This window comes from Microbacterium sp. M4A5_1d (assembly GCF_053345465.1).
Genome location: NZ_JBKFAD010000002.1, coordinates 224,348 through 336,015 on the forward strand (window position 1 = coordinate 224,348; position 111,668 = coordinate 336,015).

Below are 111,668 nucleotides of genomic sequence, written 5' to 3' on the forward strand. Positions count from 1 at the left end.
CATCGAGACGATGGAACGACGAGTCACCTGGCTCACCGAGCAGGTAGCAGATCTCGGCCTCGACAACGTCGAGATCGTTCGATCCCGCGCCGAAGAATGGAACGGCGCTGGGACGCTGGATGGCGTCACGGCTCGCGCTGTCAGCGCCTTGCGTACGCTCGTCCCGATCACAGCGCCGCTCGTTCGCGATGGGGGAGAGCTCTTCCTGCTGAAGGGCGCGAATGCTGAAGCGGAGATCGCCGCTGCCGACAAGGTGATCCGCCGTTTCAAGCTGCGTGATGTGCGCGTGGAGATGGTCGGAGAGTCTGTCCTCGCTGAGCCCACGCGCGTCCTGCGTGCAACGGTGCGGTGATGTTTCACGTGAAACAGCGGATCCAGCATGTTGCCACCTCATGTTTCACGTGAAACATCGTCGGCGGCCGTTTCACGTGAAACACCAGAGGCCGTCCGTAAAGTGAGAACACGAACCGAGGAGTTGAACGAATGGCAGAACCCGAATCGGGCCGCGTGTCCTTGACGTTCGATTCTCCGCTCGCGCGCGAACTGGCGGATCTTTCGTCCCGCCGCCGGGCCCTGGACGCCGTTTCGGTCGACTTTTCCGGCGATACACGAGTCATCACCGTCTCTAATCAGAAGGGTGGCGTCGGGAAGACGACCACCGCGGTGAACCTCGCTGCTGCATTGGCTTCGCTGGGCGCCCGCGTGCTGGTGATCGACCTCGACCCGCAAGGCAACGCCTCGACCGCCCTGGGCGTGCCGCACAGTGCTGACATCCCGAGCGTGTACGACGTGCTGATCGACCAGTTCCCCCTCTCGGACATCGTGCAGGTGAGTCCCGAGTCTCCGAATCTGCTCTGCGCGCCCAGCACGATCCACTTGGCAGGCGCAGAGATCGAGCTGGTCTCGCAGGTCGCGCGGGAGCACCGGCTGCGTACGGCGGTCGAGGAATACCTCGCTTCTGTGGTTGACCGCATCGACTTCGTCGTGATCGACTGCCCGCCGTCGCTCGGGCTCCTGACGATCAACGCTTTCACGGCCGCGCACGAGCTGCTGATCCCCATCCAGTGCGAGTACTACGCGCTCGAAGGTCTGAGCCAGCTCCTCGGCAGCGTCTCCATGATCCAGAAGCACCTGAACAGCCGTCTTCACCTGTCGACCATCCTGTTGACGATGTACGACGGACGTACCCGTCTGGCCCAGCAGGTGGCCGAGGAAGTGCGGTCGCACTTCCCGAATGAGGTCCTCCGCACGGTAATTCCGCGCTCGGTTCGCGTCTCGGAAGCACCGAGCTTCGGTCAAACGGTCATCGCCTACGATGGGCAATCGGCTGGCGCGGTGGCGTACCGCGAGGCAGCCGTCGAGATCGCGCAGCGTGCATCTGCGGCGGTACAAGGAAACAAGGGAGAAGCCTGATGGCCAAGCGCACCGGATTGGGCCGAGGAATCGGCGCACTCATCCCCACGTCCGAGGCAACCGAGGCCCGGCCCGTCGATGTCTTCTTCCCCGGGGGTAAGACGACGACAGCTGCCACGGAGGTGCCGGCGCCCGCAGAAGTGAAGGCAGAGGAGGGTCCCGAGCTCGTCTCGATTCCCGGAACCGCACTGATCCAGGTCGATCCGAACGAGATCGTGCCCAACCCGCGGCAGCCCCGTACCCACTTCGACAGCGAAGACCTCGCCGAACTGGTGCACAGCGTTCGCGAGTTCGGCGTGCTCCAGCCGGTCGTCGTCCGCACGAACGAGGACGGCAAGTACGAGCTGATCATGGGTGAGCGCCGCACCCGCGCCGCTCGCGAGGCCGGCCTGACGGCGATCCCGGCCGTGCTGCGCGACACGTCGGACGAGAATCTCCTCCGGGACGCGCTCCTCGAGAACCTGCACCGCTCTCAGCTGAATCCGCTCGAGGAGGCATCCGCCTATCAGCAGCTGCTCGAGGACTTCGGGATCACCCAGGAGGAGCTCGCGACCCGTATCGGACGCTCACGCCCGCAGATCAGCAACACCATCCGCCTTCTGCGCCTGCCGGTTCCGGTCCAGCAGCGTGTTGCGGCCGGCGTGCTCAGTGCCGGCCACGCGCGCGCGATCCTCTCTGTCGACGGTGCGGACGGTATGCAGCGCCTCGCCGACAAGATCGTGAACGAAGATCTCTCGGTACGTGCTGCCGAAGCAGCGGCGAAGACGATCGAGGCGGCGGGGACTCGACGCCCCGCGCCGAAGGCCGGGGGAGTCCGCGCGCACCTGGACGAGGTCGCCGGGCGTCTCGGCGACCGCCTCGACACCAAGGTGAAGATCTCGCTCGGCGCGCGCAAGGGGCAGATCGTCGTGGACTTCGCGACCATTCAGGATCTGAACCGCATCCTCGCCGAGCTGGGCGAGGACGCGTACGGCGCACGCTGACCCCCATGTCGGTGGCGCGACGTAGGCTTGTTCGGTGACAGACGAGCGGAATCCCAGGCGTGCCAGCGTCGAGCTGCTGCGGGCTGAAGCAGCAGATGAACTTTCCGTCCTCGTCGAGGAGCGGCTCCGCGCTGGCGAAGACCCATGGGAGTTCATGGAGGAGCTGCCCTCCGTCGACGAGCTCGTCGTTCTCATGCTGCGCGCCGAGAACATCGCCGCTTACGGCGGGGGTCGCCCCAGCTCGTCCCGCAACTATCGCGTCCTTCGTCAGATCGCGATGGATCACCCCGAACTGACCCGAGCCGTATGGCGCCTGCTGGGCAGTGAGCCGCACCGTCGGTGGGACGCAGCGACGCGCGCCGACGCCTCCTGACGAACCGCGACAGCAGCGGACCGAAACGAAAAAGCCCCGGTCAGATCAGTGATCCGACCGGGGCTTCCGTGTGTCTGGGGTCAGCCGATGTAAGAGGCGAGGTCCTGCTCGAGTGCGAACTTCGGCTTCGCGCCGATGATCGTCTTCTCGACCTCGCCCTTGTTGAAGACCTTCATCGCGGGGATGGAGGTGATCTGGTACTGCATGGCGAGGTTGGGGTTCTCATCGACGTTCAGCTTGAGCACCGTGATCTTCTCGGGGTGCTCGGTGGCGATCTCGTCGAGGATGGGTCCGACCATGCGGCACGGACCGCACCAGGCGGCCCAGAAGTCGACGAGGACGGGTCCATCGGCGTCGAGGACGTCCTGCTGCCAGGTGCTCTCGGTCGTGGCCTTGGCGGTCATGGTGATCTCCTTCGAAAGGGTGTCGCCTACGTCAACGACGTGGGCGGGTGAATTGTTCCGCGGTGCGGCCGTCAGGCCGCGTCGCTCTCGTCGTTCGTCTCGGTCTCGGCGACGAGTGACTCGAGGCCCTCGTCAGGGCGACCGCGGAGCGGGGAGCTGTCGGCCGCGGGCTCGGACGCTTCGCCCAGGGCGGCGAGGTAGTGCTCGACATCGAGTGCAGCGACGGTTCCGCTGCCCGCGGCGGTGACCGCCTGGCGGTACGTCGGGTCGATGACGTCGCCGGCCGCGAAGACGCCGGGGACGGAGGTGCGCGAGGAGCGACCGTCGACCCAGACGGTGCCGTGCTCCGTGAGGTCGAGAGATCCGTGCACGAGGTGCGTGCGGGGGTCGTATCCGATCGCCACGAAGATGCCGTCGAGCGCGAGCTCACGCGTCGAGCCGTCGACCGTGTCGCGGAGGACGACACCCGTGACGGCATCCTCGCCCAGGATGTCGGCGACCTCGCTGTTCCAGATGAACTCGATCTTGTCGTTGTTCATGGCGCGGTTCTGCATGATCTTCGAGGCGCGCAGCTCGTCGCGACGGTGGATCACGTAGACCTTCGACGCGAACTTCGTCAGGAACGTCGCCTCCTCCATGGCCGAGTCGCCGCCGCCGACGACGGCGATCGTGCGCTCGCGGAAGAAGAAGCCGTCGCAGGTGGCGCAGTACGACACGCCACGGCCCGACAGGCGGCTCTCGCCCTCGATGCCGATCTTGCGCGGGGCCGAGCCGGTCGCGAAGACCAGGCTGTCAGCCTCGTGGCTGGCGCCACTGCCGAGGGTGACCTTCTTGACCGGTCCGTCGATGTCGAGCTCGACGACATCGTCGTAGAGGACCTCGGTGCCGAACTTCTCGGCCTGCTCCTGCATCTTGGTCATGAGGTCGGGCCCCATGATGCCCTCGGGGAAGCCGGGGAAGTTCTCGACCTCGGTGGTGTTCATCAGCTCGCCGCCCGCTTCGACCGAGCTCGCGATCAGCAGCGGCTTCAGGTTCGCGCGCGCCGCGTAGATCGCGGCCGTGTAACCGGCGGGGCCGGATCCGATGATGATGACCTGTCGCACGTCGACATCCCTTTCTGGGGTCTGGAATCCGCGTCGCGGATACCCCGACACGTCCAACCCATGGTAGCCGCGAGGCATTCCCCGGCGGCCGTGGGGGAGGGGTGTCAGCGGCCGAGGATGCGGCGCACCGTGCGCACGGCTGTGCCGAGCTCCGGGGCACGGAGGAGTGCGAGGAGGATGACGTAGACGACGAGGGTCGCCAGGCCGATGACGGCTCCGCCGAACAGGGCTCCGAGGTAGCCGCCAGCGACCCAGCCCGCGCTGCCGCCGAGAAGAGCGAAGACGAGCCAGCCGACGGCGGCGGCGGGGATGCCGGCGACGACGAAGCGGACGACGGCGCGGACGGCTCCGCCGAGGCCGAGCGGACCGATCTTGCGTCGCAGCAGGATGACGGCGAGAGCGAGCTGGACGACGTTCGCGAGCGACTGCCCGAGGGCGATGCCGACAGCGAGGTGCTCGAGGGGCAGGATCGCGGCAGCGATGAGGGCGGTGACGACCACCAGCACCGCTTGGGCGAGAGTGAAGAAGAAGGGAGTGCGAGTGTCCTGGTGGGCGTAGAACGTCCGCTGCAGCACGAACTGGAACGACAGCGGCAGGAGAGCCACCAGGTACGCCGCGAGGACCCAGGCGAAGGCCTGGGCGGCATCCGGGGTCTTCGTGAAGACGCGGGAGATCGGAACGATCGCCGCCACGATCGCCGCGAGGGCTCCGACCATGAAGATCCCGATGGTGCGGGTCGCCGAATTCAGATCGGCCCGCAGTGCGTCGGGCCGGTTCGCGGAGACGTGTTCGCTGAGGCGCGTGAAGTACGGCGTGCCGATCGACAGCACGATCACCGAGAAGGGGAGCATGAAGACGAGCCAGGCGTATGACAGGACGGCGATCGACGGGCCGCTCGATGACGCCGAGCCGACGATGTTGGTCTGGATGAGCCCGGCGATCTGACCGACGACGACCATGAGGAACGTCCACCCGGCCAGTCGTCCGATGTGGCGGAGCCCGATGCCGCGCCAGTGGAAGTCGGGGCGGACGCGCAGCCCGGCACGGCGCCAGAAGAGCAGCAGGACGAGGGCCTGGAACACGATGCCGAGCGTCGCTGTGCCGCCCACGATCGCGACCATCGTCGGGGTCCAGCCCGCGGCATCCTCACGGACGCCGAACATCCAGATGAACAGCAGGAAGCCCGCGATCGAGACGACGTTGTTGATGATCGGCGACCACGCGAACGGCCCGAAGACCCGGCGGGCGTTCAGGATCTCGCCGAGCAGCGCGTACAGGCCGTAGAAGAGCAGCTGGGGGAGGCACCAGTACGCGAAAGCCAGCGCCAGCGCCTGCGTCTCGGGCGCGAGTTTGTCGCCGTATGCGATCACGAGCAACGGGGCGGCGATGACGGCCAGCGCCGTCGTCACCGCCAGGGCGATCACCCCGAGGGTCAGCAGCTTGGACACGAAAGCGCTGCCGCCGTCGCGGTGCTTGGCCGCCTGGATGATCTGGGGGACGATCACGCCGGCCAGGAGGCCGGAGGAGATGATCGCGTAGATGTTGTTGGGCAGCTGCGTGGCGAGCGTGAAGGCGTCCGCCGCACCGGCGCCCACGGTCCCCAGCGCCGCGGCGAGCACGATGTTGCGCACGAGGCCCGTGACCCGGGAGACGAGTGTTCCCGCGGCGACGACCGCTCCTGCCCGGCCGATTCCGCTCACTCGGTGTTCTCCTGCTGTTCGGGGATGTCGTTCTGTCCGGAGGGGGTCTCGCTCCGCCGACGTCGGAGCTTCAGAATCGTCCGGATCACGCCGCCTGCGATGAGGACGACGACGATGATGACGATGGCGGTGATGCCGACCGACTCCCACTCGGCGCGCACGGTGAGGCCGATGCGCTCCGACGCGCCGATCGGCACGGCGGCCGTGCTCCGCAGCTGCAGGCTGAGGGTGGTCTCGCCGCTTCCGACGCGTGCCTCGACCGGCACGTCGACGCGGGTGTTCTGCTGCGCGCCCGCTTCGACGACCGTCGCCTTCTGCACGATCAGGCGGGGGTCGCCGGTCTCGGCGAAGAGCACGAGCGAGACCGGCCAGGGCAGGTCGTTACGCACGGTGACGGGGATCGGGGCACTCGTCGCGAGGAAGTTGATCGTGCCGGGGTTGGCGATGCCGACCGCGTCCAGCGTGCTCTCGGTGTTCTCCTCGTGCTGCGCCACGGCCGCTGCCCAGCCGATCGGCTCGGCCAGCCAAGCGTCGCCGATCAGCTGGAGGATGGCGGTGCGTTCCCGCGCCGTCAGTTGCGCGGGTTCGACCAAGGCCGTGGCGAAGGTCGCGAGCCGTTCCTCGTCGGCGAGGAAGCGCTGCAGGGCTGCGACGCGATCGTCATCGGCGGGGATATCGGCAACGGTGACCTGGGCACGGTCGGCGGCGCGGAGATCCTGGAGTGAGGTCGGCGTCGCTCCCGGGCTGCCGGTGACCGCCGTGATGGCCGCTCGGACGCTGGCGCGTGAGCTCGTCGCGGGACGGTCGATCGTCGCCACGATCGGACGGTCGCCGCTCAGGGCGACCTGCGCGTTCGCCGCAGCGAGCTCGGCGTTGCGAACCGGTGCGTCGTCGGATGCCGCGGCGACGCGCGCCAGCTCGGCCGACACCACCTGGTCGTACACGAGCAGGTCGGCGTCACCGATAGCGGCGCGAACCCCGCTATCGCCCCCGGAGACGGTGTCGGACGGCACGAGAGTCAGCGCGTCGGCATCCGCTCCGGCCTGAGCGTCGACGGTCGTGACGACGTTCGCGCCGGCTGTGCCGCTGGCGGGCCAGAAGACGTCGCGAACGGTGTTCGCCGCGGTTCCGACCGCGAGGAGCTGACGCGTGTCGGGCACGCTGGCGGGAGCGGTGGAACCCGCTGCGGCGCTGAAGTTCGCCGGGTCCGCGTACGGCTCGAGCGTCGTGGGTTCGAGCGGGGCTGTCAGGCCGGCGTGCACCTGGGTCGCGAGGTCGGCGTCGCCGAACTGCAGGGCGAAGCGCTCGTTGGGAAGCGCCATGAGGCTCGTGAGCCAGCCCACGGCATCTGCCGGCGCGCCCGAGCCCAGCACGCGGATCGACGCCACGATCGCGGGATCGATCGCGAGAACCGCAGTCGTCCCGGTGACGGCGTCGAGAACCGCGCTGAGCGCCCCGTCTTCGGCGGTGAGCTCCGTGAGCTCGGTCGCCGTGAGCAGGCCTGTGGTGCGGGCCCCTGCGGTGATGGGGACGATGACGGTCGCCGTGCGTGCCGGGGCGTCGGGACGGGGCACGGTGATGACCGTGCGCGCCGAGCCGCCGGGGCCCGACACGGCGATCGGGTACACGCCGGGGGCGAGACCGACGAGGTTCTTCTCGGTCGCCGGGATCGATACGTCGGTGGCGCGCTCGTCACCCGCGGGGAGCTCGGCGACGTCGGCGCGCGCGACCTCTTCGAAGGCCGGCAGGGCTTCTTCAGCGTCAGCGTCGGGCCGCAGCCAGTCGACGACCGCCTGTGGGGAGGTCAGGGCCGAGCGTGACAAGGTCACCGACAGCGCGCCGGCGGGCAGCGCGCGCGGCGATCCGTTGCGCTGGTCGACCGAGATGACGGCGTCCGCGCCGGTTGCGACGATGCCGCCGCTCGCGGGAGCGGCGATGAGCGAGGCGATGCCGGGGGATCCGGGCGTCGCACTGGCCGTCGGGGTCGGCGCCGGGCTCGGCGGGGAATCGGCGAGAGCGGCTGCCGGAGAGGCGAGAGGGGCCAGCGCGATCGCGGCAGCGGCGAGCCAGCCGAGCACGCGGGCACCGCGACGGCCGCGACGGGCGCGTGTGGTGGCAGGGGAAATGTCGGTCATGGCGGCTCTCGACCCGCTGCGATACCCGACCGCAGGGTCGCACAGAGTCTAGGGCGGCCCTGCTGTGCGTCATCCGAGGCGGGCCGGGCCTGCGGCTTTTCGCGCGTCGCAGGGTTGAATGGTCGAGTGACCCTGTACCCCGAGGCCGGCCGCTGCGCGGCTCTCCGTACCGACCTGGATGCCGCGGGATACCGCGCCGACGCCGTGCGAGCCCTCTGGGGAGGGATGGTCGACACCGCGGTGGGTCACGGACTCATCGAGCCCGCCCGTCGCGTGCTCACGGGGCGCTCCGATGCCCTGGCAGTGCTGGCGGGGCTGCTCTTCCTGGGCGGGCCGGCATCGCGCGCTGCGGTGGATGCCGCACTGCCGTCTCTGGGAGCCGCCGGGCTCGCAGAGCTCGGACTCGCGCACCTCGAGGGTGATCTCGTGGTCCCCGACGCCCTGGTGCGCCCGCAGGACATCGCGGATGCCGCGGGCGAGGGCCACTGGTGGATCGCGAGCGATCTCGATGAGGCGGCAGTGGGCGGCCCGCTGCCCACGGGTCATGTTCTCGGCGTCGGCGGTGCGTCATTGACACTCGCGGGACTGCAGCTGACGTCACGGGTCGGGCGCGTGCTCGACATCGGCACGGGGTGCGGCATCCAGGCTCTTCGCGCGCGGCGCGCGGGTGACAGGGTCGTGGCCACGGACGTCTCTGAGCGCGCTCTCGCCTTCACGCGCTTGAACGCACTCCTCAACGACGTCGATGGGATCGAGACGCGGGCCGGCAGCCTGTTCGAGCCGGTCGCCGGCGAGCAGTTCGAGCGGGTCGTCTCCAATCCGCCGTTCGTGATCACGCCGCGCGTGGAGGGCGTCCCCGCGTACGAGTACCGCGATGGCGGGATGTCGGGCGACGACCTCGTGGCGGCTTTCGTGCGCGGCGTCGGTCCGGTGCTCGCTCCCGGCGGTGTCGCGCAGCTGCTCGGCAACTGGGAGTACCGCGCCGGCGAGGACGGCCTCGATCGCGTGCGCTCCTGGGTGTCGGAGTCGCCGGTGGCCCTGGATGCCTGGGTCGTCGAGCGCGAACAGCTCGACCCGCTCGCCTACGCCGAACTCTGGGTCCGTGACGGCGGCACCGCTCCGGGGTCACCGGCGTATGCGCCGCTCGTGCAGGCGTGGCTCGACGATTTCGCCGCGCGGGGGGTCATCGCCGTGGGGTTCGGCTACATCACGCTGCACCGCCCGACCGTCATCCCCACGCTCGCCCGATACGAGCGCATCGCAGGCAGCATCCCCGGCGCCCTCGGCCCGCATATCGGAGAGTCGCTCGGCGCGTGGCAGCGACTCTCGAGCATGACGGACGCCGATCTGGATGCGGCGGTGCTGCGGGTCGCGCCAGATGTGACCGAGGCCCGCCATCACGTTCCCGGAGCCGAGGACCCTCAGGTCATCGAACTGCGTCAGGGAGCGGGCTTCGGCCGGGTGCTCGACGTCGATCCCGCGCTCGCCGCCCTCGTCGGGGCCAGCGACGGTGATCTGCCGGTCGGTGTGCTCGTCGCGGCGATCGCCGACCTGCTCGACGTGGACGCCGTCGCCCTGCGTGCCGACCTGTTGCCGCGCGTGCGCGAGCTGCTGTTCACGGGTTTCCTGCGTTTCGCCGACTGATCGCGGACTCGGGAGCTCCGGGGGAGGGCCGGTAGGCTCGGAGGCATGCTGAACATGGCCGAGGGTGTCGCGCGCCTGGGTGCCCTGGCAGCGTCTCCCGTCGTCTCGGCGCTCGCCGACGCGTTCGAGCGCGCGGGCTTCGAGCTGGCCATCGTCGGGGGGCCCGTGCGTGATGCGCTGCTGGGACGCGCGACCAACGATCTCGACTTCACCACGAACGCCCGACCCGACGACATCCTTCGGGTCGTCGAGCCTCTCGCCACCGCGACGTGGGACATCGGACGCGCCTTCGGCACGATCGGTGCGAAGGTGCGCGGTGAGCAGATCGAGATCACGACCTACCGCGCCGACAGCTACGACGGACTGACCCGGAAGCCCACGGTGGAGTTCGGCGACACCCTCGAGCAAGATCTCGCGCGCCGCGATTTCACCGTCAATGCGATGGCCCTGCGCGTTCCGGGACCATCCCTGGTCGACCCGACGGGCGGAGTCGAGGACCTCGTCGCGACGACGCTGCGCACGCCGAGTGATCCCGCGGTGAGCTTCGGCGACGACCCGCTCCGGATGCTGCGCGCCGCGCGCTTCGCCTCCCAGCTCGGCTTCTCACTCGATCCCGCCACCGAGCAGGCGATGACCGAGCTGCGCGAGACGCTCTCGATCGTGAGCCCCGAGCGGGTGCAGGGCGAGCTGGTGAAGCTGCTCCGCACCGACGACCCCGCGCGCGGCATCCGACTGCTCGTCGACACCGGCCTCATGCAGCTCGTGCTGCCCGAGGTGCCGGCGCTGCGCCTCGAGATCGACGAGCACCATCACCACAAGGACGTCTACGAGCACTCGCTGACGGTGCTGCGCCAGGCGATCGAGCTCGAGCACGAACGGCATCCCGGCGCGCAGCCCGACGTGGTGCTGCGCCTCGCGGCGCTCCTCCACGACATCGGCAAGCCCGCGACGCGCAAGCTCGAACCCGGTGGGGGAGTGAGTTTCCACCACCACGACCTCAAGGGCGCACGCATGGCACGCAAGCGCCTGCAGGCCCTCCGCTTCGACTCCGACACCATCTCGTCGGTGAGCCGTCTGGTCGAACTGCACCTGCGCTTCTTCGGGTACTCCGAGGGCGCGTGGACCGACTCGGCCGTGCGGCGGTACGTCCGTGACGCGGGCGACGAGCTGGAGCGACTCCACATCCTCACGCGCGCCGATGTCACGACGCGGAACAAGCGGAAGGCCGCCCGCCTGAAGTCGGCGTACGACGACATCGAGCGCCGCATCGACGAGCTGGCCGCGGCCGAGGAGCTCGGCGCCATGCGCCCGGAGCTCGACGGCAACCGCATCCAGGAGATCCTCGGGATCCGTCCGGGGCGTGAGGTGGGTGAGGCGTACCGGTTCCTCCTCGACATCCGCCTCGACGAGGGGATGATCGGCGAGGATGCCGCGGAGCAGCGTCTGCGCGAGTGGTGGGCCGCGCGCTCGGACGGCTGACGACCGCGGTCAGCCCTACCGCGACGGGTTCGTCCGGCTTAGGCTGAGGGCGCTCCTTCACCGCCGATCGGAGTCGTCCGTGTCCTCGTCGTGGTCCGCGAAATGGGATGTCGCTCCCGAGTCGTCCCGTCTGCTGATCGAACGCGCGCGGGACGAGCTGCTGGCCGGGGCTGACGCCGAGCGTCGACTGGACGACGTCCGGTCGCTCGTCCGCGAATCGTGGCGCCGTTCGATGGCTAACCTCGTCCGCGCCGAGGCACTGCCACCGCTCGAGTTCGACGAACGAGCGCTGGCCGCATACCGTAGCGCCCACCCGCTCGCCGGGGTCATGGACATGGTCCGTGCGCTGCTCGTGCCGAGCACTGATTCCGGAGTGGTCGTCGCCGTGGGTGATGCCGCCGGCCGTCTGCTGTGGGTCGAAGGCGACACCAGCGTGCGGACCCTCACCGGCGACATGGGCTTCGTGGCGGGCGCGAACTGGTCGGAATCCACCGTCGGCACCTCGGCGCCCGGGACGGCGCTTCAACTCGACCGGTCGGTGCAGATCCGCGGGGCGGAGCACTTCAACCGCCTCGTGCAGCCCTGGTCATGCACGGCTGCACCGGTGCACGACCCCGAGACCCGCCGACTTATCGGCGTCATCGACGTGACCGGTCGGGCGGAGGCGGCCACGCCGCAGGCGCGACTCCTCGTCGACGCGACGGCGCGGGCGATCGAGAGTGAACTCCTGGTGGCGCGACTGCGTTCCCGGGCCGACCCGCCACGCGGCTTCGCCCGGCAGCGTCGACGGGATGCCGCAGCACCGACCGCCTCGACCCTGCGTGTGCTCGGTCGCGATCGCGCTCTCCTGGAGACCACTGATGCCTCCGGAGAGCGGATCGTCGAGGTGTCGGCTCGGCACGCCGACATCCTGCTGATGCTCGCCACCTACCGTCAGGGGCTTTCGGCGGAGCGACTCGCCGAGCTCGTCTACGGTCCCGACGCGACGGACACTCTTCGACCCGAGATGGTTCGGCTACGGCGGGTGCTCGAGCAGGCCGCCCCGCACCTCGTGCCGTTGTCGCGGCCCTACCGCCTTCCGGCCGAGCTCGAGACCGACGCGCAACAGGTGGCGTCCCTGCTCGACCGCGGCGCTCACCGCGTCGCCCTCGCGGCGTACGCGGGCCTGGTCCTGCCGGACTCGAGCGCTCCCGGGACGGAGGAGGTTCGTGATCGGCTTCGCGCCTCTCTGCGTGAGGCTCTCCTGGCGGAGGCATCGGTGGACGTGCTGCTGGAGTACGCCGACACAGACGATGGCGCGGACGACGTCGATGTCCTGCGTCTCTGCCTGCAGCTGCTTCCGGCACGGTCGCCGAAACGGGCGGGCATCGTCGCACGACTGACCTCCCTCGGCAACCCCGCGGACTGACCGTTTCGTCGTGGCGCAGCCGCTGGGAGGATGGCCGGACGATGTTGCACGTGAAACATCGGAGGAGGCGACCGATGAGGACGACACGAATCTCATGGACGAGCATCGGATCCGTCGAGACGCTCGACCGGTGTACCGCGGAGTATTCCGATGACGGCATCCGCATCGTCGGAGAGGTCGATGGCGGAGACGGACCCTGTCGTTACGCGGTGCGAATCGATGAGCACGGCCTGTTCCATCACGCGGCGATCGAGTCGGGCGGGCGGACACTTCACGTCGAACTCGTGGACGGCGTGTGGTCGGTCGACGGTGAGGAGCGTCCCGATCTCGCCGGTGCGACCGACATCGACATCACGGCCACGCCGGCCACCAACGCTCTTCCGATCCGACGGCTGGGGCTCGCCGTGGGCGGCCGAGCCGACGTCGAGGTTGCGTGGGTGCAGGTGCCGTCGCTGGATGTCGCTCTGGGGCGCCAGCGCTACACGCGCGTCGGGCCGCGCGCTTACTGCTTCGAGTCGCGGGATCGCGACTTCCGGCGCACGCTCACCGTCGATGATGACGGCTTCGTCCTGAGCTACCCGGGAGTCTTCGAGCGGGTGACGGGATCGTGACCGACGTGGCGATGAGGAGAAGACGATGACCGATGCGACCCCCGACGACGCCCCGACGCCGGCTCTCGTCTCGCTCGCCAGGGCATACGGCATAGCCACCGAATACTCATCCTTCTCGGGCGAGCATGTCGATGTGCCCGCCACCACCCTCCGTGCGGTGCTGGCGGCCATGGGTGTGGTCGCGGATGACGACGCGGCAGCCGAGCAGGCGCTCGCCGAGTCGATAGCCGAACCCTGGCGGCGGCTCGTACCCGCCTCGACCGTCGTGCGCCGGGGTGGTGGGACGATCGAGCTGCATGTCGCCGACGGCAATGACGTCGAGGTGGCCATCGTGCTGGAAGACGGCTCGGTGCGTCCCCTTTCGATACCCGCTCAGCAGCCGGTCGCGCGCACGGTCGACGGCCGGACGCGCTGGCTGGTGCGCGTGCCCGTGCCCGAGGATGTCCCGCTGGGATGGCACACGGTCCAGGTGCGCCAGTACGGCGGGGAAGGCGATGTGCACGACAGTGGGGCGCTGATCGTCACGCCGGAACGCCTCACACCGCCACCCGCCGAACCGGGCCAGCGCTCGTGGGGACTCATGGCGCAGCTGTACTCGGTGCGGTCGCGGCGATCGTGGGGGATGGGCGATTTCGCGGACCTCGCCGACCTCGCTGCGATCGCGGGGGAGTCGGGCGCCGACTATCTGCTGATCAACCCGGTGCACGCCGCGGAGGTCACGACGCCTGTCGAGCCGTCGCCCTACCTGCCGTCGTCGCGCCGATTCCTCGCGCCGCTGTACGTCCGCCCGGAGCTCATTCCGGAAGCGGCATACCTCTCCGAGTCCGGTCTCGATCGCTTCCACCGGCTGCAGCGGGACGCAGCCGCCACCAACACGGACGCGGAGCGCATCGATCGGGATGCGGTCTGGAGCGCGAAACGAGAGGCGCTCGCGCTCGTTCATGACGTCGAGCTCTCTCCCGCCCGACGCGCGCAGCGTGACGCCTTCGCGCGGCGGGAGGGGTCGGCACTCGCCGACTTCGCCCTGTGGTGCGCGCTGCGCGAGCACGAAACGGAAACGGGCGACCGGCTCCCGGACGGAATCGCAATCGATGACCCCGCGGTGGGTGCGCTGCGGGAACAGCTGGCTGAGCGCATCGCGTTCCACGTGTGGCTGCAGTGGATCGTCGACGAGCAGCTCGGCGACGCGGCTGCCGCCGCGGCTGCCGCCGGAATGCGGATCGGCATCATGCACGACCTTGCCGTCGGCGTCTCGACGACCGGGTCGGACGCGTGGTCGCTCCGTGATCTGTACGCGCCGGGCGTCGTGGTGGGCGCACCTCCCGACATGTACAACCAGCAGGGCCAGAACTGGAATCAGCCACCGTGGCTGCCGCGTGCCCTCGCCGAGCATGCCTACGCGCCGCTGCGTGACATGCTCCGGTCGCTGCTGCGGCACGCGGGCGCCCTGCGGATCGATCACATCCTCGGATTCTTCCGCTTGTGGTGGATTCCAGAGGGGCTCGGGCCGGGCGAAGGCACGTACGTTCGCTATGACCACGAGGCCATGATCGGCGTGCTGGCTCTCGAAGCCCAGCGAGCCCGTGCGGTGATCATCGGCGAAGACCTCGGCCTCGTGGAGCCGTGGGTGCGCGATTATCTCGCCGAGCGCGGCATCCTCGGCACCTCGGTCCTGTGGTTCGAGAGCGACGACGACGGGGGACCGCTGCCTCCCGAGCGTTACCGTACCGACCTGCTCGCGACCGTCAACACGCACGACCTGCCGCCGACGGCCGGCTACCTCGACGGCGAGCACGTCGCCCTGCGCGCCCGGCTCGGCCTGCTGACCAGGTCGGTCGACGACGAGCTCGCCGATTTCGAGCGCGAGCGCGACCGGATGCTGGCGGAGCTGCGCTCTCGCGGGCTGATCTCCGCCGGCGCGAGCCAGCAGGAGGTCGTCGAGGCTCTGCACGTCTTCCTCGCCGCATCGCCCTCGCGCTTGCTGGGCGTCTCGCTCGTCGATGCCGTCGGCGAGAAGCGTGTGCAGAATCAGCCCGGCACCGACGACGAGTACCCGAACTGGCAGGTTCCGCTGGCGGATGCCGACGGCAGAGCCGTGCTGCTCGATGATCTCGCCTCATCACCGAGATACCGCTCGCTGGTGGATGCTGTCGAGCGGGCCCTGCGCGGCCGCCCGTAGAGGTCGCGCGCCGGGCTTGTCAACCCGGTACGTGTCGTACCCCGGGGAACCCGTACGGTCGGGGCGTCGGACGAGAGGAGACGCCATGGTCGACACCGCACCCCTGACGCGTGCGAAGTATCCGCGGTCGCTGATCGCGGGGCCCTACGGGCACCCATTCCACGCGATCGCGATCATCCTGCCGATCGGCGCCTGGGTGTCGGCATCCGTCTTCGACGTCATCGCCGTCATGAGTCCGGATGCCGCCGTCTTCGCCCTCGGCGCCCGCATCCTCATCGCGATCGGTCTTCTGGGCGCCGTCGTCGCGTCGGTGCTGGGGCTGATCGACTGGAGCAGCATCCCGAAGGGCACCCCTGCGCGGGCGACGGGGCTGACCCACATGATCCTCAACCTCATCGCGATGGCGGTGTTCGCAGGAAGCCTCGCGCTTCGCGTCGACGAGGAGACCGTGCCGACCCTGGCGATGATCGCGAGTTTCGGTGGACTCGCCCTTCTTTCGGTGTCGGGGTGGCTGGGCGGGAAGCTCGCCCACACCTACGGCGTCCGCGTCGCGACCGAGACGACCCAGGCCGAGGGCCTGGAACCGCTGCCCTGACCGAGGAGAGATCATGACCGACCTGGACACCCGTCCCGACAAGCGGCCCGCGAACCCCCTCGCCGGCCCCTACGGACACCCGTTCCACCCGATCGCCGTCACGATCCCGATCGGGGCGTGGATCGCGAGTTTCGTCTTCGACATCATCGGCCTGATCGTCGCCGACCCGACCCCGTACGCCGTGGGTTCGCGCGTCCTGATCGGGATCGGGCTGGTTGGCAGTGTCGTGGCTATCGTGCTGGGCATCTTCGACTACCTCCGCATCCCCGATCGGACGCGCTCGTCGAGCACCGCCACGATCCACATGGGGCTGAACTTCGTGGTGTGCGGCGCGTACCTGTTCCAGCTCTTCCTGCGGACGTCGACCGACGACATCCCCATCGCGGGCGTCATCTTCAGCGCCGTGAGCCTGCTGACCCTCAGCGCGTCGGGATGGCTCGGGGGCAAGCTCGCCTATCGCTACGGAGTCCGGGTGGCCCACGAATCGAAGCAGGCCGAGGGATTCGTCACGCGACGCAACCGGCACTGAGCGCGATCGAAACGGGCGGCGACCTTCTGGAGAAGGCCGCCGCCCGTTGGCGTCGGTGGGCGCCGGTGTCAGGCGGCGCTTGCCCGGCGTGCGGGCCGAACCGACCACAGCACGCCTCCCGCGACGAGCAGGAGCGCAGCCAGCAGCGCGCCACCGAGCGGCGCCTGAGCGCCGGTGACGGCGAGCTGCCCGGAGGCGACCACGGTGATCGCCGCGCTGCCGATCACCTGACCGTCGGCACCGAAGACCACGATCGTGTGGGCGCCCGTGGCCAGATCGGCGGGGATGCGGACGTCGAACGCGACGCGCCCGTTCGCATCGGCGGCCGGGATGCCCGACACCCGGATCGGGTCGCTCCGCAGCTCGGCGATGACCTGCTCGCGGGCCTCCAGACCGGTGACCGTCACCCGCACGGCCTGTCCGCGCTCGACCGTCGTGGCCGAGACCGACACGACCGGGGCCGCGGTGCCGGGCTCGGTCGGGTTCGGCTCGGTCGGGTTAGGCTCCGTCGGGTTGGGCTCGGTCGTACCGGGCACCTCGCGCGGGTCGACGCTCGCGAGCGTCGGCGTCACGGTCTGGAACAGCCCGTCCTCGCCGATCTCGAGGCGATCGATCGTCGTCTCGCGGTTGGTGCCGTTGCCGCCGGGGATGGCGAACCGGTGGTAGGCGATGTACCACTCGTCCGTTCCCGGGACGTTGATGATCGAGCTGTGGCCGGTGCCGAGGATCCCCTGCGACGGGTCCTTCTGCAACAGGAGGCCCCGGTAGGTCCACGGTCCGTCGATGCTGGTCGACGTCGCGTAACCGACGCGGTAGTTCTCCGAACCGGTGTCGTCGATCGAGTACGTCAGGTGGTACGTCCCGTCGCGGTAGTTCAGGAAGAGTCCCTCACGGAAGTCGACCAGTCCGTCGATCGGTGTGATCGTCCCGTCCTCGACGCTCAGCATGTCGTCTGACAGCTCGCCGTAGACGGGGCGTCCGTTGCCCCAGAAGAGGTACGACTTGCCGGTCTCCGGGTCGGTGAACGCGGCCGGGTCGATCGCCTGACCGCTGTTGACGGCCTCGTCGTTGGTGATCATCGGCTCCGCCTGCGCGGTGAACGGTCCTTCGGGACTGTCGGCGACGGCGACGCCGATCATCTTGCGGTTCGCGTTCGGCTCGTGACCGCTGAAGTAGAAGTAGTACTTTCCGCCCTTCTCGATGATCGTCGGAGCCCACGCATTCCCGGTGGCCCACGGAACGTTCCCGTTCGCGCCGTCGAGCGTCAGGATGGGCTCGTCCGACCGTGTCCAGTCGATCAGGTTCTTCGACGTCCAGACGTAGAACGTGTTGCCGCCCCAGCCGGGGGTGCCGTCGGTGGTCGCGTAGATGTAATAGGTGTCACCGAACACGGCGATGTTCGGATCGGCGTACAGCCCCGGCAGCACCGGGCTCTTCATCTCCACGGCCTCGAGCGTCCAGACGACGTCGGGCTGTCCGGGGGTCGTGAGCGTGACGGTGGCGGGCTTGCTCAGGTCGAGGACCGTGCCCGACGGGGGCGTGGCCGTCGTGCCGGATGCCGTGGTGAACACCGGGCGCAGCTGCGTCAGATCCGTGCCGCGGTTCACCGGGAACAGGACCGTGCGGGCGTCGGTGTCGACGATCGGCGCGACTTTGAGTGCATCGGCATCCTGCAGGCTGACGGCACCGAGCGCGCCGGAGTTGCCGGAGTTCTGCACAATCTCTTCGGGGGTCAACGCGCGGTTGTACAGCGCGAACTCGCGCATCTGACCGCGGAACAGGTTGTCGGCGTTGTAGACCGACTTGCCCAGGTAGTTCGCCAGCGTGCTGCCGCCGCCGATGTCACCGGGGCGCACCGTCACGTTCGTGTTCTCGGCGACCTGCTGACCGTCGAGGTACAGCCGTGCCGTGTTCCCGCTCAGGGTGTAGGTGAGGTGCACCCAGCGGTCGCGGGGAAGCGCCGCACCCGAGGTGACGTTCTGCTCGCCGCTCCAGTTGCCGGTGGTCAGTGCCGCGCGGTACTGGTCGCCGGTCGAGAACAGGTAGCCGTTGCCGGCACCGTCAGCGCCGGTGTTGCCGAAACCGTAGAGGAAGTACGGGGTGCGCTGGGCCGGGTCGATCCGCAGCTCGGCCTCGACCGTGATGTCGTCGACGCCGACGAGGACGTTGTCGGGCAGGTCGACGTAGTCGTCGGTGCCGTCGAAGGTGAGCGCGCCGTCGGTGAACGTCGCACCGCCGCGTACCTGGGCGTCACGCCCGGCGCCGGAACGGTCGTGAAGCACCGCGCCCGCGGCATCCGTGAAGTCGTAGCGCAGCAGCTCGCCCTTCTCGTTCGCCGCGAGGGGCTGCGGCAGGTTGGCGCGCAGCGCTTCGAGTTCGGCCGCGGTCACCGGCATCACTGTGCCATGGCGCGGGCTCGCGGGCAGGCGGTAGCTCGCGGGCACCTGCCAGTCCGGCGCGTCGAGGTCATCCGTTCCCAGGGGGATGTAGCCGCGTCCGCCGTATTCGTCGACGAAGAGGTAGTAGTTCGACCCGGAGGTGTCGCCGGGGTTGGCCGCGAAGATGGTGGGGCCTTCGACGGCGCCGAGTCCGGCATCGCGACCGATGCAGCTGTCGATCAGCTTCCAGGCGGGGTCGGCTGCGTTCCAGCTGGGATCGCTTCGGTCATCGACGGCGGTCAGGCTGGTCGAGGACTCCTGGATGATGTCGCGGCATCCGGTCGTGCTGGCTTCATCCTTCGTGAATCGGTAGTAGGTGCCGTTGTCCTTGAGGACCGTGGAATCGATGCGCGATGCTCCGAAGTCCTGCCAGACCTTCGGCTCGCTGAACGTCGTGAAGTCGCGCGTCGTCGCGTACATCATGGTCTGGTAGAAGCTGCCCGTGTGGTTCGGGTCGTCCTCGCCGAAGAGCGACGATGCCCAGAACACCACGTACTCGCCGAGTGCCTCGTCGTAATAGGCCTCGGGCGCCCATGTGTTGCCCGCGTTGTCGGGGGCGACGCGGACGTGGCGCTGCTCGCTCCAGGTGACGAGGTCATGCGATTCCCACACCTCGAGGTACTTCGAACCCTGCGTCTGTGCTCGACCCCAGTCGCCGTTGCGGCCGATGGAGAGGTCGGTGGCGATGAGGTAGAACGTGTCGCCCTCGGGCGAGCGGATGAGGAACGGGTCGCGCAGACCCCTCTCGCCTTCCGTGGAGGTGAGCGTCGGCTCGCCGCCGTTGAGCTCGGTCCACGACAGCGCGTCGTTGCCGTTGCTGGCGGCGAAGTAGATGTTCTCGCCCGCGACGGAGTTTCCCGTGAAGTAGGCGAACGTGTAGCCCTCGAAGGCTCCGATGTTCGCGGCCTTGCGCACCGCGGCCGGGAAGGAGCGGGTGAGCGTCGTCGCGCCCTTCGTGACGGATGCCGTCAGCGCGACGGTGGTGTTTTCAGCCGGCCGGGTGACCAGGCCGTCAGCGGTGATGACGCTGGTGTCGGCGGACGACCACGACACGTCGAGTCCCTGCGAGGTCGTCGGCAGCGTGAGGTTGCCGCGCACGTCGTCGATGTTCGTGACGGTTAGCGCGTCGAGCGCCGCCTGCGCGGCCTGACCGTCGGGGGTGTCGACGAGCGCGACCTGCCCGGAATGCTGGAGTGGGCCAACTGCCTGAGCTGCGGCGGGGACGATGAGCGGCGCGGCGACGAGTGCGGCGACGATCGGGACGGCGAGCGTCCAGGGATGGTGTCGGCGCCAGGGCGCCGGGCGAGCGGATGCGGGCACGGGGGAACCTCTCGTATGCGTCGTTGCATGGCCGTCAGCACTGACGACGCTCGAATGTTAGCGCTCACAATTCGCGTAGCGCTAGTGCGCGGCATCCTCCCCGCCGAGCCGTGCAACGCGTTGCAACGTAGCGGGGCGTAGCGTGCCCGGCACCACCGCAGCATCGGCGCTGCGGGGAGTCGAGGAGATGACATGACCATCGTCGAAGAGGGCGTCTCGAGCGTCTACGCCGCTCCCGGTCAGCGCGGAGCCGTTGCAGAGTACCGCGCCCGCTACGGGCACTACATCGGCGGCGAGTTCGTCGAACCCGTCAAGGGGCAGTACTTCGAGAACATCACGCCCGTCACCGGTAAGCCGTTCTGCGAGGTGGGTCGAGGCACCGTCGAAGACATCGACCGCGCCGTCGACGTCGCCTGGCAGGCGTTCGCGTCGTGGAAGAAGACCACGCCGGCCGAGCGCGCTGTGATCCTCAACAGAATCGCCGACCGCATGGAACAGCACCTCGAGAAGATCGCGGTGGCCGAGACGTGGGAGAACGGCAAGCCCGTCCGCGAGACGCTCGCCGCCGACATCCCGCTCGCGATCGACCACTTCCGCTACTTCGCCGGCGTCCTGCGCGCCCAGGAGGGCTCGCTCAGCCAGATCGACGAAGACACCGTCGCGTATCACTTCCACGAGCCGCTCGGTGTGGTGGGGCAGATCATCCCGTGGAACTTCCCGATCCTCATGGCGACGTGGAAGCTCGCGCCCGCGCTCGCGGCCGGCAACTGCGTCGTGCTGAAGCCCGCCGAGCAGACACCCGCGTCGATCCTGTTCCTGTTCGAGCTGATCGGCGACCTGCTGCCCGCCGGCGTCGTGAACATCGTCAACGGATTCGGTATCGAGGCGGGCGCGCCGCTCGCGCAGCACCGCCGCATCCGCAAGGTCGCGTTCACGGGCGAGACGACGACGGGGCGCCTGATCATGCAGTACGCCTCGCAGAACCTCATCCCCGTCACGCTCGAGCTGGGTGGCAAGAGCGCCAACGTGTTCTTCGAGGATGTCGCGCGCGAGCGCGACGACTACTACGACAAGGCCCTCGAGGGCTTCACGTTCTTCGCCCTCAACCAGGGCGAGGTGTGCACGTGCCCGTCGCGGGCGCTCATCCAGCGGTCGGTGTACGACTCGTTCCTCGGCGACGGCCTCGACCGCGTCGGCAAGATCGTCCAGGGCAACCCGCTCGATCCGGCGACGATGATCGGTGCGCAGGCGTCCAACGACCAGCTCGAGAAGATCCTGTCGTACATCGACATCGGCAAGGCCGGGGGAGCGAAGCTGCTCGCCGGCGGCGAGCGGGTCGACCTCGGCGGCGAACTGAGCGGCGGGTACTACGTGGCCCCCACCGTCTTCGAGGGCACGAACGACATGCGCATCTTCCAGGAGGAGATCTTCGGGCCGGTCGTCTCGGTGACGAGCTTCGACGACTTCGATGACGCCATCGGCATCGCGAACGACACCCTCTACGGGCTCGGTGCCGGCGTCTGGAGCCGCTCGGGTGACACCGCCTACCGTGCCGGCCGTGCGATCGAGGCCGGGCGCGTGTGGACGAACACGTACCACCAGTACCCCGCGCACGCCGCTTTCGGCGGATACAAGCAGTCGGGCATCGGTCGCGAGAACCACCTCAAGATGCTCGACCACTACCAGCAGACGAAGAACCTCCTCGTGTCGTACGCCGAAGGCGCGATGGGCTTCTTCTGAGCCGCATCCACTCATCACCATGTCGAACGACACGTACAGCAGGGTCGCGGTGACCGACGCCGCCGCGGCCCTGCTGCGCGACCTCACCGCCCAGCACGGGCCGTTGATGTTCCACCAGTCGGGCGGATGCTGCGACGGCTCCGCCCCCATGTGCTACCCGGTCGGGATGTTTCTGACCGGCCCCGCCGACGTGAAGCTCGGGGATCTCGACGTCGGCCTCGACGACGCGATCGAGGTGTTCATCTCGCTCGCGCAGTTCGAGTACTGGAAGTACACGCACATCACGATCGACGCCGTGCCGGGTCGCGGCGCCGGCTTCAGCGTCGAGGGACCGACCGGGATGCGGTTCATCATCCGGTCGCGCATGCTCGACGACGCCGAGCTGGCGGCGTTCGGGCTGGTGCCGGTCACCGCAGTTGATGACATCGTTGCGGCACCCCGGACTAGTCCCGCGCTCGGATCGCCGAGTCCAGATCAATCATGAGCTGCGAGATCCGGGAGGTGCCCGGAGACGCGACCGGATACCGACGAAGTATCTCGGGCAGGGGCGGATTCGCCCGATGGGCGAGAACGCGAACCGTGGCGCCGTCCGCAGTTCCTGTTCTCAGCTCGGTGACCAGCGCGACGCATGCGGCCGCGCGGAGGATGTGACCGACTTGCGAGGCCTTGGCGATCGGGTGAAGGTAGGCGGCCGCGGCAGCGTCGCCGCATGCGAGCGCCGCAAGTCGAGCGGTCTCCTCCGAGGCGTCCTTGGCTGCGCGATGCGAGGCGAACGCGGCCGTTCGTTGCAGGTTCGACCGTGGCGCGCCATCCGTGAACATGCGCGCCGCACGGATCGCTTCGCGCGGCCGTGAATCCTGGGGGTTGACCGCTTCGAACTCGGGAAGCAGATCCTGTGCGCAATCGGAGGCGAATCGGACGACCGCCCGTAGCTCACCCATCGTCAGTTCGAAGTCTCCCGCTCCCATGCGCCCATTGTTTCGCGTGGCCGTAGGTGCTCTCGACGACCAGGGATCGCTGAACCACGGAACCCGGGCGCTAGCATCCTCGGCATGAGCGATGACGTCGCGCCGGAGCCCGGCATCCGGGGACTCAGCGCCGAGCGCACGAAGGCGTTCGTCGATGCGGTCGTCGCGATCGCGATGACGTTGCTGATCCTGCCGCTCATGGAGAGCGTCGGCGAGAGCGCGGGGCACGACCACACGACGTGGGAGTGGCTCGTCGATCAGCGCGATCAGCTGCAGAGCTTCCTCATCAGCTTCGTGCTCATCGCGATGTTCTGGATGCTGCACCACCGGCTCTTCGTGTCGGTGCACCGCATCACCCCGGGGCTCATGTGGATCACGGTCGCGTGGATGCTCACGATCGTCTGGATGCCGGTCGTCACCGCCCTCACCGGCCAGGTCGCCGACGACGCGCTGCAGAAGGTGCTCTACATCGGAACGCTCGTCGTCACGAGCGGGATGCTGCTCGTGACGCGGATCTACCTGGTGCGGCATCCGGACCTGCACAGCGCGTCACGGGATGATCTGCGGCTGGGGATGTCGATCGACGTGTCGATGATGGTGCTGTTCCTGGTGGCGCTCGCAGTCGCGCTCGTGTTGCCGGCCGTCGGCTACCTCGGGCTCTTCATCATGTTCCTCACCGGGACGATTCAGAAGCTGATGGCCCGGATGCTGCGCTGACCCGCCCATCGAGCACGAGGGTGCGTATCCGCACGGTGCGGACCCCCGATGACCGTGCGGATGTGCGCTCTCGCGGGTGCGAGAGCGAGGGTGAAGCGGGGAACGGATCTTGACAGGGGCGGGTTCGGGGTGAGAACGTTTACAACGTCCAGCGTTGGAAACGTTTACAACCGCTCGAGGGAGAGCCATGGTCCGCGTCACGATCACGCAGGTCGCCGCCCGCGCCGGCGTCTCCGTCGCGAGTGCGTCGCGAGCGCTGAACGGACTCGTCGCGAGTCCCGAGACCGCGGCGAAGGTCCGGGATGCTGCGCGAGAGCTCGGCTACGTGGCCGATGCCACGGCGCAATCGCTCAAGCGGGGCCGCACGTTGCAGCTGGGCTTCGCCGTCGCCGACATCGGCAACCCGGTCTACGTCGAGATGATGGCTGCTGTCGAACAGGTGGTCTCGGCATCGGGATACCGCCTGCTGCTGTCGTCGACCGGCACGTCGTCGTCTTCGGTGGATGTCGTCCGCGACCTCGGTCGGGGCTATGTCGACGGGCTGATCCTGTCGCCGCTGCGCGTCACCGAGGAGCTGCTCACCGCGCTCGCCGCCGCTCCGATCCCGTTCGTCGTCCTTGGCCGCCTGCCCGATTCGGCCGAGTTCGACACCGTGCGCGCCGACTCTCCGACGGCGATGCGGCTCGTCGTCGACCACCTCGTCGACGAGGGGCGCCGCGACATCGCGTTCATCAACGGCCCGACCGACACCACCCCCGGTGTCATGCGACGCGACGGTTTCATCGCGGCGGTGGGCCAGTACGACGACCTGCGGACGCGGCACGTCGACGCCGCCGACTTCACGATCGCCGCGGGCTACGACGCGGCGCTCCCGCTTCTCGACCGGCCCGACCGGCCGGCGGCGGTGGTCGCGGCGAACGATCTGATCGGCGTCGGAGTATTGCGTGCCGCCGAAGACCTCGGCCTACGGGTCCCGGCCGACCTCGCCGTCACCGGCCTCGACAACACCGAGCTCGCCGAGGTGGTCCGCCCCGGGCTCACGAGCGTCGACCTCGGAGCGAAGGAGCGCGGTCGCGCCGCCGCCGAGATGCTCCTCGCCCGGATCGCCGACGACACGCGGCCGGCCCGCACCGTCACGGTTCCTCCCGCGCTGGTCGTGCGCGGCTCGACGTCGGCATCCGTCCCCGCGGCCCTCCGCCGCCCCGAGCCCATCGACGAAGAGAAGGCACACGGATGACCACGCTCGCTGAGACGAAGACGTCCTCGCGCCCACCCCGCGTCCGGCAGATCGGGCCGCGCGCCCGCGCTCAGCGCAAAGAGGCGATCGCCCTTGTCGCCCCCGCGCTTCTGCCGATCATCATCTTCTCTGTCATCCCGCTCGTCAGCGGCGTGCTCCTCGGATTCACGGATGCCACCCTCGCGCGCAACGCGGAGATCTCGTTCATCGGGCTCGACAACTTCATCGAGCTCGCCGGTGATCGCCGGTTCTGGCAGTCGTTCGGGATCGGCATCGTCTGGGCGGGGTCGGTCGCCCTCCTCACCCTGGTGAGCGCGATGGGTCTTGCTCTGCTGCTCAACAGCAACCTGCGGCTGAAGGGCCTGACCCGCGTTCTCGCACTCATCCCCTGGGCGATGCCGCCGGTGGTCATCGCGATCGTCTGGCGCATGATCTACAACCCCAACTCGGGCCCGCTCAACGGCGTGCTCGGCTGGCTCGGCATCCCGGGTGTGAACTGGCTCGGCGACTTCTCGACCGCGCTGCCCGCCGTCATCGTCGTCGGCGTCTGGGCCGGTATTCCGCAGACGACCGTGCTGCTTCTCGCGGGCATGCAGTCGATCGCCCCCGAGCAGCACGAGGCCGCGGCCGTCGATGGCGCGGGAGCCGCCCGCCGGTTCTGGCACGTCACGCTGCCCGCCCTGCGGCCCGTGATCATCGCGGTCACCGCGCTCGACTTCATCTGGCAGTTCAACTCGTTCGGCCTCATCTACGTGCTGACCGAGGGCGGCCCGGGCGGCCGCACGATGATCCCGCCGCTGTTCACCTACCTCGAGGCGTTCCGCAACCGCGAGATCGGGTACGCGTCGGCGATGGGCAACGTCCTCGTCGTGGCGATCCTGGTGATCCTTTCGCTGTACCTGATCAACCAGTTCCGGCAGAACAAGGGGGCCCGCAAGTGACCACCAAGCGCCCCCTGTACGCGACCGTCCTGATGTACCTGGCGCTCGCGGGCTACCTGATCTTCCTGGGCTTTCCGCTGCTCTGGCTGCTGTCGGCGTCGTTCAAGTCGACCCGAGAGCTCAACTCGCTCGCTGTGAACCTCATCCCGCAGCAGTGGGACTTCGGCAACTACATCGCCGCACTCGAGCGGCAGAATCTGATCACCGCGGCCGGCAACTCGGTGCTCGTCTCGATCGTCACGATGATCGTCGCGGTGCTGCTGTCGATGCCGATGGCCTACGCCCTCGCCCGGCTGAAGGGCCGGCTGCGCGCGGCCGGCACGGTGTGGATCCTCGTCAGCCAGGTGTTCCCGACGATCCTCATCATCATCCCGCTGTTCCTCGTGCTGCGGAGCCTGCAGCTGAACGACACCCTGTTCGGCCTCATCCTCGTCTACGTCACCTTCACGATGCCGTTCACGCTCTGGATGCTGCAGGGGTACGTCGCGGCGATCCCGCCGGAGCTCGAGGAAGCCGCCGAGATGGACGGTGCCGGCCGGTTCACCATCCTCCGCACCGTGATCCTGCCGCTGCTGGTGCCGGGACTGGTCGCCACGGCGATGTTCACCTTCGTCTCGGCCTGGAACGAGTTCTTCCTCGCGCTCGTGCTCATCCAGAGCCCGGAGCTGTACACGCTGCCCATCGCGTTGCGCTCGTTCCTCGGTGCCGAGGGGCAGACCCAGCTGGGGCCGCTGGCCGCCGGCGCCATCCTCGCCACGATCCCGTCGCTCATCATCTTCGGGATCCTGCAGAAGAAGCTCACCGGCGGCATGCTCGCCGGTGCCGTCAAGGGCTGACCTCCCCGTGACGACGAAACCCGAAAACCAGAAAGGCCACACCATGAGAAGAATCCGCGGCATCGGCGCCGTCGCATTCGTGGGCATCGCAGCCATCACGCTCGCAGGATGCCAGCAGGGCAGCGCGAACAGCAGCGGGGGAGACGGCGACGTCGTGACCCTCCAGTTCCAGTCGCTGTCGGACCAGCCCGCGACCCAGGCAGCCATCAGCGAGATCGTCGACGCCTGGAACGCCGAGCACGACGACGTCCAGGTCAAGATCATCCAGGCCGGCTGGGATGGCACCTACGACAAGCTGATCACCCAGTTCTCGGGCGGCACCGCGCCCGACATCATCCACTTCGAGGCGAGCTCGATCGTGTCGTTCGCGGCAGACGGCTACCTCGCCGACCTGACCGACCTCATCGACCCCGAGCTGAAGTCGGACATCTCCGACGGCATCTGGGAGTCGGTGACCCACGACGGGCAGATCGTCGCGTACCCCTCGACCCTCCAGTCGTACATGGCGTTCGCGAACGCCGACCTGCTGGCCGAAGCGGGCGTAGAGGTGCCCACGGGCGACACGATGACGTGGGATCAGCTCCAGGAGATCGCGAGAGCGACGACCACGGCAGACCACTACGGCCTCGGCTGGGGTCTCGGTTCGCCCACCGCGACGATGATGAGCCTGTCGATGGGCTTCGACGGCGGCTACTTCGACGGTGAGGGCGACGACGTGACGATCGAGGTGGGCGACGACGAGCTCGCCGTGCCCGAGCGCATCCACGAGATGGCCTACACCGACCGGTCGATCGACCCGACCTCGCTCACGCAGTCGGGCTCGGACGTGCTGCCGTCGTTCTACGGCGGCAAGGTCGCGCTGACGGTGCAGGGCTCGTTCCAGGCGACGAACATCGCCGCGGATGCTCCCGAGGGCCTCAACTGGGTCGCGCTTCCGCCGCTCGAAGGATCGGCTGGCGCCATTCAGGCCGCGAACCCGCAGACGTACTCGGTGAACATCGACTCGGAGCACGTGGAGGAGTCGGCGGAGTTCCTGAACTTCTTCATGGACGGCGAGAACCTCGCGAAGATCGCCTACGCCGACGCGCTCATCCCCTCGTCGGGTGCCGCCCGCACGCAGGTCGCCGAGCTCGCCGGCGACGACGCCGCGTGGAAGCAGGTGCTCGCGTCGGGCGAGGGCCTGGAAGGTCCGCCGTTCCTGAAGGTGTCGAAGTACACCGAGTGGAAGGACACGATCGCGACGCCGGCGTTCCAGCAGTACCTGGCGAACCAGATCGACCGCGACCAGCTCGCCGCGCAGCTCAGCGACGGCTGGGCCGACGTCGCCGGATGACGATCCGCGGGGGCGGGTCGATCCGATCCGCCCCCGCCTCACACGCTCGAACGAAGAGAGGGACGTAATGGACGTGTTGCACGATCGGGTGGCAGCAGTACTGGCGGGAGCCGCCGTGGGCGATGCGCTCGGCGGTGCGACGGAGGGCTGGACCCCCGAGCAGATCGAGGAGCGCCACGGCGGACGTGTCGACGGGATCGTCGGTCCCTTCCTGCCCGACTGGCGCACGGCTCGCCCCATCGCGCCGTACCACAAGGGCGACGGGCACGTCACGGACGACACCCTCATGACCCACGCGCTCATCGAGGTGTACGCCAAGCAGCGTCGGCACCTCGACGCCTACGACGTCGCGAGCGACCTCGTGCCGCTCATGATGGGCGAGCGCCGTTGGATCCCCGAGCTCGAAGACGAAGCGCTCATCCTGCAGCGCGTCTTCCTCGCCGAGAAGTGGCTCGTCATGAAGCTGCACTACGGCCACGCCGACCCCCGTGAGGCGGGCGTCGGAAACGTCGTCAACTGCGGCGCGACGATGTACATGGCGCCCGTCGGCCTCGTGCACATCGGCGACCCGCGCGGCGCCTACGCCGAAGCAATCGACATCGCCGGCGCCCACCAGTGGTCGTACGGTCGCGAGGCCGCCGGCGTGTTCGCCGCCGCGGTCGCGGCATCCGCCACTCCCGGAGCGACGGTCGACGACGTTCGACGGGCGGTGCTGGATGTCGCGCACGACGGCACCGCCGCCGCCATCCGCGCCGTGTTCGAGGCCGTCGATGCCTTCCGTGCCGCTGGCGGGTCGGACGATCCGCGCGAGCTCGGTCGCGTCGTCCGCGAAGCGGTGCGGCCCTTCGACACCGTGGGCGAGGCATACCGGTCGCCGGCCATGGACGCGCGTCTTCCCTCGCGGACGAAGGCCATCGAAGAGCTTCCCGTCGCGCTCGGCTTCGTCGTCGCTCACGGCGGCGACCTGCGTGCTGCCGTCCTGGATGCGGTGAACTACGGCCGCGACGCCGACTCGATCGCCACGATGGCCGGCGCGATCTGCGGTGGCCTCCGCGGCAGCGCCGCCGTTCCCGAGGAGTGGCTCCACGAGGTCGTGACCGCGAGCCGCCTCGACCTCGATGGCGTCGTCACGACGATGGTCGAGGTCGTGCGCGACGTCGCCCGCGCCGATGCCGAGCGCGCCGCCGCCCGCGCGGAATCGCTGTCGTCGCTGCTGTCGGTGGGGGCCGGGGCGTGAGACTGACCTGGGCTCAGCCCGAAGACCTCGTCCCCGCCGAGCTCGTCGCCCTGCGCGAGCAGGGGGCGCCCGACGACGAACTGTCGGCGATCGAACGGGTGTGGACGCAGGCAGGCGGAGCGACGGTCCTGGCGCCTTCCGGGGCCAGCGCGACGCCGGCTTCGCCCGAACTGCGCGCGGAGGCGCGTCGCGTGCTCGATGAGCTGCAGGGGCTGCAGCGCCCGAGCGCGGACGAGCCCGACGAGTGGGATGCGATCGCGGCGCTGCTTCCCGCGCAGCCCGAGCCGAGCGTCGGCGACGCAGCTTTCGACCGCGTGCACGGCGCGTGGCTGGGGCGGTCGGCCGGGTGCCTGCTCGGCAAGCCGGTCGAGAAGATCCCGCGCGAAGGCATCGAGCAGATCGCCCGCGCCACCGGAAACTGGCCGATCCGCGGCTACTTCACCGCGCGCGGTCTGCCCACGGACGTGGCCGAGCGCTGGCCGTGGAACCGCCGCTCCGCGCCGACCTCGCTCGTGGAGAACATCGCCGGGATGCCGGAGGACGACGACCTGAACTTCCCGATCCTCGCCCTCGATCTGCTCGAACAGCACGGCTTCGAGCTGACGACCGACCACGTCGCCGAGGCCTGGCTCGCGGCCCTGCCGGCGGGTCGGGTGTTCACCGCGGAACGCGCCGCGTACCGCAACATCCTCGACGCGCGGCCGGTGCCCGAGACCGCGACCCACCGCAACCCGTTCCGCGAGTGGATCGGTGCCCTCATCCGCGCCGACGTGCACGGGTGGGCGAACCCCGGCGATGTCCGGGCCGCGGCGCACTCGGCGTGGATCGACGCGCGGCTCAGCCACACCCGCAACGGCCTGTACGGCGCCATGTGGGCGGCCGCCCTCTGCGCGGCATCCCTCGTCGCCGACTCGATGGATGCCGTGCTGGATGCCGCCGACACCGTCGTGCCGCCCGCATCCCGCCTGGCCGCGGCCGTGCGGTTCGGCCGTGAGACCGGTCGGGCGCTTGCCGCGGGCGAGCTCACGACGGCGGGTGCGCTCGACGCCCTGCACGCTGAGTTCGCCGGGATGCACTGGGTGCACACGCTGAACAACGCCGCGCTCACCGCGTGCGCGCTGCAGGCCCACGGTCGCGACTTCGGCGCCGCCGTCGCGCTCGCCGTCGCCGGTGGCTGGGACACCGACTCGGTCGGTGCCACGGTCGGCTCGGTGGTCGGCGGCCTCGTCGGTGCCGACGGCATCGGGCCCGCGTGGACCGCGCCCCTGAACGACCGCATCGCGACCTCGATGCCCGGCGGTCCGCAGCGGTCGATCCGCGAGCTCGCCGAGCGGACGATCGCCCTCGCGGAGGGAAGCTCGTGAGCGTCGTCGTCGTCGGCAGCATCAACCAGGACGTCGTCGCCCGGGTCGCCCGCATCCCCGCTCCCGGCGAGACGCTGCTCGCGTCGTCGCTCGTCCGCACCGGCGGGGGGAAGGGGGCGAATCAGGCCGTTGCCGCCCGGCGTGCCGGGGGAGCGGAGGTCGCCTTCGTGGGCGCGGTGGGAACGGATGCCGCGGGCGCGGCGCTGCGCGCGGCGCTCGAGGCCGACGGCATCGACGTCTCGGGTGTGGTGCAGGTCGACGAGGTGACCGGAACAGCGCTCATCTCGGTCGACGCGTCGGGTGAGAACGCGATCGTCGTCGCCGCCGGGGCCAATGCCGCGCGCGACTCCCTCACCGACGCGCAGCGGGCGGTGGTCGCATCGGCGTCGGTTCTGCTCACGCAGCTCGAGATCCCCGTGGCCCTGGTGCGCGACGCCGCCGCGGCCCGGGGTGAGGGCGCGTGGCACGTGCTGAACGCGGCGCCGTCCGCACCCTTCGCCTCCGCCCGCGACGCGCTGCTCGCGGCGACCGACGTGCTGATCGTGAACGAGCACGAGGCACTCGAAGCGGCGGGCGTCGAAGCCCTCGACGAGGCCGTCGCCGAGCTCGCCCGTACGGTGCGCGGACTCGTCGTCACACTCGGTTCTCGCGGATGCCTGGTCGTCTGCGGTGACGAGCGCACCGAGGTGCCCGCCCATGTCGTGACGCCGGTCGACACGACGGGCGCCGGCGATACCTTCTGCGGTGTGCTGGCCGCGGCGCTCGCCGCCTCCGGACGCCGCCCCGACGCCGTCGGTCTCGATCTGCTCGCGGATGCCGCGCGCGCCGGTGCTGCGGCATCCGCTCTTGCCGTCACGCGCCCCGGTGCGCAGGACGCGGTGCCCACGAGCGATGAGGTCGCCGCCTTCCGGAAGGAGAACCGACCGTGAGCGATGGATTCGATCCCCTGGTCCCGCGCGAGATCGATCGCCCGACGCCGGTGCCGCTCGACGCCGACGTGCGCTCGGGCGACGCCGCGACGGTGCTCGATGACGCGAAGATCTTCGTCGCGCCGACGGATCCGGCCGACCTCGGTGCGTGGCGTGCCCAGCTGACGGTGTGGCGCGAAGGCGCTCGCGAACGGCACGGCGCGCCGACCCGCTACGAACAGGCCGAGTCCGCGTGGGCGAGCCGGTGCTTCACCGTCGCCCAGGTATGGCTCTGGGACGAGCTGTTCTTCGACTTCGACGAGCAGCGCTTCACGCCGGAACGCTTCCTCGCCGACGCGCAGCGCCGGTTCGGCGGTCTCGACGGGATCGTGCTGTGGCACGCCTACCCCGTCATCGGCATCGACGGCCGCAACCAGTGGGACTTCTACGCGGTTCCGGGGCTCGTCGAAGCCGCCGAGGCTCTGCGCGCCGCCGGTGTCGCCGTGTTCGTCGACTACAACCCGTGGGATGTCGGCACGCGACGCTCGGGAGACGACGCCGCCGAGCTGGCCGCCACGGTTCGGCGTCTCGGGGCAGACGGCGTCTTCCTCGACACGCTGCGGAAGGCCGATCCCGATCTCGTCGCGGCCCTGGATGCCGCACGCCCGGGCATCGGACTCGAGGGCGAGTCGAAGCTCGCGACCGAGCGCATCGCCGACCACACCCTGTCGTGGGCCCAGTGGTTCGCCGACTCGGAGGTGCCCGGCGTGCTGCGCGCCCGGTGGTTCGAGCGCCGACACATGCAGCACCACATCCGCCGGTGGCACCGCGACCACGCAGAAGAGCTGCGCTCGGCATGGCTCAACGGCGTCGGGGTGATGGTGTGGGAGGTCGTCTTCGGCGTCTGGGTCGGCTGGAACGACCGCGACGCCGCGACCCTGCGGCGGATGCTGCCCGTGCAGCGCGGCATGCACCGCTGGCTGGTCGAGGGGGAGTGGACGCCTCTCGCCGTGCACGACGCACCGGTCTTCGGGTCGGCGTTCGAACTCGACGGCGTGACCCTGCTGTGCCTCGTCAACACGTCGGGGTCCGATGTCCAGTTCGAGCTCGAGTCCGGCGGTCGATACGTTCCGCTGCATGAGCCCGGCGATGAGGTGTCGTCGGTGACGGTGCCGGCCGGTGGGGTCGCCGCCGTCGTGCGGCTCACCGCGGATGCCGCGGGTACCCCTGTGCCGCCGGTCGTCGCCGAGGTGAAAGCCGCGCTGCGCGATGAGCCGCCGGTGGCGGACGTGTCGTTCCCGCACCGCCGAGCGCGGCGCCTCACCGCTCCGGCATGGACCGGGCCCGTGCGAGACGCTGCGGCGGATGAGGAGGAACCGACCGTCGCGGTGGCGCCCGGCACATATGCGCTGACCGTGCGCTTCCGCGCCCGCGAGACCGGGATGTACGAGGGCGCACCCTACGTCGACGAGTGGAAGCCGCTGCCGCCTCGCCTGCACGACCAGCGCACACTCGAACGCGTCGTCGAGGTGCGGCACCCCGTGCGCGTCGGCGCTGCCGAGGTGACCGAGGCCGAATACGCGCGGTTCCTCGACGCGATCGGTGAAGACGCGGATGCCCGTGACCCCGAGCGCCCGGCGACCGATGTGACCTTCGCGCGGGCTCGGGAGTACGCCGCATGGGTGGGCGGGCGGCTCCCCACCGAGGACGAGTGGCAGCTCGCGGCATCCCTTCCGTCGTTCCGTCGACGCGCGCCGGAGGTGTGGAACTGGACGGAGTCGGAGCACTCCGACGGCCGCACCCGGTTCGTGATGCTGAAGGGCGGCAGCGCCCACCGCAGCGAGGGGTCGGACTGGTACTTCGACGGCGGTGTGCGGTCGCCGGAGTTCGCGGCCAAACTGCTGCTGCCGGGGCTCGGACAGGACGCGTCGCCCTCGATCGGATTCCGCGTCTGCTGGGAGGAGCCCTCGTGACCCCGCTCGACGGACTGCGCGTCATCGACGCCTCGACGCTGTTCGCCGGTCCCATGGCCGCGATGCACCTCGGCGACATGGGGGCCGAGGTCGTCAAGGTCGAGCACCCGACCCGGCCCGACCCCGCGCGCGGCCACGGTCCGAGCAAGGACGGGCAGAACCTGTGGTGGAAGACGCTCGGCCGAAACAAGCGGACCGTGGCGATCGACTTGCACACCGCCGACGGGCGCGAGGCGTTCCTGCGCCTCGCCCGCACCGCCGATGTCGTCGTCGAGAACTTCCGCCCCGGAACCCTCGAGCGCTGGGGACTCGGGTACGACGAGCTGTCTGCGGAGAACCCCGGTCTCGTTCTCGCCCGCGTGACCGGATTCGGTCAGATCGGTCCGTACCGCAGTCGCCCCGGCTTCGGCACGCTCGCCGAGGCGATGAGCGGTTTCGCTGCCGCGACGGGCGAGCCCGACGGTCCGCCGACCCTTCCCCCGTTCGGCCTCGCCGACGGCATCGCCTCGCTCGCCACCGCCTACGCGATCATGACTGCGCTGCATGCCCGCGAGCGGGACGGGCGCGGGCAGGTGGTTGATGTGGCGATCATCGAGCCGATCCTCGCGATGCTCGGCCCGCAGATCACGCGCTGGGATCAGCTTGCGACCGTGCAGCCCCGCACCGGCAATCGGTCGGCGAACAACGCGCCGCGCAACACCTATCGCACGGCCGACGGTTCGTGGGTCGCCGTGTCGACGAGCGCTCAGTCGATCGCCGAGCGGGTGATGGCCCTCGTCGGCCGCCCCGACCTCGCGGCCGAGCCGTGGTTCGCGAGCGGATCGAGCCGGGCGCAGCACGCCGATGAGCTCGACGAGGCCGTCGGCAGCTGGATCGCGCAGCGCACGCGCGATGAGGTGATCGAGGCGTTCGAAGCCGCGCAGGCCGCGGTCGCCCCGGTGTACGACCCCTCTGACATCGTCGCGGACCCGCAGTTCCAGGCGCTGGGCACGGTCCACCGCATCCACGACCCCGATCTCGGCGAGATGGCGATGCAGGGACCGCTGTTCCGGATGTCGCGCGACGAGTCGACGATCGCCTTCACCGGGCGGGCTCACGGCGCCGACACCGCAGAGGTGCTGGCCTCTCTCGGTTACGCCGACGACGACATCGCGCGCATGCGTGCGGAGGGATCGATCGCATGACCCGCCCGATCCTGGTCGCGCTGTACGCGCCCGCCGACCGCCCCGAGCGCTTCGAGAAGGCGCTGGATGCGGGAGCGGATGCCGTCATCGTCGACCTCGAGGACGCCGTGGCACTCTCGCGCAAGGCGCAGGCGCGGGCGGCGCTCGCCGAGTTCGCCGCGGTTCGGGCGTCGCGAGGGGCTGCCGCACCGGCGGTGCAGGTCCGGGTGAACGCGCGCGGGGCGGACGCGCACGACGAGGATGTCGCCGCTGTCGCGGATCTGCCCGCGGCCTTCGGCATCCGGCTGCCCAAGACCCAGTCGGCGGATGACGTCGCGGCGGTCCGCGCCGCCGCGCCCGGGCGCGAGGTGCATGCCCTGCTCGAGTCGGCGCTGGCGATCGAGCGCGCGTTCGAGATCGCGCAGGCCGGGGTCGCGTCGATCGCGGTGGGCGAGGCCGACCTGCGCGCGGAGATCGGCGTGCCCGCGGGGCGTGCCGGGGAACCCGGGCTCGCATGGTCGCGCGCGCGGCTCGTGAACGCGGCGGCTGCGGCCGGGCTGCCCCTTCCGCTCATGGCGGTCTGGGCCGATGTCGCCGACCTCGAGGGCCTGGAGCAGAGCTGCCGGGCCGGGCGCGCGCTCGGCTACGCAGGCCGCACCGCCATTCATCCGCGGCAGATCGAGGTGATCCGGCGGGCCTTCACCCCCGGCCCGGAAGAGGTCGAGCGAGCGCAGCGCATCGTCGAGCGGGTGCGCACCGCGGCGGCGGACGGGACGGGCGCGTTCGTGCTCGATGACGGCACCTTCATCGACATCGCGATGGTCAAGGCCGCCGAGCGCATCCTCGCCGCCGCGCCCTGACCCCCGGCATTCGCGGGGCCCGCTGCATCCGTCGCATGCGAGGTCCTGGTTGGGCCGGTTATCGAGCCGGGATTCCCGGCCGAAGTGGGACCTCGGTGGGGGATCAGCGGGTGATGAGGCGGTACGGCACCTGGTGGTGCACGCCGGTCTGCCTCGTCGCGTCGCTCAGGATGTCGAGGATCGACGCCGCCGCCTTCTCGACACCGTGGTCGACGGTCGAGAACGCGGGGATGTGGAAGCGTCCCTCTTCGATGTCGTCGAAGCCCATGACCTGCACGCGGTCCGGCACGGAGATGCCGTGCGTGCCGAGGGTGTACAGCGCGCCGAGGGCGAGGCTGTCGCTGAAGCAGAACAGGGCATCGAAGTCGGTTCCGCTCGCGATGAGACGCGCGACGGCGGTCGATCCTTCGGCGCGGTTGAACTGGTCGACCGAGGCGTAGAGCGCGGGGTCGTCGGCGATCCCGGCCGCGGCTAGCGCTCGCCGGTATCCGTCGAACCGCAGTCGCGAGGTGGCGGTAGGCCCGGATTCCTGAACCCCCACCGCAGCGATGCGCCGCCGACCCTGCTGGATGAGATGCGTGGTGGCGGCCGCAGCCGCTGAGATGTTGTCGATCCCGACGTGGTGCACGGACGGAGTGAGGAGCTCTTCGGCCTGCTCGCCGATCAGCACGAGCGGGGGGCCGTTCGGCCGGTCCCGTACGTCGTCGAGAGTAAGGGCGAGCGGGCTCATCACGATCCCGTCGAGCGCGGGGAAGCCCTCGCCGGCCATCATCGCCAGTTCCGCCGGACGGGCGCCGCCCGTCTGCGCAATGAGAACGGTCAGCGAGCGGGTCTGCGCGCTGGTGACGAACTGCGAGGCGAATTCGGCGAAGTAGGGCTCGCGCAGGTCGGGGAGCACGAGCGCGATCAGTCCGCTGCGACCGTTGCGCAGCTGTCGCGCAGCGAGATTGGGCCGGTACCCCAGCTCATCGATCGCCTCGAGAATGCGTCGCCGCATCTCGTCTCCGACCCATCCCGTCCCGTTCACGACGTTGGAGACGGATTTCGCGCTCACGCCGACGCGGGCGGCGACGTCGGCGAGTGTGACGCGGGTCATGGGGCTCCTGTCGAGCGGGTCTCGGGGTTCGATGTTGACTCTAGTTCAGCGTGGAACTATCGTGTAGTTCAACGTGGAACGGAAAGCGGTTTCCATGTTCGCCTGCGGGCGGGACAGACGACGAGGTCGGCATCGAAGCCGACAGAGGGAGCCATTGCAGTGGAGCAGGATGCCGGTCGAGAGCCCGACGCGATGCGTGCTAGCGCGCTGGAACCGGCGCGGCCGCGCCCGCAGCTCGTGCGGGACTCGTTCCTTCTCCTCGACGGCGAATGGGGGTTCGCCTACGACGACGACGATCGCGGTGTCGCCGCACGGTGGTTCGACGGTCGCGAGCTGGGCGGCAGCATCCTCGTGCCGTTCCCGCCGGAGTCGCCGGCCTCGGGCATCGGCGAGACGGGGTTCCACCCGATCGTCTGGTACCGCCGGACGCTGACCGACGCGGATCTCGCCGCCGCCGGACATGGGTCGGAGAAGCGCGCGATCGTGCGCTTCGGTGCCGTCGACTACCGGGCCACCGTCTGGGTGGACGGGCATATGGTCGGCAGCCACGAGGGCGGCCACACCCCGTTCGCCGTCGACATCACCGACGCGCTCGACGGTGAAGCTCGCGAGCATGTCATCGTCGTGCGCGCCGAGGACGACCCGCACGACCTCGCGCAGCCTCGGGGGAAGCAGGACTGGGAGGAACAGCCCCACTCGATCTGGTACCACCGCACGACGGGGATCTGGCAGTCGGTGTGGCTCGAGTCCATCGCGCCGCAGCACATCACCGCGCTCAACTGGACCAGCGACCTCACCGACGGCACGGTGACCCTCGAGCTCCGACTGAGCCGGCCCGGCCGCGCACGCGCGAGCATCCGGATCGCGCACGAGGGGCGGGAGCTCGCCGCTGCGACGATGCGCACGAGCGGCACGCGAGCGACGTTGACGATCGCCCTGGACGGGCAGCGAAACGGTCAGAACTACGAACGTCTGCTCTGGAGCCCCGACCGGCCCACGCTGCTCGACGCCTGGATCGAACTGACGGATGACGATGGCCGAACGGATGCCGTTGCGAGCTACCTCGGTCTGCGCAGCGTCTCATGGAGCGACGGCGCGCTGCTGCTCAACGACCGGCCGGTGACGCTGCGGTCGGTTCTCAGCCAGGGGTACTGGCCCGAGTCCCACCTCGCGGCCCCCTCGCCCGACGCGCTGCGACGCGAGGCCGAATTGATCGCCGAACTCGGCTTCAACTCGGTGCGCGTGCACCAGAAAGTCGAGGACGACCGGTTCCTGTATTGGGCGGATCGGCTCGGGCTCCTGGTGTGGGGCGAGATGGCCGCGACGTACACCTTCGACGAGCGAGCCGTGCAGCGCACGGCCGCGGAGTGGACCGAAGCCGTGCTTCGCGACCGGGCGCATCCCAGCATCATCACGTGGGTGCCGCTCAACGAGAGCTGGGGCGTGCAGCACATCGCCTCGCGCTCGGATCAGCGGGCCTTCGCGGAAGCGCTGTTCCACCTGACCAAAGCCCTCGACCCCACCCGGCCGGTCATCTCCAACGACGGATGGGAGCTCGGCACCTCCGACCTGTGGACCCTGCACGACTACGAGGCCGACGGCGATGTCCTCGCCCGGCGCTACGACGTCGACGCGGTCGAGCTGCGCACGCTCGTCTCCGGAATCGGCCCCGCCGGTCGCCGCGTGCGTCTGCCCGGAACGGCGGACGACGGACAGCCGGTCATGCTCACCGAGTTCGGCGGCGTGAAGTGGGCGGCCGATGCGAGCCCCGACGACTCCTGGGGCTACTCCGAGGCGCGCGGCGCCGAGGAGTACGGCCGGATGGTCGCGGCGATCCTCCGGGCCGTGCAGTCGGGCACGAGAGGCTTCCGCGGGCGACCCGACGGGCTCGCCGGCTGGTGCTGGACGCAGCTCACCGACACCATGCAGGAGCGGAACGGCCTGCTCACCGAAGGCCGGGAACCCAAGCTGCCCATCGAGACCATCCGGTCTCTCGTCCGAGGAACCGGCACCGACTGAACCTCCGCCGGTTCTCGGCCGGCCACCGCCACCGCCATCGACACCGACACCCCGGGCTCATGCCCGCTCAATGAGGAGAAACCATGATGAAGAGACTGCCCGCATCGCTCGCCCTCGTCGGAGCCGCAGCACTTCTGCTCGCGGGTTGCGGCGCTGGAGGAGGATCCGATGCCGCTCCCGAGGAGATCACGTTCGACGAGGACACATCGGCCAAGATCAGCTTCTCGTGGTGGGGAAACGAAGACCGCGCCGCTCGCTTCGAAGAGGTCGTGGCGCTCTTCAATCAGCAGTACCCGAACGTCGAGGTGGTGCGGAATTTCAACGCCTGGGGCGACTACTGGACCGCCCGCAACACCGAAGCGGCGGGGAAGTCGCTTCCCGACGTGGTGATGATGGATGCCGGCTACCTCGGCGAATACGCCAGCAAGGGTCTGCTCGCCGATCTCTCGCCCTACCGCGACTCACTGCTGCCGCTCGACGGCGTCGACGACCAGGTGCTCGGATCTGGAACGGTCGATGACGAGCTCGTTGGCGTTCCGCTGGGCACGAACGCCTGGTCGATGATGTACAACAAGGACATCCTCGACTCGTTCGGTATCGACTATCCGACCGACGACATGACCTGGGACGAGTTCAACGACTTCGTCCTCGAGGTCAACGCGGCCGGGGCGTCATCCGAACCCCGGATCTACGGGGCGGAGGACTACACGGGCGGCCTTCCGAACTTCATCTACCACCTCATGCAGGACGGCAGTCCGGTCTTCGAGGAGAACGGTGCGCCCGCGTTCGACGAGAACGATGTGATCGAGTACCTCGACGGTGCCGCCGATCTCCGCGAGGACGGCGACTTCTACCCTGTCGAGCGCAGCGTCGCCCTTTCGCCCAGCGGGGGCTTCCTCGCCGGTGAGACGGCGATCTGGTTCAACTTCTCGACGACGGTGCTGCAGGGCATGACGGATGCCGGCACCGAGAACATCGGCATGGTGCAGCCGCCGCTCGAGAAGGGCCAGGACGAGCACGTGCTCGCACCCAAGCCGAGCATGCTCCTGAGCGTGGCGAAGAACTCCGACCAGCAGCAGGCCGCTGCCGCCTTCGTGAACTTCCTCACCACCTCGCCCGAGGTCGCGAAGATCTTCGGCACCTCGCTCGGCACCCCGCCCACGGAGGCCGGACGCGAAGCGATCGATCAGACCGCAGCCGACACCGTCAACCTCGACTACCTCGCGTCCATCGACGATGAGCTGACCGCGAGCTACCCGATCCTGCCCGCGGGCTACGGCACCATCGAGGCCAAATGGGGCGAGCTGCACGAGCAGCTGCGGTACGGCGATCTGACGACGAAGCAGTTCGCTCAGGAGTTGTTCTCCGAGATCTCCCTGGTGCTGGGCTCCTGATCGCTCCGCACGACCCTGCCGCACGGCCGAGCCGCCGGACCGCAGGAGAAAGGAACATCCCATGACTGCTCCTGCAGCCGTCGTCCCGGTTCGTGCGCGCTCGACCGTGCGGGCCCGGCGCGAGACGCGTGCCGGCTACCTCTTCCTGAGCCCGTGGCTCATCGGGTTCTTCGCCCTGACCGCAGGTCCGATGGTCGCTTCGCTGGTGCTGTCGTTCACCGACTACAACCTGTTCAACGATCCCGAGTTCATCGGCGTGGACAACTACACGCGCATGTTCGCCGACCCCAACTTCCTGCAGGCGGTCAAAGTCACCGGCATCTATGTCCTGGTCGGAACGCCGTTGAAGCTCGCTGCGGCGCTCGGGGTCGCGTTGCTGCTGAACGCGCCACGGCGGGGCCAAGGGTTCTACCGGTCCGCGTTCTACCTGCCCTCGTTGATCGGCGGCAGCGTCTCGATCGCGATCGTGTGGAAGGCGATGTTCATCGACGACGGCATCGTCGCGCAGATCGGCTCGTTCTTCGGGGGGCCGCCGGCCTCGGAGGGCGGATGGGTGGGAGACCCGGCGCGCACGCTGCCGCTGCTCATCCTGTTGACCGTGTGGCAGTTCGGAGCACCGATGGTGATCTTCCTCGCGGGACTGAAGCAGGTGCCGCCGGAGCTGTACGAGGCGGCATCCGTCGACGGCGCGGGTCCGGTGCGACGGTTCCTCTCGATCACGATCCCGATGCTGTCGCCGGTGCTGTTCTTCAACCTGCTGCTCGAGACGATCCACGCCTTTCAGGTGTTCAACTCGGCCTACATCATCTCCAACGGCAGCGGCGGACCCGCAGGTTCGACGCTTTTCTACACGCTCTACCTCTATCTGCGCGGATTCCGTGACTTCCAGATGGGTTACGCCTCGGCGATGGCCTGGGTGCTGGTGGTCGCCGTCGGCTTGGTCACGCTCATGCTGTTCCGCACATCGCGGGCGTGGGTTCACTATGCGGGGGACGAACGATGACCAACACGATCACTCAGACGGAGCTCATCACGACCGACCCGTCGTCGCGGCGACGCGGTCGCGGCGACGCGGGAGGGCGGCGTTGGGGCACGCGGGGGAGCGCGGTGGTCTTCCACCTGCTCGCGATCGCCGTGCTCGTCGTCATCCTCTACCCGGCGGCGTGGATGGTGATGTCGTCGTTCAAGCCGGGCAACGAGATCATCGGCTCGGTGAGTCTCGTGCCGGAGACCTTCTCGCTCGACAACTACGCCACGGCGTTCGCCGGGATCGGGGGAGTCTCGTTCTGGACGTTCGTCGTGAACTCGCTCATCCTCGCGGTCGCCTCGGTCGTCGGGGTGGTGCTCTCCTGTTCAGTCACGGCGTACGCGTTCGCCCGCATCCGTTTCCGCGGCAGCAAGGTGTTCTTCCTGTGCATGATCGCGACGATGCTCCTGCCGTTCCACGTCGTGATCATTCCGCAGTACATCGTGTTCAACCAGCTCGACATGATCAACACCTACTGGCCGCTGCTGCTGGGGAAGTTCCTCGCGGCCGACGCCTTCTTCGTGTTCCTCATGATCCAGTTCATCCGCGGTCTGCCCCGCGATCTGGACGAGGCCGCGCGCATTGACGGCGCCGGCCATGCGCGCACCTTCACCGCCGTCATCCTGCCCCTCATGCGACCCGCGCTCGTCACGAGCTCGATCTTCGCGTTCATCTGGTCGTGGAACGACTTCTTCGGGCCGCTGCTGTACCTGAAGGATCCGGGCATGTACACGATGCCGCTGGCTCTGCGCCTCTACGTCGACCAGACGTCGACCAGCGACTACGGCGCGCAGATGGCCATGGCGATCCTCGCCCTGGTGCCGGTGGTCCTCTTCTTCCTCGCCTTCCAGCGATACCTGGTGGCGGGCGTCGCGACGGAGGGGCTCAAGGGATGACCTCGGCGCGCAAGGCGGACGGATCGCCCGAGAGCCGCGCGGTCTTCGGCGGCTCGGGCGTCGCCGGGTTCGGCGAGATGTTCGTGGTCGGCATCGGGGTCGCTCTGCTTTCGCTGCCGCTCGTGACACTCGCCCCGGCGTTCGGTGCGGGGGTGCGGCACTTCCGCGCGCACCTCGACGACGAGCCCGACTCGATCGGTCTTCTCGCCACCCGGGGGCTCCAGGCGGTGCGTTCGGGCTGGTGGTTCGGCACGGCCAGCGTCGTGGTCATCGCGCTCCTCGTCCTGAACGCGATCGGGGCGGCCCAGGGGGTGCTTCCCGGCGGGGCGGTCTTCGCGATCATCAGCGGCGGCCTGGCGGTGGTCGTGGCCGTCGCGATGCTGCGGACCGCGGCGCTCTGGACGCCGGGCGCACGGTGGATCGACCTCTGGCGAGAGGGACGCGCGGTCGTGATCGACGACCCGATCGGAACGTCGCTGGTGCTGGTCGGGCTCGGGGTGAGCGCGACCGTCGTGTGGATGCTGCCGCCGCTCATCGTGATCGCGCCCGGGCTCGTCGTCGTGTCGCTCGTCGCTGCCGAACGCCGCCGCGCTGCGACATCATCGAGGAGGGCCGCGTAGGTGCGGCTCCGATCGGAGGAGAGCACGATGCAGTGGGATCTCGACGGCAAGGTCGTCGTCGTCACCGGAGCGGGCCGCGGCATCGGCCGCGCCATCGCCGAGACGTTCATGCGAGAGCGCGCCATCGTCGTCGCGACGGACATCGCCGAAGATGCGGTGGCTTGGGCCGACGACGCACGCCGCGACGCGGAACTCGACGGCGCCTCGCTGGCGTGCGACGTGCGTTCGTCCGCTTCGGTGCAGCAGGCCGTGGATGCCGCGCTGAGCCGGTTCGGACGCATCGACGTGCTGGTCAACAACGCCGGCATCCTGGGCGACGGTCTCATCGAGAACGCCGATGCCGAGACCTGGAATCGCGTCTTCGACGTCAACGTCACCGGCACCTTCCGCACCTGCCAGGCGGTCATCCCCGCGATGAAGCGGCAGGGTGGAGGCCGCATCGTCAACGCGGCCTCGTTCGCGGCCATCATCCCCAGCGTCGGCGGTGCGGCCTATGCGGCGTCCAAGGCCGCTGTCGTCCAGTTCACCAGAACACTCGCGGGAGAACTGGGTCCCTGGGGGATCACCGCGAACGCGTACGCTCCGGGGATGATCCCCACCGACATGAACGGCTTCGCCGACAAGCCGCACGATGAGCAGCGTCGCCTGCTCGACACGCTCACGCTACGGCGGTGGGGTGACCCGCGCGAAGTGGCGGACGCTGTCTGCCTCCTCGCGAGCGATGCCTCGCGCTACGTCACGGGCACGTTGCTCGATGTGAGCGGCGGCAAGTTCGCGACCCAGTTCCCGCAGCGGGCGTACGAGATGGCCGGCCGAGAATGACCGCGGCCGAGGCACGCGTCACGTGGATCACCGGCGCCGGCAGCGGAATGGGCCGGGCTGCCGCGCTGGCCCTGGCCCCCGACCGGCGTCTCGCGCTCAGCGGACGGCGTCAGGACGTGCTCGCGCAGACGGCGCGCGATGTGGCGGACGCGGGCGGAGAGGCCCTCGTGCTGCCGTTCGACGCCCGTGACGCAGGTGCGGTGAGCACGGCGCGCGACGAACTCCTCGGCCGCTGGGGGCGTATCGACGAGCTCGTCCTTGCCGCGGGCCTGAACTCGCCACGGCGGACGTGGGCGACGCAGTCGGTCGACGAGGTCGACCAGGTCATCGGTACGAACCTCCACGGGGTCATCCACGTGCTCGACGCAGCTTTGCCGGCGCTCCGTGCCTCCGGCTCGGCCTGTGTGGTCGTGGTGTCGTCGATCGCGGCCTGGCGCTTCTCGCCCGTCGCCGGTGTCGCGTACAGCGCCAGCAAGCGCGCGCTCGCGGCTGTCTGCGAGACCCTGAACGCGCAGGAGTCCGCCGCCGGCATCCGGGTGTGCCACCTGTGCCCGGGCGACGTCGACACGGAGTTCCTGAGCCTGCGTCCCGAGGTGCCCGACGACGAAGCCCGCAAGCGGATGCTGACTCCCGACGACATCGGCCGCACGGTGCGCTTCGTGGTCGATGCGCCCCCGCACGTGCGCATCGACGAGCTGGTGATCAGCCCGGTCACGCGCGGTTGAGGGTGCGCGGCTGAGCCGAGGTCCCAGTTCGGCCGGGTATCCAGGGCGGATTCCCGGCTGAAGTGGGACTTCGAGCGACTCGAGGCGCGAGACTGAGCCCATGTACTCGGAGGTGCGGTTGTCGGGCGCGGCGACGCTGTGGCGTTCGGACCACAGCGCCGGGCATGCCGTCATCCCCGCGGACGGATGCGTCGACCTCATCCTCCGCGACGGCCGGGTCGACGTCGCGGGACCCTCGACACGCTGGCTCGAGACCGCGCCCGACGGCGCGGATGGGTCGACTGGTCTCCGGCTGGCGCCGGGCCACGCCGCCGGTGTGCTGCGGATCGACGTCGCCACGGTCGCAGATCAGCTCGTCCCGCTCCAAGATCTCGCCACCGCGGGGCAGGCGCGCCATCTGCGCGAGACGATGCTGCGAGCGGCGAGTCGGTTGAGGCGACAGGACGCGGTCTCGCGGATCGCCGCTCTCGGCGACGAGATCGCGCCCTGGATCGACGGCGCTCGCCGCTTCGCCTTCCATGCCGTCCCGGCCCGGGATGCCGCCGCGTCGCTCGGGATGTCGGAACGCACGTTCCGCCGGCGGATGCTTGCGACTTTCGGCTACGGCTACGGCACCCTGGTGCGCCTCGAGCGGGCCCGCCGCGCACAACGGATGCTGCGGTCCGGCTCATCGATCGCGGATGCTGCCGCCGCGGCCGGCTTCGCCGACCAGCCGCACCTCTCACGCGAGTTCCAGCGCCTGGTCGGTCGCAGCCCCGCTCAGTTCGCGCTCAGCACGGCGTAGAGGTCGACGGAGTTTCCGTCGGGATCGAGCAGGGTCGCGTAGCGCTGGCCCCAGACGGCATCCCACGGCGCCACGTGCCCAGCGAATCCAGAGGTGATCATCGTCGCGTACGCTGCGTCGACCTCGGCTGGCGTGCCCTTATCGAAGGCGAGCGCGATGCGGTGACCGCCCGACGCGGGCGTGTAGGCCGGATCGAACGAGCGGATCGTGTCGATGGTGTCCCACGCCAGCGCCGTTCCGTCGTCGAGCGTGGCGTCGACGTGAGGGCGGTCGTCCTGGCCCGCATCGATGTGAACGCCGAGGGCTCGATAGAAGGCCAGGGACGCCGCCATGTCCTTGGTCACGATTCCGATGAATCCGAGTGCGAGTGTCATGGGCCTCACCGTAGGGCCGGCCGGGCAGCCTCGTCGTGAACAAAACGGCCACCCTGTGCTCAGCCTGTTCGCGTCACGCCGGCCGGTCAGCGCATGGCGGCGAAGAGTCCGCCGATGAAGGCGATGACCGGACCGATGGCGCCGACCGTGACGATCAGCAACACCACGACCACCGCCATCCACGGGACGCTCTTCTTCAAGCGCTGGCCGGGCGCGGCGACACCGGGCGGCGGGCGCAGCAGTCCCGGCGGCGGCGTGACGGGCAGTGCGGATGCGGCGCCGGCGGCCGCACCCGGTCCCGCCGTAGCCGGCCCCGCGGGACCGGGTTGCGCCGGTACGGCCGGCACCGCCCCCACACCGGACGCCGCGGGCGGCGCGAGCCGGTCGTCGCGCCAGCGCTCCCATTGCGCGAACTTGTCGATCATGGCGCCGACCGCACCGAACAGCCACGACCAGGTCGCGGGGTCGAGCGTCGAGAAGTCGCGCTTTCCGTAGAAGAAGAGCCAGTCGTCGACGATCTCGACATCCAGTGCCGCGGCGTTGTCGACGAAGCGCGCCATGATGTCGGGCGTGAAGAGGTACAGTGCGTCGCGCTCGTATCCGCGCGGGCAGTAGAGGCGGAAGTACCGGTCGAAGTCGCCCTCGAGGCTCAGGTGCTGGTCGCGGTCGAACGCGACGGGGAGGTTCGAGCCGAACAGTCCGTTGTTGCCGAGGGCGTCGAGCACGATGTGCGGCAGCGGCGTCGACAGGTGCACCGCGACGTAGCCCCACGTGTGCGTCTGCTGATTCTTGCCCGACCCGGTCGTGTAACGGTAGTTCGCGAACTCGACGAAGCGCGGCTGGTCGCCGCGGACGAGATTGGATGCCATCCGCCCCGACCCCTGCGAGAAGATCATCCCCGGCAGCGGGGGCTGGGGTCGCTGCGGCTCGAAGCTCATGCCGTTGGCCCGCGCGAACCGGTCGAGCCGGTACCAGACCGCGGCTTGCGCAGCGCGCTGCCGGCGGACGAAGAACGGGATGAGCGCCGCGAGGGCGATGATGATGACGAGGGGGATGACGGGCGCCAGCGAGACCACCGCACCGGAACCCGACTGCGTCCCGACGGCGAACACCAGGCCGCCGATGATGGCGGACAGGACGCCGCCGAACACGAGCACCACGAAGACGATGACGACGATGGCGATGATCACACCGGCGGTGCCCGACCCGCCGGGGAGCCGGCCGCTGTCGGCGAGCTGCTTGCGGAACGCGCGCGCGGTGGCGGGCGACACCGGCTCGAGGAGGGGTCGGGGATCGAACGGAACGCTCATCGATTGACCTCGTCTGCGCCCCAGGACAGGGATGCGTCGGCCGGAAGGGGCAGGGCTTCGAGCTCAGGGGACCGGCAGATCGCGTTCACGAGCTCCCGCGAGCCGCCGACGATCGTCGAGTCGAAGTCGACTTCCGAGACCATGACCCAGGCGCGGTCCGCGGGCCAGAGCAGGCTCGGGCTCTGCGACGTCGGCACGGCTCCCATCGCCTCGGCGGCGAGGTCGCGCCACGGCATCCGCAGCTCCCAGTCGTCGTCGGCGAACTCGTCGACAGCGCCGCGGAACAGGACGAAAGCCCGCTCCGGCAGCCTCAGCCGTGGTCCTTCCGAAATCCCGCGCGACAGGATGCCCTCCTGCCAGGTGGGCTTGCGGAAGACGCTGTTGAAGCGGTCGCCGATCGACGACCCGAGCATGCGGTTGTGGCGGGCGAGGGTCGCGTCGTCGGGGTCGCCGGGCTGGAAGACCGTGCGCGACGGCGCGCGTCCGAGGTGCCCGAGCAGGCCGCCCCGGCCTTCCCAGAGGCCCGCGGTCACGTCATCCGCTGTCGACGTGTGCCCGATCAGCTCGCGCGCGAGAATCGCCATACGGTGCGGGTCGAGCTCGCCCTGCGCGGGCGCGACGAACCAACGGCCGTCGGGGGACGCCGTCTGGTTCGAGCCGAACTCGGGCGAGCGCACGAGCGAGTCCCACTGCGCCAGCGGATGCAGCGTCGTCCCGAAGGCGGCGGCGGTCTCGGCCCACGTGGCGGGATCGGTGACGAGGTCTGCCGTCACCTGCTGCGACTGCTGCCACGGCATCTCGACCCACGCGTCGAACGGGGGGAGGCGTTCGCCGCTCTCGCGTGACTGGACGGATGCCGGATGCAGGATGCGCGCGTACGCCTCGAAGCCCCGCGGCACGACGTCGTGGAACGTCCCCCGCCACGGATCGTCGACGCGTTCGCGCAGCCATTCGCCGGTCGAGACGTCCGCGGTCCACTCCATGCGCCCACGCTACCGGTGACCGGTCGGCGGGATCACGCGCGATCAGGTAAGCTGTTGTGGTTGTCCGACCTCGGTCGGGCACGTGCTACACACCCTCCTGCTTCCGGGAAACGCCCGGGAGCCGTTCTAGTCCGAAGGAGGTGGGTCAGTGACGCACACGTACCAGTACGAGCTCATGGTGATTCTCCAGCCCGAGATCGATGAGCGTCAGGTTGCTCCCAACCTTGACAAGTTCCTCAAGGTCATCACGAATGACGGCGGAACCATCGAGAACATCGACATCTGGGGCCGTCGCCGCCTGGCGTACGAGATCCAGAAGAAGAACGAGGGCATCTACGCCGTCGTCAACTTCACCGCGACGAGCGAGACCACGCAGGAGCTCGACCGCCAGCTGAAGCTGAGCGAGTCGATCATGCGCACCAAGGTCCTGCGCGCCGAGGAGGCCATCGCACAGGTCGCCGCCGAGAAGGCGCGCTCCGAGGCGAAGGCCGCTCGCAAGGCTGCCGCCCCCGCTAAGGCTGCGAAGGCGTAAGGCTCATGGCCGGCGAGACCGTCATCACCGTCGTGGGCAACCTCACGGCAGACCCCGAGCTGCGTTACACGCAGAACGGCCTGCCGGTGGCGAACTTCACGATCGCCTCGACTCCTCGCACCTTCGACCGTCAGGCGAACGAGTGGAAGGACGGCGAAGCGCTGTTCCTCCGCGCGTCCGTGTGGCGTGACTTCGCCGAGCACGTGGCGGGTTCGCTGACCAAGGGCATGCGGGTCGTCGCGACCGGCCGCCTGCGTCAGCGCTCCTACCAGGACCGTGAGGGCCAGAACCGCACCGCGATCGAGCTGGAGGTCGACGAGATCGGCCCCTCGCTGCGCTACGCGACCGCACAGGTCACGCGCGCCGCATCCGGCTCCGGTGGTGGTGGCGGCGGAAGCTTCGGCGGCGGTCAGCAGTCGCGCCCGCAGCAGCAGGTGCAGGAGGAGCCGTGGGCGACCCCGGGTTCTTCGGCTCCCGACGCGTGGAGCGCACCGGGTACCAGCGGCGCCTCCTACGGCGACGACACCCCGTTCTGAATCGGATTCCGGGTGCTGCGTGCAGCGGCATCCGATCATCACTCTCGTAAGGAAAAACAATGGCTGGAAAGGCAACCGGCGACCGCCGCAAGCCGCGGAAGGGCGCGAAGAACGCGGCCCCCGCGAAGGCGATCCGCGTCGGCGTCATCGACTACAAGGACGTTTCGACGCTCCGCAAGTTCATCTCGGAGCGTGGGAAGATCCGCGCCCGTCGTATCACCGGTGTCTCGGTGCAGGAGCAGCGTCTGATCGCCAAGGCGATCAAGAACGCGCGCGAAATGGCGCTCCTGCCTTACGCCGGCGCTGGCCGGTAAGGAGCACCGACATGGCAAAGCTGATTCTCACGAACGAGGTCGCCGGGCTCGGAAGCGCCGGTGACGTCATCGAGGTCAAGAACGGGTACGCCCGCAACTACCTCATCCCCCAGGGCTTCGCTGTGGCCTGGACCCGCGGTGGCGAGAAGCAGGTGGCGTCGATTCGCGCCGCTCGCGACGCCCGCGCGATCCACGACCACGAAGAGGCCGTGGCTCTCAAGAACAACCTCGAGTCGAACAAGGTCAAGCTGTCGGTCAAGGCCGGCGCCGAAGGCCGTCTGTTCGGTGCGGTCAAGCCCGCCGACGTGGCTGACGCCGTCAAGACCGCTGGTCTGGGCGACCTCGACAAGCGCAAGATCCACATCACCTCGCCGATCAAGGCCGTGGGCGAGCACGAGGCGACCATTCGCCTGCGTGACGACCTCACCGCCGTGATCACCCTGCAGGTGGTCGCCGCCAAGTAATCCCTGGCGCACCGTACGGATGCCGCGGACCTTCGGGTTCGCGGCATCCGTCGTTTTCGGGCGCGTGCCGCGGGCCGGGATGCAAGGTTTCCGGGCCGACACCCCGCGAGCGGATGCCGAGCCCCGGGGTGTCGGTGCAGATCCCTTGCATCCCGGTGCGGTGGCGTGCGCGTCGGCGAGGTGCCCCGCGGGCAGGCCGGAGCGGATGCCGCAGGCCGAGGGCCCGCGGCATCCGCTTTGTCCGAGACTGACTCCTGTCGGGATCAGACCGTGGCGCGACGGCGCAGAGCGACGAGGACGAGCCCCATCAGCGTCAGCGCCAGGGCGCCGATGCCGAGAGCCACCGGGGTCTCACCGCCCGTCTTGGCGAGCATCAGCGGGCGAGCCGACGCTGCCGAAGCCGACGTGCCGACCACAGCGGTGTCCGTCATGCTCGACGTGGTCGGAACCGCGGGGGCTTCGCCGTTGCCATCCGTGCCGGGCGTGGTGCCGGGGTCGGTTCCGGGGTCGGTTCCCGGGTCGGTTCCGGGGTCCGTGCCGGGGTCGGTTCCGGGGTCCGTGCCGGGGTCGGTGCCCGGGTCAGTGCCGGGGTCGGTGCCGGGGTCGGTTCCCGGGCCGGCCGGGGTGACGACCTCGGTGGTCGAGTCGCCGATCACCGAGATCGCGTTTCCGGTCAGCGAGATCGGGGCAGTGATCGGGAGCACCAGCTGGGTGCCGCCGAGGATGCTGTCCGAGCCGCTGGTCGACGCGCTGGGCGCGGTGCCCGTCGTGCCGCCGTTGCTGCCGGTGGTGGCGTCTCCGATGACGGAGATGGCGGTGCCGGTCAGGTCGATCGGTGCCGTCACGGGTGCGACGACCTGGGTGCCGCCGAGGATTCCGTCGGTGCCGTCGGTGGTGGCCTCGGGCGTGGTGCCCGTGGTGCCGCCGCCGTTGCCAGCGGTGTTGCTGCCGGTGGTGGTGTCGGTGGTGGCGTCTCCGATGACGGAGATGGCGGTGCCGGTGAGGTCGATCGGTGCCGTCACGGGTGCGACGACCTGGGTGCCGCCGAGGATGCCGTCGGTGCCGTCGGTGGTTGCCTCGGGCGTGGTGCCCGTGGTGCCGCCGCCGTTGCCAGCGGTGTTGTTGCCGGTGGTGGTGTCGGTGGTGGCGTCTCCGATGACGGAGATGGCGGTGCCGGTGAGGTCGATCGGTGCCGTGACCGGTGCGAGCACCTGGGTGCCGCCGAGGACGCTGTCCGAGCCGCCGGTCGACGCGTCAGCCGTCGAACCGCCGTTGCCAGCGCCGTTGCCGCTGGTGGTGGTGTCGCTGGTGGCGTCTCCGATGACGGAGACGGCGGTGCCGCTGACCTCGATCGGTGCCGTCACCGGGGCCACGACCTGGGTGCCGCCGAGGATGCCGTCGGTGCCGTCGGTGGTTGCCTCGGGCGCGGTGCCCGTCGTGCCGCCGTTGCTGCCGGTGGTGGTGTCGCTGGTGGCGTCTCCGATGACCGAGACGGCGGTGCCGCTGACCTCGATCGGTGCCGTCACCGGGGCCACGACCTGGGTGCCGGAGGCGACGCCATCCGACCCGTCCGTTTCGGCAGCGGGTGCGGGAGCGGGCTGCGCCGGAGCGGGAGCCGACTCGGCGGGTGCGCTGCCGCTGTCCGTCGACGACGTGCCGTCGCCGACGACGGCGACGGAGGTGCCCTCGACCGTCACGGGCACGGAAACGCTGATGAGCGCCTGCGACCCCGAGCCGACGCCGTCCGAGCCGCTCGTCGAGCCGCTGGGCGCCGGTGCCGATTCCGGTGCACTCGAGCCTGACGTCGAGCTGTCCGCATCACCGAGGACGGCGACCGATGTTCCGCTGACCGTGATCGGGGCGTCGACGGAGACGATTCCTTGGGTGCCCGAGAGCAGCCCGTCCTCTCCCGTGGTGTCGGCCGCGTGGGCGACCGATGCGCCGAGGATCGTGATCCCCCCGGCGACGAGCGTGCCCCAGATGGCACGCGAGACGATGGTGTTCATGATTGTTCTCTCCTTGAGAATGACGAATGGATGGCGCTGCGCGCCGATGGTCGTGCCGCTCGAGCGCGGCCGGCCGTTCGTCAGTCAGGAGAGACGTCGGTGGGGTAGACGGGCGAGATCGGGCCCGTCGAGTTCGTGAGGCGTCCGCGGCGTCCGGGGAGCAGGAACGCTGCTCCGGCGAATGCGAACAGGGCTGCGGCGATACCGCCTCCGGCAGCGGCGGCGCCGGCCGAGGCCGCGCCCGGAGCGCTGACGGCGAGGCCACCCGACGCCGGTGCGCCCAGAGCGAGCGCATGACCCGCGACGGCGGGTGCCGCGCTGGCCGCCGCGGCGAACAGTTCGGATGAGGGCGCGAGAACCTCGGCCGACGTCGCCAGGACGCCGAAAATGCCGAATGGGCCGTCGGTCGACGTGGACGTAGCCAGGTCGCGTGCCAGACCGAGGGCGACGGCGGAAAGCGCGTCCAGCGGCGAGCTGGTGGCGATTCCGGGCTCCGGCGTCTCGCCGGGAAGCAGGGGGACGAACGGCTGCGAGCCGCCGGGTACAACGGCATCCGTGATCGGGACGATGACGGGAGTCAGCGCGTCCGTGACGGGCGCGAGGGCATCGGTCACCGGAGCGAGCACCGCCACGACGGGTGCCAGGGCGCCGTCGAGGATGCCGAGCACGGGAGTCACGGGGGCGCCGACGGCATCGGTCACCGGAGACAGTGAGCCGACGATCGGTGCGACGACAGGCGCGAGGTTCTCCGTGACGGGCGCCGCGACATCCGAAACGGGCTCGACCACGTCTGCGACCGGCTGCACAGCCGGTGCGACGACGTTCTGCGCGACGGGCTCGACCACCTCGCGGACGACCGGTTCGACGACCGGCGCGACGGCGGGAGGGGCCGACTGCACGACGGGGGCGACAGCCTGCACGACGGGATCTGCGACGCGGGCCACAGGCTGGACGACAGTGTCGAGCACCGGAGCGACGACGTCTTCGACGGCACGGTCGACCGGGTCGGTGACGGCGGAGACGATGCCCTGCAGGGGCCCAGTCTCTTCGTCGGCCGCGTAGCTCGCGGGCGCGAGTGCGAGGGAGAGCGCCGTCCAGGCGAAGGCGAGACCGACGCCGGTGCCGAGGATCGGCACCCAGCGAGGCGCACGGCGGTGCTGGGCCATGACGAGCGATCACCTCCCCCGAGAGCGTCGGCATCGTTCGCACGGGAGACCCCGTGCCGTCGGGTACTGCTTGGCGAAGAAAGATACTCCTGTCTCGGGCGACTGTCTAGGGTTCCGCTGAGTTCGTCATGAGCCCGTCCTGAGGATGCCGCGCCGGGGGCGCCGAGTCGACTTGACAAGGCGGGCGTTTTACACAAGTGAGTCCCCAGATGAACAACCTTCAAGTGAGACTTCAACCACGATCTTCATCCACAGGTTGGGGAAACTTAAACCCCTGATCAACGGCTAATTACTCGTAGACTTTCCACGTATCCCCGGGCGTTTTCCACAGGACTTCTTCACAACCGTCGCGGCGTTTCCCGCATCCTCTCCACAGAGTTATCCACAGGCCGGTTTGCGGGTGTCGGACGCCCTCCATACCGTGTACTCCGGCTCGGTCACAGGCCAGGATGCGGGGGTGCGGATGTCGATCGCGGACATCTCTGACGACAGGCTCGGCGGACGGCGCGAACCCGATCGCACCCCGCCGCACGACATGCTCGCCGAGCAGAGCACGCTCGGCGGAATGCTGCTGTCGAAGGATGCCGTCGCCGACGTCATCGAGACGCTCCGGGGTACCGACTTCTACGTGCCGAAGCACGAGCTCATCTACGAGGCGCTGCTCTCGCTGTACTCCCATGGCGAGCCGACCGATGTCGTGGCCGTCACCGACGAGCTCATCAAGAACGGCGAGCTGCAGCGCGCTGGCGGGGCCGACTATCTGCACACGCTGACCTCCATCGTCCCGACCGCGGCGAACGCCGGCTACTACGCGACGATCGTCAACGAGCGCGCCCTGCTGCGCCGCCTCGTCGAGGCCGGAACCCGCATCGTCCAGATGGGCTACAACGGCCAGGGCGACGCGGTCGACCTCGTCAACAACGCACAGGCCGAGATCTACTCGGTCACCGGTGCGGAGAAGGCCGAGGACTACGTCCCCCTCGAGGTCGCCGTCACCGCTGCCATCGACGACATCGAAGCCGCACGTGGTCGCGATGGCCAGATGACCGGCATCCCGACCGGCTTCTCCGGGCTCGACCAGCTGACCAACGGCCTGCATCCCGGTCAGATGATCGTCGTCGCGGCGCGTCCCGCCATGGGTAAGTCGACGCTCGCGCTCGACTTCGCCCGCGCCGCCGCGATCAAGAACAACTCGCCCACGATCTTCTTCTCGCTTGAGATGGGGCGCAGCGAGATCGCGATGCGCCTCATGAGCGCCGAGGGCGCCGTGCCGCTGCAGTCGATGCGCAAGGGAACCCTCGACTCACGCGACTGGACCACCGTCGCCGCGACGCGTGGCCGCATCAACGACGCTCCGCTCTACATCGACGACAGCCCCAATATGACGCTCGTCGAGATCCGCGCGAAGTGCCGCCGCCTCAAGCAGCGCGTGGGCCTCAAGATGGTCGTGATCGACTACCTGCAGCTGATGACCAGCGGTAAGCGCGTCGAGTCGCGTCAGCAGGAGGTCTCGGAGTTCTCGCGTGCGCTCAAGCTGCTCGCGAAGGAGCTGCAGGTTCCCGTCATCGCGCTGTCGCAGCTGAACCGTGGTGCCGAGCAGCGTGCCGACAAGAAGCCGGCGATCAGCGACCTGCGTGAGTCGGGCTCGATCGAGCAGGATGCCGACATCGTCATCCTGCTGCACCGCGAGGCGGCCTACGAGAAGGACAGCCCCCGTGCCGGCGAGGCCGACCTCATCGTCGCGAAGCACCGCAACGGTCCGACCGACACGGTGACGGTGGCGTTCCAGGGTCACTTCTCGCGCTTCACCGACATGGCCGTGGGGATGGACTGAACGGTCAGCCGACGACCGTTATAGTCCAGTGCGCGGAATCACGCGCATCCGCCCTCGGCCCGTTGGGAGCCTGATGCCGTTCCGCAGTAAAGAGACGCTCGAGCGCTGGCTCGGCGAGTTCCACGAGCAGCGGGGAGCGGGTGAGCTCATCCGCGTCCTCGTGCAGGACGGTTCGGAGGGATCGGACACGGGGCTCGTCGTCGTGCCCCTCGCGAACTCCTCCGTGTCGGTGTTCATGGAGCCCATCGAGATCGGCGATGCCCGCTGGCGGATCACCATCGAACCGCAGCCCGACTTCACCATTCTCAGCAGCTTCCAGATGCACTCGCTCGCGGCCGAGTTCACCGTCGCCGCCGAGCTCTGCACGTTCCTCGAGGCGAAGTCGATCGGTCACGACGAAGGCGACCTCGACGAGTCGTGACACCTCGCCATCATGGCGTCCGCTGGCGCGAGCGCAGCCGGCTGGTTCGGATGCTGCGCCTGTGGCGCACACGCAATCCGACCACGTTCCGTGAGAAGGTGCGGTACAAGATGCTGCGCGACCGCCGCAGCCTCATCGTCACCTTCGCCGACAAGGCCGCCGTGCGCGACCACGTCGCCGCGGTCATCGGCGAGCAGTACCTGCCCCGCGCCTACGCGATCGTCGAAGATCCGCAGAGCCTGCTGGACCTCGACTGGCCCGATGCCTACGTCGTGAAGCCGACGCACGGGAGCGGCGCTGCGCTCGTCGTCTCGCCGGCCGCGCAGGCCGACGCCCGGCTCTCGGAGGCGCGATGGGGGTGGGTCTATCGTCACGTGCGGCCGGAGCACGCGAACCCGCACGACCTCGCGGCGATCGCCGCGGGCTGGCTCGCCAAGCTCTACGGTCAGGGCCCGAATCGCGAGTGGGTCTACGGACAGGTGCCGCGCCGAGTCATCGTCGAGGAGTTCCTGGTCGGTGCCGACGGCGGCATCCCGGACGACTACAAGTTCTTCGTCTTCCATGGGCGATGCCACTTCATCCAGGTCGACGGCGGACGCTTCGGCGGTCGCACGCAGGACTTCTTCCGACCCGACTGGAGCCGCATCCCGATGAGTGGCGGCCCGCCCTGGGCTGATCCCGAGCGCTCGCGGCCGGCGCATCTCGACGAGATGATCAGCATCGCCGAGCGGCTCGGCGAGGGCACCGACTTCGTGCGCGTCGATCTGTACGACGTCGACGGTCGCGTGGTCTTCGGCGAGCTCACGAGCTTCCCCGCCGGCGGCGACAGCCCGTTCGATCCGGAGTCGTACAACACCGAGTTCGGCCGCCCCTGGACAGTGCCGCGGCGCTACCGCTGACGTCGTGCCTCACCCGTGCGCCGGATGCTCGCGCGCGAGGGTTCCGCCGTACGGCGGAGGCGCGGCCCACTCAGCCCGCATAGCGTCGTATCCATGAGCACTGCCCTCGCCAACCAGCCCGCCGACCGTGCGACGCGAGAGGCGTCCCGCCTGCAAACGGCGAGGACCTGGCTGCCGGTCGGATCGGCCATCGCGCTGCTGGCTCTCATCGCCTGGGCCATCGTGGCCGGCATGAGCGGGTCGCCCGCCGGGATCATCGCGTCGACGTCGGGTGCCGTGGCCGTCACGGTCGCGTGGAGCACGGGCCTCGTCGGCATCACCGCGCGCCTGCGTCAACTCGACGAAGCGCGGGCTTCGTAGCCGACGAGTGAGAGCAGGCTGCGCAGCCCGGCCTCCGTTTCCGACGCTCGTGTGCGTCTGGGCACGGAGGTGAGGCTACCGCCTCGCCCGCGGTCGGCCGCGCGGTCGGGGTCTGCGCTCATCCGCGGGTCTGCTGTCAACCCGCTACGGGTTTCGGGATTCCGCGATCTAACGTTCGCGGAATGAGCAAGACCGATACCCCCGTGCCCACTCGCCTTCGGCGAGGAATCGGCGGACCGCTGCTGTTCGCTTTCATCCTCGGTGACGTTCTGGGTGCAGGTGTCTATGCACTGATGGGGGTGCTGGCCGAGCGTGTCGGCGGAATGCTGTGGGCGCCCCTCCTCGCCGCCCTCGTGCTCGCGCTGCTTACCGCCGGGTCGTACGCCGAGCTGGTGACGAAGTACCCGCGGGCCGGCGGCGCGGCCGTCTTCGCCGAGCGCGCGTTCAAGAACAGGCTCGTGTCGTTCCTCGTCGGCTTCTGCATGCTGGCCGCGGGTGTCGTGAGCGCGGCGGGGCTGTCGATCGCCTTCGCCGGTCAGTACTTGCAGACGTTCGTCGAGGTTCCCGTGGTGCCGGTCGCCATCGTGTTCCTCGCCGTGCTCGCGGCTCTCAATGCCCGCGGCATCCGGGAGTCGATGGGCGCGAACTTCGTCATGACCGCCATCGAGGTCTCCGGGCTGGTGATCGTCGTGGTCGTGGTCGGGTTCCTCCTCGCCGGCGGTGGCGGGGATGTGTCGCGCGTCACGCAGGTGCCCGAGGGCACCGGCGTCGCGTCGGCCGTGCTCGCCGGAGCGATCATCGCGTATTACTCCTTCGTGGGCTTCGAGACGTCGGCGAACATGATCGAAGAGGTCAAGGAACCCTCGAAGATGTACCCGCGAGCGCTGTTCGCCGCTCTCGGTGCAGCCGGGCTGGTCTACGTGCTGGTCGGCCTCGCGAGCAGCATCGCTCTGCCGCCCGAAGAATTGTCGAGCTCGAGCGGCCCCCTCCTCGCGGTCGTCGAGGCGAGCGGCGTCGCCATCCCCTCGTGGCTGTTCAGCCTCATCGCGCTCATCGCCGTCGCCAACGGTGCGCTGCTGACGATGATCATGGCGAGCCGTCTCACGTACGGCATGGCAGAGCAGGGGCTGCTGCCGCGCGCTCTGTCGCGGGTGCTGCCCGGGCGGCAGACGCCGTGGGTGGCGATCCTCGCCACGACGCTCGTCGCGATGCTGCTGACGCTCGTGGGCGACCTGGCGCTGCTCGCCGAGACGGTCGTCCTGCTGCTGCTCTTCGTCTTCCTGAGCGCGAACATCTCGGTGCTCGTCCTGCGCCGCGACCGCGTCGATCACGATCACTTCCGCGTCTGGACGTTCGTTCCCGTGCTCGGCGTCGCGTCGTGCCTGTTGCTGCTGAGCCAGCAGACCCTCCGGGTATGGATCTTCGGCGCCATCCTCATCGTGGTCGGCGTCGGGCTGTACTTCCTGGCCCGGTGGGCGCGTGGTCGCGGGGAGCTTCCGTCGTGACCGCAGCAGATCTCCTCGGCTGTAAGCCGGCTCAGGCCGGATGCCGCTTGAGCAGCTTCGCCGCGACGATCATCGCGCCGCCGAGCACGGCGGGGATGCCGCCGCCCGGGTGGACCGAGGCGCCGACCCGCCAGAGCCAGGGTGCGCGGAGGTCGTGCTGCGCGGGCTGGTGCAGCGGGCCGCTCATCCACAGCGGTCGCGATGCGCCGTAGAGGGCGCCGTGGGGCTCGCCGAACGAGCCGAAGTAGCGGGGGTCGAGCACGGTCGTCTCGGTCATCGCGTCGGTGAGGAGTCCGTCGAGGCCCATGGCGCGCGAGATGCGCTCGATCTCGCGCGTCACGAACGGGTGGTCGAGCGAGTAGCCCTGGCCATCGGCGGGGCTGGTCAGCAGCACGGCGAGGGTGCTGCGCTCGTTCGGGTAGATCTCGCCGGCACGGTAGTGGTTGACGAACGCCATCGTGTCGGCGGGCTCGTCGCCCGCGGCGAGACTGCGGTGCAGGGCAGCGGGCTTCGTGGGCAGGATGACGCTGTGCGCGACGATCCGCTCGGGGAGAGGCTTCTCGAGCACACCGTAGATCGCGACGGCCGAGCACGACAGCGACGGCGAACCGGGAATGAGGCGCCGCCGCCCCAGCAGCCCGTCGAGTCGTGACGCGTCGAGACCGCTGACGACGACATCCGCCTCGTGCAGATCGCGCTCGGTCGTGACCCGCCCGCGTTCGATGCGCGTGACGCGCTCGCCGGTGCGGATCTCGACGCCCGCGGCATCCGCCAGCCGCTGCAGGGCGACGACGATCTCGAACACCCCGCCACGGGGCACCCAGACCCCGTCGGCGGCCATGACGGCGGGCATGCTCGCGTACAACGCCGGGGTGCGGGAGGGGGAGACGCCGGCGTTGAGGGTGTGGATCGCGATGATCTCGCGCAGTCCCTCGGGCATCCAGGTGAGGCTGTCGAGGTAGGCGCGGGTGCTGAGGCGTCGACCGTACACGGCGAGCAACCGCTGCAGCGCGGGCAGCGACGCGCGATCGAGCGGGTCGGCGACGAGCAGCGCGGCGACGTCGCCCGCGAGGGGTGCGTGCTCGTCGCTGAATCGCTTCCATGCCGGGTACCAGGGGTGCCCTTCCGGCACGGGCAGCGACACCTCTTCGCCCCGGTAGTAGTAGCGGCCCACCTCATCGAGACGGACGAGGTCGAGCCCACCGGCATCCGTGCTGGTTCGCGACCCCGCGCCCAACCGGCGCAGCAGCTCATCCCAGACGGACGGGAAGGTGACGAGGGATGGTCCCGTGTCGATGCGCTCGCCGTCGAGCTCGATGCGCCGGCTCTTGCCGCCGACAGTCTCGGCCGCTTCGAGCAGCGTCACGCGGTGGCCGGCGTGGGCGAGCAGGGCGGATGCCGCGAGCCCGCCGAGGCCCGCGCCGACGACGACGATGCGGCTCATGGATAGATTCCCAGGAACATGGCGGCGAGCAGCAGCCCGCTCGCGACCGATCCCGCGATGTACGGGAAGGCGACGGACAGCGGATACAGCCTGCGGCCGGTCGCGGGTGTCGGGCGCAGCAGCATCCAGGCGACGAGGGTCCCGGCGAGGGAGAGGTTGACGAGCGCGACGGGCACGCTGACGAGCGCGAAGAGCACGGTCGAGATGAGCCACCAGGCGCCACTCCACAGGGCGGTGCCGCGCGGGCCGAGCAGTACCGCGGTGGTGGTGATGCCCGCCTCGCGGTCTTCCTCGATGTCCTGCACGGCGTCGTAGGCGTGCTTCGCGACGCTCCAGGCGAGCAGCCCGACGACGGCGGGCCAGACCGGCGGTGCCTCGAGGGCGACCGGCAGGATCAGCAGCGGCAGGCCGTAGGCGGCGTTGCTCAGCGAATCGAGGAACGGTCGCGCCTTGAACCGCAGCGGTGGGGCGGAGTAGAAGACGAACACGCCCGCGTAGAGCAGGATCAGCCCGACGGCGGCGAGCGGAAGCGCGATGACGAAATAGATCAGGAACGGGATGTTGGTGACCGCCACCGCCCATGCGATGAGCTTCACCTCGCGCGGCTCGATGCGCGCGCCCTCGATCGAACCCTTGCGCGGGTTCAGCGCATCCGTGTCCTGGTCGAAGATGTCGTTCACGCCGTAGATCAGCAGATTGAACGGCAGCGTCAGCCAGATCAGCAGCGGGATCGCGGCGACGTCGATGAGCTGACCGGTCAGCCACATGCCGAGCGCGCCGGTGCCGATCGTGTTGATCCACAGAACGGGCCGCGAGATGTGGACGAGGCGCGCAAGCGTCGATGTCGGACGGGTGATGGCGTCGCTCCTGGGTTCGGGTGTCGTCACTATCTCACCATCGGCCGGATGGTCGTGAATCGGTGACGTCGCCGCGCCGGATGGCGTCGGCGCGGGCGCGGATCGCGGTGATCTCGTCGTCGTCGAGGCGGCCCAGGTTCTTCACCTGCAGCGCCATGCGGTGGTTCTCGGCGAGGGGCGCCTCGTGCCGGATGAGGTAGTCCCAGTAGAGAGTGGTGAAGGGGCAGGCATCCTCGCCGATCCGCTTCGCGGGGTCGAACGGGCACGTCTTGCAGTACGGGCTCATGCGATCGATGTACTTGCCGGTCGCGGCGTACGGCTTGCTGCCCATGAGCCCGCCGTCGGCGTACTGGCTCATCCCGAGCGTGTTCGGAAGCTCGGCCCACTCGACCGCATCGACGTACACCGCGAGGTACCAAGCGTGCACCTCGCGCGGGTCGACGCCGAGCAGCATCGCGTAGAGCCCGGTGACCATGAGGCGCTGGATATGGTGCGCGTACCCGTTCTCGAGCGTCGTGCCGATGGCATCCCTCAGGCAGGCCATGGGTGTGTCGCCCGTCCAGTACCAGTCAGGCAGCGGTTCGAACGCCTCGAAAGCGTTCCGCTGGATGTAGCCGGGCATCTGCGTCCAGTAGATCCCGCGCACATACTCGCGCCACCCGAGGATCTGCCGGATGAATCCCTCGACCGCCGCAAGAGGCGCACGCTGCGACCGGTACGCCTCCTCGGCGGCCGCGACCACCTCGCGCGGATGCAGCAGCTTCAGGTTCATCGACGATGACAGGTGCGCGTGCCAGAGCCAGGGCTCGCCCGGCCACATCGCGTCCTGAGCGTCACCGAAGCCCGGGAGCCGCTCGTCGATGAACAGGTCGAGCGCTTCGAGCGCCTGCGGGCGAGTGACCGGCCACGCGAACGTGTCGAGCGAACCGGGGTGCTCGGCGAACTCCGTGTCGACGAGCGCGATCACCTCGCGCGTGATCTCATCGGGCGCGAAGGTCGCGCGGGGCGGCACGAGACCGGGACCCTGCTTCGGGAACGCCTTGCGGTTGTCGGCGTCGTAGTTCCATTCGCCGCCGACGGGCTGCCCGCGCCCGGTCATGAGGATGCCGTGCCGCTTGCGCATCTCGCGGTAGAAGTACTCCATCCGCAGGGTCGCCCGGCCCTCGGCGTGCTCGGCGAACTCGGCGATGGTCGAGAAGAAGTGCCGGTCGATGCGGATGTCGAGCGGGATGCCGGCGGCATCCGCCGTCTGCTGCAGCGCTTCGCGCACGCGCCACTCGCCGGGCTCGGTCATCACGAGCGCCTCGGGCTTCAGCTTCTCCAGGTCGGCGGCGAGCTGGCCGGCGAATGTGCCTGAGTTCCCCCGTGCGTCGAGCTCCGCGTAGTGCAGGGTGTGCCCGGCGTCCCGCTGGTCCTCGGCGAAGTGGCGCATCGCGGCGAGGAACACCGCGGTGCGCGGCTTCGAGCTCCAGACGTGGGTGGACTCTTCGGCGACCTCCGCCATCCAGACGGCATCCTGCGCCGGGTCGAAGTCGTCGAAGGCGCTCGCGTCGGGGTCGAGCTGGTCGCCCAGGACGATCACGAGGTTTCGGAGCACGGTGTCAGCGTAGGAAGAGCCTCGGATGCGGCCTATCGGTTGTGCGTGAGGCGGGGCTGCGCTAGTTGCGTGCTTCGCCGAGCAGTCCGCCGAGGAATCGGGCGATCTCGCCCGGCCCGGATGCGTGAGCCGAGGCCTCGACGTCGGGGTTGTAGTTCGTGTTCGTGTTGAGGTCGTAGGTGACGAGTCGCCCCTCGATCGTCTCGACGAACTCGATTCCGGCGATGCGGATGTCGACGGCGCGGAGGAAGTCGCGGTGCTGCACGACCAGGGGATGGTCGGCGGTGATCTCGTCGCGCAGCGCGAAGGGCGGATAGGCCGGCGTGGCGCCCGTGCCCGCGGCGGGGTCGACGACGCACGCATCGGCGGGGCAGAGCTCGAAGCTGCCGGCGCTCGTGTCGACGCGCACGGCGTAGACGAACTCGCCGCCGACGTACTCGGCGCGGGTGACGAACGGCTCACGGGCGAACAGGAACTCCTGGATGAGTGTGATGCCGTCGGGGGATGCCTCGAACTCGGGGCCGTCGACCCAGGCGTCGAACTCGTCGTGGGAGTCCCAGCGGCGGACGCCGAGACCCTTGCCGCCCTGGTTGTGCTTGCTGATGAACGGCACCGGGAACTCGCGTGCGCGCTCCTTCAGGTCACCGGTGCCGAAGACGGCGACGGTGTGCGGGACGTCGATGCCGCTCGTCCGCAGGGCGGCATGCTGGGCGACCTTGCTGACCTCGAACTCGAGGACGTGGCTGCCGCCGATCACCGTGCGGCCCCACGACTCGAGCCAGCGGAGCACCGCGCGGCCGTACTCCTTCGACTGCGCGTGATCGCGCGTGTGCGCCGATGCCGACAGCCGCGACCAGAAGACCCCCTGCGGCGGCTTGGCGGACAGATCGATGGATCCGTCGGTGAGCAGCCACTGCTCGGCGGGGACGTCCTCGGCGGCGAACGCGGCCGCGAAGGGCGCCCACCACTCGGGGTTCTCGTGGATCACGTACACCTTCGGCGAAGTCGACATCCCGCCAGGCTAAGACGATCACCACGCGTGTGCGAGCCTGGAACGCACCGGAGGTGATGCTCTCATGAGCAAGAGTCGGACGATCCTGGCCACGTGCGGCGGGTGGAGCCCCGCGCAGTGGGGCGATGTCGAGTTCAGCCCGCTGCAGCGGTACGCCCTCGACCTGACCGGTGTGACGGGACGGCGGCCCCGGGTCGCGTTCGTGAACACCGCCGCGGGGGACCAGCGCGTCGACGAGGGCCGCGAGCTGGCGGCCGCGCAGCAGCTCGGAGTGGACGCCGTCCACATCCGGTTGTTCGGGCGGAACCAGCCGGACCTCCGCGAGGCCGTGCTGGCGAGCGATCTCGTCTGGGTCGCCGGTGGTAGCGTCGCGAACCTCCTCGCCGTGTGGCGGGTGCACGGATTGCCCGAGGTGCTCGCCGAGGCGGCGGATCAGGGGACCGTGCTGGCGGGCACCTCGGCCGGCGCGATCTGCTGGCACGTCGGCGGCCCCACCACGACGTTCGGGCCGGTCGCCGTGATCGACGACGCGCTCGGTTTCGTCGACCGATCGGTCGGGGTGCATTACGACTCGCAGCCCGACCGGCGCCCCGCTCTGCAACGCGCGATCGCCGACGGGACACTGCCGAACGGGTTCGGCCTCGACGAGGGAGCGGCGGTGCTCTATGTCGACGGCGAGCCGGTCGAGATGCTCACCGAGTCGCGGGACGGCGCGGTGTGGGGCGTCGAACGCGACGGCGACGGTGTCGCCGAGACTCGCTGCGAGACGCGCCTGCTCACCTGAACGTGTCCGGGGCGCTTGTCAACGGCCCGACCCGCGGCCCGGAACGCGCGCAGACTGGACGCATGCCCCGAGCCGCCGCCGCCGCGACCCCGCCGCCGAAGACCTGCGCGTCGTGCGGGCGCGAGATGCAGTGGCGTGCGAAGTGGGCGAAGAGCTGGGACGAGGTCCGCTACTGCTCGGATGCCTGCCGCCGTCGCGGCATCCGTCCCGTCGACGCGCAGCTGAGCGAGACGATCCTCGAGCTGCTGAGCGCTCGCGCCGCAGGGGCGACGATCTGCCCCTCCGAGGCGGCGCGCGCCGTCGGCGGCGAGGAGTGGCGCGACCTGATGGAACCCGCGCGCCGTGCCGCGCGGCGGCTCGTCGCCGACGGCGAGGTCGAGATCACGCAGCGCGGTGCCGTCGTCGACCCGTCGACGGCGAAGGGGCCGATCCGCATCCGCCGCGCCCGCTGACGCCGCCGCGCCGAACCCCTATCTCATATCGGTTCTGCGCGATATCATCGCTTCGTGGCGATGAATGGATCTCTCGATGCTGGTGTCCCGGTGGAGCTGGACGCGCGCGCGACCGAGGTCTACGCACATCTCTTCCAGGCGCTCGCCGACCCGACCCGGCTCGCCGTGCTGCAGCATCTGTCGTACGGCGAGCACCGTGTTCGCGATCTCGTCGAGCATGTCGGGCTCGCGCAGTCGACCGTGAGCAAGCATGTCGCCTTCCTGCTCGAGTGCGGGCTCGTCTCGGTGCGACCCGACGGGCGATCGTCCTGGTACGCCCTCGCCGAGCCGGAGGCGACCGCGCGACTCATCAATGCGGCCGAGGCGTTGCTGGGCGCGACGGGGACGAGCGCGACGCTGTGCGGGCACCTCCGGCGGCCCCGCGCGATCGCCGGCGAGGCCGAGGCCAGCTGATGGGCGCCGGACACGACCATGGCCCCGTGAACGCGGCGCAGGCGGGACAGCCCGCCGACTTCCGGGTGAGGCTTTGGATCGCCTTCGGGATCACTGCGGCGATCGTCGCGACCCAGGCGGTGGGTTCGATCGTCACAGGCAGCCTCGCGCTGCTCACCGACACCGCCCATGCCCTCACCGATGCCTCGGGCCTGCTCGTCGCGCTCGTGGCCGCGAACCTCATGATGCGGCCGGCCAACGCCCGCCGGACGTGGGGCTTCCGCCGGATCGAGGTGATCGCCGCTTTCGCCCAGGCAGCGCTGCTGCTCGTGGTGGGCGTGTACGCCGCGATCGAGGGCATCCGTCGCCTGTTCGAGCCGCCCGAGGTTCCCGCCCTGGAGCTGCTGGTGTTCGGCGTCGTCGGCCTCGTCGCGAACATCGTCGCGATCGCGGTGCTGTCCTCGAGTCGCGGCGCGAACTTCAACATGCGCGCGGCGTTCCTCGAGGTGCTCAACGACGCGCTCGGGTCCGTCGGCGTCATCGTCGCGGCGATCGTCATCGCGACGACCGGATTCGCGCAGGCGGATGCGGTCGCCGGGCTGTTCATCGCCGCCCTCATCGTGCCCCGCGCCGTGAAGCTCATGCGCGAGACGGCGTCGGTGCTGATGGAGTTCACGCCGCAGGGGCTCGATCTCGACGACGTCCGCGCACACATCCTGCGCCTGGACCACGTGACCGACGTGCATGATCTGCATGCGTCCACGGTCGCGTCGGGGCTTCCGACCATCACGGCGCACGTCGTCGTCGAGGACCGGTGCTTCACCGACGGCCATGCGGCCGAGGTGCTGCAGGAGGTGCGCTCGTGCGTCGCGGAGCATTTCGAGATATCGGTGCTGCACTCGACGTTCCAGATCGAGAACGAGCGCATCCGCGACGAGGAGCCCGATTCGGTCCGACACGACTGACGTCGGGCGTGGGGACCTCAGTCGTGCGCGTCCAGCACCGTCCGCGCCAGCCGGGTCGAGCCGGCGACGGCGGCCGGCATCGCGACGACGGCCCCGAGCGGAACGAGGAAGCACAGCTGCGTAGCCACGCCGAAGCCCAGGAACCGGGCGCGGTGCGTACGGCGGAGACGGCGCCGGTCGGCGGCCAGGATGCCGCGTGCGGACAGGGCGCGCGAGGTCAGCTCATCCGCGAGCAGCCAGCCGGTGAGCGACACCGCCGTGACCGACCCCAGCACGCCGCCGACGACGGGGATGAGGCCCACGAGGGCTGCGATGACCGCCGCGAGCAGACCGCGGGCGATGAGTCCGACCGCGTCGCCGACCGAGCGCCAGAATCCGCTCTCGCTGTCGGGAACGGGACCGCCGAGGTCGGCTTCGGCGGCTCGCCAGATGCGGTCGTAGAACGGCTCACCCACCATGAGGGTGAGCGCCGTGAACGACACCGCGACGAGCACGATCGCGCCGCCGAGCACCGCGGTGCCCGCGGCGACGCGCACGAGCGTCGCCCACAGCTCGGGCCATGCGTCGGCGAACGGGGTGAGGGCGTCGACGATCTGAGACAGAAAGGCGCCGAGCGCGATGAGGCCGCCGAGCAGCACGAGCCCGACGATCGCGGCGGGGATCAGGCCGAGCGCCATGACCCCCGGCCGGCGCGACCAGAAGCCGAAGCCGCGCGCGAGGTCGGCGGCGCCGCGGAGGAACGAGCGAGCGGGGGCATCGGACATGTCTCACATCCTGCCTGTATCGGGCGCCGCCCCGTGGCAGGTGCACAATCACAGATCACGCGCCGACGCCAGGGGTTGTCGGAATTCGGGGTGAGGCGCTGAAGTGATGCGATGACCAACGACACCAGTGCGCCGATCGCCGACGATCGGCCTGGACTGAAGCGGGCCATCGGAACCCCCCTCCTGTTCGCCTTCATCGTGGGCGACACCCTCGGCGCCGGCATCTACACGCTCGTCGGAACGATGGCGACGGACGTCGGCGGTGTGATCTGGCTGCCGCTGCTGATCGCGCTCGTCGTCGCGCTGCTCACCGCCGGCACCTACGCGGAGCTGATCACGAAATACCCGCACGCGGGCGGCGCCGCCCGTTACGTCGACAAGGCGTTCGGCATCCCGTTCCTGTCGTTCCTCGTGGGCTTCCTCATGATGGCGTCGGGCGTCACGACGGCGGCGGCGCTCGCGAACGCGTTCGCGGGCGACTACTTCGCCGCGCTCTTCGACATCCCGCCGATCCCCGTGGCGATCGCCTTCATCGCGGTACTCACCCTCATCAATCTGCGGGGGGTGCGCGAGTCGCTCGCCACGAACTTCGTGGCGTCGATCATCGAGGTCTCGGGCCTGGTCATCGTCATCTTCGTCGCGGCGATGGTCTTCGCCGGGGGCGGTGGCGAGCCGGCGCGCATCTTCGAGTTCGCCCCGGATGTGCCTCCGCTGCAGGGGGCGTTCGCGGCATCCATCGTCGCCTTCTTCTCGTTCCTCGGCTTCGAGGCGGCGGCCAATATGGCGGAAGAGGTGAAGAACCCGTCGAAGTCGTACCCGCGAGCCCTCTTCGGCGCCATCATCACCGCGGCGGTCGTCTACCTGCTCATCGCGATCGGCGCCGTCATCGTCGTGCCGCCGGCCGAGCTCGCCGAGTCGACCGGCCCGTTGCTGGATGTCGTGACCGCGAGCGGCGTCGCCATCCCGCCGTGGCTGTTCAGCCTCATCGCCCTTGTGGCCATCGCCAACGGTGCCCTGCTGTTCATGGTCATGGCCAGCCGCGTGGGCTACGGTCTCGCCGAGTCGGGTCTGCTGCCGCACGCCTTCGGCCGTGTGCTGTCGAAGCGCCGCACGCCGTGGGTCTCGATCCTCGTCGTCGCCGGTGCCACGATGCTCCTCACGGTCCTCGGCGACATCGGAACGCTGGCCGAGACGACGGTGCTGCTGCTCCTGCTGGTCTTCCTGTCGGCGAACATCAGCGTCCTGGTGCTGAAGAAGGACAAGGTCGAGCACAAGCACTTCTCGGTGCCCCGGGTCGTGCCCGTGCTCGCGATCATCGCCAGCGTCGTGCTGCTCACCCAGCAGACGGGGCCGGTGTGGCTGGGCACCGCCGGTTACATCGTGGTCGGGACGATCCTGTTCTTCATCGCGCGGGCGGGGCGTCGCCGCTCGGACCGCAAGGCTCAGGCCGGGCCCTGATAGCCGAGGCCCGAGCTGATGCGGTCGGCGGTTTCGACGACCGTGCGGCCCAGCTCCGCGCCGCGGGCCTCGAGATCGATCGCCGTGAGCGGACCGGAGATGGATACGGCCGCGACGATCTTCCCGCTGCGGTCGAGGATCGGCGCGGCGGTCGAGGCCCGTCCGAGCACGAACTCCTCGACCTCGATCGCGTAGCCGCGTCTCGCGGTCAGCGCGACCTCGCGGTCGAGCGCTTCGTGCGTCGTGATGGTCGCCTCGGTGAAGCCGGGCAGCTCCGGCAGCAGTCGCAGGCGCTTCTCGCGATTCGTGCCGATGAGCGTGGCCTTGCCGATGCTGGTCGCATGCAGCGGCACGCGCTGCCCCATCAGCGTGTGCGACTTCGGTGACAGCGGCCCTTCGAAGTTGCAGAGGTAGACCAGCTCCGCGCCGCGGAGGAGGGCGATGTTGACGCCGAGACCGATCTCTCCGGCGAGGCTCTGCGCGATCTGACGGCCGACTCGGTGTACCCGGTTCTGATTGATCGCGATGCCCGCGAGGGTTATGAGCTCGGCGCCGAGGAAGTACAGCGACGTCTGCGGATCGCGCTCGACCAGCCCGCCGGCCTCGAGAGTCGCGAGCAGGCGGGACGCGGTCGACTGACCGATCCCGGCTTCGCGCGCGACATCGCTCACGCGCATGGGTTCACCCCCCGAGAAGGTCTCGAGAACCGTGATCGCCTTCTCGACGCTCTGATTGGCGCCCTTCTCCGCAGCCATGCTTCCTCGCTTTCGCCGCCGATGTCCGTCACCCCATTATGCACATAGTGCATGACAGTTGCGCACTATGCGCACGTCGTGCACTCTGAGTTCGGCGACGCGGATAGTCGCCACCCCCGGGAGTCGCAGACGACGGCCCGGACGACGAAACGAAGGACGACGATGACCTCTTCGAGCGTGACCGCTCACGAGAGCCCCGGGCGGGGCCGACTCGGCTCGCGGCTGAGCGAGCGCACCTTCCTGGTCTTCCTGCTGCTGCCCGGGTTCGTGCTGCTCTGCGCGATCGTGCTCTACCCGCTGCTGCGGTCGCTCGTCTCGGCGTTCTTCGACGAGAATCTGCTCTATCCGGGCATGGAGTTCGTCGGGCTCGAGAACCTGTCCGCCGTCCTCGCAGATGACTTCGGTCGGCTCGTCTGGCAGACCCTCATCTTCACCGTGGGCGCGACCATCGCGCCGTTCCTGATCGGGCTCGCGCTCGCGCTCGTGCTGAACCAGCGCTTCCCGGGCCAGCGCATCCTGCGGGGCGCCTTCCTCATCCCGTGGCTGATTCCCGGGGTCGTCGTCTCGTTCCTCTGGATGTGGATCTTCGACGCCAACTACGGTGTGCTCAACGGCATCCTCATGAGCCTCGGCGCCATCGACAGTCCGGTCGCCTGGCTCTTCCAGACCGACACTGCTCGTGGCGCGCTCATCATCGCGAAGACGTGGAACACCTTCCCCTGGGTGATGGTCATGCTGCTGGCCGCACTGCAGACGGTCCCCGGCGAACTGCACGAGGCGGCCTCGATGGACGGAGCCGGAGTCGTCCGCCGATTTTTCGCCGTGACGTGGCCGCACATCCGCGGCGTCGCCGCTCTGGTCGTGCTGCTCGAGTTCATCTGGAACTTCCAGCACTTCGACACGATCTTCGTGCTGACCGGCGGCGGTCCCGCGGGCACCACCAGCACTTTCGCCACCGAAGTGTACGACACCGCTTTCCGCGGTTACGACCTGGGTCACGCCGGCGCGCTCGGCATCGTCTGGATGGCGCTGCTGACGGTGCTCGTCGTGGTGTACGTCTGGCTCTCCGAGCGCGGCGAGAAGGAAGGCTCACGATGAGCACCATCACCCCCGTTCCCACGCCCGCACCCGCGGCATCTCACTCGGCCGCCCCGGCGCAGCCGGCTCCGCCCCGCCGCCGACGCGGTCGCATCCGCTGGGGCATGTGGACCGCGCTCGCGGTGATCGTTCTCTTCGGCTTCGCCCCCGTGTACTGGCTCCTCGTGACTTCGCTCACCCCGAGCGACCGCGTGTTCGCCTTCCCGCCGTCCCTCTTCCCCACACAGGTGACGTTCGAGCACTACGCGACGGTCTTCGGCAACGAGCAGATCTTCGGCTACCTCCGCAACAGCGTGATCGTGTCGGTCGTGACCGCCGTGCTGTCGGTCGTGGTGTCGATGTACATGGGATACGCCTTCTCGAAGTATCGCTTCGCGGGCCGCAAGTCGCTGATGTACTTCGTGCTGTCGAGCCAGATGTTCCCGCAGGCGCTGCTGCTCGTCACGCTCTACCTCGTCTTCGCACAGTTCGGTCTCCTGAACACCTACCTCGCGCTCATCCTGTCGTTCACGACCTTCACCCTGCCGCTGTGCGTCTGGATGCTGAAGGGCTTCTTCGACGCGCTTCCCGACGACCTCATCGAGGCGGCGCGCATCGACGGCGCCGGTCCGTGGCGCATCTTCCACTCGGTCGTGTTCCCGCTGGCGGCGCCGGGGTTGGTCGCGGCCGGCCTGTTCGCCTTCGTCCGCGGGTGGAACGACTTCATCTTCGCGCTCACCCTCGCCGGGCCCGATCGGCAGACGCTGCCGCCCGGCCTCGTGAACACCTTCATCTCCGAGGCCAGCACCTCGTGGCCCGCGCTCATGGCGGCATCCCTCGTGGTGTCGGTGCCCGTGTGCGTCGCGTTCATCCTGCTCCAGCGCTTCCTCGTCGGCGGCATCACCGCCGGCGCGGTCAAGGGCTGATCCACCCACCCGATTCGAAGGAGAATTCATGGTCCAGGACATCTCGCGGCGCACGCTGCTGCGGTACTCGGTGTTCGGCATCGGCGGCGCCGCCGTGCTCGGGCTCGCCGGCTGCGCCCCGGGAGATTCCGGTGCGCCTGCCGCGACACCCGGCGGCGGCACCGCCACCGACTTCACATTCTCGTCGTGGAGCCTGTCGGAGGAAGCGGCGAAGCCGGCGATCGAATCCGCCCTGTCGAGCTTCCGACAGGCGGAGGGCATCGAGATCGACACGGTCGCCTATCCGTACAACGACTACCTCAATCAGCTGACGCTGCAGGTGCGAGGCGGTCAGTTCGCCGGTGCCGCGCAGCTCGACGTCGCCTGGCTGTCGGCGCTCGCCGCACTCGGGAAGCTCACCGACCTGTCCGCGTTCACGCAGGGCAAGGGGTACACCGACGCCGCACTGGGGGCGGGCAAGTCGGACGGCAAGCAGCTCGGACTGCCCTGGACGATCGGCGCCGTCGGCCTCATCGGCAACGCCGAGCTGTTCGACCGTGCCGGGGCGTCGCTCACCCCCGCCACGATCGAGGAGTTCGAGGAGGGCCTGCGTGCGCTCAAGGGGATCGGGGTGATCCCCTACGCGGCGAGCACGAAGGCCGCGCAGCTCAAGGACATCGTCGTGTGGATGCAGACCTTCGGATCACCGATCGTCGACGGCGACGAGTCTGCGATCGGAGACGAAGCGTCGATCAAGGCCGTCGAGTGGTACAAGAAGCTCTACGACGAGGGGCTCATCGCCCCCGACGTCGACCGTGCCGCGGCGCGAACCCTCTTCGCCCAGGGATCGACCGCGCTTTACGACGATGCCCCCGTGGGCAAATCCGCCGTGCTCTCGCAGTCGCCCGATGCTTCGCTCGGCGACAAGATGACCCCGATCGCGCGGCCGGTCCTCAAAGCCGGTCAGACCCCGCAGCATGTCCTCTGGGGACACCTGGTCGTCGTCGTCGACGGCGACGGGGCGCAGACCGCCGCCGACTTCGCGTCGTGGCTCACCAGCGACACCGCGCAGAGCGAGTCGTACTTCACGGCGCTCGGTCTGCCGCCGACGACGGATGCCGCTCTTTCGTCGGACGCGGTCACCTCGAACGCCTTCGTCGAGGCGTTCACGTCATCGATCACCGCGACGGCGAAGCCCAGCCCGCTGTGGAAGTACCCGGCGTACGGACAGATGGAGACCGCGATCGCCGAACAGGTGCAGGCGGTCCTCATCGGCCAGGCCCAGCCTGGGGCGGCGATGAAGAGCGCGGGGGAGGCGATCTCCCGCCTGCTCTGAGCCCGTCCGTCCCACCGCTCGACCAGACCGTCATCCGACCGGCGGGAGCCGTCTCGCTCCCGCCGGTGATCCCCCCTGCCCTGAAGGAACCATGCGCACTCAGAACATCGAATCCGACATCACCGTCGTCGGCGGCGGCCTCGCCGGCGTCTGCGCGGCGATCAGCGCCGCGCGGCTGGGGAAGCAGGTGGCGCTCATCGGCAACCGGCCGGTGCTGGGCGGCAACTCGTCGTCGGAGGTGCGGGTTTGGGTCGTCGGCGCGACGTCGCACGGAATCCAGCGGTTCGCCCGCGAGAGCGGCGTGATCGGCGAGCTCTACGTCGAGAACCAGTACCGCAACCCGGAGGGGAACCCCATCATCTGGGACGAGGTCGTGCTCGACGCGGTGCGGGCCGAGCCCAACATCCGGTTGTTCCTCAACACGGATGTGCGCGAGATCGACACCGACGACGTCGACGGCGAGCGGGTCGTGACGGCTGTGCACGGGTGGACGATGGGCTCGGAGATCGCCACGACGTTCCGGAGCCCGTACGTCCTCGACTGCACCGGCGACGGTCTCATCGGGTACCTGGCCGGCGCCGACTTCCGGATCGGTCGCGAGGCCCGCGGCGAGTTCGGTGAGGCGTGGGCGCCCGAGACGGCCGATGACGAACTCCTCGGCTCGACGATCCTCTTCTACACGAAGGATGTGGGCAGACCGGTCGACTTCGTCGCGCCGGACTCGGCGAAGGACATCACGGCCACCCCGATCCCGACGTCGCGGATCCTGCGGTCCGGCGACTCGGGCGCGCACTACTGGTGGATCGAGTGGGGCGGCCACCTCGACACCGTGCACGACAACGAGGCGATCCGCGACGAGCTGCGCTCCGTCATCTTCGGCATCTGGGACTACATCAAGAACTCGGGCCGCTTCGACGCCGACACCCTCGATCTCGAATGGGTCGGCACGATCCCGGGCAAGCGCGAGTACCGCCGATTCCTGGGGGACCATGTGCTGACCCAGAACGACATCCTCGATCAGGTCGACCACCACGACGCGGTCGCGTTCGGCGGCTGGTCGATCGACCTGCACCCGGTCGAGGGCATGTACGCCACCGAGGCCGGGGCGCACCAGCGGTACTCGAACGGCATCTACGGCATCCCGTTCCGCAGCTACTACTCGCGCAACATCGCGAACTTGCTGGTGGCGGGGCGCGACATCTCGGCGAGCCATGTCGCGTTCGGCTCGACCCGTGTCATGGCCACATGCGGCGCGGGCGGCGAGGCGGCGGGAACCGGAGCCGCGCTCGCGCTCGACCTCGGGGTGCGTCCGCGCGCGCTGGCTGCCGACCACGCCGACGAGCTGCGTCAGGTGCTCCTGCGCCAGGATGCCTCGGTGTTCGGCGTGCGCAACACCGATCCGGCCGACCTGGCGCGGCAGGCCCGCGTATCGGCGTCATCGGTGGCGACCACGCTCGACCCCGTCGAACTCGTGCCGGATGCCGCTGTCGCCGAGCACCCGCTCGACTCCGACCTCGGCGTGCTCGTCCCGGTGGACCCGCAGCTCGACGGCGTCGACGTTCTGCTGAAGGTGGCCCGCGCTGCCACCCTCACCGCCGGGCTGTGGACCACCGGGCGGCGGCAGAACGCGGTTCCCATCGACGAACGGATGCGGGTCTCGGTCGACGTGAGGGCAGCCGCCGACCCGCAGTGGGTGCGGTTGCCGCTCGTGTGGACTCCGGATGAGCCCGAGAACGTCGTCGTGGTCCTGGGCGCCGATCCCGATGTGAGCGTCGTCCTCGCCGAGGCGCAGGTGCCGGGAGTGCTGACCCTGCCGCACCGACCTCAGGCCGACGGTGATCAGAACGTCGCCGTCGACGAGTCCGAGAGCGTCATCGCGTGGCCGGCGATCCCGATGCGAGGACGCACGCCGCGCGTGCGCCTGCATCCCCAGACGTCGGCCTTCGCGGCCCAGCAGGCGGTCGGCGGCTATCAGCGGTTCTTCGGCGGTCCGAACCTGTGGATGTCGGGTCCCGACGACGCGGCGCCGCACCTCGCCCTCGCCTGGGATGACGAGCAGTCGATCACGGCCGTGCGACTGGTGTTCGATGACGACACCGACGTCGAGCTCAACACGCTGCATCACCACCGCACGCCCGACCGCGTGTTCCCCGAGCTGGTTCGCGACTACGTCGTGGAGACCTGCGGCGCCGACGGCGTCTGGGTCGAACGGGTCAGCGTGACGGCGAACCGCCGACGACAGCGTGTTCACGACGTCGAGGTCGACGGGGTCAGGGGCCTGCGGGTGCGGGTGACGGCCACCAACGGTGCCGCGCAGGCGCGGATCGTGTCGCTGCGCGTGATGTGAACACCGAAGACCCCGACGAAAGGTACGACATGAAGAATCGATGGAGATTCTCGCTCGCTGTGATCGGAGTCGTCGCGCTCGCGATACCGGCTCTGCCCGCGGTCGCCGCTGCGGCCCCGTCCGCGACGATCGAGGACGGGTTCGACGAGCTGACTCCCGACTGGCTGCCCGCAGCCGGAACATGGGAGGCGGCGGACGGCGTCGCGAGAGTCGTGCAGCCGGGGGCGTCACGCGGGTCGATCCTCGCGCTGACCGGCCGCGGCCTCGACGGGGAGGCGACGGCGACGGTGACCTTCGCCTCTGCGGGCGGGGGAGCCAGCGCGTGGGCGGGCTTCACGGTGCGGCGCACCGGCACGGCCGATGACTACACGCAGTCCGGTTACACCGTTTTCGTCCGCAACAGCGGCGAGCTGGCGGTCATCCGCGCCGCCGGCGACGGGCAGGTCGCCGTGCTCGGCACAGCGCAGACCGATGCCCGCCCCGGTTCCGGCCCGGTCACGGTCACGGCGTCGCTCGACGGCGAGCGGATGCGGGTCGGCCTCGGCGACGTCGGCGAGGCGACGACGCTGATCGATGTCACGGACGCCGCCTTCTCGGGCAGCGGGTTCGCGCTCGCGGCGCATCGCGACGTCCGGATGTCGGTCGACTCCGTGCAGCTGTCGGGCGTCATCGACCGCGCTGAGCCAGTGCCGACCGACTGCGTCGGCTGGTCGGGTGCACCGGTGACGGATGCGGGTCGCGGCGAGGTGCTCGTCAGCGACGCACGCATCGAGGCGGTGTCGGCGCGCATCGCGGCGGGGGAGCAGCCGCAGACGTCTGCGTACGCGCGTCTGCTCACGGCCGCCGACGCGGGTCTCGAGCGAGCACCTGCTCCTCCGACGACCTTCTTCGTGCCGTTCTTCTACAACGATCCGACCGCGCACCGTGCGGCGCGGGACGGGCTGCAGAACGACGCGAACACCGCCTACGAGCTCGCATTGGCGTATCGCCTGTCGGGTGATGCCCGCTACGGCGCGCACGCCGCGCAGTTCATCGATTCCTGGACCACGACGGTCGAATGCGTTCGCACCCGTGAGGACTCCGCGCTCGCCTTCAGCTACCACTTCCCGGCCTTCGTTCACGCCGCGGAGCTGCTGCGCGGCACGTCGGTGTGGAGCGCGGCGTCCGAGGCCGTGTTCGCCGGCTTCCTGCGTGAGACGGCGACGCCGGTCGCGGCGTCGATCTCGCATCGGACGAACAACTGGGGCAGCTGGGCCCTCGAGACGACGACCGCCGTCGCGGCCTACCTTGACGACGAGGCGGAGCTCGCCGCTGCGAACGCGCGCGCCGTCGAGCTGCTCGAGCACCAGATCGACGAGAACGGGCACCTTCCGGAGGAGGTCGACCGGAACAACGGCGTCGGCGATTACGGCATCTGGTACACGCACTTCTCCCTGCTGCCGCTCTTCCTCGTCGCCGAGACGCTGTCGGCGCACGGTCTGGACGTGCTCGATCACGTCAATGCGAACGGGCGCGGGCTCGCGGATGCCGCGGACGCCGCGACGGGATGGGTCGCCGACCCGGCATCCTTCCCCTACTACACGGGCGACCCAGCGAAGCTCGCGAACGTGCGCACGATCGATTACCTGCGTGACGCGGGGTTCACGGCGCACAGCATGAGCTACTTCGAGCTCGCGCAGAACCACTTCCCGACCGACGAGCGCGCAGCGCTGCTGGCCGAGGAGGGGCCCATGACGACGATCCACTCGGCGCCGTACCTGAGCCTCACCCACGGTGGACTCGCCGACGTCACGGCGGCTCCCGGCGAGGGTGAGCCGGGCGCGGGTGAGCCGGGTGCGGGAGAACCAGGAGGGGGAACCCCCGGCGACACGGGTTCGCCGGGAGGCTCGTCGGGAGGGTCGTCGGACACCGGTCCGGCCGGGGCGCCGGCGGGTGGCCCGGATGCCCAGGCGGTCGGCTCGCTCGCGGCATCCGGTGCTGAGGTCTCGCCCGCGCCGCTGGCGCTCGCGGCAGGGCTGAGCCTCGTCGGCCTGCTCCTCATCGTCGCCCGGGTGCGCCGGCGAGCGGTCACGACGCGGCGCTGAGCCAGGTCTGCCGCGGTCCCGCATGCAAGGGATCGCGGCAGACGCGCCGTGCCAGCGGCATCCTCGACGGCGTGTCGGATCGGATGCCGTGCATCCCGGTACCGGTCAGAGGGTGAGCAGCACCTTCGTGGCGCGGCGCTCGTCCATGGCCCGGTAGCCTTCGGCGGCGTCCTCGAGGGGCAGGGTCAGGTCGAACACGGCACCCGGGTCGATCGCCCCCGACATGATGAGGTCGATCAGCTCGGGCAGGTACTGCCGCACCGGGGCGGGGCCGCCGTGCAGGTGCACGCCCGAACCGAAGAGCTCGGCGCCGGGAAGCTCGACGTCGTGCGAGACGCCGACGTAGCCGACGTGGCCGCCGGCGCGGGTGGAGCGGATCGCCTGCATCATCGATTCCTGGGTCCCTACCGCCTCGATGACGGAGTGCGCGCCGAGTCCGTCGGTGAGCTCCTTGATTCGCGCGACGCCGTCGGCGCCCCGCTCTTCGACGATGTCGGTGGCGCCGAAGCGGCGGGCGAGAGCCTGGCGGTCGGCGTGGCGCGACATCGCGATGATGCGCTCGGCCCCGAGCTGCTCGGCCGACAGGATTCCGAGAAGTCCGACGGCGCCATCGCCGACGACCGCGACGGTCTTGCCGGGGCCGGCCTGAGCGGCGACGGCGGCGAACCAGCCGGTGCCGAGCACGTCGGATGCCGCCAGGAGGCCGCGGATCTGGTCGTCGGTGGGCTCACCCGGGACGACGACGAGGGTGCCGTCGGCGAGGGGGACTCGCAGCCGCTCGGCCTGCGAGCCGAGGCGGCCCATGGGAATGCGGTCGACGCAGTGCGACTGGTAGCCGTCGCGGCAGATCTCGCACGTGTTGTCCGAGGCGATGAACGAGCCGACGACGAAGTCGCCGACCGAGAGCCCGCTGACGTCGTCCCCGATCTGCTCGACGACGCCGACGTACTCGTGCCCCATCGGGATGGGACGCTCGATGGGGTCCTCGCCGCGATAGGGCCACAGGTCGGAGCCGCAGATGCAGGCCGCGGCCACCCGGATGACGGCATCCGTGGGCTTCTCGATCGTCGGGTCGTCGCGTTCCTCGACGCGGACGTCGCCGGGGGCGTGCATGATGACTCCGCGCATGGTGGCTGTCCTTCCGTAGCGGTTCTCCCATTCCACCTCATGCGACGGCTGCCGGGGTGCTTCTGGCCTCCGGTGCGGCATGCTGGCATGATGCGGGCGCTCGCGGTGATCGAACGGCACCAAGCGGCGATGTTCCTGGTGGCGCTAGTCGTGGGCGGGGTCGTGGGGCTCGCGATGCCGCGCTTCGCTGAGGCGATCGAACCGGCGCTCACCCCCGTGCTGGGCGTCCTGCTGTTCCTCACGTTCCTCTCGATCCCGCTCGTCGGGCTGCGGGAGGCCGTCCGTGACGCACGGTTCATCGGGGCCGTGATGGTCGCGAACTTCGTCGCGGTCCCGGTGGTCGTGTGGCTGCTGTCGCGGTTCGTCGCCCATGACGCGGCGCTTCTGCTGGGCGTGCTGCTGGTGCTGTTGACACCCTGCGTGGACTACGTCGTCGTCTTCGCGGGCCTCGCTGGAGGATCGCGTGAGCGGCTGCTGGCGGCGACGCCGCTGCTCATGATCACGCAGCTGCTGCTTCTGCCCGCGTACGTGTGGGCGATGGCCGGGGGCGAGGCTGTCGCAGTCATCGATCCGCGCCCGTTCGCCGAAGCGTTCGTTCTGCTCATCGTCGTTCCGCTTGCGCTCGCCGCCGTCGCGCAGGCGGCAACGCGCCGTTCGCCGCGCGTCGGGTCGGTGTCGTCCGGGCTGCTGCGTGCCATGGTGCCGGTGATGATGCTGACGCTATTCGTCGCGGTCGCCTCGCAGACGGCCGCGGTCGGGGATGCGATGGTGTCGCTGGCGCCCGTCGTGCCGATCTTCGTCGCGTTCGTGCCGTGCGCAGTGATGGTGGGGATTGTCGCGGGCCGTCTGGCCGGACTCGATGTCTCGCGCCGGCGGGCGGTGGTCTTCAGCACTGTGACGCGCAACTCTCTCGTCGTCCTGCCGCTCGCACTCGCCCTGCCTGCGTCATTCGCGTTGACTCCGCTCGTAGTGGTCACGCAGACGCTCGTCGAGCTCGTCGCGATGGTTGTGCTGGTCGCGGTCGTGCCCCGGCTCATGCGCGGCCGCGGCGCGCAACGGTCAGGGTCGGCGGGGTGAGACCCCGCCCGGAGCGGCGCCCGCCGCGGGGGTCGTCGTCGTGTCGACTCGAGCGGTGAGCGAGACGACGTATCCGGATGTCGTGTCGCCGGTGACGGTGGCCAGCTGGAGGGCGCCTGCATCGTCGCCGAACACGTTGTCGGAGGCGAGCGAGACCTGCGCAAGATTGCGCGCGGAACCGCTGTAGGCGGGGAGCGCGTAGACGGTGCTGCAGACGTCCCCGGGGAGGGCGACCTGTGACGTCGCGATGGCATTCGCGGCGTCGGTCATCGCCGCCGCGTCCGGGTAGACCTCGAAGTGGATGTGCGGCCACCGGCCCGTGTAGCAGGCGGGAATGATCGAGGTGAAGGTGACGACGCCGGACGCGTCGGAGACCTGCACCCCTCGCAGGTAGGTCTCGTTCTCGATCCCGTTCGAGTACATCGAGTACCCGCCGTCGGCGTCGCAATGCCACACGTAGACGGCGGCCCCGGCGAACGGCACATCACCTCGGGCGGTGTCGAGGATCGTGAGCCGGAGGGTCATCGGCACGCCGTCCGCGGTCGCGCCGCCCTCCAGGGACGATCGGATGTCGCTGCGGACGATGCCGGAGCGCTCGAGGACGTCAGGCCCGTTCGAGCCGTCGCCGGGGTAGGGGCCGGCGGTCTCGTCAGGGATCTCGCCGGCGGGCAGGCCCGAGTTCGCGACGGCTGTCGCGGACGGTGTTGCGGTGGGTGTCGCGGTCGGTGTCGCCGTGGGTGATGCGGCGGGCGAGGCCGTCGCCGTGGGAGTGCAGGCCGCGAGAGCCGCGGCGCCCAAGCCGAGGCCGGCGAGGCTCAGCATGGAACGCCGGGTCATCAGCGTGCGGATGTCGAACGGGGCGCCCTGATCGACGACCTCGTCGTCGGCGCGGTCGAGCAGGCGGCCCTCGTAGGCCGGTCCCGCAGGCGTGTGATCGGGTTCGGGGATGCGGCTCACGTCTGACTCCTCGGTCGGTTGTGCACCGAGCATCGCCCGCCAGCCCATCCGTATCGTTGGATAGACCTATGCGCCGGATATGAGACCCACGCGAGACGGCCGCGCTGTCAGAAGGGTGGTCTCTCCGGTGATCCACCCGTGTCGATGGTGAAGCAGACGGCCGGTATGGGAACGTCTTCGCGATACACCCGGCCGAGGGGTGAGGTCCATTCGAGAACGCCTCCGCCGAGCTGTCGGACTTCCCATTTCGTGAATTGCTTCATGGAGTGGTGTCGCTGGCACAGATGGGCGAGATTGAAGATGTGGGTATGCCCACCCAGGGCGTAATCGATCGTGTGGTCGAGCTCGCAGCGGATCGCGGCCCGGCGGCATCCCGGGAACCGGCAGTGCTGATCCCGCGCCACCAGGAGCTTCTTCATCGAAGCCGCGGGCCGGTAGGTGTCGATCTCGACCGGGGTACGGGTGACCGGGTCGATGAACAACCGGTCCCACTCGCTGACCTGCCCGGCGAGCTCGCGCGCCGTATCAGCATCGATCAGCGCAGCGCCCACCGCTTCGGCGGGGTTCTCGTCCTTGCCTATCAACGTCTCCGCGGTGACGGCGACCTGAACGCGGGCGCGGATCGCGCCGAGCCCACCAGCTCGGTCGGTTCCGTAGGTCGGGTCGACCACGGGCGCCCCGCCGAGGACGAGGTCACCGAGGATGTCGGCCCGCAGCTGATCCATCGACCGTGTGTCTGCGGAATCACTCTCCGCCCGGGCGTCCTTCACCGACTGCCCCATCTGCGTCAGCCGGTCGAGCATCCCGGCGGCGATGACCGTCGGGAGGTTGGCGACGAGGTTCGACATCCCGTCCGTGCCGTGGAACACGCGCACGCACCGCTCCGCCGCCGCGGCCTTGTGCCGCTCGGTGAAGTTCTGCGTATGCAACCGGGCCGCCAACGCGTCCAGCGCACCGCGCACGCGGGAGGGCACATCCCGCTCGCACACCGCGATCGCGGCCTCCGCGAACGACCCCCGGACCTCCGCAGGCACTCCGGCACCGACCCGCACGACCACATCCACGTGTCCGCGTTCGATCCGCCGCTGGGCCCACGCCTCGAACACGGCCGGGTAGTCGTCGATGACCGTCATCGCGTGGTCGATCTCACCCTGCAACCTGCGGTCGGTGAGTCGCGCCATCCCGGCGGCCTCGGCCGCGACCGACCGCAGCTCCATGTCCGACGCCATCCCACGAACTCCGTCACGGTGCGCCTCACGCAACGCCGACCGGCCCAGCTCCGCCAACGCACGAACCCGCGAAACATCAGCCGCATGGAACTGGTCGAGCGCTTCCGCGAACACGGAGAACGCCTCGGCGTGCGGCGACGCAACTGCGGTGCCATCACCCGCGAGCCTCCGACCGCCGTTCGATGTCATGTTCCCATGATGTCAGCACCTTCCGACATCCTTGATGAACATTTGTTCGATTGTGGATAAGTCGCTGAGGACGCGGACTGTGCAGGAAACGCCCAACCTGCCGACGACAAAAACCACGAAAAGGCGGCATAAACGCGCTGACTCATCGTGCTGTCAAGAGGATGCGGCCGGGCAGACGCCGCGGGCACCATCGCACCATGAGCGACGACGACGACCAGACGCGGCACGACTTCCGCGACGCCGTGAACATGAGCCCCGCCGAGCTCGAGAAATGGCTCGACACCGACGAGTCGAAGGAGGTCGGTCAGAAGGACGGCGGCGGTGAATCGACGGGCCACCAGTCGGGCCGGCGCATCGTCGACCTCCTGCGCACCAAAAAGGACGACCTCACCGAATCTGACCTGAAGCACATGCGCAAAGTCGTCGGCTACGTCAACCGACACCTCGCACAGCGCCCCTCGGGCGACATCACCGAGACCGCCTGGCGCTACTCGCTCATGAACTGGGGCCACGACCCCGCGAAGAAGTGACCGCCTCCGCCGAGCAGGCCTCCGCTGAGCAGGAGAATGGAACCGTGAGCATCCCCGCGTCCTCCGGTCTGACCGAGCTGCCCGAACCGCGATTCGTCCTCGTGGGCGAGGACGGCCACCGCATCGCCACCTACTCGTGGGGAGAGGACGACCTTCCGACGGTGGTCGTCGTGCACGGCTTCGCGTCGAACACGAAGGACAACTGGGTCTCGACCGGTTGGGTGCGCGACTTGCAGCGCGCCGGCTTCCGCGTCCTCGGCCTCGATCAGCGAGGACACGGTGCAAGCGACAAGCCGCATCGTGCCGCCGACTACGACCTGCACCAGCTCGCCTCCGACGTCGAGGCGGTGCTCGACACCTACCTCGTCGACACGGCGATGTACGTCGGGTACTCCCTGGGAGCGCGCGTGGGCTGGGAGGTGCTGCAGGACTTCTCCGCGCGCATCACCCGCGGCGTGCTGGGCGGCGTGCCCGACGGCATCCCGCTCGCCCGCCTCGACATCGATCAGGTGCGAGCGCTCGTCGAGAACGGTACCGAGGTGACCGATCCGGTCACGCAGAACTACGTGCGGCTCACCGAGCGCGTTCCCGGCAACGACCTGCGCGCGCTGCTCGCGATCGCCGGCGGGATGCGCGCCTCGGGCACGGTGGACCCCGACCCCGCCAACGCGCCGGAGCAGCCCGTGCTGTTCGCCACAGGTTCTCGTGACGCGATCATCGAGGGATCGAAGGCCCTCGCCGCCGCCACCCCGCAGGGACGCTTCGTCGAGATCCCCGATCGGCATCACTTCAATGCGCCCGGCTCGCGGGTGTTCCGTCAGACCGCGATCGAGTTCCTCACCGGAGGATGACGCGGCGGCGGACGTCGCCTCACGACGACGCCCGTCGGTAGGCGTCGCCGAGCCAGCGGTCGTAGGCCAGCCACGGCTCGGATGCCGCTGCCCGCAGCGTCTCGATGTGCGCGGTCAACGGACCGGTGAGCGTGAACCACTCGCCGCCCTCTCGCAGTGCCGCGAACTCGCGGTGTCGCTGCTGTTCGAGGGGCCGACCGCCGCGCTCGAATGCGAGGAGCTCGTCATGTCGGATGGCGGCGAGCCGCTGCCGTGGCCGCTCGCTCGTACCGATCTTCACGCGGGCGCCGAATCGCAGGTAGTAGACGACGGCCACGACCGGGCGGGGCAGGTCGGCATCGAAAGCGTCGCCGAGTCGCCACCCGCAGCGCCCGCAGATCCAGTGGTCCGTCGCGGTGCTGATCTCGCCCACGCGCCCGCCGCAGACGCGGCACGGAAACGGCATCTCGGATATCGAGGAGGCGGGCACGACTCCAGGATCGCGCCCGCCTCCGACATCCACGCCCGTCAGACCGTGACGACGATCTTGCCGCGGGTGTGCCCCTCTTCCAGATGCGCGTACGCCGCCGCGGCGTCGTCGAGCGGGAAGGTCTCGGCGACCTCGACCCGCAGCGAGCCGTCGGCCGCAAGACGCGCGAGCTCGGCGAGCTGGGAGGCATCCGGGCGCACCCAGATGTAGTTGCCGCCGAACTCGGATGCCGCGCGCGGGTCGGCGATCGAGGTGACGACGCCGCCCTCGCGCAGCAGGTCGTTCGTGGAGTCGAGCGAGCTTCCGCCGGCGAAATCGAGCACGACGTCGACGCCCTCGGGAGCGATCTCGCGCACCCGGTCGGCGAGGCCGTCGCCGTAGACCACGGGCTCGGCGCCGAGCTCGCGGAGGTAGTCGTGGTTGCGCTCCGACGCGGTGCCGATCACGCGCGCGCCGCGCAGGCGCGCGAGCTGCACGCCGAACGAGCCCACGCCGCCGGCCGCGCCGTGGATGAGCACGGTCGACCCCTCGCCGACGGCCGACCGCTCGATCGCCTGCAGCGCGGTCAGGCCGGTGAGGGGGATCGCGGCGGCCGCGGTGAACTCGAGACCCTCCGGCTTGCGCGTGGCGGTGCGCACGGGAACAGCCATGTATTCGGCGACCGATCCGCCGCTCACGACATCGGCGCGCGCGTAGGCCAGCACCGGGTCGCCGACCTGGAACTCGGGAGTGTCCAGTCCCACCTTCTCCACGACGCCCGCGACATCCCAGCCCGGCACCGCCGGCAGCTGAACGTCGAGCAGGCCCTGGAGGTATCCCTCACGCACCTTGTAGTCGACGGGGTTCAGGCCCGCGGCCACCACGCGCACCACGAGGGTGTCGGGTCCGATGTGGGGCATCTCCCGATCGGTGATCTCGAAGCGGTCGTTGCCGCCGAACTCGTTGTACGTCAGTGCCTTCATGCGCAGGACAAACGCCGGGGCGGCCGGCAGGATTCCCGACGGGATGCCGCTGACGGGCGCTCTCTCGGGGCGGACGCGTAGAATCGGGGGCATCCCGTTCTGAAACGCGAGAGTCCGCCGTGTCTGCAGCATCCGCCGCCCGCACCTTCGAGGTGCGGCATGTCCAGCTCGCGCGCGCCCTTTTCGCGGCCGTCGCCGCCGTCATGATCACGTTCTCGCCCGATCACTCCGCCGCCGTGGGCATGTCGGTGTTCGGCGGGTTCGCCACCGCGACGGCGATCGTCTTCTTCGTCGGAGCGTGGCTGACGCGCCACGCGGGCCGCCGTGCGCTGCCGATCGCCCTCGGGGCGGTCACCCTCGTCGCCGCGATCCTCGCCGGCATCCCGCCGTTGCGGACGACGACCGGCTTCTTCGTCATCGTCATCTCGTGGGCCGCGATCACGGGGGCCATAGAGCTGATCGGCGGCATCCGCGGTCGCCGCTCCGGAGCTCCGGCCGCGCGCGACGAGGTGCTCATCGGTGCGATCACCCTCCTGCTGGTGGTCGGCCTGCTGCTGGTCAACCCGGCCTACCGCCTCGATTACGTCATCGAGGAGGCCGGCGCCTTCACGCTCACCGGCATCACCATCGGCGTCGGGCTGTTCGGCGGCTACGCCGCGATCGTGGCGGTCTTCCTCGGAATCGCCGGCTTCTCGCCGCGGCGCGAGGAGCTCGCGCCCGCGGCATCCGTCCCGTCATCCCCCTCGTCCGATCCGGAGGTCGCATCGTGAGCGGCGAACACCCCACCCGCCGCGAGATCATGCGTCCGGTCCAGCTGCTGGGCCTCGCGTTCGTCGCGGCGATCTTCTCGGGTGTCATCACCCTCGTGTCGATGGGCGCGTTCCAGGCGCTCCCGCGCGAGTCCGTCGAGCGTGCCGTGGTCGTCGCCCTGATCGTGGCGGGGATCGCCTTCATCGCGACGCTCGTGATCATCGCGCTGCTGATGCTCGCCGTCGATCCTGCTCAGGTGAGCAAGCGCGTCGACCGCCCCGTGCTGTACCCCGACGAGTCGGAGACCCCCGACGACTCGGCGTCCGGCTCGTCGCCCCGGCGCTGATTCAGCCGCCGAGCGCGTACCGTTCACACGAAAACGCACCGCCCCCCGAGCGTTCTCGGCGGGGCGGTGCGTTTTCGGCGTCAACCGAGGCGTGAGACCAGGTCGTCGGCGAGGCCGGCGTAGCCGGCGGGGGTCAGGGCGAGCAGGCGCTCCTTGGCGGCATCGCCGATGTCGAGGCCGCGCACGAACTCGGCGAGCTCCGGTCCGCCGACGCGGCGACCGCGGGTCAGGTCCTTGAGGAGCGCGTACGGGTCGGTGATCCGCGAGCGACCGGCGGCGATCTCGGCGCGGACGACGGTCTGGATCGCCTCGGCCAGCACCTCCCAGTTGGCGTCGAGATCGGCGAGCAGCACGTCGCGCGACAGCGAGATCTCGGTGAGCCCGCGCTGCAAGTTGTCGAGGGCGAGCAGGGAGTGGCCGAAGGCGACGCCTATGTTGCGCTGCGTCGTCGAGTCGGTCAGGTCGCGCTGCATCCGGCTCGTGACGAGCGTCTGCGCGAGCGTCGAGAACAGACCGCCGGAGATCTCGAGGTTCGCCTCGGCGTTCTCGAACCGGATGGGGTTGATCTTGTGCGGCATCGTCGACGACCCGGTCGCGCCGGCGACGGGGATCTGCGCGAAGAAGCCGAGCGAGATGTAGGTCCAGACGTCCGTGGCGAGGTTGTGCAGGATGCCGCCGGCGTGCCGCACCCGGTCGTAGAGCTCGACCTGCCAGTCGTGCGACTCGATCTGGGTGGTCAGGACGTTGAAGTCGATGCCCAGGCCCTCGATGAACGAGCGCGAGAGCTCGGGCCAGTCGACGTCGGGCTCGGCCGCGAGGTGCGCGGACCAGGTGCCGGTCGCGCCCGAGAACTTCGCGAGGTACTCGCCGCCCTCGATCTGCTTGGCGACGCGGGCGAGGCGCCACGCGAACACGGCGATCTCCTTGCCCATCGTCGAGGGGGTGGCGGGCTGGCCGTGCGTACGCGAGAGCATCGGGGCGTCGCGGTGCTCGCGGGCGAGGTCGCCCAGTGCGTCGATGACGGCATGCAGCTTCGGCAGCCAGACGTTCTCGACGGCGCGCTTGACGGTGAGGGCGTAGGAGGCCGAGTTGATGTCCTCGCTCGTGCACGCGAAGTGCGTCAGCTCGGCGATCGCGTCGAGGCCGAGGGTCGACAGCCGGTCGCGGACGAGGTACTCGACGGCCTTCACGTCATGGCGGGTGACGGCCTCCTTGGCGGCGAGCCAGTCGATCTCGGCCTGACCGAAGTCGCGGTAGAGCCCACGGAGCTGGGTTTTCTGCTCATCAGAGAGCGGTGAGCTGCCGAACAGGCTCCGGTCGGTGAGGGCGATGATCCACTCGACCTCCACCTCGACGCGGGCGCGGTTGAGACCGGCTTCCGAGAGGTAGTCGGCGAGGGATCCGACGGCGGCGGCATACCGGCCGTCGAGCGGGCTCAGGGGCTGCGGGGGCAGAGAGGTCACGAGGCTCCATTCAGTGTGAACGGGCGCTCAGGACGTGGTGCGGATCGCGGGTTCGAGCTGCCGGAAGAGCGCCCGGCTCGCGCTCTCGATCATAGCGAGCACCTCGTCGAACATTCCGGCGTCGCCGTAGTAGGGGTCGGGGACGTCCAGATCGCCTCCCGCTTGCGCGTCGAACGACATCAGCAACCCGAGCTTGTCGGTGTCGGCCGTCGTGCGCGCCCAGTTCGACAGCACGCGCTCGTGCGACCGGTCGAGCGCGACGATCAGGTCGGAGCGATCGAAATCCGTCAGCGTGAAGCGACGGGCCCGATGCCCCCGCCCGTCGTAGCCGCGGCGTTCGAGCGCCTCGAGCGTGCGTCCGTCGGCGGGCTCGCCGACGTGCCAGTCGCCCGTTCCCGAGCTCGCCGACACGACGCGGTCGCCGAGCCCGGACTGGTCGATGAACCAGCGGAAGACCACGTCGGCCATGGGGGAGCGGCAGATGTTCCCCGTGCAGACGAACATGACGCGGAAGGGCTCGGCGCGTCGGGTCACCGTCCCATTCTGGAGGATCGAGCCTTTCCTGCACAGACGTATCGGCGCACGCGCTCGTCCCCGGTGGCGTCGAATGAGGATGCCGCGTCCGCGCGGGCGGGCATCGTGGCGGGATGACCTCGCCTCTCGTCCTCTCCTCCGGTCTCGGACGCGAGTCCGCCGCAGCGCGGACCCTCGAGATGATCGCGTCGTTGCGGGCACGGCTTCCCGCTCTGCGCGACGAGCTCGACGTGATCCGTCGCGGCGCGGCGGATCTCGACCACGACACCGCCTGGCGCGCCCGCGCGGCCCGCGGCTACCGTGACCGCCTCGCCGACTGGCGCGCGCGAACGGATGACGCCTCCGCTCGAATCGAACGCCTCGACGACGAACTGCGCCACGTGCAGGCTCGCCTCGTGATGGGTGGCCCGTGAGCGATGACTCCCTCGACATCCGCGATGGCGGGGTCATCGCGGTCGACACGGAGCGGCTCCGGATGGCGGCCGCCGTGCTCGTGAGCCTGTCGACGGGCTGCGGTGGACTGGGCCGCGCCTTCGAGACCACGACACGCGAGCTCACCGCGCACGAGGCGACCGCGTGGCCCGCGGCGGCGCTCGGCGCCGACCTCGCACGACTCCTCGACGAGCTCTCGGCCGAGGCATCCGCCCTCGCCGGAAAACTGCGGGATGCCGCAGACGTCTATGACATCGTCGAGCTCGAGGCGGCGCGTCGGGCCGCTGCCGGCGGTGACCGGCGGGTGACGGATTCGCTCGACCGGCGCATCGATGAGGCGCGCGAGCGTTCGTCCGGGGCGGCCGCACGCGCCGACCTGCTGTTGACGACGTGGCCCCTGCTGCGGCACGGTGAGCTCCAACGCCAGATCGGCGGCGCTGTCGTGCCGCTCGGGCTGCTGGGCGGGGCCGCCGTCGCGGGCAGCGGCCTCGCGTTGACGGCGCTCGGCGCCCTGGGCCTGGGGCGTGCGACGCCCGACCGGGGCGGGAACGCGTCGCCGCCGGTCGTCGAGGTCACGCGATCAGCGGCGCCCGTGGCGGGGGCGGCTCCGACCACGCTCGCTGCTCTCGCTGCTCGCATCCCTCAGGAAGGCGACCAGATCCGTGTCGAGCGCTACGGAGGTGACGGAAGTGAGCGCCGCTTCGCCGTCTACGTCGCGGGGACCCGATCGCCGCTCGGGTTCGGCGGCCGCGAGCCCTTCGACATGTCATCGAACGTGCAGCTCTACGCGGGCCGCAGCTCGGCGTCGTATGAATCGGTGGTCAGCGCCCTCCGCGCCGCCGGCGCACGGCCGGGAGACGCCGTGCTCGCCGTCGGGTACTCGCAGGGCGGCGCGATCACGTCACGGCTCAGCGTCGGCGGACCTTTCCGCGTCGTCGGCAACGTGACCTTCGGCTCTCCCGTGCAGGCGGATCCCGGCGACGCCACGCTGCAGGTCACGGTGCGGCACACCGACGATCTCGTCCCGGCCCTGCAGTCGGGCGGCCACCCCGATCGCGCCGGCGCGGCGGGCAGCATCGTCGTCGAACGGGTCGCCGATCCGCCGCCCGGCATGGCGGACGTCGCGCTCGGCGCTCACTCGATCGACGCCTACGGCGACACCGCCGCCCTCGCCGACGCCTCGGGCGATCCCCGCGTCGATGACGTCCAGGAGCGCATCGCGGCCTTCGGGGGCGACGAGTCCGCCGAGGTCACGACCTACCGCGTGCGGAGGCCCGACTGATGGCGCGTGCGTGCGCTCGTGCGGGCGTCAGCGGCGGTCGCGGTCGCGGTCGCGACGAGGACGGAACAGGATGCCGGCGACCCAGTTGATCAGCGCGATGACGATGGCCGCGAGCACCGCGAGCCAGAAGCCGCCGATGCGCAGGCCCCAGTCCCAGCCCGAGGTGACCCAGCCTGTGAGCCACAGCAGGAAGCCGTTGATGACGAACGAGATCAACCCGAGGGTGAGGATGTACAGCGGGAACGCCAGCACCTTCAACACGGTGCCGACGATCGCGTTGACGAGTCCGAAGATGAGCGCGATCAGCAGCAGCGTGAGGACGAGCTGCAGGTCGCCGCCCGGCGGGAACGCCACGACCGACACCTCCAGCGCCGGGATCAGCGTCACGATCCAGACCGCGAAGGCGTTGACGATCAGGCGGATGATGAGGCTCATAGTGCCGACAGTCTCCCACGGGGCCTTCGATCCGTCATCCGGCGGAGGTGGCGGCATCCGTAGACTCGCATCGTGACCGACCTGCCCGTGCGCATCCGACCCGAGATCGCGGCGCTGCCCGCATACCGCCAGGGCCGTCAGGCCTCCGCCGACGCCTTCAAGCTGTCGAGCAACGAGAACCCGTTCGACCCGCTGCCCGGCGTCGTCGAGGCCGTGCGCGCGGCGACGACCTTCAACCGCTACCCCGACGCCTCGGCGGGCCGGTTGCGCGCGCGGCTCGCGGATCGCTACGCGGTCGCGCCCGATGGCGTGCACGTCGCCGCCGGTTCGGTGTCGATCCTCTACCAGCTCGCTTCGGCGACGAGCGGCCCGGGCGACGAGATCATGTTCGCCTGGCGATCGTTCGAGGCCTATCCCGGGCTCGCCGCCGTCGCCGGGGCAACCGCCGTCGCGGTGCCGCTGACCGCCGACGCAGGGCACGATCTCGACGCGATGGCGGATGCCGTCACCGACCGCACGCGGATGATCATCGTCTGCAGCCCCAACAACCCCACCGGTCCCGTCGTGAGCCAGGCGGCGTTCGATGCGTTCGTGGCGCGCGTCCGCTCCGACGTCCTCATCGTCCTCGACGAGGCCTACGCCGAGTTCGTGACCGATCCGGATGCCGTGACCGGCGCTGTCGTGCTCGCCGCGGGCCACGCCAACGTGGTGGTCCTGCGCACGTTCTCGAAGGCATACGGTCTTGCCGGACTGCGCGTCGGGTACGCCATCGGCGACCACCGCATCCTCGATGCGGCGCGCAGCACCGGCATCCCGCTCTCGGTCACGGCCCAGGCTGAGGAAGCCGCGCTCGCGAGCCTCGACGCCGAGGACGAGCTGCTCGAGCGGGTGCGCCACATCGCCGTGCGACGCGATGCGCTCGCCGACCGGTTGCGCGAGGCGGGGTGGGACATCCCGGTCGCGCAGGGCAACTTCGTGTGGCTGCCCGCGGGCGAGCGAGCCCTCGAGATCGCCGAGGCTTTCGATGCGGCCGGACTGATCGTGCGAGCGTTCGCCGGCGACGGAGTGCGCATCTCGATCGGCGAGGAGGAGTCGATCGAGCGGATCGTCGCGGCCGCGGCAGCCGTCGTCGGCTGAACGGCGCGGCGCGGCCGCGGCTCGCTAACGCCCGGTACGGCCGCCTCGGCTCAAGGCGCTGAGGTAGCGCGTTCGCACGATCACCTGCACGACGCGGACCGCCGGATAAGCGAGCCGCCAGAACCAGGTCGGCGCCGGCCGCGAGAGTGATCGCAGCGTGAAGAGCACCTCGTCGCCGCGCCGGGTGATGAGGAACGTCTCCTCGCCTTCGAGCGGGTGGCCGGGCAGCGCGAGGTAGACGTACCCGACTCGATCCGGCTCGTCGACGAATGCGACGACCTCGACCGGCTCGCGGAGTGTGAGAGGCCCGTATCCGACCTCGAGCCAGTGCCGCCCGCCGACCACGGCAGGAACGTCGGGCACCACCCGGAATCCGCTGCGGGTCTTGACGCGCCAAGCCAGGAGGTCGGCCCGGGCCTGCCGCCACGCGGCATCCCCCGATCCCACGCGCACGGTTCTCTCGAATCGACGGAAGCCTCGCGGGCCGGCGTTCCACTCATCGCGGTGCGACAGGCTCATGCGACCAGCATCCCACCCCACGCCCCCGGCGCCTGTGCGCGGATGCAAGACCCCGCCGGCGACACCCGGATCCGGATGCCGTGGCGGCGGGGTGTCGGTCAGGATCCCTTGCGACGGGGCACGCGCGCGACGCGGGTGCGCAGAGCCCCGGGTCAGCCGGACAGCGTCGTCGCGAGATGCTCGGCCCGCCGGGTGAGGAGCCGGCGCAGATAGGGCACCAGCACGAGGCGTTCGGCGAGTCGGCCGAGGACGGGCGACGCGAGGGTGACCCGGTCGGTCATGACCGTCATCCCGTCGCGCTCGACGTAGAGGTGCTCGTGCCGGAAGAGGCGGAACGGGCCGGCGATCTGCTCGTCGACGAAGCGGTGCGGACGGTCGAGCGCGGTGACCCGCGACGTCATCCGGAACGGGATGCCGAAGTGCCACGCGCGCCACGTCACCGTCTCGCCCAGGCCGATCAGGCCGCTCGTCACCCCATCGACCGCGCGCTCGCCGGTGCCGCGCATCGAGGCGACGTGGGCCCCGATGTCACGCGATGCGTCGAACAGCGCCTCCGCGGGCACCGCGGCGCGGGTCACGATCTCGAACGACGACGTCATCCGCCGATCCTCCCACCCGTGCCCGGATGCTCTGAATCTGGCGTGACACCCCGGTGCGGATGCCGCCGCCTCGAGGTGTCGTTCACGATCCCTTGCATCCCGGCACGGCAGTCGGACCGAGCGGAGACGGCGTCCGGGGTCAGTCGTCGAGCTCGGTGCGGATGACCGAGCCGTCGGTGCCGACGGTGACGTCGACGACGCCGCGGTCGGCGGTGAGCACCGAGACGTCGAAGGGTGAGCGGGCGTCGTCGTCCGCGTCGACGTCGATGATGCGGCCGTCGGCCTCGCTCAGTGCCGCTTCGATCACGGTGCGCAGCGTCGCGACGTCGAGGACGTTGTCCGCCGCGGTGTCGTCGGCCTCGGCTGCCTCGGTCGCCGTGACCGTCACGGTGCCGTCGACGTCGACGCGGACGTCCGTTTCGGAGCCGTCTGCTGCGACGAGCTGCACGTCCCACGTGCCGTCGCGGTCCGCATCGAGTGACACGACGTCGCCGTCGGCGGCCGCGCGCGCCGCGTCGGCGATGGCGGTGAGCTCGTCCGCGGATGCCGCACCGTAGGCCTCGGTCGAGATGGACCCGGCCTCGCCGCCCGTCGGCGCGTCGTCGCGGTCACCGTCTGCGCGAGCGCCGGCGAGGCCGTCCGACGATGACAGGCTGGCCGCTCGGTCCTCGTCGTCATCGTCGTCGGCGATCGCCGCCCCCACGGCCGCACCGCCTCCGACGAGCAGCGCTGCCGCGACGACGGCTCCGCCGGCGAGCAGCGCTGTGCGGCGACCGCGCCGACGCGGCTCGGCAGGCACCGCGGCAGGCACAGCGGCAGGCGCAGCGGAGGGCGCGTCAGCGGGCGCGGCGTCGGACGGCGAGAGGGGGAGGGTCGGTGCGTCGGCGGGGATCGGCTGGTCCTGGGGGGTGCGCTCGTTGTCGTTCATGCCTCGATGGTGTCGGCCGACCGCTGAAGCACGGCTGAAGCGACCTGAAGCCGCGTTCAGGGAACCTCGTGCTCCGCGCTCCGCGCTCCGCGCTCCTCGCTCCGCGCTCAGTCGCCCGCGCGCAGGATCACAGTGAACCGCGCGCCTCCGAGCGGTGATGCGGAGACCGTTACGGAACCGCCCGAGGCCTCCGCGATGCCGCGGACGATCGCGAGCCCGAGGCCGCTGCCGCCGGCATCCCGCGCGCGGGCCTCGTCCAGACGGACGAAGCGTTCGAACACCCGCTCGCGTTCCTCCGGCGCGATACCGGCGCCGTCGTCGTCGACGTGCAGCACGGCGTGACCGGCGCCGACATCGACGACCGTGGTCAGCGCGATCCGCGAGCGTGCGTGTCGCACGGCGTTGTCGGCGAGATTGCGCACCAGGCGCGCCAGCAGGCGGGGGTCGCCCATCGCGCGCGCTGCGCCGATCCCCGACGTGTCGACCGAGATCGCGTCCGCCCGGTCCCTCGCGGATGCCGCGCGGAGGCGCGCAGCCTCTGACAGGGCGAGGTCGTCGAGGTCGATGCCCTCGCGACGGGTCGGTGCGTGCTCGTCCAACCTCGCGAGCAGCAGCAGGCCGTCCACGAGATCCTGCATGCGGAGGCCTTCGGCCGAGACGACTTCCGCGAGATCGTCGAGTGACGTGGCCGCGGGGTGCGCTCGCGCGAGTTCGGCATGCTGGCGCATCGTCGCGAGTGGTGACCGGAGCTCGTGCGAGGCGTCGGAGACGAAGCGACGCTGCGCGGCAGCCGCGTCGTCGAGGCGCGCCAGCATCCGGTTCATCGTGCCCGCCAGGGCCGCGATCTCGTCGCCCGATGCCGGCTCGGCGATGCGCCGGTCGAGCCGGTCGGCGGTGATCTCGTCGACCTCGGCGCGGATGCGCGCGACGGGACGGAGCGCCCGACCGACGACCCACCACGTGACGCCGGCGACCAGGGCGATGACGAGGACGGTCGACGCCGCCAGCAGCGCGGCGACCGTCGCGAGGGTCTCGGCCGCGTCATCCGCGGGAACCGCCAACACGAGCCGGCGTCCGTCGTCGAGCTCCTCGGTCGCGATCAGCACCCGGTCGCCGTCGTACCTCGCTTCCTCCCCGTCGCGGTCTGCGGCGGGGAGCGGCCCGTCGTCGGCGTCGCTCGAGGCTACGACGACGCCCTCGGCATCCTGCAGCTGCACGATCTCGTCGTCGAGGGAGCGGACGGCTGCGGGTCCCTCGGCCTCGACACGTGCGGCAATCTCCTCGACGCGCACCTCCGCCGCACGATCCGCGGCGGCGTGGATGCTGGCGTTCAGCACGGCGTGGAAGGCGATCGAGCCGAGCACCATCACGAGCGCGACCGTCGCCGTCGCGAGCAGTGTGATGCGTCCCCGCAGTCCGCGAGGCCGGCGCCGCCCTGCGTCGGACACCGTCAGCCCCCGTCCGCCGCGAGTCGGTAGCCGGCGCCGCGGACGGTCTCGATCGCCTCGCGCCCGAACGGTCGGTCGAGTTTGCGCCGCAGGTGTGCGACGTAGACCTCGACGATGTTGGGGTCGCCCGCGAAGTCGTCATCCCACACACCCGCGATCAGGTCGCGCTTGGAGATCACCTGACCGCGGTGCCGGATGAGGTGATGCAGCACGGCGAACTCGCGAGAAGTCAACTCGACCTCCGTCTCTCCCCTCCAGACGCGGCGCGACGCGGGGTCGAGGCGCAGGTCGCCCGCCTCGAGTGCCACAGGCCGCGCTACCCCGCCCCGGCGGATGAGGGCACGCAGCCGGGCGACCAGCACGGGATACGAGAACGGCTTCGTGACGTAGTCGTCGGCGCCGGCCTCGAGCGCCTCGACCTGATCCCACTCGCCGTCCTTCGCGGTGAGCATGAGCACGGGCGTCCAGTTCTCCTCGGCCCGCAGCGTCTCGCACACCTTCCAACCGCTCATCCCCGGCATCATCAGGTCGAGGACGACCGCGTCGTACCGCGTCTCTCGCGCGCGCCAGAGTCCATCGACCCCGTTATGGGCGACGTCGACGGCGAAGCCCTCGGCCTCGAGACCCCGACGGATCCCGTCGGCGAGGCGGACTTCGTCATCGACCACCAGCACGCGCATCGCTCCCAGTGTGCCGCGTCTCTGCTGAAGCGGGCCTGAAGCGAGCTCGAAGCGGGATCGAAGCGGGATGAAACGGTTTCGAAGCCGACCGGCAGCGCCGCGACGTCCCTGATGGGCCGCCTGGCTTGTGCCGCGCCCACCGCGAATCGCGGCATCCGTTGTCGACCGCATGCAGATGGGGCCATACCGGGGGCGTTAGCGTGGGAGGGTGACCGACGCAGAACTCGATCCCGCTCTCGTCCGCGTCCTCGCGGCCGACGGCTCACTCGACCCGTCGCCCGAAGCCGAACGCTACCTGCCGGTGATCGAGGCGCTCTCCGAGGCCGAGCTCGAGACGTTCTACCGCGACATGGTGACGGTGCGGGCCTTCGACCGCCAGGCGACGAACCTGCAGCGCCAGGGGCAGCTCGCCCTCTGGCCGCCGTCCTTCGGGCAGGAGGCCGCTCAGGTCGGCTCCGCGCGTGCGGCCCGACCCCAGGACCACCTCTTCCCGTCGTACCGCGAGCACGTCGTGTGCACGATCCGCGGCGTCGATCCGATCGACATCATCCGGCTCATGCGCGGCCTCACGCACGGCGGGTGGGACCCGACAGACCCCAAGAACGGCAACACCCACATCTACACGCTGGTGCTCGGCTCGCAGACGCTGCACGCATCCGGCTACGGCATGGGCATGGTCTTCGACGGACGCACCGGCACGGGCGACCCCGAGCGCGACGAAGCGGTCATCGTCTACTACGGCGACGGCGCGTCGAGCCAGGGCGACGTGCACGAGGCGATGGTCTTCGCCACGAGCTACAACACCCCGCAGGTCTTCTTCCTGCAGAACAACCACTGGGCGATCTCGGTGCCCGTCTCGACGCAGTCCAAGGTCCCGCTGGTGCGGCGCGGCGCCGGATACGGGATGCCGTCGATCCGCGTCGATGGCAACGACGTGCTCGCCAGCTACGCCGTCACCAAGCTCGCCCTCGACGAGGCCCGCTCCGGCGAGGGGCCGCGCGCGATCGAAGCGCTGACCTATCGCATGGGCGCGCACACGACGAGCGACGACCCGACGAAGTACCGCACGAGCGACGAAGAGGCCTTCTGGGCGCAGCGCGACCCCATCGCCCGCATGCGCGCCTATCTCGAGGGCCGCGGCGCGTCGGCATCCTTCTTCGACGACGTGGATGCCGCGGCCGCGGCCTACGCCGACGATGTCCGGGTCCGCACGAACCAGCTCACCGCTCCCGAGGCCGACAGCATGTTCGCGCACGTCTACAGCGAGCAGCATCCGCTCGTCGACCGGCAGCGGAAGTGGCTCGCCGACTACGAGGCATCCTTCGAGGAGGGACGCGCATGAGCGTCGAGACGCTGCCGTTCAGCAAGGCGCTCAATGCGGGCATGCGCGCCGCGATGCAGCAGGACGACCACGTCCTCATGATGGGCGAGGACATCGGCCGCCTCGGCGGCGTGTTCCGCGTCACGGAGGGGCTGCAGGCCGAGTTCGGCGACCGCCGCGTGCTCGACACGCCCCTCGCCGAGTCGGGCATCGTCGGCACCGCGATCGGCCTCGCGATGGCCGGCTTCCGCCCGGTGTGCGAGATCCAGTTCGACGGGTTCGTCTTCCCCGCGTTCGACCAGATCACGACGCAGCTCGCGAAGCTCACCAACCGGCACGACGGACGGATGTCGTTCCCCGTCGTCATCCGCATTCCCTACGGCGGTCACATCGGCGCCGTCGAGCACCATCAGGAGAGCCCGGAGGCGTACTTCACGCACACCGCGGGCCTGCGGGTCGTGTCGCCGTCGACGCCGAACGATGCCTACTGGATGATCCAGGACGCCATCGCCTCGAACGACCCGATCGTGTTCCTCGAGCCCAAGTCGCGCTACTGGTCCAAGGGCGAGGTCGACCTCACCGCACGCGCAGTGCCGCTGCACGCCTCGCGCGTGGTCCGGCGGGGCACCGACGTCACGCTCGTCGGGCACGGCGCGATGGTGAACGTGCTGCTGCAGGCCGCCGCGCTCGCCGAGGGCGAGGGCGTGTCGTGCGAGGTCGTCGACCTGCGGTCGCTGTCGCCGGTCGACTACGGCCCGATCGTCGAGTCGGTGCGCCGCACGGGGCGGATGGTCTACGGGCAGGAGGCCCCCGGCTTCACCTCGCTGGGGTCCGAGATCGCCGCGACCGTCACGGAGCAGGCGTTCTTCTCGCTCGAGGCTCCCGTGCTGCGGGTGTCGGGCTTCGACGTCCCGTTCCCGGCGGCGAAACTCGAGGGCGCCTACCTGCCCGATGCCGACCGCATCCTCGAGGCCGTCGACCGCGCCCTCGCCTACTGACCATCCGACGCGCCTGCGAGAGGATTCCCTCATGAGCACCCAGACCTTCCACCTGCCGGACGTCGGCGAAGGCCTCACCGAGGCCGAGATCGTGCAGTGGCGCGTGGCCCCGGGCGACGAGGTCGCGGTCAACGACGTCCTCGTCGAGATCGAGACCGCGAAGTCGCTCGTCGAGCTGCCGTCGCCGTTCTCGGGAACCGTCGGCGAGCTGCTCGTCGACGAGGGGACGACCGTCGAGGTCGGGGCCGCGATCATCACGATCGCCCCGGGGGGTGGGTCTGGAGGAGCGGATGCCGCGAGCAGCCCGGCCGTCCCTGCCGAGAAGCCTGCGGCAGCCGGCGACGCCTCGGAGGAGAACGGGTCGGTGCTCGTCGGATACGGCGGAGCCGGACAGGTGCAGTCGCGCCGCCGCAAGCCCGCCGAGCCCCCCGTGCGCGCGGCCGTGGGCGTCGTGGCGAAGCCCCCGATCCGCAAGCTGGCACGCGACCTCGGCGTCGATCTCGCCTCGGTCACGCCGTCGGGTGCCGCGGGCGAGGTGACGCGCGAGGACGTCGTGAACCACGCGTCGCAGGCATCCGTCTTCCGGAACCTCCAGACGCCCGCCCGACCCGAGGTGCGCGAGCAGACGATCCCCGTCCCGCCGGCCGTCATCTCGGCCGAGCCGGCCGACGACCGCGAGGAGACGATCCCCGTCAAGGGTGTCCGGAAGGTCACGGCCAAGCACATGGTCGACTCCGCGCACACCGCACCGCACGTGTCGGTGTGGACCGACGTCGACGCGACCCGCACGATGGAGGTCGTCAAGCGGATGAAGGCGTCGCCCGACTTCGCCGACATCAAGGTCTCGCCGCTGCTGATCATGGCGCGCGCGGTCGTGTGGGCGGTGCGCCGGACGCCGATGGTGAACGCCGCGTGGGTCGAGACCGAGAACGGCGCCGAGATCCGGGTACGCCACTACGTCAACCTAGGCATCGCCGCCGCGACCCCGCGCGGCCTTCTCGTGCCGAACATCAAGGACGCGCAGGACCTCAACATGCGCGGCCTGGCCCGCGCTCTCGAGAAGCTGACCCTCACTGCCCGTGAGGGCAAGACCGCGCCCGCCGAGCAGCAGGGCGGCACGATCACGATCACGAACATCGGCGTGTTCGGCATGGATGCCGGTACCCCGATCATCAACCCCGGCGAGTCGGGCATCGTCGCGATGGGCACGATCCGGCAGAAGCCGTGGGTCGTTGACGGCGAGGTGCGTCCCCGCTACGTGACGACCGTGTCGGGCTCGTTCGACCATCGCGTCGTGGACGGCGACGGCATGAGCCGGTTCATCGCCGACGTGGCATCCGTCTTGGAGGAGCCCGCGCTGCTGCTCGACTGAGCTGGATGCGCTCGAGAACGGTATGTTCTCGGCGGTGGGCGGGGGAGTAGCCTCGGCGCATGAGTGAGAAGGGGCCGGCGTCGTACTTCCCGAGCATCGAGAAGACCTACGGACTGCCGATTCAGCACTGGCTCGACATCGCGGCCGACGAGCTCTCGGCGGGGACGCCGCACATGCAGGTCGTCAAGTCGCTCAAGACCGAGCACGGACTCGGCCACGGACACGCGAACGCGGTCGTCGCGTACGCGAAGGCGAAGCTCGCCGGCTGAGCCGCGGCATCCCTCCTTCGGAGAATGTCGCGAAGCTCGGACTGCTCGCGCGTACGGATCCGAGGTACGCGCGATTCTCCGAGGCCCGCGAGCGCGAGCCGCGAGACTAGCCGGCGACCAGGTGCTCGATGAGGATCTGGGTGCCGATGCTGATGAGGACGATGCCGCCGATGATCTCGGCGGGCTTGCGCCACCGCGTGCCGATGCGGTGGCCGATCAGCACGGCGACGAACGACAGGGCGAACGTGACGAGGCCGATCGAGACGACCGCGATCCACAGCGGCACGTCGAGGAAGGCGAAGGACAGCCCGACGGCGAGGGCGTCGATGCTCGTCGCGAGAGCGAGCAGGATGATCTCGCGCGCCGACAGGCCGGATGCCGCGTCCGCGTCGTCATCGTCGGGACGGAACGCCTCCCACAGCATCTTCGCGCCGATGGCGGCGAGCAGGACGAAGGCGATCCAGTGGTCGAACGGGGCGATGGCCTCCGCGAAGGTGCTGCCGAGCAGCCAGCCGATCAGCGGCATCACCGCCTGTGCGAGACCGAAGGCGCCGGCGATGAGGAGTGCGCCGCGCACGACGTGAGCCCGCAGCTGCAGGCCTTTCCCGAGAGCCACGGCGAAGGCGTCGGCCGAGACGCCGACGGCCAGGATGAAGAGCGCCCACGGCGACATGGCTCCTCCTCGAAGCGGGGATGACGGGATGGCGGGCGATCGTCCCGGGCACCGTCGAACGGAGATCGGCCGCTCTCGAGCTTGCCAGTCGCCGGCCGTCGAGAATGACGAAAAGCCCTGATTGACAGCATTTCGGGCGAGCGAATCCTTCGGTCGCCCGAAATCATGCGCGCCTCCTCCGGCCGTCAGATCACCCGGTCGTTGCCTCCGTCGACGCTCAGGTGCGCGCCGGTCGTCGCCGGCAGCCGCTCGCAGAAGACGGCGACGGCCTCGGCCACCATGGCGCTCGTGACCTCGACGCGCAGGAGGTTCCGCGTGCGGTACTCCTCGACGGTCAGCCCGTAGCTGGCGGCGCGTTCCGCGAGCAGCTCGGGCGTCCAGATCGCCGTGTCGAAGACCGCATCCGGCTCGACCTGGTTCACGCGGATGCCGTCGGCGGCCCACTCGAGGGCGGCGACCCGGGCGAGCTGTGCCGCCGCCGTCTTGCTCGCCGAATACGAGGCGACGCCCGGCCCGGGCGCCGCGACGTTCTTCGTCGACACGAGGACGACTCGGCCGCCCCGCGGCGAAACCGCGAGGTGGGGATGGGCCGCCCGCATCAGGCGCAGCGGCGCGGTGGCGTTGACGCGCAGGGCGCGCTCCCACGTCGCGTCGTCGACGTCGGCGATGGCCTCACTGCGCGGGAAGATCCCCGCGGCGACGACGAGCATGTCGACACCGCCGTAGGTGCGGACCGCCTCGTCGAGGATGCGCTCGATGACCGCCGGGTCGGCGACGTCGCCGACGACACCGCGCCAGGCGTCACCGGCGAAGGTGCGCCGCACGCCCGGGTCGAGGTCGACCCCGACGACGGCGGCGCCGTCGGCGAGCAGTCGTTCGGCGGTGGCCCGGCCGATGCCCGACGCGGCGCCCGTGACGATGGCGACCTCGCCCGCGAGCGGCGCACGTCGGCGGCCCGCGAGCTTGGCCTGCTCGAGCGACCAGTACTCGATGTCGAAGCTCTGCGCCTCATCGAGCGATCGGTAGCCGCCCATCGCGTCGGCCGCTTCGATGACGGCCATCGTGTGCTCCGCGATATCGGCCGCGATCCCGACATCCCGCACGGTGTCGCCCGCCGTCAGCATCCCGAGCTCCGGGTCGAGCACGACGCGGGGAGCGGGGTCGAGGGGAGTCACCGGCCCGTCCTGGCGGTGACGGTTGCGCTCGACGTAGGCCCGGTAGGCGCTCGCGTAGGCGGCGACATCGCGCCCGACGAGCGGATGGCGCTTGGTGTAGATGACGTGCTCGGGGGTCGCGGTGCCACGAGTCGTGACTGCCTCGAGGTCGGGGCGCGCAGCGAACGCTGCGGCGCGCTGCGATCGGCTCTGCCGCAGCAGCATGGGCCGGCCGGCGGCCCGCGCGATATCGGCACGCAGGCCCGCGATGGTCGTGAGGGCGCCCCGAAGCGGGATGCCGCCCTCGCCGGCATCCGGTTGTTCGGCATCCGCCCGGCCGGGGGCGACGATCCCCGAGAGCTCGACTGCCCGGGCGACGAGCTCACGGTGGCGGGCGAGCACGGCGTCGGCGTCGTCGCCGAAGGTGAACAGGCCGTGGTTGCGCAGGACGAGCGCATCCGCGTCGCCCAGGTCGGTGTCGGCCACGAGGCGCGCCAGCGGGAACCCGGGCATGACGTAGGGCAGCACGGCGACCCGCGGGCCGAGCGCCGCGGCGATCTCGTCGTCGGGCACGTCGCGATCGGTGACGGCGACGATCGCGTCGGCGTGGGAGTGGAGCGCGACGCGACCGGGGAGGTGCGCGTGCAGCAACGCCTCGATCGAGGCCGTCGGAGCCGAGGCCTCGAGGGAGGCCTGGCGCAGCTCGTTCACCATCGTCGGGTCGTCGAGGTGCGGCAGGCGCAGCAGGCGCTCGAGCCGGTCGCGACGCAGCGGCGCGAATCCCGCGGGCTCGATCGTGGCGAGGTCCCACCCGCTGCCCTTGACGAGGACGAGGTCGACGGGCTCGCCCGTGACGTCCTCGCCCCGCGCGGTGATCGACGTGTTCCCGCCGCCGTGGAGGACGAAGGAGGGATCGCCGCCGAGCGCCCGGCTGACGCGCACGATCTCGTCGAGCGCAGCCGACGCCTCCGCTGACGGGGTCATGCGTAGGCCTCCCAGACGCTCGTCATCGACGAGACGACGCGGTCGAAGCGGGCGGCCTGCTGCTGGTACGCCGTGCGGCAGATGCCCGGCTGAACGACCAGCGCGGGGTCGGGCTCGACGCCCCACGGGGTCATGTCGATCCCGACGCCCCGTGCCGCGAGCGAGGCCACGCCGCGGGCGCCCAGCTCGGTGCCGAGCTGCCGGCGCATCGCGTGCCCGATGACGTCGGCGAACATCTGGGCCCACTGCGGGTTCTTCGCCCCTCCGCCGGCGAGGGTCCACGGCGCGTCGGTGACGACAGCGCCCGTCGCGACGACCTTCTCGAGCTGCACGCGGTGGTACTGCGTGATGCCTTCGGCGACCGCGCGGGCGACGTGCGGGTAGCCGTGGCTGCCCTTGATCCCGACGAACGTTCCGGAGGCGCCAAGGTGCTCGGGTGCGCCGTGGATGAACGGCAGGAAGAGCAGCCCGTCCGCCAGCGGCGGTGCGCCGTGCGCGGCCTCGAGCAGATCGCGCGGTGTCAGCGGAAGAGTGGCGCGCGCGCCGAGCAGTCCCGACGCCCACTCGATGCTCGCCGCGGACGTCGGTGCGACCTCCATGGCCAGCATGAGGCGGGGATCGGGGAGCAGCGCGTTGATCGTGACGCGCGGGGGGACGGCATCCGTCGGCACCACCACCGCGTTGATCGCCCACGTGCCCACGATCACCGTGACATCGCCGAGGTCGGTGGAGCCTGCCCCGAGCGGGCTCGCGACGCAGTCCATGCACCCGGCGACGACGGGCGTGCCTTCGGCCAGGCCGGAGCGTGCGGCGGCGTCGGCGCTGATCGTCCCGACGACCTCGTCGCTCGCGTGCAGCGGCGGCAGGATGCGCTGGAGGTCGCGCGGCAGACCGAGCATGTCGAAGACCTCGGGCTCGTACTCCCGCTCGCGGAGGTTGACCAGGCCGCACCCCGACGAGTCCGACGTGTCGGCGCTCGCGACGCTGGTCAGGCACGCGGTGATCCAGTCTTTGCAGGTCAGCGCCCAGCGGGCCCGGCCGAGCGATTCCGGTTCGTTGTCGAGCAGCCACCGCAGCAGCACGCCCGGCTGCGCTGCCCACGGGAGCGATCCGGTGAGCAGCCGCATGCGCTCGACCGCCGCGGGGTCGAGCGCGGCGACGACGTGCTCGGCCCGGCTGTCGGTCGAGGCGATGGCGGGCCGCACCGGCCGCAGCTGCTCGTCGACGAGGTACAGGCCGTTGCCGTGACCCGTCGCGCCGACGGCCGAGACGGTCCATCCGTCGGCCGCGAGCCACGCGGTCAGGTCGCCCAGGACGTCGGCCACGACGTCCCACAGCGTGTCCATCGCGATCTCCTGCCGCTCGCGCGAGACCGCGACGCGGGGGTTCGGCGCCGAGACCGTGCGGATCTCCCGCCCGGCGTCGTCGAACGCCGCTGCTTTGGCAGACGTGAGGCCCACGTCGATGCCGATGACGCAGATCTTCATCGATCCTCGTTTCTCGCTCAGGCGGCCGTCGGCTGAGCTGATGCCGGGCGCAGGGTTCGGGGTGCGAAGCGCCGAGCGGCTTCACGGTATCGCGCCAGCTCGGCTTCCGCGCGCTCGGCGCTCCAGTCGCCGTGCGCGACGAGCACGTCCGCCGCACGGGGCGCGCAGCCGAGGCCGACGTCGCTGTTCAGCGCGATCGCGGTGCGGCGGATGAGGACGTCCTCGAGCGTGTGGGCGCCTTCCTCGCGGACGGCGTACACGACTTCCGCCGCGATCGCGCCGCTGTCGTCGTCGATGACCTCCGCCAGCGACGGATCGGATGCCGCGAGCATCTCGATCGGGCGGCTGAGGGTGCCGTACAGGTCGGCGAGACGGCGGGCGCTGCGCTCGGGGAGGGCGCTGCGGGCGACGGTGTCGGCGATGAAGCGTCCGTGATCGCCGGCCGGCGCGCCGGGGAACCGGGCGGTGCGGGTCGGGGAGCGCCGGTGACCTAGCCCGAGCGCGGTCTCGATCCGGCGCAGCGCCTGCTCGCCTAGGGCGCGGTGGGTCGTGTACTTCCCGCCGATGACGGTGAGGAGCCCCGCGGTCTCGCCCGTGTGCACGACGATCTCGCTGTCGCGGCTGACCGAGGCGGGGTCGCTGAGATCGGCGACGTAGGGGAGGGGACGCACCCCCGAGAACGACCAGAGCACGGCGTCGCGGCGCAGCCCGGCTGCGGGGATGAGGCCGTTGACGGCCCGGAGCAGATAGTCGACCTCGTCGTCGTCGACGACGATCTCGTCGATCGACCCGTCGTAGGGCAGGTCGGTGGTGCCGATCATGTACTTGCCGTCCCACCAGGGCAGCACGAACATGGGCCGACCGTCGTCGGGCGACTCGAAGAAGATGCACGTGTCGGGTGCGCCGGGGAACGCGTCGACGACGAGGTGGCTTCCCTTCGTCGGCCCGATGCGGCGGGGGTGCTCGCCCTGCAGGTCGAGCACCGCATCGACCCAGGGGCCGGCGCAGTTGACGACGACCGGGGCGCGGAGCGCCCGCTCGCGCCCGTCCTCGCGGTCGAGGTAGCGGACGCCCGCGATGCGTCCGTTCTCGCGGACCAGGTCGGTGACAGGGGTGTGGGTGAGCACCGTGGCGCCGTGGTTCGCCGCATCGATGGCGAGCTCGATGCCGAAGCGCTCGGTCACCGGAACGTGCGCGTCCTGGAAGAGCCCGCCCCACTTCACGCCGCCCGCGGCCACCGACGGCCACTCGCGAGACAGGCGGCCCGAGAAGACGATGCGGTTGCGGGGCAGCTTCTTGCCGAACGAGAGGATGTCGTGCAGCAGCAGGCCGCAGGAGAGTAGCCATCCCGGCCGCGAGGCGCCCCTCGAGAAGGGGATGAGCATGGGGTAGGGGCGCACGAGATGCGGGGCCGCGCGCAGCAGGATGTTGCGCTCACGGATCGACTCGAGCACGAGCGGGATCTCCACACGCTCGAGGTACTTCAGACCGCCGTGGATCAGGCGAGTCGAGATCGCCGACGTGCGCGCGGCGATGTCGTCCCGGTCGATGACGACGACGTGGAGGCCGCGGCTGGCAGCCTCACGGGCGATGGCGAGGCCGTTGATCCCGGCGCCGATGACGACGACGTCGGCCGAGGTCGGCTCGGCATGGGTACGAAGCGAGGGCATGCTGCATCCTTCTGGTCTCGGGGCGCCCGGGGGCGCCCCGAGAGGGTTCAGTGGGAGAGGGTCTGGAAGAGGTCGAAGGCGTCGTCCGCGCTGAGGCCGTCGTGGACGACCCCGCGGACGGCCGCGAGCATGGCGGCCGGGTGCTCCGACTGGAAGACGTTGCGTCCCATGTCGACGCCCGCCGCGCCTTCCGCCATGGCGCGTGACGCCACGCGCAGGGCTTCGCGCTCCTCGACCTTCTTGCCACCGGCGATGACGATCGGGACGGGGCATGCGCTCGTGATCGTCTCGAAGCCCTCCTCGACGTAGTAGGTCTTCACGAATGCGGCGCCGAGCTCGGCGCTGATGCGGGTGGCGAGCCGGAAGTAGCGGGCGTCGCGCACCATGTCGCGGCCGACCGCGGTGACGGCCAGGACCGGGATGCCGGTGGCCTGGCCCGCGTCGACGAGGGTGGTCATGTTGCGAACGGACTTCGTCTCGTTGTCGCCGCCGATGAAGACCTGCACCGCGAGGGCGGCGGCATCCAGTCGCACGGCGTCGTCGATCGAGACGGCGACCTCCTCGTTGGAGAGCTCCTTGAGCACGCTCGGTCCGCCCGAGGCGCGCAGGACGATGCCCTTCGCGGAGTGCGGCGGGATGGTCGTGCGCAGGGCGCCGCGCGTGCACATCAGTGCATCGGCCTGGGGGACCAGCGGGAGGATCGAGCGATCAAGCCGCTCGAGACCCGAGGTCGGCCCCTGGAAGTAGCCGTGATCGAACGCGAGCATCACGGTCTTGCCGTCGCGGGGGTCGAACACGCGCGACATCCGCGCGCGCATCCCCCAGTCCTGGCCTGCTTGGCCCTTGATGGGGTAGCCGGTGCCGGCCGCCGCGGGGCCGGAGTAGTCGGTTCCCTCACGCAGGTCGTCGAGGTCAGCCATGGATGTTCTCCTTGTTCTTCGGGGTGGGGTCGGTGTCGGCTCGTCGGGCCGAGGGAGCGGGGGCGGGGCGCTGCAGGCTCGCCCGGAGCCGGTGCAGAGAGCTGCGGCCGGTTCCGGTGGCGGCCGATGCGATCACGACGACGAGGACGACGAGCACACCCTTGAGGACGTTCTGGGCGCCGACCGACCACCCCACGAGGTTGAGCAGTCCCGACAGCAGCACGAAGAAGAGGGCGCCGGTCCAGGCGCCGGCCGGTACGGGGCGGCCGCCCGAGATGAGGGTGCCGCCGATCACGACGACGGCGATCGAGTCGAGCATGTACGAGCTGCCGAGCACGGTGCTGGGAGAGATGAAGGCGGCGAGCAGGCCGCCGACGAGTCCCGCGAGTCCCGCCGACACGAGGTAGGCGGTGACGGTCACGCCCGCCACCGGAAGGCCCGCCCGCTCGGCCGCGCGAGCGCTCTGACCGACGGCGATGACGGCCACGCCGACACGGGTCCGCGTGAGGGCGAGCCACACGATCACGGTCATGGCCGCGACGACGAGCGCGATGACGGGGATGCCGAACGCCTTGGCCGTGACGAAGGCTCGCAGGCCCGCGTCGGCGCCACCGCGCGCGGCATCCGCCAGCAGGAGCGTCGCGGAGGTGACGATGAGGCTCGTCGCCAGCGTCGCGATGATCGGCGGCACCCGCAGGAGGAGGATCGCGGCGACGCTGACCGCGCCGGCGGCGAGCCCGGAGCCGACGCCGGCCGCGAGCCCGATCACCGGCCCCGCCGTCGCGCCCACGCCGACCGAGACGTACGAGGCCATCGAGATGACGGTGCCGACCGAGACGTCGATGTTGCCGGGGCCGAGGGTGATGACGAGCATCTGCCCGAGGGCGACCAGCACGAGGAACGGAGCGAGCGAGAGCGCCTGGGCCATCGGGTCGAGGGGTGATCCGGGCCGCACGGCGATGATGACGGCCCACACGGCGAGTACGCCGAGGAGCGACCAGCCCCAGGCCGGCCAGGCGGGGCCGCGGCGGACGGCGGGGAGCGGGATGGAGGCGGAGGTCATCGCGCGATCCTCTCGGTGATCATGCGGCCCGCGAGCACGGCGATGACGATGACGCCTTGTGCGGCCGATTGCAGGGCGGACGGGAGGTTGATGAGGCTGAGCAGGACGGTGATGAGGCCGAGGGTGATCGCGCCGAGCGTCGTCCCGATCGGCAGCGCCCGGCCACCCGAGAACGTGCCGCCGCCGAGGATCACCGCGGCGATCGTCATGAGGGTGTACTCGCCGGCGGCGTTGATGTCGCCCGACCAGGTCTGCGAAGCGAGCAGCAGGCCCGAGACGACGAGCAGCGCGGCTGCGGCGACGTACGCGGTCGCGCGGGTCGCCACGAGCGAGGCGCCCGTCTTCTCGAGGGTCGCGGCCTGCGAGCCCAGCGCCCGCATGCGGGCGCCGGCGAGCGAGCGCCGTGTGATCCACCAGCCCAGCGCCGTCGCCGCGGCGATGAAGATGAGCGGTGCCGGGAACCACGTCGGCCGCCAGGTCGACAGCGCCGAGAGCCAGTCGGGGGTCTGTCCGCCGGGGGTCGGCCGGATCTGCAGGCCGATCCCCAGCCACACGAACGACATGCCCAGCGTCAGGATGATCGAGGGCACCCCGCGGCGCTGCACCACCCAGGCGAGCAGGGCGTAGACGGCGAGGACGCCGGCGATCATGGCGACCGCGAGGGCCGGGGTCTCCCGCAGCAGCGTCGCGGCGATCACCGTGATGAGCCCGACGAGGTAGCCGACGCTCAGGTCGATGTCACCGACGGCCATCATGATCATCTGCGCCTGGGCGGCCAGCACGAGCGGGACCGACGACATCAGCATGAGGGTGAGGCCGGGAACGCTCAGGATGCCGGGCTGCAGCACCGCGGTCAGCGCGAAGATGGCGATGAGCGCGACGAGGGCGAGGAGCGCGGGCGACCCGTTGACAGCAGAGGCGCGCAGGCGCTGCGGCGCGGTGGGCGGGGCGAGCACGTCGGTGGTCATCGGTCCTCCTGGACTGTCTCGGCGTCGACTCCGAAGGAGTCGGCGATGATGCGCTCGTCGGTGATGTCGTCGCCGGAGAGTTCGCTCACGACGCGTCCCGAGCGGAAGACGTAGACGCGGTCGCAGTGGGCCATCTCGCCGTTCTCGGTGGAGTACCAGACGATGGAGCGGCCGCGTGCCGCCTCGACGCGCATGAGGGCGTAGAGCTCGTTCTTCGTGGTGACGTCCACGCCGCGGAAGGGGTCGTCGAGCAGCACGAGGGGCGCATCGGTCGCGAACGCCCGCGCCACGATCACCTTCTGCTGGTTCCCGCCCGACAGCGACGTGATCGGGGCCCGAGCGCCGCCCTTGACGTTCAGCCGTTGCACCCATTCCTCGGCGAGCCGTCGCCGTCGCGACGGCGGAACGATTCCCGCCGTCGTGAGATGGCGCGTGGCGGAGACGGTGAGGTTGTCGGCGACATTCCAGAGCGAGAAGATCCCGCTGGTCTGCCGGTCGCCGGGAACGTAGGCGCGCCCCCGGACGACTCGGACGCCGCGCGCGTTCGACCAGAGCCGGCGCAGCAGCTCGTCCTGACCGTGTCCGGCGAGGCCCGCGAGGCCCACGATCTCACCCGGCGAGACCGAGAACGGCACGTCGCCCCCGTCGATCCGGGCGACGGTGCCGGGGGCGTCGATCTCCAGCGGAGCGCCCGCGGCGCTGACCCGGCGCACCGTCGCGGTGTCGGCGTGGACTTCGCCGCCCATGGCCGCGAGCAGCGCGTCCTCGTCGGTCTGACTCGCCGAGACCACCTCGACCACGCGCCCGTCCTTCATGACGGCGATCCGGTCGGCGTGGGCCAGCACCTCCTGCATCCGGTGGGAGATGAGGACCATTCCGACGCCCTCGGCGGCGAGGTCGCGAAGGGCGGCGTAGAGCTGGCGAGTCGCGTTGATGCTGAGCGATTCGGTCGGCTCGTCGAGGATGAGCAGCGACAGCGACGGCGTGCACAGGGCGCGCACGATCTCGACCATCTGCCGCTGCGCCATCGTGAGGTCGCCGGCCCGCCGCAGTACCGAGACGCCGTGTCCGGGGAAGACCTCGTCGAGTCTCCGTGACACGCGTCGCTCGGCGCGACGGTTCCAGCCCGCTCCGCGAGTGCTGGCGTCGGAGAGGGCGATGTTCTCCGCGACCGTGAGATCGGGGCAGAGGGCGAGCTCCTGGTAGATCATCCGGACACCGGGCTGCTCGGTGCCGGGCTTCGCGGTGGCGGCGCCGGTCTGCCAGCGGATGCTGCCGGCGTCGGGCTGCTCGCGACCGGCGAGCACCCGCATGAGGGTGCTCTTGCCGGCGCCGTTGTGGCCGACCAGGCCAAGGATCTCGCCCGCGGCGACCGAGATGTCGATCCCGGCCAGAGCCGTCGTGTTTCCGTACCGTTTGGCGACGGCCTCGGCCGTGACGAGCGCCACGTCCGAGGGGTTGGTCGCGGGGGTGTGCGACAGGGTTGTCATCGGGTCTCCTGGTTCGAGCTGGTCGGCCACGGTGTCACCGGGCGTCAGGGCAGCGCGGGCACGGCGACGTCGTCGCCGGCGAGCAGAGCCGCGATCGCGGCGTCGGTGGTCTCCTCGTCCCAGGCGTTCGCGGCGTATTCATCGGTGCCGAGGGCGTCGACCCAGTAGTCGAGGTTCTCCTGCGTGACCTGCACGAGCGGCAGGACCACCTCGTCCGGAACCTCGTCGCCGCGCAGCTTCGCGATGGCGGCGTAGAGGGCGGCGACGATCTGTCCGGGGTCGGTCAGCGCGGCGAATGAGCCGTTGTCGATGCCGCTCTCCTTCCAGAACGACAGCGACTTGCCGTCGGTGTCGAAAACGACGACCGGGATGTCGCGCCCGGCCGACTGGAACGCCTGCACGACGCCCATACCGCCGATGCATCCGGGGACCGCGGCGATCGTCGGCATGGAGCCGAGGATCGCGACGATCTCCTTCTGCGCCGTCGCCGCGTCGCAGAATCCGTTCACCTCGGCAGCGACCTTCACATCGGGGTAGTCGGCGAGGATCTCCTGCTGGCGGGCGTAGAACGCCTCGTCGGGCTGCGAACCGATGACTCCGCGGTTGAGAACGATGTCGCCCTTCCCGTCGATCGCGTCGAGTGCGGGCTGAAGCGAGTCGGCGCCCCACTGCCCGTAGTCGTTGCGCACGACGATGCCGCAGCTGGTGTCCATGTCGGCGTCGACGATCACGACCGTGATGCCGGCGGCGCAGGCCTCCTCGACGACGGGGACGAGCGCGCTCGAGGACGCCGGGATGACCATCAGCACATCGGGGTTCTGGAGCATGAGGCTGCGGATCTGAGATGCCTGCTCGGTCGCGCTGTTCTCCCCCGGAGCGTTGACGACGCTGTAGTCCGAGACGACACCGTTTTCCTTGAGCTTCGCGGCCTCCGTCTCGAATTTGTCGATCAGGGTCAGGCGCCAACCGTTGACGAACCCGTTCGACAGGGCGACCTTCAGGCCCTGGGGTTCACCCCCGACAGCGGTGTTGTCGGTCGGGCTGCCGGCGCAGCCGGCGAGCACGAGAGCGGAGATCGCTGTCGCGGCCGCTGCGGCGAGCATGCGGCGGGTGGTCGAGAACGTCATCGTTGTGCCTCCTGGTGTCGCATCGTTGCGAGGTGCCGATGTCACGAGGGCGTGCGGGCTGCCAAACTCGTAACAACCAACCTGTCATGACAAGTTGGTGATGACTAAGATAGGGAGCGGGTCGCCGGGTGTCAACACGGCGCCGATACGCTCGCCGTGACGGCCCGATCGAGGAGGCTCCCATGACCGCAGTGACGACGCTCGACCGCTCGTCCGATCTCCCGCTGTGGCAGCAGCTGTCGCTCGCGCTGCGCGGGGAGATCGAGTCGGGGCGCCTCCGGCCGGACCAGGCGCTCCCCTCCGAGTCGGAGCTGATCGATCGGTTCGGGGTCTCGCGCACCGTCGTCCGCGAGGCACTGGCCGACATGGTGCGCGCCGGTCTGATCTACAAGGTGCGTGCCCGCGGGTCGTTCGTCTCGCCGCAGCGCCCGGATCTCAGGTTCGTGGGCTCGATGGCCGGCTCGTCGGACGACCTGGCCGGAACCGGCCGGGTGGTCACGACGCGCGTGCTCGACTTCGCCGTCGGAACCGCGGATGCCGCGGACGCCGAGGCTCTCCGCATCCCGGTCGGGGCGCCCGTGGTGCGGCTGCGTCGCCTGCGGCGGGTCGACGAGACGCCCTGGCTGCTCGTCGACACGGTGCTGCCCCACGACCGGTTCTCCACGCTCGCGCGCGCCAACCTCGAGAACCGGTCGCTCTACGAGCACCTCCGGCGCAACTTCGGGGTTCAGCCCAGCGGCGCCGATCGCTGGCTCAGCGCGGTCGTCCCCGGGCCGACGGACGCCGAGCTCCTCGAGCTCGCCCCGGGGCAGCCGGTGCTGTCGATCGAGTCGATCGCGTGGGATGCCGAGGGGCAGCCGTTCGAGCGTTACCTGGCCCTTCACCGCAGTGACGAATCGCGCTTCTACGTGGGAATCCGTTGATCTCCCGCTCCGGTGGTCGAGAGAACGATTATCAGTAACGTACAATCGACGGCATGACCCGTCGACTCCTCCCTGCCGCCGCGCTCGTGGCAGCGGCATCCCTCGCTCTCGCCGGCTGCGCCGGCACCTCGTCGCCGGCCGCGAGCGGTTCGGACGACGGCAAGATCAGCGTCGTCGCCTCGACCAACGTGTACGGCTCACTGGCCGCCGAGGTGGGCGGCGACGCCGTCGAGGTGACCTCGATCGTGACCTCACTCGCGCAGGACCCGCACTCGTACGAGGCGTCGGCGCGCGACCAGCTGACGGTGTCGCAGGCCGACCTCATCATCGAGAACGGCGGGGGCTACGACTCGTTCCTCGACGGGCTCGTCGAGTCGAGCGGCAGCACGGCTCCGGTGCTCACGGCGGTCGAGTTCTCGCACGACTTCCCCGGCGCCGAGGGCCACGACGACCACGCCGACGAGCACGCCGCGGATGAGCACGCCGCGGACGAGAGCGCCGAGGCCGAGCACGACCACGAGCACGACCATGAGGGTCACGACCACATCGAGGGCTTCAACGAGCACGTCTGGTACGACCCGCACACGATCGCTCACCTCGTCGAAGACATCGCGCACGAGCTCGGTGAGCTCGACGCGGCCCAGGCCGACACGTTCGAGGCGAACGCGAAGGCGCTCATCGAGCGGATCGACGGCCTCGAGACATCCCTCGACACCATCTCGGCGGCACACCAGGGCGAGAAGATCTTCGTGACCGAGCCGGTGCCGCTGTATCTCGCCGCGGCGGCGGGTCTGGAGAACGCGACTCCGGCCGCGTTCAGCGAGGCCGTCGAGGAGGGTCAGGACGTTCCGCCCGCGACGCTTCTCGAGGCGCAGCAGATCCTGCGTTCGGGCGAGGTCCGGATCGTGATCGTCAACGCCCAGACGGGCGGCGCCGAGACGACGGAGATCACGAAGCTCGCCGGTGAGCTGAACATCCCCGTGCTGGAGTTCACCGAGCTGATGCCCGACGGCGTCGACTACGTCGGCTGGATGCAGCAGAACATCGACGCGATCTCGGGCGCGCTCGCGGGCTGACCCGCCCCCGAGATTCCGCTCAGTCCGCCGTCGGGGCCCCGCCCTGGCGGCGGACGAGTGCGTTCAGGAGCGCCTCCTGCTCGTCCGCGGACGTGCGGGCGGCCGAGACGTTCTCGGTCTCGACGGCCGCCACGATCTCGGCGCGCTGGATGCGGGTCGACCGCGGCGCTTCGATGCCGAGCCGGATGCTGTCGCCCTTGACCTCGAGCACCGTGAGCTCGATGTCGTCGCCGATGAGCACCTTCTCACCGACCCGTCTCGTCAACACCAGCACTCGATCA

General features: G+C 70.1%; 106 protein-coding genes (1 of these 106 cut by a window edge). 65 read left to right on the forward strand and 41 right to left on the reverse strand.

Annotated features, from left to right (window positions below):
- The 4 genes from rsmG to ACLBWJ_RS09270 all read left to right on the forward strand — a co-directional run.
- Positions 1-352, forward strand: the 3' portion of a protein-coding gene (gene rsmG, locus ACLBWJ_RS09255; RefSeq protein ID WP_274179200.1) for a 16S rRNA (guanine(527)-N(7))-methyltransferase RsmG. It extends 296 nt beyond the left edge of the window; only the last 352 of its 648 coding nucleotides appear in the window; the start codon falls outside the window, past its left edge; its stop codon occupies positions 350-352.
- Positions 353-483: 131 nt separating this feature from the next.
- Complete coding sequence (locus tag ACLBWJ_RS09260) at positions 484-1,413, forward strand: ParA family protein (protein WP_274179126.1); 930 nt, start codon at positions 484-486, stop codon at positions 1,411-1,413.
- On the forward strand, positions 1,413-2,396 hold the full coding sequence (locus ACLBWJ_RS09265; RefSeq protein ID WP_274179127.1) for a ParB/RepB/Spo0J family partition protein: 984 nt from the start codon (positions 1,413-1,415) through the stop codon (positions 2,394-2,396). Before ACLBWJ_RS09260 ends, ACLBWJ_RS09265 begins: the two co-directional genes overlap by 1 nt.
- A gap of 34 nt (positions 2,397-2,430) precedes the next feature.
- Positions 2,431-2,769 carry a tryptophan synthase subunit alpha gene (locus ACLBWJ_RS09270; protein WP_269268412.1) on the forward strand — a complete coding sequence of 113 codons (339 nt, stop codon included), beginning with the start codon at positions 2,431-2,433 and terminating at the stop codon, positions 2,767-2,769.
- Between the two features lie 80 nt (positions 2,770-2,849).
- Here the strand turns inward: ACLBWJ_RS09270 and trxA are convergent, their stop codons facing one another.
- The 4 genes from trxA to ACLBWJ_RS09290 form a co-directional block, all read right to left on the reverse strand.
- Positions 2,850-3,173, reverse strand: a complete 324-nt coding sequence (trxA, locus tag ACLBWJ_RS09275; protein ID WP_023953450.1) for a thioredoxin — start codon at positions 3,171-3,173, stop codon at positions 2,850-2,852.
- Positions 3,174-3,244: 71 nt separating this feature from the next.
- On the reverse strand, positions 3,245-4,276 hold the full coding sequence (trxB, locus tag ACLBWJ_RS09280; protein WP_274179128.1) for a thioredoxin-disulfide reductase: 1,032 nt from the start codon (positions 4,274-4,276) through the stop codon (positions 3,245-3,247).
- Positions 4,277-4,380: 104 nt separating this feature from the next.
- On the reverse strand, positions 4,381-5,976 hold the full coding sequence (gene murJ, locus ACLBWJ_RS09285; RefSeq protein WP_274179129.1) for a murein biosynthesis integral membrane protein MurJ: 1,596 nt from the start codon (positions 5,974-5,976) through the stop codon (positions 4,381-4,383).
- Positions 5,973-8,111 (reverse strand): DUF6049 family protein, encoded by a 2,139-nt coding sequence (locus tag ACLBWJ_RS09290; protein ID WP_274179130.1) that lies wholly within the window; start codon positions 8,109-8,111, stop codon positions 5,973-5,975. Before ACLBWJ_RS09290 ends, murJ begins: the two co-directional genes overlap by 4 nt.
- Positions 8,112-8,237: 126 nt before the next feature.
- On the opposite strand from ACLBWJ_RS09290, the gene ACLBWJ_RS09295 reads away from it, so the two are divergent.
- The 7 genes from ACLBWJ_RS09295 (at position 8,238) to ACLBWJ_RS09325 (ending at position 16,556) form a co-directional block, all read left to right on the forward strand.
- Positions 8,238-9,755 (forward strand): DUF7059 domain-containing protein, encoded by a 1,518-nt coding sequence (locus tag ACLBWJ_RS09295; RefSeq protein WP_447660184.1) that lies wholly within the window; start codon positions 8,238-8,240, stop codon positions 9,753-9,755.
- Positions 9,756-9,800: 45 nt separating this feature from the next.
- Positions 9,801-11,234, forward strand: a complete 1,434-nt coding sequence (locus ACLBWJ_RS09300; RefSeq protein ID WP_274179132.1) for a CCA tRNA nucleotidyltransferase — start codon at positions 9,801-9,803, stop codon at positions 11,232-11,234.
- 79 nt (positions 11,235-11,313) lie between these two features.
- Positions 11,314-12,642 (forward strand): GAF domain-containing protein, encoded by a 1,329-nt coding sequence (locus tag ACLBWJ_RS09305; RefSeq protein ID WP_274179133.1) that lies wholly within the window; start codon positions 11,314-11,316, stop codon positions 12,640-12,642.
- 74 nt (positions 12,643-12,716) lie between these two features.
- Positions 12,717-13,253 (forward strand): putative glycolipid-binding domain-containing protein, encoded by a 537-nt coding sequence (locus ACLBWJ_RS09310; RefSeq protein ID WP_274179134.1) that lies wholly within the window; start codon positions 12,717-12,719, stop codon positions 13,251-13,253.
- Between the two features lie 25 nt (positions 13,254-13,278).
- Entirely contained in the window at positions 13,279-15,432 is a 2,154-nt protein-coding gene (malQ, locus tag ACLBWJ_RS09315; RefSeq protein ID WP_447660185.1) for a 4-alpha-glucanotransferase, read from the forward strand.
- Between the two features lie 85 nt (positions 15,433-15,517).
- Entirely contained in the window at positions 15,518-16,027 is a 510-nt protein-coding gene (locus ACLBWJ_RS09320; RefSeq protein WP_112615451.1) for a DUF2231 domain-containing protein, read from the forward strand.
- A gap of 13 nt (positions 16,028-16,040) precedes the next feature.
- Complete coding sequence (locus tag ACLBWJ_RS09325; protein WP_114587537.1) at positions 16,041-16,556, forward strand: DUF2231 domain-containing protein; 516 nt, start codon at positions 16,041-16,043, stop codon at positions 16,554-16,556.
- Positions 16,557-16,624: 68 nt separating this feature from the next.
- Here the strand turns inward: ACLBWJ_RS09325 and ACLBWJ_RS09330 are convergent, their stop codons facing one another.
- On the reverse strand, positions 16,625-20,314 hold the full coding sequence (locus ACLBWJ_RS09330; protein ID WP_274179136.1) for a family 43 glycosylhydrolase: 3,690 nt from the start codon (positions 20,312-20,314) through the stop codon (positions 16,625-16,627).
- A 192-nt stretch (positions 20,315-20,506) separates the two neighbouring features.
- Between ACLBWJ_RS09330 and exaC the strand changes: the two genes are divergently transcribed.
- Both exaC and ACLBWJ_RS09340 read left to right on the forward strand, forming a co-directional pair.
- Complete coding sequence (exaC, locus tag ACLBWJ_RS09335; protein WP_112615445.1) at positions 20,507-22,054, forward strand: acetaldehyde dehydrogenase ExaC; 1,548 nt, start codon at positions 20,507-20,509, stop codon at positions 22,052-22,054.
- A gap of 19 nt (positions 22,055-22,073) precedes the next feature.
- Positions 22,074-22,538 carry a DUF779 domain-containing protein gene (locus tag ACLBWJ_RS09340; RefSeq protein ID WP_274179137.1) on the forward strand — a complete coding sequence of 155 codons (465 nt, stop codon included), beginning with the start codon at positions 22,074-22,076 and terminating at the stop codon, positions 22,536-22,538.
- On the opposite strand, the gene ACLBWJ_RS09345 is transcribed toward ACLBWJ_RS09340, so the two are convergent.
- Positions 22,498-23,022, reverse strand: a complete 525-nt coding sequence (locus tag ACLBWJ_RS09345) for a putative immunity protein (protein ID WP_337994963.1) — start codon at positions 23,020-23,022, stop codon at positions 22,498-22,500. The two genes, ACLBWJ_RS09340 and ACLBWJ_RS09345, sit on opposite strands and share 41 nt — an antisense overlap.
- An 84-nt stretch (positions 23,023-23,106) precedes the next feature.
- Here ACLBWJ_RS09345 and ACLBWJ_RS09350 point away from each other — a divergent pair, with 84 nt between their 5' ends.
- From ACLBWJ_RS09350 to ACLBWJ_RS09400, 11 genes are all read left to right on the forward strand, one after another.
- Positions 23,107-23,739 (forward strand): TMEM175 family protein, encoded by a 633-nt coding sequence (locus ACLBWJ_RS09350; RefSeq protein ID WP_447660186.1) that lies wholly within the window; start codon positions 23,107-23,109, stop codon positions 23,737-23,739.
- Positions 23,740-23,926: 187 nt separating this feature from the next.
- Entirely contained in the window at positions 23,927-24,976 is a 1,050-nt protein-coding gene (locus ACLBWJ_RS09355; RefSeq protein WP_354451753.1) for a LacI family DNA-binding transcriptional regulator, read from the forward strand.
- Positions 24,973-25,917, forward strand: coding sequence for a carbohydrate ABC transporter permease (locus ACLBWJ_RS09360; RefSeq protein WP_112615437.1), 945 nt, complete (start codon positions 24,973-24,975; stop codon positions 25,915-25,917). The genes ACLBWJ_RS09355 and ACLBWJ_RS09360 overlap by 4 nt, the downstream gene beginning before the upstream one ends.
- Positions 25,914-26,753, forward strand: coding sequence for a carbohydrate ABC transporter permease (locus ACLBWJ_RS09365; RefSeq protein ID WP_220118278.1), 840 nt, complete (start codon positions 25,914-25,916; stop codon positions 26,751-26,753). The genes ACLBWJ_RS09360 and ACLBWJ_RS09365 overlap by 4 nt, the downstream gene beginning before the upstream one ends.
- 43 nt (positions 26,754-26,796) lie before the next feature.
- Positions 26,797-28,086 carry an ABC transporter substrate-binding protein gene (locus ACLBWJ_RS09370; RefSeq protein WP_112615435.1) on the forward strand — a complete coding sequence of 430 codons (1,290 nt, stop codon included), beginning with the start codon at positions 26,797-26,799 and terminating at the stop codon, positions 28,084-28,086.
- A gap of 88 nt (positions 28,087-28,174) precedes the next feature.
- Positions 28,175-29,323, forward strand: coding sequence for an ADP-ribosylglycohydrolase family protein (locus ACLBWJ_RS09375; RefSeq protein ID WP_274179139.1), 1,149 nt, complete (start codon positions 28,175-28,177; stop codon positions 29,321-29,323).
- Positions 29,320-30,687, forward strand: coding sequence for an ADP-ribosylglycohydrolase family protein (locus tag ACLBWJ_RS09380; RefSeq protein WP_274179140.1), 1,368 nt, complete (start codon positions 29,320-29,322; stop codon positions 30,685-30,687). Before ACLBWJ_RS09375 ends, ACLBWJ_RS09380 begins: the two co-directional genes overlap by 4 nt.
- Positions 30,684-31,616: a ribokinase gene (locus ACLBWJ_RS09385; RefSeq protein WP_269268391.1), complete on the forward strand. Its 933-nt coding sequence runs from the start codon at positions 30,684-30,686 to the stop codon at positions 31,614-31,616. The genes ACLBWJ_RS09380 and ACLBWJ_RS09385 overlap by 4 nt, the downstream gene beginning before the upstream one ends.
- On the forward strand, positions 31,613-33,568 hold the full coding sequence (locus ACLBWJ_RS09390) for an SUMF1/EgtB/PvdO family nonheme iron enzyme (RefSeq protein ID WP_274179141.1): 1,956 nt from the start codon (positions 31,613-31,615) through the stop codon (positions 33,566-33,568). The genes ACLBWJ_RS09385 and ACLBWJ_RS09390 overlap by 4 nt, the downstream gene beginning before the upstream one ends.
- Positions 33,565-34,752: a CaiB/BaiF CoA transferase family protein gene (locus ACLBWJ_RS09395; protein ID WP_274179142.1), complete on the forward strand. Its 1,188-nt coding sequence runs from the start codon at positions 33,565-33,567 to the stop codon at positions 34,750-34,752. The genes ACLBWJ_RS09390 and ACLBWJ_RS09395 overlap by 4 nt, the downstream gene beginning before the upstream one ends.
- A complete protein-coding gene (locus tag ACLBWJ_RS09400; protein WP_274179143.1) occupies positions 34,749-35,591 on the forward strand; it encodes an HpcH/HpaI aldolase/citrate lyase family protein in 843 nt (280 codons plus the stop codon). Before ACLBWJ_RS09395 ends, ACLBWJ_RS09400 begins: the two co-directional genes overlap by 4 nt.
- 103 nt (positions 35,592-35,694) lie before the next feature.
- Here ACLBWJ_RS09400 and ACLBWJ_RS09405 read toward each other — a convergent pair whose 3' ends face one another.
- Positions 35,695-36,687: a LacI family DNA-binding transcriptional regulator gene (locus ACLBWJ_RS09405; protein WP_274179144.1), complete on the reverse strand. Its 993-nt coding sequence runs from the start codon at positions 36,685-36,687 to the stop codon at positions 35,695-35,697.
- 192 nt (positions 36,688-36,879) lie between these two features.
- On the opposite strand from ACLBWJ_RS09405, the gene ACLBWJ_RS09410 reads away from it, so the two are divergent.
- The 8 genes from ACLBWJ_RS09410 to ACLBWJ_RS09445 all read left to right on the forward strand — a co-directional run bounded on the left by ACLBWJ_RS09410 (position 36,880) and on the right by ACLBWJ_RS09445 (position 44,974).
- Positions 36,880-38,706: a glycoside hydrolase family 2 protein gene (locus tag ACLBWJ_RS09410; protein ID WP_274179145.1), complete on the forward strand. Its 1,827-nt coding sequence runs from the start codon at positions 36,880-36,882 to the stop codon at positions 38,704-38,706.
- 83 nt (positions 38,707-38,789) lie between these two features.
- Entirely contained in the window at positions 38,790-40,100 is a 1,311-nt protein-coding gene (locus ACLBWJ_RS09415) for an ABC transporter substrate-binding protein (protein WP_274179146.1), read from the forward strand.
- Positions 40,101-40,161: 61 nt separating this feature from the next.
- Positions 40,162-41,103 (forward strand): carbohydrate ABC transporter permease, encoded by a 942-nt coding sequence (locus ACLBWJ_RS09420; RefSeq protein ID WP_274179147.1) that lies wholly within the window; start codon positions 40,162-40,164, stop codon positions 41,101-41,103.
- Complete coding sequence (locus ACLBWJ_RS09425; RefSeq protein WP_274179148.1) at positions 41,100-42,023, forward strand: carbohydrate ABC transporter permease; 924 nt, start codon at positions 41,100-41,102, stop codon at positions 42,021-42,023. The genes ACLBWJ_RS09420 and ACLBWJ_RS09425 overlap by 4 nt, the downstream gene beginning before the upstream one ends.
- A complete protein-coding gene (locus ACLBWJ_RS09430; RefSeq protein WP_274179149.1) occupies positions 42,020-42,643 on the forward strand; it encodes a hypothetical protein in 624 nt (207 codons plus the stop codon). Before ACLBWJ_RS09425 ends, ACLBWJ_RS09430 begins: the two co-directional genes overlap by 4 nt.
- A gap of 27 nt (positions 42,644-42,670) precedes the next feature.
- Positions 42,671-43,465, forward strand: a complete 795-nt coding sequence (locus ACLBWJ_RS09435) for an SDR family NAD(P)-dependent oxidoreductase (RefSeq protein ID WP_447660188.1) — start codon at positions 42,671-42,673, stop codon at positions 43,463-43,465.
- The gene (locus ACLBWJ_RS09440; protein ID WP_447660189.1) at positions 43,462-44,190 is read left to right on the forward strand and encodes an SDR family oxidoreductase; all 729 of its coding nucleotides are present in this window, start codon (positions 43,462-43,464) and stop codon (positions 44,188-44,190) included. Before ACLBWJ_RS09435 ends, ACLBWJ_RS09440 begins: the two co-directional genes overlap by 4 nt.
- 100 nt (positions 44,191-44,290) lie before the next feature.
- A complete protein-coding gene (locus ACLBWJ_RS09445; RefSeq protein WP_447660190.1) occupies positions 44,291-44,974 on the forward strand; it encodes a helix-turn-helix domain-containing protein in 684 nt (227 codons plus the stop codon).
- Here the strand turns inward: ACLBWJ_RS09445 and ACLBWJ_RS09450 are convergent.
- From ACLBWJ_RS09450 to ACLBWJ_RS09460, 3 genes are all read right to left on the reverse strand, one after another.
- Entirely contained in the window at positions 44,950-45,348 is a 399-nt protein-coding gene (locus ACLBWJ_RS09450; RefSeq protein WP_274179153.1) for a VOC family protein, read from the reverse strand. The two genes, ACLBWJ_RS09445 and ACLBWJ_RS09450, sit on opposite strands and share 25 nt — an antisense overlap.
- A gap of 86 nt (positions 45,349-45,434) precedes the next feature.
- Positions 45,435-46,658: a hypothetical protein gene (locus ACLBWJ_RS09455; RefSeq protein ID WP_447660191.1), complete on the reverse strand. Its 1,224-nt coding sequence runs from the start codon at positions 46,656-46,658 to the stop codon at positions 45,435-45,437.
- Complete coding sequence (locus ACLBWJ_RS09460; protein ID WP_447660192.1) at positions 46,655-47,641, reverse strand: hypothetical protein; 987 nt, start codon at positions 47,639-47,641, stop codon at positions 46,655-46,657. The genes ACLBWJ_RS09455 and ACLBWJ_RS09460 overlap by 4 nt, the downstream gene beginning before the upstream one ends.
- 175 nt (positions 47,642-47,816) lie before the next feature.
- Here ACLBWJ_RS09460 and rpsF point away from each other — a divergent pair, with 175 nt between their 5' ends.
- From rpsF to rplI, 4 genes are read left to right on the forward strand one after another with little or no spacing between them, the layout of a single operon-like run.
- Positions 47,817-48,173, forward strand: a complete 357-nt coding sequence (gene rpsF, locus ACLBWJ_RS09465) for a 30S ribosomal protein S6 (protein ID WP_036305492.1) — start codon at positions 47,817-47,819, stop codon at positions 48,171-48,173.
- Between the two features lie 5 nt (positions 48,174-48,178).
- Entirely contained in the window at positions 48,179-48,709 is a 531-nt protein-coding gene (locus ACLBWJ_RS09470) for a single-stranded DNA-binding protein (RefSeq protein ID WP_023953543.1), read from the forward strand.
- Positions 48,710-48,768: 59 nt separating this feature from the next.
- A complete protein-coding gene (rpsR, locus tag ACLBWJ_RS09475) occupies positions 48,769-49,023 on the forward strand; it encodes a 30S ribosomal protein S18 (RefSeq protein ID WP_023953545.1) in 255 nt (84 codons plus the stop codon).
- An 11-nt stretch (positions 49,024-49,034) separates the two neighbouring features.
- On the forward strand, positions 49,035-49,487 hold the full coding sequence (gene rplI, locus ACLBWJ_RS09480; protein ID WP_023953547.1) for a 50S ribosomal protein L9: 453 nt from the start codon (positions 49,035-49,037) through the stop codon (positions 49,485-49,487).
- Positions 49,488-49,750: 263 nt separating this feature from the next.
- Here the strand turns inward: rplI and ACLBWJ_RS09485 are convergent, their stop codons facing one another.
- Entirely contained in the window at positions 49,751-51,493 is a 1,743-nt protein-coding gene (locus ACLBWJ_RS09485) for a chaplin family protein (protein WP_274179156.1), read from the reverse strand.
- An 80-nt stretch (positions 51,494-51,573) separates the two neighbouring features.
- Positions 51,574-52,659 carry a hypothetical protein gene (locus ACLBWJ_RS09490; protein WP_323986892.1) on the reverse strand — a complete coding sequence of 362 codons (1,086 nt, stop codon included), beginning with the start codon at positions 52,657-52,659 and terminating at the stop codon, positions 51,574-51,576.
- Positions 52,660-53,122: 463 nt separating this feature from the next.
- Here ACLBWJ_RS09490 and dnaB point away from each other — a divergent pair, with 463 nt between their 5' ends.
- The 5 genes from dnaB (at position 53,123) to ACLBWJ_RS09515 (ending at position 57,678) form a co-directional block, all read left to right on the forward strand.
- Positions 53,123-54,493 carry a replicative DNA helicase gene (gene dnaB / locus ACLBWJ_RS09495; RefSeq protein ID WP_036304736.1) on the forward strand — a complete coding sequence of 457 codons (1,371 nt, stop codon included), beginning with the start codon at positions 53,123-53,125 and terminating at the stop codon, positions 54,491-54,493.
- A 73-nt stretch (positions 54,494-54,566) separates the two neighbouring features.
- Positions 54,567-54,914, forward strand: a complete 348-nt coding sequence (locus ACLBWJ_RS09500) for a hypothetical protein (RefSeq protein WP_274179158.1) — start codon at positions 54,567-54,569, stop codon at positions 54,912-54,914.
- Positions 54,911-55,813 (forward strand): ATP-grasp fold amidoligase family protein, encoded by a 903-nt coding sequence (locus tag ACLBWJ_RS09505; RefSeq protein WP_447660193.1) that lies wholly within the window; start codon positions 54,911-54,913, stop codon positions 55,811-55,813. The genes ACLBWJ_RS09500 and ACLBWJ_RS09505 overlap by 4 nt, the downstream gene beginning before the upstream one ends.
- Before the next feature lie 93 nt (positions 55,814-55,906).
- A complete protein-coding gene (locus ACLBWJ_RS09510; RefSeq protein WP_274179160.1) occupies positions 55,907-56,173 on the forward strand; it encodes a hypothetical protein in 267 nt (88 codons plus the stop codon).
- A 182-nt stretch (positions 56,174-56,355) separates the two neighbouring features.
- Complete coding sequence (locus ACLBWJ_RS09515; RefSeq protein WP_274179161.1) at positions 56,356-57,678, forward strand: APC family permease; 1,323 nt, start codon at positions 56,356-56,358, stop codon at positions 57,676-57,678.
- A gap of 31 nt (positions 57,679-57,709) precedes the next feature.
- Here ACLBWJ_RS09515 and ACLBWJ_RS09520 read toward each other — a convergent pair whose 3' ends face one another.
- The 4 genes from ACLBWJ_RS09520 to ACLBWJ_RS09535 all read right to left on the reverse strand — a co-directional run bounded on the left by ACLBWJ_RS09520 (position 57,710) and on the right by ACLBWJ_RS09535 (position 62,588).
- The gene (locus ACLBWJ_RS09520; RefSeq protein WP_447660194.1) at positions 57,710-59,122 is read right to left on the reverse strand and encodes a phytoene desaturase family protein; all 1,413 of its coding nucleotides are present in this window, start codon (positions 59,120-59,122) and stop codon (positions 57,710-57,712) included.
- The gene (locus ACLBWJ_RS09525; RefSeq protein WP_447660195.1) at positions 59,119-60,009 is read right to left on the reverse strand and encodes a UbiA family prenyltransferase; all 891 of its coding nucleotides are present in this window, start codon (positions 60,007-60,009) and stop codon (positions 59,119-59,121) included. Before ACLBWJ_RS09525 ends, ACLBWJ_RS09520 begins: the two co-directional genes overlap by 4 nt.
- Positions 60,010-60,013: 4 nt before the next feature.
- Complete coding sequence (locus ACLBWJ_RS09530) at positions 60,014-61,576, reverse strand: cryptochrome/photolyase family protein (RefSeq protein ID WP_274179164.1); 1,563 nt, start codon at positions 61,574-61,576, stop codon at positions 60,014-60,016.
- A 61-nt stretch (positions 61,577-61,637) separates the two neighbouring features.
- Positions 61,638-62,588 (reverse strand): ATP-grasp domain-containing protein, encoded by a 951-nt coding sequence (locus ACLBWJ_RS09535; RefSeq protein WP_282501718.1) that lies wholly within the window; start codon positions 62,586-62,588, stop codon positions 61,638-61,640.
- A 64-nt stretch (positions 62,589-62,652) separates the two neighbouring features.
- On the opposite strand from ACLBWJ_RS09535, the gene ACLBWJ_RS09540 reads away from it, so the two are divergent.
- From ACLBWJ_RS09540 to ACLBWJ_RS09555, 4 genes are all read left to right on the forward strand, one after another.
- Positions 62,653-63,372 (forward strand): Type 1 glutamine amidotransferase-like domain-containing protein, encoded by a 720-nt coding sequence (locus tag ACLBWJ_RS09540; RefSeq protein ID WP_282501717.1) that lies wholly within the window; start codon positions 62,653-62,655, stop codon positions 63,370-63,372.
- A gap of 62 nt (positions 63,373-63,434) precedes the next feature.
- Positions 63,435-63,824, forward strand: a complete 390-nt coding sequence (locus tag ACLBWJ_RS09545) for a DUF2256 and DUF3253 domain-containing protein (protein WP_282501716.1) — start codon at positions 63,435-63,437, stop codon at positions 63,822-63,824.
- Between the two features lie 60 nt (positions 63,825-63,884).
- Positions 63,885-64,277: an ArsR/SmtB family transcription factor gene (locus ACLBWJ_RS09550; protein WP_114587591.1), complete on the forward strand. Its 393-nt coding sequence runs from the start codon at positions 63,885-63,887 to the stop codon at positions 64,275-64,277.
- Positions 64,277-65,221 carry a cation diffusion facilitator family transporter gene (locus ACLBWJ_RS09555; protein ID WP_447660196.1) on the forward strand — a complete coding sequence of 315 codons (945 nt, stop codon included), beginning with the start codon at positions 64,277-64,279 and terminating at the stop codon, positions 65,219-65,221. The genes ACLBWJ_RS09550 and ACLBWJ_RS09555 overlap by 1 nt, the downstream gene beginning before the upstream one ends.
- A gap of 17 nt (positions 65,222-65,238) precedes the next feature.
- Here the strand turns inward: ACLBWJ_RS09555 and ACLBWJ_RS09560 are convergent, their stop codons facing one another.
- A complete protein-coding gene (locus tag ACLBWJ_RS09560) occupies positions 65,239-65,985 on the reverse strand; it encodes an EI24 domain-containing protein (protein ID WP_447660197.1) in 747 nt (248 codons plus the stop codon).
- 111 nt (positions 65,986-66,096) lie between these two features.
- Between ACLBWJ_RS09560 and ACLBWJ_RS09565 the strand changes: the two genes are divergently transcribed.
- Entirely contained in the window at positions 66,097-67,443 is a 1,347-nt protein-coding gene (locus ACLBWJ_RS09565; RefSeq protein ID WP_447660198.1) for an APC family permease, read from the forward strand.
- On the opposite strand, the gene ACLBWJ_RS09570 is transcribed toward ACLBWJ_RS09565, so the two are convergent.
- Positions 67,428-68,198, reverse strand: coding sequence for an IclR family transcriptional regulator (locus ACLBWJ_RS09570; RefSeq protein WP_323986866.1), 771 nt, complete (start codon positions 68,196-68,198; stop codon positions 67,428-67,430). The two genes, ACLBWJ_RS09565 and ACLBWJ_RS09570, sit on opposite strands and share 16 nt — an antisense overlap.
- A gap of 162 nt (positions 68,199-68,360) precedes the next feature.
- Between ACLBWJ_RS09570 and ACLBWJ_RS09575 the strand changes: the two genes are divergently transcribed.
- The 5 genes from ACLBWJ_RS09575 to ACLBWJ_RS09595 all read left to right on the forward strand — a co-directional run bounded on the left by ACLBWJ_RS09575 (position 68,361) and on the right by ACLBWJ_RS09595 (position 75,947).
- Positions 68,361-69,296 (forward strand): carbohydrate ABC transporter permease, encoded by a 936-nt coding sequence (locus tag ACLBWJ_RS09575; protein ID WP_023953611.1) that lies wholly within the window; start codon positions 68,361-68,363, stop codon positions 69,294-69,296.
- Positions 69,293-70,201 carry a carbohydrate ABC transporter permease gene (locus tag ACLBWJ_RS09580; protein ID WP_447660199.1) on the forward strand — a complete coding sequence of 303 codons (909 nt, stop codon included), beginning with the start codon at positions 69,293-69,295 and terminating at the stop codon, positions 70,199-70,201. Before ACLBWJ_RS09575 ends, ACLBWJ_RS09580 begins: the two co-directional genes overlap by 4 nt.
- Positions 70,202-70,229: 28 nt before the next feature.
- Complete coding sequence (locus tag ACLBWJ_RS09585; RefSeq protein ID WP_447660200.1) at positions 70,230-71,516, forward strand: sugar ABC transporter substrate-binding protein; 1,287 nt, start codon at positions 70,230-70,232, stop codon at positions 71,514-71,516.
- A 91-nt stretch (positions 71,517-71,607) separates the two neighbouring features.
- Positions 71,608-73,863, forward strand: a complete 2,256-nt coding sequence (locus tag ACLBWJ_RS09590) for an FAD-dependent oxidoreductase (protein ID WP_447660201.1) — start codon at positions 71,608-71,610, stop codon at positions 73,861-73,863.
- A gap of 29 nt (positions 73,864-73,892) precedes the next feature.
- Positions 73,893-75,947: an alginate lyase family protein gene (locus ACLBWJ_RS09595; RefSeq protein ID WP_447660202.1), complete on the forward strand. Its 2,055-nt coding sequence runs from the start codon at positions 73,893-73,895 to the stop codon at positions 75,945-75,947.
- A 105-nt stretch (positions 75,948-76,052) separates the two neighbouring features.
- Here the strand turns inward: ACLBWJ_RS09595 and ACLBWJ_RS09600 are convergent, their stop codons facing one another.
- Positions 76,053-77,075 (reverse strand): zinc-dependent alcohol dehydrogenase family protein, encoded by a 1,023-nt coding sequence (locus ACLBWJ_RS09600; RefSeq protein WP_447660203.1) that lies wholly within the window; start codon positions 77,073-77,075, stop codon positions 76,053-76,055.
- 87 nt (positions 77,076-77,162) lie between these two features.
- Here ACLBWJ_RS09600 and ACLBWJ_RS09605 point away from each other — a divergent pair, with 87 nt between their 5' ends.
- Positions 77,163-78,152: a bile acid:sodium symporter gene (locus ACLBWJ_RS09605; RefSeq protein WP_274179196.1), complete on the forward strand. Its 990-nt coding sequence runs from the start codon at positions 77,163-77,165 to the stop codon at positions 78,150-78,152.
- On the opposite strand, the gene ACLBWJ_RS09610 is transcribed toward ACLBWJ_RS09605, so the two are convergent.
- The gene (locus ACLBWJ_RS09610; protein ID WP_269268360.1) at positions 78,135-79,109 is read right to left on the reverse strand and encodes an intradiol ring-cleavage dioxygenase; all 975 of its coding nucleotides are present in this window, start codon (positions 79,107-79,109) and stop codon (positions 78,135-78,137) included. The two genes, ACLBWJ_RS09605 and ACLBWJ_RS09610, sit on opposite strands and share 18 nt — an antisense overlap.
- Positions 79,110-79,216: 107 nt before the next feature.
- Complete coding sequence (locus ACLBWJ_RS09615) at positions 79,217-80,527, reverse strand: HNH endonuclease (RefSeq protein ID WP_447660204.1); 1,311 nt, start codon at positions 80,525-80,527, stop codon at positions 79,217-79,219.
- Positions 80,528-80,724: 197 nt separating this feature from the next.
- Between ACLBWJ_RS09615 and ACLBWJ_RS09620 the strand changes: the two genes are divergently transcribed.
- Both ACLBWJ_RS09620 and ACLBWJ_RS09625 read left to right on the forward strand, forming a co-directional pair.
- On the forward strand, positions 80,725-81,057 hold the full coding sequence (locus ACLBWJ_RS09620; RefSeq protein WP_269268357.1) for a DUF3140 domain-containing protein: 333 nt from the start codon (positions 80,725-80,727) through the stop codon (positions 81,055-81,057).
- Between the two features lie 44 nt (positions 81,058-81,101).
- A complete protein-coding gene (locus ACLBWJ_RS09625) occupies positions 81,102-81,908 on the forward strand; it encodes an alpha/beta fold hydrolase (protein WP_269268355.1) in 807 nt (268 codons plus the stop codon).
- 19 nt (positions 81,909-81,927) lie between these two features.
- Here the strand turns inward: ACLBWJ_RS09625 and ACLBWJ_RS09630 are convergent, their stop codons facing one another.
- Together ACLBWJ_RS09630 and ACLBWJ_RS09635 are read right to left on the reverse strand one after the other, a co-directional pair.
- On the reverse strand, positions 81,928-82,320 hold the full coding sequence (locus tag ACLBWJ_RS09630; protein ID WP_274179518.1) for a GIY-YIG nuclease family protein: 393 nt from the start codon (positions 82,318-82,320) through the stop codon (positions 81,928-81,930).
- A 95-nt stretch (positions 82,321-82,415) separates the two neighbouring features.
- The gene (locus tag ACLBWJ_RS09635; RefSeq protein WP_447660205.1) at positions 82,416-83,339 is read right to left on the reverse strand and encodes an NADP-dependent oxidoreductase; all 924 of its coding nucleotides are present in this window, start codon (positions 83,337-83,339) and stop codon (positions 82,416-82,418) included.
- A 119-nt stretch (positions 83,340-83,458) separates the two neighbouring features.
- Between ACLBWJ_RS09635 and ACLBWJ_RS09640 the strand changes: the two genes are divergently transcribed.
- A complete protein-coding gene (locus ACLBWJ_RS09640; RefSeq protein WP_447660206.1) occupies positions 83,459-84,109 on the forward strand; it encodes an acyl-CoA synthetase in 651 nt (216 codons plus the stop codon).
- A complete protein-coding gene (locus ACLBWJ_RS09645) occupies positions 84,106-84,435 on the forward strand; it encodes an amino acid transporter (protein ID WP_112615279.1) in 330 nt (109 codons plus the stop codon). The genes ACLBWJ_RS09640 and ACLBWJ_RS09645 overlap by 4 nt, the downstream gene beginning before the upstream one ends.
- Before the next feature lie 80 nt (positions 84,436-84,515).
- Here ACLBWJ_RS09645 and purB read toward each other — a convergent pair whose 3' ends face one another.
- Both purB and ACLBWJ_RS09655 read right to left on the reverse strand, forming a co-directional pair.
- Entirely contained in the window at positions 84,516-85,898 is a 1,383-nt protein-coding gene (purB, locus tag ACLBWJ_RS09650) for an adenylosuccinate lyase (protein ID WP_274179515.1), read from the reverse strand.
- Between the two features lie 27 nt (positions 85,899-85,925).
- The gene (locus ACLBWJ_RS09655) at positions 85,926-86,402 is read right to left on the reverse strand and encodes a low molecular weight protein-tyrosine-phosphatase (RefSeq protein WP_112616901.1); all 477 of its coding nucleotides are present in this window, start codon (positions 86,400-86,402) and stop codon (positions 85,926-85,928) included.
- Positions 86,403-86,545: 143 nt separating this feature from the next.
- On the opposite strand from ACLBWJ_RS09655, the gene ACLBWJ_RS09660 reads away from it, so the two are divergent.
- Together ACLBWJ_RS09660 and ACLBWJ_RS09665 are read left to right on the forward strand one after the other, a co-directional pair.
- A complete protein-coding gene (locus tag ACLBWJ_RS09660) occupies positions 86,546-86,845 on the forward strand; it encodes a hypothetical protein (RefSeq protein WP_274179514.1) in 300 nt (99 codons plus the stop codon).
- Positions 86,842-88,146 carry a hypothetical protein gene (locus ACLBWJ_RS09665; RefSeq protein ID WP_323986857.1) on the forward strand — a complete coding sequence of 435 codons (1,305 nt, stop codon included), beginning with the start codon at positions 86,842-86,844 and terminating at the stop codon, positions 88,144-88,146. The genes ACLBWJ_RS09660 and ACLBWJ_RS09665 overlap by 4 nt, the downstream gene beginning before the upstream one ends.
- A gap of 27 nt (positions 88,147-88,173) precedes the next feature.
- Here ACLBWJ_RS09665 and ACLBWJ_RS09670 read toward each other — a convergent pair whose 3' ends face one another.
- A complete protein-coding gene (locus ACLBWJ_RS09670; RefSeq protein ID WP_023953629.1) occupies positions 88,174-88,581 on the reverse strand; it encodes a phage holin family protein in 408 nt (135 codons plus the stop codon).
- Positions 88,582-88,653: 72 nt separating this feature from the next.
- Here ACLBWJ_RS09670 and ACLBWJ_RS09675 point away from each other — a divergent pair, with 72 nt between their 5' ends.
- The gene (locus ACLBWJ_RS09675) at positions 88,654-89,718 is read left to right on the forward strand and encodes a histidinol-phosphate transaminase (protein WP_274179511.1); all 1,065 of its coding nucleotides are present in this window, start codon (positions 88,654-88,656) and stop codon (positions 89,716-89,718) included.
- Positions 89,719-89,742: 24 nt separating this feature from the next.
- Here the strand turns inward: ACLBWJ_RS09675 and ACLBWJ_RS09680 are convergent, their stop codons facing one another.
- From ACLBWJ_RS09680 to ACLBWJ_RS09700, 5 genes are all read right to left on the reverse strand, one after another.
- Positions 89,743-90,237, reverse strand: a complete 495-nt coding sequence (locus ACLBWJ_RS09680; RefSeq protein WP_112615267.1) for a DUF1990 family protein — start codon at positions 90,235-90,237, stop codon at positions 89,743-89,745.
- 152 nt (positions 90,238-90,389) lie between these two features.
- Positions 90,390-90,836, reverse strand: coding sequence for an SRPBCC family protein (locus ACLBWJ_RS09685; RefSeq protein WP_274179510.1), 447 nt, complete (start codon positions 90,834-90,836; stop codon positions 90,390-90,392).
- Positions 90,837-90,975: 139 nt separating this feature from the next.
- Complete coding sequence (locus ACLBWJ_RS09690) at positions 90,976-91,764, reverse strand: PepSY domain-containing protein (RefSeq protein WP_447660207.1); 789 nt, start codon at positions 91,762-91,764, stop codon at positions 90,976-90,978.
- Between the two features lie 107 nt (positions 91,765-91,871).
- On the reverse strand, positions 91,872-93,212 hold the full coding sequence (locus tag ACLBWJ_RS09695; RefSeq protein WP_447660208.1) for a sensor histidine kinase: 1,341 nt from the start codon (positions 93,210-93,212) through the stop codon (positions 91,872-91,874).
- A gap of 2 nt (positions 93,213-93,214) precedes the next feature.
- On the reverse strand, positions 93,215-93,892 hold the full coding sequence (locus tag ACLBWJ_RS09700) for a response regulator transcription factor (protein ID WP_274179506.1): 678 nt from the start codon (positions 93,890-93,892) through the stop codon (positions 93,215-93,217).
- Positions 93,893-94,100: 208 nt separating this feature from the next.
- On the opposite strand from ACLBWJ_RS09700, the gene ACLBWJ_RS09705 reads away from it, so the two are divergent.
- Genes ACLBWJ_RS09705 through ACLBWJ_RS09720 form a run of 4 tightly spaced genes read left to right on the forward strand, consistent with a single transcriptional unit; the run spans position 94,101 to position 97,852 of the window.
- A complete protein-coding gene (locus tag ACLBWJ_RS09705) occupies positions 94,101-95,234 on the forward strand; it encodes a thiamine pyrophosphate-dependent dehydrogenase E1 component subunit alpha (protein WP_282501702.1) in 1,134 nt (377 codons plus the stop codon).
- Positions 95,231-96,211 (forward strand): alpha-ketoacid dehydrogenase subunit beta, encoded by a 981-nt coding sequence (locus tag ACLBWJ_RS09710; RefSeq protein ID WP_282501701.1) that lies wholly within the window; start codon positions 95,231-95,233, stop codon positions 96,209-96,211. Before ACLBWJ_RS09705 ends, ACLBWJ_RS09710 begins: the two co-directional genes overlap by 4 nt.
- 31 nt (positions 96,212-96,242) lie before the next feature.
- Positions 96,243-97,583 carry a dihydrolipoamide acetyltransferase family protein gene (locus ACLBWJ_RS09715; RefSeq protein WP_282501700.1) on the forward strand — a complete coding sequence of 447 codons (1,341 nt, stop codon included), beginning with the start codon at positions 96,243-96,245 and terminating at the stop codon, positions 97,581-97,583.
- Positions 97,584-97,642: 59 nt separating this feature from the next.
- Complete coding sequence (locus ACLBWJ_RS09720) at positions 97,643-97,852, forward strand: DUF4287 domain-containing protein (protein ID WP_447660209.1); 210 nt, start codon at positions 97,643-97,645, stop codon at positions 97,850-97,852.
- 106 nt (positions 97,853-97,958) lie between these two features.
- Here ACLBWJ_RS09720 and ACLBWJ_RS09725 read toward each other — a convergent pair whose 3' ends face one another.
- From ACLBWJ_RS09725 to ACLBWJ_RS09765, 9 genes are all read right to left on the reverse strand, one after another.
- A complete protein-coding gene (locus ACLBWJ_RS09725; protein WP_447660210.1) occupies positions 97,959-98,525 on the reverse strand; it encodes a manganese efflux pump MntP in 567 nt (188 codons plus the stop codon).
- Positions 98,526-98,710: 185 nt separating this feature from the next.
- Positions 98,711-100,663 (reverse strand): SDR family NAD(P)-dependent oxidoreductase, encoded by a 1,953-nt coding sequence (locus ACLBWJ_RS09730; protein WP_447660211.1) that lies wholly within the window; start codon positions 100,661-100,663, stop codon positions 98,711-98,713.
- Entirely contained in the window at positions 100,660-102,150 is a 1,491-nt protein-coding gene (locus ACLBWJ_RS09735) for an FGGY-family carbohydrate kinase (RefSeq protein WP_282501697.1), read from the reverse strand. The genes ACLBWJ_RS09730 and ACLBWJ_RS09735 overlap by 4 nt, the downstream gene beginning before the upstream one ends.
- Before the next feature lie 17 nt (positions 102,151-102,167).
- On the reverse strand, positions 102,168-103,820 hold the full coding sequence (locus ACLBWJ_RS09740) for an FAD-dependent oxidoreductase (protein WP_447660212.1): 1,653 nt from the start codon (positions 103,818-103,820) through the stop codon (positions 102,168-102,170).
- Between the two features lie 47 nt (positions 103,821-103,867).
- On the reverse strand, positions 103,868-104,740 hold the full coding sequence (gene lsrF, locus ACLBWJ_RS09745) for a 3-hydroxy-5-phosphonooxypentane-2,4-dione thiolase (RefSeq protein ID WP_282501695.1): 873 nt from the start codon (positions 104,738-104,740) through the stop codon (positions 103,868-103,870).
- A complete protein-coding gene (locus tag ACLBWJ_RS09750; protein WP_282501694.1) occupies positions 104,733-105,803 on the reverse strand; it encodes an ABC transporter permease in 1,071 nt (356 codons plus the stop codon). The genes lsrF and ACLBWJ_RS09750 overlap by 8 nt, the downstream gene beginning before the upstream one ends.
- Positions 105,800-106,771 carry an ABC transporter permease gene (locus ACLBWJ_RS09755; RefSeq protein WP_282501693.1) on the reverse strand — a complete coding sequence of 324 codons (972 nt, stop codon included), beginning with the start codon at positions 106,769-106,771 and terminating at the stop codon, positions 105,800-105,802. Before ACLBWJ_RS09755 ends, ACLBWJ_RS09750 begins: the two co-directional genes overlap by 4 nt.
- Complete coding sequence (locus tag ACLBWJ_RS09760; RefSeq protein WP_447660213.1) at positions 106,768-108,261, reverse strand: sugar ABC transporter ATP-binding protein; 1,494 nt, start codon at positions 108,259-108,261, stop codon at positions 106,768-106,770. The genes ACLBWJ_RS09755 and ACLBWJ_RS09760 overlap by 4 nt, the downstream gene beginning before the upstream one ends.
- Before the next feature lie 44 nt (positions 108,262-108,305).
- Entirely contained in the window at positions 108,306-109,388 is a 1,083-nt protein-coding gene (locus ACLBWJ_RS09765) for a substrate-binding domain-containing protein (protein WP_447660214.1), read from the reverse strand.
- Positions 109,389-109,570: 182 nt separating this feature from the next.
- Between ACLBWJ_RS09765 and ACLBWJ_RS09770 the strand changes: the two genes are divergently transcribed.
- Positions 109,571-110,311 (forward strand): GntR family transcriptional regulator, encoded by a 741-nt coding sequence (locus ACLBWJ_RS09770; RefSeq protein ID WP_447660215.1) that lies wholly within the window; start codon positions 109,571-109,573, stop codon positions 110,309-110,311.
- Between the two features lie 53 nt (positions 110,312-110,364).
- On the forward strand, positions 110,365-111,387 hold the full coding sequence (locus ACLBWJ_RS09775) for a metal ABC transporter solute-binding protein, Zn/Mn family (protein ID WP_447660216.1): 1,023 nt from the start codon (positions 110,365-110,367) through the stop codon (positions 111,385-111,387).
- Positions 111,388-111,406: 19 nt separating this feature from the next.
- Here ACLBWJ_RS09775 and csrA read toward each other — a convergent pair whose 3' ends face one another.
- Positions 111,407-111,655, reverse strand: coding sequence for a carbon storage regulator CsrA (gene csrA / locus ACLBWJ_RS09780; RefSeq protein ID WP_447660217.1), 249 nt, complete (start codon positions 111,653-111,655; stop codon positions 111,407-111,409).
- Positions 111,656-111,668: the final 13 nt, after the last annotated feature.

Coding starts and splice junctions, on each gene's coding strand:
- ACLBWJ_RS09535 (WP_282501718.1), bottom strand. CDS start 62,588: ATGTCGACTTCGCCGAAGGTGTACGTGATCCACGAGAACCCCGAGTGG.
- ACLBWJ_RS09545 (WP_282501716.1), top strand. CDS start 63,435: ATGCCCCGAGCCGCCGCCGCCGCGACCCCGCCGCCGAAGACCTGCGCG.
- rpsR (WP_023953545.1), top strand. CDS start 48,769: ATGGCTGGAAAGGCAACCGGCGACCGCCGCAAGCCGCGGAAGGGCGCG.
- ACLBWJ_RS09415 (WP_274179146.1), top strand. CDS start 38,790: ATGATGAAGAGACTGCCCGCATCGCTCGCCCTCGTCGGAGCCGCAGCA.
- ACLBWJ_RS09670 (WP_023953629.1), bottom strand. CDS start 88,581: ATGAGCCTCATCATCCGCCTGATCGTCAACGCCTTCGCGGTCTGGATC.
- ACLBWJ_RS09435 (WP_447660188.1), top strand. CDS start 42,671: ATGCAGTGGGATCTCGACGGCAAGGTCGTCGTCGTCACCGGAGCGGGC.
- ACLBWJ_RS09635 (WP_447660205.1), bottom strand. CDS start 83,339: ATGAAGGCACTGACGTACAACGAGTTCGGCGGCAACGACCGCTTCGAG.
- ACLBWJ_RS09400 (WP_274179143.1), top strand. CDS start 34,749: ATGACCCGCCCGATCCTGGTCGCGCTGTACGCGCCCGCCGACCGCCCC.
- ACLBWJ_RS09575 (WP_023953611.1), top strand. CDS start 68,361: ATGACCTCTTCGAGCGTGACCGCTCACGAGAGCCCCGGGCGGGGCCGA.
- ACLBWJ_RS09340 (WP_274179137.1), top strand. CDS start 22,074: ATGTCGAACGACACGTACAGCAGGGTCGCGGTGACCGACGCCGCCGCG.
- ACLBWJ_RS09605 (WP_274179196.1), top strand. CDS start 77,163: ATGATGCGGGCGCTCGCGGTGATCGAACGGCACCAAGCGGCGATGTTC.
- ACLBWJ_RS09455 (WP_447660191.1), bottom strand. CDS start 46,658: ATGAGCGTTCCGTTCGATCCCCGACCCCTCCTCGAGCCGGTGTCGCCC.
- ACLBWJ_RS09620 (WP_269268357.1), top strand. CDS start 80,725: ATGAGCGACGACGACGACCAGACGCGGCACGACTTCCGCGACGCCGTG.
- ACLBWJ_RS09515 (WP_274179161.1), top strand. CDS start 56,356: ATGAGCAAGACCGATACCCCCGTGCCCACTCGCCTTCGGCGAGGAATC.
- ACLBWJ_RS09760 (WP_447660213.1), bottom strand. CDS start 108,261: ATGACAACCCTGTCGCACACCCCCGCGACCAACCCCTCGGACGTGGCG.
- rpsF (WP_036305492.1), top strand. CDS start 47,817: ATGGTGATTCTCCAGCCCGAGATCGATGAGCGTCAGGTTGCTCCCAAC.
- ACLBWJ_RS09410 (WP_274179145.1), top strand. CDS start 36,880: ATGCGTGCTAGCGCGCTGGAACCGGCGCGGCCGCGCCCGCAGCTCGTG.
- ACLBWJ_RS09770 (WP_447660215.1), top strand. CDS start 109,571: ATGACCGCAGTGACGACGCTCGACCGCTCGTCCGATCTCCCGCTGTGG.
- ACLBWJ_RS09775 (WP_447660216.1), top strand. CDS start 110,365: ATGACCCGTCGACTCCTCCCTGCCGCCGCGCTCGTGGCAGCGGCATCC.
- ACLBWJ_RS09290 (WP_274179130.1), bottom strand. CDS start 8,111: ATGACCGACATTTCCCCTGCCACCACACGCGCCCGTCGCGGCCGTCGC.
- ACLBWJ_RS09570 (WP_323986866.1), bottom strand. CDS start 68,198: ATGGCTGCGGAGAAGGGCGCCAATCAGAGCGTCGAGAAGGCGATCACG.
- ACLBWJ_RS09485 (WP_274179156.1), bottom strand. CDS start 51,493: ATGAACACCATCGTCTCGCGTGCCATCTGGGGCACGCTCGTCGCCGGG.
- dnaB (WP_036304736.1), top strand. CDS start 53,123: ATGTCGATCGCGGACATCTCTGACGACAGGCTCGGCGGACGGCGCGAA.
- ACLBWJ_RS09450 (WP_274179153.1), bottom strand. CDS start 45,348: ATGACACTCGCACTCGGATTCATCGGAATCGTGACCAAGGACATGGCG.
- ACLBWJ_RS09660 (WP_274179514.1), top strand. CDS start 86,546: ATGACCTCGCCTCTCGTCCTCTCCTCCGGTCTCGGACGCGAGTCCGCC.
- ACLBWJ_RS09470 (WP_023953543.1), top strand. CDS start 48,179: ATGGCCGGCGAGACCGTCATCACCGTCGTGGGCAACCTCACGGCAGAC.
- trxA (WP_023953450.1), bottom strand. CDS start 3,173: ATGACCGCCAAGGCCACGACCGAGAGCACCTGGCAGCAGGACGTCCTC.
- ACLBWJ_RS09325 (WP_114587537.1), top strand. CDS start 16,041: ATGACCGACCTGGACACCCGTCCCGACAAGCGGCCCGCGAACCCCCTC.
- ACLBWJ_RS09685 (WP_274179510.1), bottom strand. CDS start 90,836: ATGACGTCGTCGTTCGAGATCGTGACCCGCGCCGCGGTGCCCGCGGAG.
- ACLBWJ_RS09445 (WP_447660190.1), top strand. CDS start 44,291: ATGTACTCGGAGGTGCGGTTGTCGGGCGCGGCGACGCTGTGGCGTTCG.
- ACLBWJ_RS09600 (WP_447660203.1), bottom strand. CDS start 77,075: ATGCGCGGAGTCATCATGCACGCCCCCGGCGACGTCCGCGTCGAGGAA.
- ACLBWJ_RS09700 (WP_274179506.1), bottom strand. CDS start 93,892: ATGCGCGTGCTGGTGGTCGATGACGAAGTCCGCCTCGCCGACGGGATC.
- ACLBWJ_RS09595 (WP_447660202.1), top strand. CDS start 73,893: ATGAAGAATCGATGGAGATTCTCGCTCGCTGTGATCGGAGTCGTCGCG.
- ACLBWJ_RS09655 (WP_112616901.1), bottom strand. CDS start 86,402: ATGTTCGTCTGCACGGGGAACATCTGCCGCTCCCCCATGGCCGACGTG.
- ACLBWJ_RS09300 (WP_274179132.1), top strand. CDS start 9,801: ATGCTGAACATGGCCGAGGGTGTCGCGCGCCTGGGTGCCCTGGCAGCG.
- ACLBWJ_RS09590 (WP_447660201.1), top strand. CDS start 71,608: ATGCGCACTCAGAACATCGAATCCGACATCACCGTCGTCGGCGGCGGC.
- ACLBWJ_RS09440 (WP_447660189.1), top strand. CDS start 43,462: ATGACCGCGGCCGAGGCACGCGTCACGTGGATCACCGGCGCCGGCAGC.
- ACLBWJ_RS09260 (WP_274179126.1), top strand. CDS start 484: ATGGCAGAACCCGAATCGGGCCGCGTGTCCTTGACGTTCGATTCTCCG.
- ACLBWJ_RS09615 (WP_447660204.1), bottom strand. CDS start 80,527: ATGACATCGAACGGCGGTCGGAGGCTCGCGGGTGATGGCACCGCAGTT.
- ACLBWJ_RS09550 (WP_114587591.1), top strand. CDS start 63,885: ATGAATGGATCTCTCGATGCTGGTGTCCCGGTGGAGCTGGACGCGCGC.
- ACLBWJ_RS09405 (WP_274179144.1), bottom strand. CDS start 36,687: ATGACCCGCGTCACACTCGCCGACGTCGCCGCCCGCGTCGGCGTGAGC.
- ACLBWJ_RS09710 (WP_282501701.1), top strand. CDS start 95,231: ATGAGCGTCGAGACGCTGCCGTTCAGCAAGGCGCTCAATGCGGGCATG.
- ACLBWJ_RS09460 (WP_447660192.1), bottom strand. CDS start 47,641: ATGGAGTGGACCGCGGACGTCTCGACCGGCGAATGGCTGCGCGAACGC.
- exaC (WP_112615445.1), top strand. CDS start 20,507: ATGACCATCGTCGAAGAGGGCGTCTCGAGCGTCTACGCCGCTCCCGGT.
- lsrF (WP_282501695.1), bottom strand. CDS start 104,740: ATGGCTGACCTCGACGACCTGCGTGAGGGAACCGACTACTCCGGCCCC.
- ACLBWJ_RS09360 (WP_112615437.1), top strand. CDS start 24,973: ATGACCACGCTCGCTGAGACGAAGACGTCCTCGCGCCCACCCCGCGTC.
- ACLBWJ_RS09370 (WP_112615435.1), top strand. CDS start 26,797: ATGAGAAGAATCCGCGGCATCGGCGCCGTCGCATTCGTGGGCATCGCA.
- ACLBWJ_RS09555 (WP_447660196.1), top strand. CDS start 64,277: ATGGGCGCCGGACACGACCATGGCCCCGTGAACGCGGCGCAGGCGGGA.
- rplI (WP_023953547.1), top strand. CDS start 49,035: ATGGCAAAGCTGATTCTCACGAACGAGGTCGCCGGGCTCGGAAGCGCC.
- ACLBWJ_RS09425 (WP_274179148.1), top strand. CDS start 41,100: ATGACCAACACGATCACTCAGACGGAGCTCATCACGACCGACCCGTCG.
- ACLBWJ_RS09565 (WP_447660198.1), top strand. CDS start 66,097: ATGACCAACGACACCAGTGCGCCGATCGCCGACGATCGGCCTGGACTG.
- ACLBWJ_RS09355 (WP_354451753.1), top strand. CDS start 23,927: ATGGTCCGCGTCACGATCACGCAGGTCGCCGCCCGCGCCGGCGTCTCC.
- ACLBWJ_RS09720 (WP_447660209.1), top strand. CDS start 97,643: ATGAGTGAGAAGGGGCCGGCGTCGTACTTCCCGAGCATCGAGAAGACC.
- ACLBWJ_RS09420 (WP_274179147.1), top strand. CDS start 40,162: ATGACTGCTCCTGCAGCCGTCGTCCCGGTTCGTGCGCGCTCGACCGTG.
- ACLBWJ_RS09715 (WP_282501700.1), top strand. CDS start 96,243: ATGAGCACCCAGACCTTCCACCTGCCGGACGTCGGCGAAGGCCTCACC.
- ACLBWJ_RS09740 (WP_447660212.1), bottom strand. CDS start 103,820: ATGCCCTCGCTTCGTACCCATGCCGAGCCGACCTCGGCCGACGTCGTC.
- ACLBWJ_RS09490 (WP_323986892.1), bottom strand. CDS start 52,659: ATGGCCCAGCACCGCCGTGCGCCTCGCTGGGTGCCGATCCTCGGCACC.
- ACLBWJ_RS09430 (WP_274179149.1), top strand. CDS start 42,020: ATGACCTCGGCGCGCAAGGCGGACGGATCGCCCGAGAGCCGCGCGGTC.
- ACLBWJ_RS09520 (WP_447660194.1), bottom strand. CDS start 59,122: ATGAGCCGCATCGTCGTCGTCGGCGCGGGCCTCGGCGGGCTCGCGGCA.
- ACLBWJ_RS09265 (WP_274179127.1), top strand. CDS start 1,413: ATGGCCAAGCGCACCGGATTGGGCCGAGGAATCGGCGCACTCATCCCC.
- ACLBWJ_RS09750 (WP_282501694.1), bottom strand. CDS start 105,803: ATGACCTCCGCCTCCATCCCGCTCCCCGCCGTCCGCCGCGGCCCCGCC.
- ACLBWJ_RS09540 (WP_282501717.1), top strand. CDS start 62,653: ATGAGCAAGAGTCGGACGATCCTGGCCACGTGCGGCGGGTGGAGCCCC.
- ACLBWJ_RS09560 (WP_447660197.1), bottom strand. CDS start 65,985: ATGTCCGATGCCCCCGCTCGCTCGTTCCTCCGCGGCGCCGCCGACCTC.
- ACLBWJ_RS09580 (WP_447660199.1), top strand. CDS start 69,293: ATGAGCACCATCACCCCCGTTCCCACGCCCGCACCCGCGGCATCTCAC.
- malQ (WP_447660185.1), top strand. CDS start 13,279: ATGACCGATGCGACCCCCGACGACGCCCCGACGCCGGCTCTCGTCTCG.
- ACLBWJ_RS09310 (WP_274179134.1), top strand. CDS start 12,717: ATGAGGACGACACGAATCTCATGGACGAGCATCGGATCCGTCGAGACG.
- ACLBWJ_RS09735 (WP_282501697.1), bottom strand. CDS start 102,150: ATGAAGATCTGCGTCATCGGCATCGACGTGGGCCTCACGTCTGCCAAA.
- ACLBWJ_RS09585 (WP_447660200.1), top strand. CDS start 70,230: ATGGTCCAGGACATCTCGCGGCGCACGCTGCTGCGGTACTCGGTGTTC.
- ACLBWJ_RS09755 (WP_282501693.1), bottom strand. CDS start 106,771: ATGACCACCGACGTGCTCGCCCCGCCCACCGCGCCGCAGCGCCTGCGC.
- ACLBWJ_RS09510 (WP_274179160.1), top strand. CDS start 55,907: ATGAGCACTGCCCTCGCCAACCAGCCCGCCGACCGTGCGACGCGAGAG.
- ACLBWJ_RS09350 (WP_447660186.1), top strand. CDS start 23,107: ATGAGCGATGACGTCGCGCCGGAGCCCGGCATCCGGGGACTCAGCGCC.
- ACLBWJ_RS09765 (WP_447660214.1), bottom strand. CDS start 109,388: ATGACGTTCTCGACCACCCGCCGCATGCTCGCCGCAGCGGCCGCGACA.
- ACLBWJ_RS09320 (WP_112615451.1), top strand. CDS start 15,518: ATGGTCGACACCGCACCCCTGACGCGTGCGAAGTATCCGCGGTCGCTG.
- ACLBWJ_RS09725 (WP_447660210.1), bottom strand. CDS start 98,525: ATGTCGCCGTGGGCGCTCTTCATCCTGGCCGTCGGCGTCTCGGCCGAC.
- ACLBWJ_RS09690 (WP_447660207.1), bottom strand. CDS start 91,764: ATGAACGACAACGAGCGCACCCCCCAGGACCAGCCGATCCCCGCCGAC.
- ACLBWJ_RS09730 (WP_447660211.1), bottom strand. CDS start 100,663: ATGACCCCGTCAGCGGAGGCGTCGGCTGCGCTCGACGAGATCGTGCGC.
- ACLBWJ_RS09500 (WP_274179158.1), top strand. CDS start 54,567: ATGCCGTTCCGCAGTAAAGAGACGCTCGAGCGCTGGCTCGGCGAGTTC.
- ACLBWJ_RS09680 (WP_112615267.1), bottom strand. CDS start 90,237: ATGAGCCTGTCGCACCGCGATGAGTGGAACGCCGGCCCGCGAGGCTTC.
- ACLBWJ_RS09345 (WP_337994963.1), bottom strand. CDS start 23,022: ATGGGAGCGGGAGACTTCGAACTGACGATGGGTGAGCTACGGGCGGTC.